Here is a 115343-nt window from a genome sequence, read left to right as displayed (position 1 = left end):
CTCCTTTGCGGAAGAACTTTGACTCCACATGGATCCGACCGGCGAGAGATTCCTACCCAACATGGGCCTCCAGATCGCGCTGGAGCACTGGCACCGCTACTTCCTGGTCGCAGAGCTCGTTCGGGGTAGGACCGTGGTCGATGTCGCCTCGGGTGAGGGCTACGGCAGCGCGTACCTTGCCCGCTTCGCGGATAAGGTCGTGGGCGTGGATGTGAGCCGGGAGGCGCTCGAGCACGCCCGTTCCCGTTACGTGCGGCCCAACCTCGAGTTCCTCGAGGGCTCCGTGACGGCACTGCCCCTGGCCGATGCGAGCGTGGACGTCGTCATCTCGTTCGAGACGCTCGAGCACGTCGGGGAGGCGGAGCAACAGCGTTTCCTGCAGGAAGTGCATCGGGTGCTGCGCAAGGGCGGACAGCTGATCCTCTCCACCCCGGACAAGGCCGTCTACAGCACGGCGCGCGACTACGCGAACCCCTACCACCTCCACGAGCTCGAGCGGACGCAGTTCACCCAACTGCTCGAGGCCCGCTTTCCCCAGGTCCACATCGCCCAGCAGCGGGCCGGGTACTTCAGCCTCGTCACGAGTGACAAGCCCCTGGCCTCGTACTCCGTGACGACGGATGACCGGGGTGAGTTCGTGAGCGCGGAACGCCCGCTCTCGTACGAGTACCTCATCGCCGTGTGCTCGCTCGAGCCGGGCTCCGACGTGCGCCTGCCGGAGAGCGTCACCTTCGACGCGAGCATCCTCACGTCCATGCAGGACCACGTGACGCAGCAGCTCGTGTCCGCGCAGGCCGTGGCGGAGGAGCGCGCCCAGGAAATCGCCCGGCTCATCGCCGAGCGCCGGGAAGAGAAGGCCCGGCTGGATACGCAGCTCATCTCCGCGCAGGCCGTGGCGGAGGAGCGCGCCCGGGAAATCGCCCGGCTCATCGCCGAGCGCCAGGAAGAGATGGCCCGGCTGGATACGCAGCTCATCTCCGCGCAGGCCGTGGCGGAGGAGCGCGCCCGGGAAATCGCCCGGCTCATCGCCGAGCGCCAGGAAGAAAAGGCCCGGCTGGATGCGCAGCTCATCTCCGCGCAGGCCGTGGCGGAGGAACGCGCCCGGGAAATCGCCCGGCAGAACGAGCGCCTCGACCAGTGTCGCCAGGAATGCGAGCAGCTTCGCACCCGGCTGCGTCCCATCAACTACTCGCGAGCGCTCATCTCCCGCCTCTATTCGAAGGGACGACAATGGATCAGCAATCCGCACTCGTGAGTGTCGTCATTCCGTCCTACAACCATCGCCGGTTCATTGGCGAGGCGGTGGATGGCGTCCTGCGGCAGACGCACGCGAACGTCGAGTGCATCATCGTGGACGACGGCTCGCGCGATGGCTCCCCCGAGTACCTGAAGGAGCGCTACGCGAACGAGCCGCGCGTGCGTCTCTTCAGCCGCGAGAACCGGGGTGCGCACAACACCCTCAACGAGGCCATCGGCCACGCGCGCGGGCAGTTCATCTCCATCCTGAACTCCGACGACGTCTATGCGGACACGCGCCTCGAGCGGATGCTCGCCGCGGCCCGCGAGGCGAACGGTCCCTTCTTCGGGATCTCCGCGGTGGAGATCGTCGACGAGGCGGGTCGGCCCTGCACCGGAGGTCCGCGCGGCTACTACGAGCGCGTGTGCCAGAAGGCCGCGGGCGGGCCGCCGTCCGCCGGGTTCTGGGTGGGCAACATCGCCATGACCACGTCGAACTTCTTCTTCTCGCGAGAGGTGTTCGACACGCTGGGGGGCTTCCGCTCGCTGCGCTACGCGCACGACTGGGACTGGGCCCTGCGGGTCACCGAGCGCCATGGTGTTCGCCGGCTGGAGGAGCCGCTGCTGCACTACCGCGTGCACGACACCAACACCATCTCCGAGTCGAACATCTGGAAGCACGTGTGCGAAAACGCCTTCGTCTTCGCCTCGGCGCTGGGGCGGCAGGGACTCGCGCCGCGCGGGGTTCCGAACGGGTGCTCCGCGTCCGAGGTGATGTCGTTCCTGCTGCGCAACGAGAGCTTCCTGCCGCTGCCCACCCTGTACCTGCGCTCGCTCGGACAGACGGACGCGGAGTTGGAGAGCGCGCTCGCGGACGGCTCACTGGAGCGAGCGCTGAAGGATCTCCTCGATCGATCGGGGGTCTCACTCGATCTGCTGTTGTCGGCCGAGCACCTGCAGGGGCTGGTTCGCAAGGCGAACGCTCCCGCGGAGGCCAGGCCGCAGCCCGAAACGGGGTTGCTCGAGGACGGCAAACGCCTGATGGCCAAGCACCTGCCCGAGGTTGTAGTGCGCAACGCCTCCCTCATGCGGACGTTGCTGCACGCGATGAGGGCCCGCCTGGCGCCCAGGGCGTGAGAGGAGTTGGGACGGTCACGGCATGATAGGACAGAAGGGGACTCTGGCGGTGAATGTGACCACGGTCGATGTGTGGGATACGCTTCTCAGGCGACGCTGTCATCCCGATGAGACGAAGCTCGCGGCGGCCCGGTATGTGCTCCTGAAGTACGGGTCCACGCTGCTTCCGGGCTACCGTACCCAGCGAGCCATCCACGAGCGGCGCCGCGCCAGCGAGGTGGAGATCGGCGACCAGCGCAAGCGCGAGGGGCTGGACGACGAGTACGAGCTGCGCGAGGTCTGGGCGCTCACGTTGGGCACCATCGCGCCGCACGTGTCCGAGGCCCAGCACGCCGCGATGGTGAAGGACGTCTGCGCGCAGGAGTGGGCCGCCGAGTTCAACGTGAGCTACCCGGACGCGCGCATCGGCCGGCTGTTGTCGCGCGTGGCGTCCGGGCACGAGCTGTACTTCCTCAGCGATTTCTACGTCCCCAGCGCGCAGCTCCACGAGCTCATCGCGGCCAAACACCCGGAGCTGGCCCTTCACGGAGGCATGTCCTCGTGCTCGGAGCGCGTGAACAAGCGCTCGGGGCGGCTCTTCACCCGCTTCCAGGAGAAGAGCGGCGTCACGCCCCCACGGCACCAGCACATCGGGGACAACGAGCAGTCGGACGTCGCCGTTCCGCGCAGCCATGGCATCAAGGCCGTGCACTTCTTCAACCCGGACGAGGAGCGCAAGCGGCAGCGGCTCGCGCACCAGTTCCAACGGCGCATGGCGGGAGACCTCACCCCGTACTGGCGGGCGCTCAAGGAGCGGCTGCGCACGCACCACAAGGCGGGCGCCCTCACGCGAGCGGATCGCCACTTCAACCTGGGCGTGAAGTATTCACCCGTGCTCGTGCTCTACGTCGTGTTCGCGCTGGAGCGTGCGCTGGCCGAGGGCGTGAAGCGCGTCTACTACTTCACGCGCGAGGGGGAGATCCTCAAGGAGATCCACGAGCGCATCCTCGCCTCGAATCCCGGGCTGGAGCTGCCGGCGGCCGAGGTGCTCGAGGTCAGCCGTATCGCCACCTTCGGCGCATCCATCCAGCAGCTCAACCTCACGGAGCTCAACCGCCTCTGGACGATGTACCCGCGCCACTCGCTGCGCACCTTCCTGACCTCGCTGGGGGTCCAGGTGGAGGCGGTCGCGGAGCTGGTGAAGGAGTCCGGCGTCTCCCTGGAGGAGGTCATCGAGCGGCCGTGGGAGGACGCGCGCTTCCGGGGGCTGCTCGCCAACGAGCGGTTCTGCAACACCCTCCTCCAGGCCCTGAAGGGGCGGCGCGATCTGCTGCTGCGCTACCTGGAGCAGAAGGGCATCACCCCGGAGTCGAAGCGGGTGCTGGTGGTGGACATCGGGTGGCGGGGCACCATCCAGGACAACTTGGCGCGCGTTCTTCCCCAGGTGCACTGGAGCGGTCTGTTCCTGAGCCTCTTCCGGTTCCTCAACCCGCAGCCGGCCAATTGCACCAAGACCGGCTTCCTGTTCGACGACAACCGGGGCGATCACGGTGAGCACCTGCTCGCTCCGCAGGCGCCCATCGAGATGCTGTTCAACTCGGAGAACGGCAGCGTCACGGGCTATCGGCTGGTGGAGGGCAGGGTCCAGGCGGAGCGGCTGACGGACCCTGGCGAGAACCGGGTCCACGAGCAGTTCACGCGGGACTTCCACCGGGGCGTCCTCGCCTCGGCGCCCACCGTCTGGGCGTTCCTGCAGGAGCGCGGTCTGCTCTCGAGCGACCTGTCCCGGTTCGTCACCCAGACGCTCTCGGGCCTGCTGGCCAGACCGCCCTTCCCGGTGGCCAGTGCCTACTTCCAGCTCGAGCACAACGAGACGTTCGGCAATGGCGTCTTCGTGAAGCAGAACCACCAGCTGCAGTTGGACCAGCTCGTCCGCACGCGCCGCCCGAGGGCCATGCTCGAGGACCTCAAGCGCCAGGCCACCGCGAGCGGGTGGAACGCCGGCTTCTACGCGGTCAACCACCTGACGGGCATGCAGCAGCTTCGCCATGGCGCGAAGGACGTCGTGCGCGGCGCCATCCACCGCGGACGGCTGCTGGCCGATCTCGGCCGCAACATCTGGCGCGAGTCCCGGGCGAAGGGCATGCCCTCCGTCCTGGAGGAGATGCGCGGCGCGCTCCAGAAACGCGGCCCGGGCAAGGAGCTTCGCCCCTTGTTGGAGGTGGTCGGCGACGTCGATCTCCAGGACGAGCTGCGCCTGAACTTCAACGCCCTCCACCGCAAGGACCGTCAGCTCGACGCGCTCCCGCTGGTGATGAGTTGGATCATTCCGGACATCGGGATGGGCTCCGGTGGCCACATGAGCATCCTGCGCTTCGTGCGCTACTTCCAGTCGCTGGGCGTCACGAACCGCGTCTATGTGCACGGCCGTTCGGAGCACGGCTCGCCGCAGGCGCTGCGCCAGTTCATGGAGGGGCACTACCAGCCGCTGCCGGGCGTGGACATCCACGACACGACCGCGCACGTCGAGGAGAGCGACGTCCTCCTGGCGACGCACTGGTCGACGGCGTACGCCGTGTACGAGCGCCAGAACACCCGTTTCAAGGCGTACTTCATCCAGGACTTCGAGCCGCACTTCTACCCGAAGGGCTCGCTCGGGGTGTTCGCGGAGAACACCTACCGGATGAACCTGTTCGGCATCTCGGCCAGCCCCTGGCTCCACCAGATGATGACCGGCCGCTATGGAATGCAGGGGTGCTTCTTCCACCTCGGCTACGAGCCCGGCGTCTACTTCCCCGACCCCCGGTTCGAGCGCGACCCGCACCGGGTGCTCGTCTACATGCGTCCGAGCACCGAGCGGCGGGGAACCGAGCTGCTGCTGGCCGCGCTGGCCCACGTGAAGGAGCAGCGCCCGCAGACGCGCATCGCCATCTTCGGCACGGGTGACCTCGGCTACCGCGACGTGCCCTTCGAGGCGACGGTCCTGGGACTGCAGAACGAGGAACAGCTGCGCCAGCAGCACAGCTCGTCGGCCATCACCCTGCTGACCTCGCTCACCAACTACTCGCTCCTGCCCATCGAGGCCATGGCGTGTGGCGCGGTGGTCGTGGACGTCGACGTGGAGAGCATGCGTGGCACGTTCGGGGACGACTCGCCGGTGGTGCTCGCCCCGCCCGATCCCCTGGGCATCGCGCGCACCGTCATCGGCATCCTCGACGACCGCGTCAGGCGCGAGCGGCTCTCGGCCGAGGGGCTCGCGTACGTGAAGGAGTTCAGCTGGGAGTCGTCGTTCGTCCACGTGGAGAACGCGTTCGTCGAGGCCTACTTCGGCAAGCGTCAGCCCGCGGGACTCCCGGACGGCTCGCTCGTACGAGGCATCGGTGGCGCCCGCGTCTTCCTGGTCCAGGGCGGCGTGAAGTACCACATTCCTTCCGAGGCCGAATTCAAGGCGCGCGGGCTCCGCTTCGAGGACGTCCTGGAGCTCCCGGTGAAGCAGCTGCTGATCATGCCCAATGGCGGGCCCATCCAGAACGCCGACGCCCAGCCCAGGGCCAGCGACGCCATGGAGCCCGCGCGCAGGAAAGAGCGGAGCCACGGCTGAGCGGTTCGAGGGGGAACTCCGCTCGGTAGCCCACCAGGCGGGCAGTCAGGTATCTGGCGGGCATCCTACATCGGAGCCTGCCTGATGGGGCCTGATTCCCGCCTCTCCGGGGGCATAGAAGACCGCTCATCGGGGGTTACAAGGGGTCCTCACTTCCGGCCGCCTCCCCCTTTCGCTAGAAGCGCCCCCATGTTCACCATCACCAACGTCTCCAAGGCCTACGGGCCCAAGAAGCTCTTCGAGGAGGTCAACGTCGCCTTCTCGCCCGGCCGCCGCTACGGTCTCACCGGCCCCAACGGGGCGGGCAAGTCCACGTTCATGAAGATCCTCGCGGGAGACGAGGAAGCGGACATGGGCACCATCTCCCGCCCCAACAAGCTGGGGATCCTCCGCCAGGACCACTTCCGCTACGAGAACGATCGCGTCCTCGATGTCGTCCTCATGGGCAACAAGGCCCTCTGGGACGCCATGAAGGAGAAGGACACCATCCTCGCGAAGTCCGACATCACCGAGGAGGACGGCAACCGGCTGGGCGAGCTGGAGATGGTCATCGCCGAGGAGGACGGCTACAGCGCCGAGTCCGAGGCGGCCTCGTTGCTCGAGGGTCTGGGCATCCCCGCCTCCACCCACGAGGGGCCCATGAAGCAGCTCACCGGCGGCCTCAAGCTGCGCGTGCTGCTCGCCCAGGCGCTCTTCGGCAAGCCCCAGGGGCTGCTGCTCGACGAGCCCACGAACAACCTGGACATCGCCTCCATCCGCTGGCTGGAGACGTTCCTCATGGCCTTCGAGGGCGTGCTCATCACCATCAGCCACGACCGGCACTTCCTCAACTCCATCTGCACGCACATCGCGGACATCGATTACGAGACCATCATCCAGTACACCGGTGGCTACGATGACATGGTGAGGCAGAAGGCCCAGCTGCGCAGCCGGGTCGAGTCCGAGGTCTCCGAGAAGAAGAAGAAGATCGCCCAGCTGCAGGACTTCGTCGCCCGCTTCCACGCCGGTACGCGCGCCTCCCAGGTGCAGAGCCGCATCAAGCAGATCGAGAAGCTGAAGACGGACGATCTCAAGCGCTCGAACATCGCGCGGCCCTTCATCCGCTTCGACGTGAAGCAGGCCAGCGGCAAGCAGACGCTGCAGTTCGATGGCATCACCAAGAGCTACGACGGCCAGACGGTCGTCCAGCCCTTCAGCGGCCTGGTATGCAAGGGCGAGAAGATCTGCGTCATCGGCCGCAACGGCGTGGGTAAGTCCACCCTGGTGAAGATGCTCGCCGGACAGGTGGAGGCGGACGCGGGGAAGATCACCTGGGGCCACCAGGCCTCCATGGGCTACCTGCCGCAGGACCACCACGGCACCATCCGCAAGGGCACCACGGCCTTCGAGTGGCTGCGCGACATCAACACCAAGCTCACCAACGAGGAGATCTCCGGTGTGCTGGGCCGGATGCTCTTCTCGGGCGAGGAGCGGATGAAGCCCACGGACACCCTGTCCGGTGGTGAGACGGTGCGCCTGCTGCTCTGCAAGCTGATGCTCAACCAGGACAACGTGCTCATCTTCGACGAGCCCACCAACCACCTGGACCTGGAGTCCATCAGCGCCCTGGCCGAGGGCCTTCAGAAGTACGAGGGCACCGCCATCATCGTGACGCACGACCAGGAGCTCATCTCCGAGGTGGCCACCCGCATCTGGAGCCTGGAGGCGGGCAAGCCCGTCAACGACTTCAACGGGACCTTCGCCGAGTTCCTCGAGAAGAACCCGTACCACGCCGCCCAGCGTCGGTAGCCGAGCGGCGGGCCGTGCGCGCGCGGTGGCCTAACGGCTGCCGCGGCGCAACAGGAACCACCCCAACCCGAAGCCCGTGGCCCAGGTGGTCGCCGCCCCCAGCGGCGTCATCCGGGCCGGCTCGGGCCTCCTCGGAGGCGGCGGACGCAGGCGCTCCTCGAGATCCTTCTGCTCCCGCTCCCGCTTCTGGCCCTTGGTCATGGTGGGGCCTCCCGGGCGTGGCCGCTTCTCCCCTGGGGACTTGCCTTCCGGTGAGCGGTGCTCGAGCACCGCGTTGATCTCCGCGCCCAGCAGGATGACCTGCGAGGAGATCCACATCCACAGCAGCAACACGATGACACCGCCGAGCGCGCCGTAGTTCGCGTCGTAGCTGCCGAAGTTGCGCACATACACCGAGAAGCCCCAGGACGCAGCCAGCCAGATGATGACGCCCACCACCGAGCCGGGCGTGATGAACCTGAAGGTCTGCTTCACGTCCGGCAGGAAGTAGTAGATGAGCGCCCACACCAGCATGATCAGCAGGCCCGCGAAGGGTAGGCGCAGCCACATGACCAGGGTGCCAAATGGCTCCCCCAGGAAGTTGGCGAAGGCCGGCGTGGCCACCATGGCCAGCGAGGCGAGGATGGAGAGCACCGCGCCCCCCAGCGTCACCAGGATGGCGATGCCTCGCACCTTCCAGAAGGGCCGGGACTCCTCCACGTCATAGACGGTGTTGAGCGCGTCCATCATCGCCACTACCCCGCCCGAGGCGGCCCACACCGCGCCGAGCGCACCTACCGTCAGCAGCCCCACGTTGCTGCCCTCCGCCAGATCATGCAGGCGCTGGCCGACGATCTGCGTCACCGCATCCGGTGCCACCCGGCCCAACTCCTGGATCAGCACCTCGGCTCGAGCGGGATCGATGATGACGCTCGCGAGCGCCACGAGGAACAGGAGGAACGGGAACAGCGCCAACACGCCGAAGAACGTCACCGCTCCAGCCACATTGCTGATCTTGTCGTTCTGGTACTCGTTCTTCAGTTCCGTGAAGAACTCCTTCCAGCTCATCCCCTTGCCTGGGAGAACCATCGCGCCTCCTTCCGGGTGACGAGGCAAGGATGCGCACTCCGCTCGCCTACCCCAGCCTGTTCCTCGGAGCATACGGGCCCGCTCGCTCGTCCCCTCTCGGAGCATCCGGAGCAGCGGCCCCCGGGCCGTCACCGGGTGACACGGCCCGAGGCGGCGCGCTCCAGGAACACGAGCAGGGGTGTCCACACCTCGAGGGGCGCCCGGTCGCCGAGGATCAGGTCCACGTGGCCATAGTCCGCGGCGAGGCCCGTCCGGGTACCGAGCAGCCGCCACGCCTTGGGTCCGCCCAGGGCCAGATAGCCATCATGCACCGCGCGTACGGAGGCCAGCTGGTCCCCCTCCCCCGCCATCACCAACACCGGCACCCGCACGCGTGCGAGGCCCTCGCGGTAGTCCCGGCCTCCCTCCCTGCTGGTGAAGCGACCGGTGCGACTCATCCGGACGAAATCCTCCACCACGCCGCCGGAGAGCTCGCCGAAGACACACGAGGCGAAGCGCCGCCACCGCTCGCGCGGGGTGTTGCGCGTGTCGAAGACGAAGCGCTCCACCGGATTGCCCCGCAGCCAGGCCTGCACCGGAGCCGTCAGCGAGGACAGGAGGCCCATGTCGAGCGTGTCCTCCCGCGACACCAGGCCCGAGCCCAGCTCCGCGAGCCCCACCAGCCAGGGCGAGCTCCGGTCCAGGCGCGTGGGCCCGGCCAGGGTCACCGCCGCGCCCACGCCCTCGCCGTCCTCGGCCAGGTACGCGTAGAGCAACAGCGCCCCCAGGCTGTAGGCCACGACATCCACCTGCTCGGAGCGGGTGCGCTGGCGCACGGTGCGCAGGGCCGCGCGGAAGTCCTCGCGCCAGAGTGTGTCGAGCCCATAGCCCGGCATGCGTCCCGCCGCCGCGTCCGTGCGATCCGAGTCACCGGTGCCTCGTACCGACACCGTCCACACCTCGCGGCCATGCGCCGCCAACCATCCCGCGAGGCTGTGAGCCGGCTCCAGCAGCAGGCTCACGTCGCCCGACGCCAACCCTGGCACGAGCAGCACAGGACGTCCCCGCGCCGGCCCCTCGGAGGGGATGCGCCGCATCGCCAGGCTCCAGCCGTCCGATGTCCGGATGCGCAAGGACTCGGAGGGCAGCGCGACCGCGGCCCGGAGCCCCGGGCCCGTGGCACAGCCCGAGACCAACAGCGCGAACAGCAGCACGGGCACATGGAGGCCACGAACCACCCCGCGTCCATCACCACCCTGGCGGAACTCCGTCATATCCCCGGATGATGGTATAGAGCGCGCCCGCGAGCGACCATCCGCGGCGTCTGGCGAATGGCGCGCGCAGCGAATCCATGGCGCAAGACAATCCGTTGGTGACCGTCATCATCCCCATGAAGAACGGGGGTGCCCTGTTGAGCGAGTGCCTCTCCTCGGTGTTCTCCCAGCAGACGGACTTCCCCTTCGACGTGCTGTGCGTGGACTCCGGCTCCCGGAATGGCTCCGTGGACGTCATCCGCTCGTTCCCCGCGAGGTTGCTCGAGCTCGACCCCGCCAGCACCCGTCTCGGCTCCGCCCTCAACCTGGCCATCCAGAACAGCCCCAGCCCCTTCGTGGCGCTCCTCTCCCCGGAGGTCGTCCCGGCGGACGCCTCGTGGCTGCGCGAACTGCTCGCGCCGATGCGGGAGAACGAGCAGGTGGCCGGCGTCTTCGGACGCCACGTGGCGCCCCCCGGCGGCTCCCCCTCGCGAGGAGACACCGACACCACCTTCACCCGCATCCGTCCGGGCCCCGAGGGCTGGGCCCACTACGAAGCCCACAGGCCCCAGTACCACCTCTTCTCCGACAACACGGCCCTGCGCCGCTCGGTATGGGCCCAGTTCCCCTTCCGGGACATGGAGCCCATGGTGCTCCAGCGCTGGGTGGCGGACATCCTGGAGGCTGGCTACACCAAGGCCTATACCCCCCGGGCCGTGGTGCGGGACAGCCGCAACCCATCCCCGTGGACCCAGGTCCGCCGTGCCTTCGACGAGGCGCGCTTCTATCGCGAGCACTTCGATTCTCCGCACATGCCCGGCATCCGCGAGCTGCTGCGCGACAGGCCGGGCGTCACGCTCGGACGAGACGTGGGGCAGGCGTTGGGCTGGTTCCTGGGCGAGCGCCACGAGTTGCTCCCCACGAGCATGGTGCGCCGCTTCTCCCCGCATCCCGGGCTCGGGGAGGAGGCCACGCACGGCGCCCCTCTGCCACCGCTGCACCAGGAGGTGAAGAGGCTCTGGCGGGACACACGGGCCGAGCGTGGCCGGCTGGGTACGCTCGCCCAGCTCACCCGCCAGACCGTCGCGCACTGGCGCAAGTACCAGACCCAGGGCCTCAGCCGGACCCTGGTCGACATCCGGCGCGCGCTGCGCTCCCAGGGGAAGACCTCGCGGCCCTGGTGGGAGGAGGCGCACTACTCATTCATGGACACGGCCAGTGGCCTGTCGCCCGGCACGCCGGTCGTGCGCCGACAGGTGGATCCAAAGCACCTGGTCCTCAACTGGGTCGTCCCGTCCTTCGGCCGGGGCGGAGGTGGGCACATGACCATCTTCCGCACCATCCAGTTGCTGGAGCGGCTGGGGCACTCGTGCCGGATCTACCTGGTGGACAGCGCGCACATGCCCACCGAGCCCATGCGGCTGCAGGCACTGGTGCACGAGTGGTACCTGCCCATCGCCGCTCCCGTGCGTCATCTGAACGGAGAGATGGAGCCGGCGGACGTGGTGCTGGCCACGTCCTGGAACACCGCCTACCCGGTGCGGGCCAGCCACTGCGCTCCGGCCAGGGTCTACTTCATCCAGGACTTCGAGCCGGCCTTCTACCCGATGGGAGCCGAGTGGCAGTTCGCGGAGGACACCTACCGCTTCGGCTTCTACGGGCTGACGGCGGGCCCCTGGCTCGAGCAGATGATGCGCGAGAAGTACGGCATGCACGCCCGGAGCTTCCCGCTCGCGGTGGAGCATGACGTCTACTACCCGGAGCCCGTGCCGAAGGGAGCGCGCCGCCGGGTCTTCGCCTACATGAGGCCGCACACGCCCCGCCGGGGCTTCCAACTCGCGGCCCTCGCCCTGCGCAAGGTGAAGGAGCGCTTCCCCGAGGTGGAGATCCACATCGCGGGCACGCACATGCCGGACTCGTCCCTGCCCTTCCCCTTCGTGGGGCATGGCATGCTGGACTTCGCCGGGCTGCGGCGGGTGTTCTCCAGCAGCGACGTGGCGCTCTGCATCTCCTTCACCAACTACAGCCTGCTGCCGCAGGAGATCGCCGCGTGCGGCTGCCCGGTGGTGGACATCGACGTGGAGAGCACCCGCGCCGCCTACCCGAAGGACGCGGTGGTGCTGGCGCCTCCCAACGTGGAAGGCGTCGCACACGAAATCAGCCACCTCCTCGAGGACGAGCCCTACCGCCAGCGGCAGATCGCCGCCGGTTTCGAGTACGTGCGAGGACTGTCCTGGGACACGTCCATCCTCCATACGGCCCAGGCGCTCGAGGAGTTCGCCCTGCTCGGCGCGAAGAAGTAGCGGAGCTCAACCCGCGTAGACGGGCAGCACCGGCGCGTCCTTCAGCCGCGGCGCGGCCGCGTCCTTGGGCGACAGCAGCGGCGACGTCACCGGCCAGGGGATGCCCAGATCCGGATCGTTCCAGGCGATGCCCCGCTCGGTGGTGGGCGAGTAGAAGTCCGTGCACTTGTAATGGAAGTCCGCGCTCTCGGAGAGGACGCAGAAGCCGTGCGCGAACCCCGGCGGCACCCACAACTGGCGCCGGTTGTCCGCGCTCAGCTCCACGCCCACCCACCTGCCAAAGGTCGGCGAGCCGCGGCGGACGTCCACCGCCACGTCATAGACGGCGCCCACCAGCACCTGAACCAGCTTGCCCTGCGCGTTCGGCTCCTGGAAGTGCAGGCCGCGAAGGATCCCCTTCGCCGAGCGCGAGAAGTTGTCCTGCACGAAGGGCCCGGAGATGCCGACCTCCGCGTAGCGCTTCGCATGGAACATCTCCATGAAGAAGCCACGATCGTCGCCGAAGCGCTTGGGCTCGAGGAGGAGGACCCCTGGCAACTCCGTCTGGATGATGTTCATGTCCGGGCCCCCTTGTTCTCGATGAGATCCAGCAGGTAGCGCCCGTACTCGTTCTTGCGCATGGGGTGCGCCAGCTCCGCCACCTGGTCCGCGGAGATGTAGCCCATGCGGAAGGCGATCTCCTCGGGGCACGCCACCTTGAGGCCCTGTCGGTGCTCGATGATCTGGATGAAGTTGGAGGCCTCCATCAACGACTCGTGGGTACCGGTGTCCAGCCACGCGTAGCCACGCCCCATCAGCTCCACCTGGAGCTGATTCTGGCGCAGATAGGCGATGTTGACGTCGGTGATCTCCAGCTCGCCACGCGCGGAGGGCTTGAGGTTCTTCGCGATGTCCAGCACCTGGTTGTCGTAGAAGTACAGGCCCGTCACCGCGTAGTTGGACTTGGGCTTCGCCGGCTTCTCCTCGAGGCTCAGCGCACGGCCCTGCGCGTCCAGTTCCACCACGCCGTAGCGCTCCGGATCCTTCACGTAGTAGCCGAACACGGTGGCGCCCGACTCGCGCGCCGCCGCGCGCTTCACCTGCTCACTCAAGCCATGGCCGTAGAAGATGTTGTCGCCGAGGATGAGGGAGACCGGATCCCTGCCCACGAATTCGCGGCCGATGATGAAGGCCTGGGCGAGCCCATCCGGGCTGGGCTGAACCGCGTACTGGAAGTTCACGCCCCACTGCCTGCCGCTGCCCAACAGTTCCTCGAAGCGCGGCAGGTCCGTGGGCGTGGAGATGATCAGGATGTCCCGGATGCCCGCCAGCATCAGCGTGGTGACCGGGTAGTAGATCATCGGCTTGTCATAGACGGGCAGCAGCTGTTTGCTGACCACACGCGTGAGTGGATACAGCCGCGTGCCGGAGCCACCGGCGAGAACGATTCCCTTCATGACTTTCCTCGCAGGGTCCGCCGGACGCGGTACGACCTGGCCCTCGGACACCATCGGATACGGGTGTCATCGGGCTATATCCGGCCCGATGGAACCGGTTCAAGCACTGCGCCCCACCTTCCAGGCGGAGTGAAAGCGGGCGAGCGCCTCGGCGAGCGGCAGCGGCTGCGAGCGGAGCTGCGAGCGAACCTTGTCCACCTTCAGGCCGCTGCGCAGCGGGCGAGGGCTCGCGAGCTTCATGTCCGCCAGGCGGGTAGGCGTGATGAGTCCCGGGTCGAAGCCGAATACCTCGCAGAGCGCGCGGCCGAAGCTGACGCGATCCACCACGTCCGCGCCGCAGGTGTTCCAGATGCCGCCCAGCTTGCGCTCACCCAGCTCCACCAGCATTTCGGCCACGCTGTCGGCGAGACTCGCGGAGACGAACTGGTCCTCGAAGAGACGGACCTGCTGCCCCTTCTCCAGGGCCCCCACCATCCAGGCGCCGAAGTTGGGACGACCCGCGGCCGGCCAGCCGAACACCACGGCCGTGCGCGCGATGGCGCAGCCGGGAACGAAGGTGCGCGCCGCCTGCTCCCCCATGTGCTTGGTGAGGGCGTACACACCGCGAGGGTTGGGCAGCGCCTGCTCGTCATAGGGCCCGTGCTCACCGTCGAAGACATAGTCGGTGGACACGTGCACCAGGTGCGCGCCCAGCTTGCGCGCGCCCCGGGCCACCGCCTCCACGGCGGTGACGTTGGCCGCGTACGCCTGCTCCGGCTCGCGCTCACAGGCGTCCACCTCCGTCATGGAGGCGGGATGGATGATGACCTCGGGGGCCGCGGCCGCGATGGCGGAGCCCACGTCCTGCTCGCGCGTGAGGTCGCACTCCACATAGCGGTAGGCGCCCACCGTGCGGCGTGGACCGCGGCCCAGACCCACCACCTCGTGCCCGCCCTTCTCGAGGAGCGCGCACACGCGGCTGCCCACCAGCCCGTTGGAACCCGTGACGAGGAATCGCATGGAGAGGCCCTTGGCTCAGCCGTTGAGGCGCGCGCGATACTGCGTGTCGAAGTATTGGCGGTACGCGCCGCTCATCACGCGCTCCCACCAGGCCGGATTGTCCACGTACCAGCGCACCGTCTCCTGGAGGCCCTGCTCGAAGGTGTGCGAGGGCGTCCAACCCAGCTCCGTGCGGATCTTCGTCGGGTCGATGGCGTAGCGCCGGTCATGCCCCGGACGATCCTTCACGTACTTGATGAGGGACTCGGGCTTGTTCAGCAGGCCGAGGATCGCCTTGACGATCTCGATGTTCTTGCGCTCGGAGTTGCCACCGATGTTGTAGACCTGACCGGCCCTGCCCTTCTCCAGCGCGGTGAGCAGCGCCGAGCAGTGGTCCTCCACGTGGAGCCAGTCGCGCACGTTGGCGCCGTCGCCGTAGACGGGCAGCGGCTTGTCGTGCAGGGCGTTGACCACCATGAGCGGAATCAGCTTCTCGGGGAACTGGTAGCGGCCGTAGTTGTTCGAGCAGCGCGTCACCACCACGTCCATGCCGAAGGTGTGGTGCCAGGCCAGCGCGAGAAGATCCGAGCTCGTCTTGGAAGCCGAGTAGGGGCTGGAGGGCTGCAGCGGCGAGGTCTCGGTGAAGTAGCCGGTGGGGCCGAGCGAGCCGTACACCTCGTCGGTGGAGACCATGAGGAAGCGCTTGATGCCGCGCACGCGGCTGGCCTCGAGCAGCTGCTGGGTGCCCAGCACGTTGGCCTGGATGAAGGCCTCGGGGCCGAGGATGGAGCGGTCCACGTGGCTCTCGGCCGCCAGGTGCATGACGGCGTCGATGCGGTGCACGCCCATCAGGTGCTCGACGAGCTCACGGTTGGCCACGTCACCGCGCACGAAGACGTGCTTGGGATCGCCCTCGAGCTCCTTGAGGTTCTCCAGGTTGCCCGCGTACGTGAGCTTGTCCAGGTTGATGACGGTCCAGTCCGGGCGCACACGGCGCAGGTACTTGACGAGGTTGGACCCAATGAAACCGCAGCCACCTGTGACAAGGACGTTCATCGACGAACTCGGAGAGTAAAGATGTGAATACCGAGGGGCCTGAGTAGCGAAGGGGCCAGGGGACGTCAAGGCGGCCTTGTGCGCTGCCCGCCTCACAGGTAGACGCTGGAAGTATCGTGAAACTCCCGAAAAGCAGACGGGCGGCCAGCCCATCAACAGCCCGTGGGGTTCATCAACTGGTACCGCGATTGGCCTGGGGTGATGCGGTAGGCAACCAGGTGCGCTACCTGCGCGAGTTGCTGCGCGGCTGGGGCTACGCCTCGGAGATCTACGCGGAGCAGTGGGATGAGGAGTGCCGCTCGCTGGTGAGGCCCGCGAAGGATCTTCCGCGTGAAGCGGACGAGACGAGCGCGCTGATCATCCACCACAGCTTCGAATCGAGGCTCGTGCCGCTGATCGCCCGCTCGCCGGGACGCAAGGCACTCGTGTACCACAACGTGACGCCCGCCCGGCTCTTCGAGGGCTTCGAGCACAAGGTAGCCCACGCCTGCGAGGCGGCCCGGGACGAGCTGCTCGCGATGCGCTCGCTAGTGGAGTGCGCGTGGGCCTACTCGCGCTTCAGCGCCGAGGAGCTGGTGGCCGCCGGCTACTCCCAGGTGTCGGTGCTGCCCTTCGCGGTGGACTGGCGCACCTTCGACGTGGCGCCGGATCCGGTCCTGCGCGCCGAGCTGGACGACGGGTGCGCCAACCTCCTCTTCGTGGGCCGCGCCGTGCCGAGCAAGCGTGTCGATGACGTGCTGCGCGTCTTCACCGCCTGGCAGCGGCTGTACCAACCCCGGAGCCGCCTCATCGTCGCCGGCTACCTCAACCGGGAAACACCCTACGGCGCGTACCTGTACGGATTGAAGGAGATGCTCGGGGCCGAGCGCGTCCAGTTCCTCGGGAGGGTGAGCGCGGCGCAGCTCTCCGCGTGCTTCTCGGTGGCGTCGGTGTACCTCTCCATGAGTCGGCACGAGGGCTTCGGCGTGCCTCTGCTGGAGGCCATGTACCGCGGCGTGCCCGTGGTGGCGTATGGCGCCGCCGCGGTGCCCGAAACCATGGGCGGTGCGGGAATCGCCTCGCTGACGAACGAGCCGCTGGAGATGGCGCGGCTGCTCGCGGTGCTGGAGCGCGATCCGGCCCTGCGGCGTGAGATCATCGCCGCCCAGCGCGCGCGGGTGGGGCAGCTCGGCCAGGAGGCCGTAGCCGAGGCCGTGCGCGAAGCGCTCCTGCCCTTCCTGGAAGGCACCCCGCGCGCACCGGCCGCCAGGAGCGAGGCCTCGGGAGTCAACCTCGTGTGCCCCGGCTTCGTGGCTTTTCCGGAGGCGCCCGGGTCCCAGCTCGCGCGGCGGCTCGCGGAGCAACTCCCCGGTGCCCGCCTGCTGACGTTGGATCCCCAGCCACGGCCCGTGGAACTGGCACCGCGCTCGATGCGCGCCGGTGGGCTGGAGGTGAGCGCCTTCACCCCCGACGAGCCCCTGCCCCGTGACGCGACGCGGGAGCTGCCCGGCTCCTCCTCGCTGCAGACCGCGCTGCGCACCTCGCGCGCGCCCACCGTCTTCCTCCCCGCGGATTCGCTCCTCGCACGGGACACCCTGCCCCACCTGTCCATCGAGGCCTGGGGCGTCCGTGACGCTTCCCACCCCGCCTTCACGCCTGGCCTGGCCGAGCGCCTGGGCCAGCGGCTGCTCACCTTCGAGCCCGGCCGGATGGAGCCCACCGTGTCCGCGCTCGTCCAGGCCCTGCGGGCCACTGGAGCCCACCGTGCGTCCTGAAGATCTTCTCACCACGACTCCGACTCCCGAGCGCCTCGTCGAGGAGGCCGGACGGCTGCCCGAGCCCGATCCGGAGCAGGTGGAGTCGGTCCGCCAGCTGCTCGCCGCTTCCCAGCGAGCTCCGGCCGTAACCGAGTGGCCGCCCCTCCTCCAGGCACCCCGTTCGAAGAAGGACAGCCGCTACGCGGAGCCACCCACCTCGCACCGTCCGGTGGTCGGCCCCGTGCTGGTGGTGGCCAAGCGCGCCTTCCGGCTCGCCTTCCAGCCCTTCATCAACGAGGTGCTGCGCAAGCAGGTGGAGTTCAACGAGGCCATCCTCGACTCGCTGGCGCTCATCTACGAGCACCAACGCGAGGAGTCCCGGACCCAGGCGGCCTGGCGCCGTGAGGTCATGGCACGACTGGCCGCGCTCGAGCGGACCGGAAGGCCCGCGAAGGAGGAGTCCGCTCCAGCCCCCGCTTCCGAGCGGTCGCCCAGGAGCCGGAGACGGAGGTCCTGAGCGCACGCCCGTAGGCCCGCCAGGGTCGAGTGCCGTGGCAATGGCCTTCTTGCATATTCTGAGTATACGAGAAGGTCACACGTCTTCGATCCAAGCACCTGCGCCCCATGCGAGTCCTCTTCTTCGTTGAACCCTTCCCCGTCCGTGGGCGTCCACTCGACTTCCAGTGGGTGGTGGGCCGCTGGCTGGCCCTGAGTCAGGAGCTCACCCGGAGAGGGGCCTCGCCCCTGTTCGCCGTCTCCGATGCGATCAAGGCGGCCCGGCCGGATGCGGCGCCGTGGTTGCTCTCTCCAGCGGACCTCGGCGTGAGCCCGGCCCTGCCCGAGGAGCCAGCCCAGCTCGACGCCGAGTGGGTGCGGCTGATGACAGACCCGGACATGCCCATCTGGCACCCCTTCATCGAGGCCCTGCTGGAGCGCACGCGCCCGGACGCGGTGGTGACCTGGACCGTCAATGCGCCGCTGCGTGCGGCGACCGCGGAGCGAGGCATCGTGCTGATGCACCAGGAGCTCGGCCCGATGCGCCCACCCAACCCCGTGCTGTACTTCGCCGATCCGCGGGGGGTGAACGGGGCCTCGTCCCTACCCGACGTCTGGCCCATGGTGCGCGAGCAGCCGCTCACCCTCGAGCAGGAGCTGGAGCTGGAGTGGCTGCGCACCGAGGCCATGGCGCCCTCGCCCCTGAAGAGCAGTCGATAAATCCCTCGCGGGAGCAGAGCGCGATCAGGAAGTGGAGGGGAGGGCGGAGGAAATCGCCCATCCCGAGGCGCGGAGTTGGAGGGGGGGGTTGTACAGGTGGGAAGCAGGCGAGAGCGGGATTCAACCACACAGCCCGGGGGCTCATCGCCTGGTTGGAGCCTGAGAGGCCCGGTCACACCACACGCGGCAGGGGGCTGGCCGTCAGAAGCCAGCAGGCAAGGCGGTGACCTGGTCCACCGGCACCGGACTGATGCCGCCACCGAGAGAGGCCGCGTTGCCTGGAGCCAGCTCGAGGAGGTGAGCCGGCTCGGCAAGCGCGCTCTGGCGCGCCAGCAGCGCATCCACCAGAGGCTGGCCGTGTGCGGCCAGGTTGTGCGCCAGGGCCACCAGCAAGGCGACACACTTCACCTTCTCCAGCCCCCGCACCGTCACCTGCGTCAGGCCATAGCGCCCCTTCACCTGCGCGTTGACGTTCTCCACCAGGCCGGCGCGGGCCTTGTACTGCTCCTTGGCCTCGTCGGTGCGCATGCGCTCACGCCACGCCTCTACCTCGGGGGAATGGTCCCCCTGCTGCCCGGCCTGGGCCATGCGCTCGGGCACCGAAATGAGCGCTTCAACCCCCTTGGCCGCGCACTGCTTCACGTCTGCGCACGTGGCATGGCCGCCATCGGCCAGCACGCGCTCGGGCACCTGGCCCGTGCGTTGCTCAATCTGCTCCACCATGGGGCTCACGCTGCCCATGTCGCTGCCCTGGTTGGTGACTTCCACTCCCACAATGGTTCTTGGCCCTCCCAGCGCCTCCCCAGCCACCGCGAATTGCAGGTTGTAGGCGGGTCGGAAACCCCCATCGGCCATCTTCATCACCCGTGCATCCGCATCCGTGGTGGAGGCGCGCACCTTCTCCTTGTCCGCCCCCTTCTTCCTGGCCTGCTGTTGCTTTATCGCCTCCAGCGCCGCGTCCACCCGCGCCTGGTAGTCACGCGCCTTGGCCTCTCGTGTCGCCTGCTGCCCACGCGTCAGCTCCGGGTCGTCCTTCTGCGCCAGCACCGCTTGCAAGTGCAGCTCGGCCTGCTCCTGGCACTCCCGCAGCGACTGCTCTCGCCGGAACGAAGGCGCCGAGGCACTGGCCCTCACCCGCGTGCCGTCCTGCGCCACCTGCTCCAAACTCACCAGCCCCTGCTGCAACAGCACCGAGAGCACGTCGGTAAACACCTGCTGCAACACCTCCAGGTGCTCCACCCGGAACTGGCTCAGCTTGTCGTGGCTCACCTTCACTCCACCGGCCAGCCACTGGTACGCCCTGTCCTCCTCGCACCGGCGCGCCAGCTCCGTCGCCGTCCCCACTCCCTGCTGAATCCCGTACACCCACAGCGCCAACAGCAACCGGGGACTTGTCACCGGGCGTCCCGCATGTCCCTCCACCGCCTTGGCCCCGGCCAGAAAGCCTCTCAGGTCCAACGCCTCCACCGCCGCCGCCACTACCCGCACCGGGTGCTCCGGCTCCACCAACTGCTCCGGCATCTGCTTGAACAGCCAGCCTTGCGACCTGTCCGGCTCTTTCGTCCGGACTCTTCCCTCTGCTGCCCGCGCTTTCTTCTGGCTCACTCCCCCTGCCTACTTCACATGGTACCTCTTGCACCCGAACCCCAGGGGTGGGGCTTTGCCTTCCCCACCCACCTTTGGATCACCCAGCTTTCACTTCCTGGGATTTATCGAGCGCTCTTGAGCCGCGAGGAGATTGCCCGGCGCCTGGAGCTCACCCCGGGCCGCCGGGTGCTGGCCGTCTTCCTCCAGGTGCCGCGTGACTCGAACACGCTGCGGTGGTCCCGCCTGGGCGGGAGCGAGTTGCTGGAGCTCGTCACCGCGGCGACGTCGCCGGAGCAGCACCATGTCCTGGTCCGGCCCCACCCGCACCACCCGCTCCCTCCACGAACGCTGGCGAGCCACGTGAAGCTCGTGCAGGAGCTGCCCGCCGAGGCCCTGCTCGAAGTGGCCGACGCGGTGCTCACCATCAACTCCTCGGTGGGGCTGGAGGCGCTGGCCCGCGGCAAGGTGGTGTACACCTTCGGCGAGTCGCCCTATGCGGGCCGGGGGTGTACGCGCGACCTGGGGCCGGATCCGGAGCAGCTGCGCCAGGCCCTCGCCGAGCAGCCCTTCACGCTCACGGAGGAGGAGGAGCGGCTGCGGCGCCGGCTGCTCCACTTCCTGGTATTCCGCTACCTGATACCCGATTGGGAGGCCTGGTCGCCGGAGGCACTCCTGGGGCGGCTGGGGCGCTGGAAGCGGCTGCTCGATCGCGGGGCGCCCCTGCTGGAGTGGTTCGCGCCGGAGCCAGCGGGAGCGCGGCTGGGGCAACTGCGGATGGAGAAACTCGCCACCGCGCAGGACTCACGGCTGAAGCGAATGGAGGCGGAGCTGGCCGCGGTGCGGGCCGAGCGGGAGGAGGCCCGGGCACGGCTCGCCGCCACCACGCAGGCGCTCGAGGCCCAGGCGGACGCGTTGCGCCAGCAACTCGACTCCACGTCGCAGGCGTTCCAGGCGCAGCTCGGTGAGGCGCGGGCCCAGGCGGACGCGTTGCGCCAGCAGCTCACCGCCACGACCGAGGAGTTGGAGCACCTGCGCCACTCGTTGGGGCACCGGTTCCTCGGTCTGGCACGGCGCCTGCCGGGCATCTACCCGGGTTACCTCCTGGGCAAGCGCCTGCTGCGTCGGCGGTGAGCGGCTCCCACGCTTCGCTGGCATGTTCAAGTACCGAGGTCCTGGCCGGTGCGCGGGCCCCGGACCTATCGCAGCATGCGGGAGGCCAGGGCGCGAACCCGGGCGTGTACTCCGGGAAAGCGTTCCCGGATGCGCTGGTTGAGCCGATCGATGGCCTGGTACCGGAGGCCCCTGGTGCTCTCGCCGCGGGCCTGGGCCCGGGCCATCCGCTCCTCCAGAGAGGAGAGCGGGAGCAGCACCTGGAGGGATGGGGTGGGAGGCGCCACGGGCTCGGTTCCCAGCGCGCGCCACTCCCACGTCGCGAGTCCGGCGGCGAAGACGGGCTCGAAGAGACTCGCCAGCCGCAGGGGCAGGTCCGCCCGCGGGGCCTCCAGCGGGTCCACCACCTCCAGCGGCAAGGTGCCCACCCGGGTGCGATCGATGACGAGCCCGTACATCAGTGCCGGGTGCTCCAGGAGATGGGAGAACTCGAAGTCATCTCCCAATGGGAAGGGCTTCTTGTCCGCGATGAAGCGGCCCCCCTCCGCCTGGCGGACGAGGGTCCACCGGGAACGGGCGAAGGCCCACGCCGCGGAGCCCTCGCGCAGCCGCTGGACGAGCTGCGGGTAATGGGCGGGGTATACGACGCAGGAGGCATCCAGGAAGGACAGGTACTGGCCCCGTGCCTCGCGCACACCCCGGGCCATCCCGCCGTCTGGGACGCGGATGAGCTGGAAGGAGAACTCCCGGAGGCGCCGGTAGCGCTCCAGCAGCGTGCGGGCCTCGGGTTCCGCCAGGGAGGCGCCCGGAGGCAGCACCACCAGGAGCTCCAACGGGCGGTATTCCTGACAGGCGAGCGAGAACAGCGTCTCGTCGAGCGAGGCCGCCGGCGTGTCTCCCGCCCAGAGCACGACGCTGAGCAGCCCCGGTTCCCGCGCGGGAGGACGTGAGGGCGCGCGTCCGAGGGCCAGGAGCAGCCCGTCCGCCTCGGCGGTGGGGCTGAGCTGCGCCAGGAGCCGTCGGAGGGCACGCGCGGTGCCCGGAGCAAGCGCCTCCGTGGAGTCATCGCGGGGAATGAGCTCCTGGTGCCGCACCTCGAGCCCAAGGGAGGACAGGCCTCGCAGCAATGCCTCGGCCGAGAGGCCCGGCCGGCCCGGAGCCAGTCCCAGCAGCGTCTCCAGGAGGGCGGCCGACGCACCGGCGTTGCGCATCGCCAGGAGGAGCTCGGTACCGGGCACGGCCTCGGCGGCCTCGCGAGCCTGGTGCAACGGCTCACCGTCTTCCACCGGAAGCACCACGTGGGTGGGAGCGAACGCACGCAGCCGCTCCACCCGCTCGGCTGGAGCCGGAGCCACGAGCACCTCGCAGCCAGCGGCGTCGAGGGCCCGGGTCAGCTCCGGAGCCTCGCCGAGGAGGGCCACGCGGGCCCCCTCCCGGACGCGCTCCAGCACGAGCCGCCGCAGCCGGGTATCCAGCTCCTCCAGGAGAACTCTGTCGCGCTCCCTGGTGCTCACCAGCGTGGCTCCGCGAACTCGAAGAGGTGCTGGAAGTCGGCCACCCGGGCCAGCTCCCGCGGCGGACGCGGCTCCTTCGGGAGCGAGAAGGGCTCACCCCCGAGCTCCAGGTACTCCTTCATGCGTGCCCGGGCGAACTCCAGATCTCCATACTTGGCGCCGAGCAGGGCCGCGCTGCGGCGCACACGGCGCTCGCGATCCGCGCTGAGCTCCCGCGTCACCGTGTAGTGGTGCACGAAGGCCCGGGGTGCCACGCGGATGGAGAAGCCGGCGGCCCGGGCCCGCCAGGACAGGTCCACGTCCTCGCAGTACATGAAGAAGCGCTCGTCGAAGCCGCCCATGGACTCGAACAGCTCGCGCCGCACCAGCAGCACGCACCCGGAGCACCAGGGCGTCTCGTGCGTCTCCGGGTCGTACGGTTTGGGGTGCTCGTCGGGGAAGAGCTGGGCCTCCACCAATCCCGTGCGGGGCCGCCGCTCCGCCTCCGTGACGAGCTCGCGCAGGCACTCGGGGTGCAGCACGCCGTCCGGATTCACGCAGACGTAGTGGCGCACCCCGGGATCCGCGAAGGCCTCGGCCATGAGCCGGTTGTGGGCGGCACCGAAGCCGAGGTTGGCCCCGGAGAAGCGGTAATCCGCCTCCGGCGACAACGCGAGCACCACGTCACGCAGCGCCTCGGTGGGCGAGTTGTCCAACCATCGCACCTGGAAGGCCGGCGTCCCCGGCGTCTCCCGGTTCGCGGCCAGCGAGGCGACGAGCCGCTCCAACTCCTCGCGGGGGTTGCGGTACAGCACGATACCGAGCCACACGGGACTCGAGCCCCGCGCCGTACCGCCCCGGCTCAAGAGACGACCTGTCTCACGGAGACCGCCTCGGCGATGCCATCCAGCCGCCAGCGGTGCACCGGCCGCACCAGCCCCTCGTCCAAGCCGGTGGCACGCACCGAGAACGGGCAGGCGCTCTTGCGCTCGTCATGGATGGCCCCGTTGGAGCTCCGGGCCGCCACCTCGAATGCGTAGTCCCCGGCCAGCAGTCCGAGCCGCTCGATGCTCAGCCGCACCGTCCCCCGCCCGGAGACGGGGCGCGGCAATTGGACGCCCTCGGCGAAGGTACTGGTGCGGTACACCAGGGTGCCATCCGCGCGCAGCAGCCCGAGCGAGAAGCCCAGCTCCTCCACCGGCTGCTCGGCGTTGTAGCCGATGTGGAACTCCAGGCCCTCCTCCGTACCCACCGCCTGCACTTCCTCGCCCCGGGCATTCGTCAGCCGGAGGAACTCGAGGACGACAGGGGAACCGGGGCGCAGCCCCGACACCTCCAACGTCGGCAGGGCACCTCCGTCCTTGGCAAGGGCCGGCGCGTGCATGGGCAGGCCGCTGGCCTCCGCGAGTCGCACGGCCTGCTTGTAATGCCGGACGACATCCTCGGGCGTCCCCACCTCGCGGATGCGCCCGCCGTCGATCCACGCGGCCAGATCGCACCAGCGCTCGAGCGTGCCCAGGTCATGCGTGACGATGACGATCGTCTTCCCGGACTTCCGGAACTCCGTCATCTTCTGCATGCTCTTGCGGCTGAAGTGCTCGTCGCCCACCGCGAGGATCTCATCGATGATGAGGATCTCCGGGTCCACGTGCGTGGCCACCGCGAAGGCCAGACGCATGTACATGCCGCTCGAGTACGTGCGCACCGGCTCGTCGATGAAGTCGCCCAGCTCGCTGAAGGCGATGATCTCATCCATGCGCGCCCGGATCTCCGCGCGCGACATGCCGAGGATGACGCCGTTGATGAGGATGTTCTCCCGACCGGAGAAGTCCGGGTGGAAGCCGGCGCCCAGATCCAGCAGCGCGGAGATGCGGCCGTTGAGCTCGATGTGTCCCGAGGTCGGCGTGTAGATGCCGGTGATGAGCTTGAGCAGCGTGCTCTTGCCCGAGCCGTTCCGGCCGACGATCCCCATCGTCTTGCCGCGCGGCACCGTGAGGTTGATGCCCCGGAGAGCCTCGATGACCGTGGCATCCTGCTTGCGCCGCTGGCCACGCAACCAGCGCACCAGCTCGGACTTGAAGGTCGTGTACTCGCCCCGGATGGTGCTCTTCCGGAAGCGCTTCACCACGTCACGCAGGACGATGGCATCCTTGGATGGAGCTTGCATCAGATGAACTCCGCGAACTCCTCGCGGCGACGCTCGAAGATTTCGGACGCAACCCAGAGCAGACCGAGGGCAATGGTCATCCATATCAGCAGGGGCGCCGGATCCGGCAGGCGCTGCTCATAGAAGATGGCCTGGTAGGATGTGACCATCACCGCCATGGGGTTGGCCAGCACGGCCAGCGTGCGGAAACGCTCGGGGATGGTGGTCGCCTGATAGAAGATGGGGGTGACGAAGAACCAGAGCGTCATCAGGTTGGCGACGATCTGCTGCAGGTCTCGGAAGGTGACGTTGAGCGCGGAGAGCAGATACACGAGCGCAAGCGTCACACACAGCTGGGTCACCATCACCGCCGGGAAGGCCACGATGTGCCAGGTGGGGAAGCGGCCGAAGAACATCCCCAACACCAGCATCAACGGCAGGGACAGCAGGAAGTTGATGAGGTTGGTGGTCACCACGGCGGCCGGCAGCACCTGGGCCGGGAAACGCACCTTGGTGAGCAGATCCCGCCGATCACTGATCGCACTGGCCCCGGCGCCCAGGGAGCTGGAGAACCAGATCCACGGCAGCAGCCCCACGAACACGAAGTACGTGTAGGCCTCCATCTTCTGCCGCATGTAGACGGAGAACAGGAGCGTGTAGACCGCCATGTGCAGCATCGGGTTGAGGAACGTCCAGAGGAACCCGAGTACCGAATTGCGGTAGCGCGCCTTGAGCTCGCGCTGCGTCAGGCTCAGCAGGAGGCCCCGGTACTGGTAGAGTTCTCGGAGGTTGCGGAACATGCGGCGCTATCCATACAGCAAGGGAAGGGGGAGGGGAACGGCCCCACGGATTCCCATTCCGCATGGCAGGCCGCCCTGCTGCCCGGGAGCGAACCACTCGGGGCCGCGCACCCTAGGCAAAGCATGCGGGCACCGTCAAACCGGAACTGAAAACAAAAAGGCCCCCTGGCTTCCCAGGGGGCCTTTTTTCTGGAGCGGGAAAAGGGATTTGAACCCTCGACCCTCGCCTTGGCAAGGCGATGCTCTACCGCTGAGCTATTCCCGCATCAGGCCGGAGTGTGTGGAGCGGGAAAAGGGATTTGAACCCTCGACCCTCGCCTTGGCAAGGCGATGCTCTACCGCTGAGCTATTCCCGCTTCTCGACTCCTGATGACCTCCGGCGTTGCCTCGCGGCGCCGTCGAAAGTGAGGGGGGATATACAGTCCGGTTCCAGGTGCGTCAAGCCTTCTGTGCGTCGGTTCCACTCCCCCGCCTGGCCAGCATGGAGAGGAAGGCGCGGAAGTAGACGACGGCACTCCACACCGAGAACGCCCCCGACAAGTAGACCAACACCTGGCCCACCTTGTTGAAGTCCACGGGGGCCGAATAGAAGCCCACGTCGATGACGTGCTCGTAGTGCACGCAGAGGGAGATGATGCCCACGAGCTGGAGGGACGTCTTCCACTTGCCCTCCTGCCCGGCGGCGATGACCATGCCCTCGCTCGCCGCGATGGTGCGCAGGCCGCTGACGATGAACTCGCGCGCCAGCAGCACGATGATGACCCAGGCGGCGATGCGCCCCAGCCGCACCATCATCACCAGGGCCGCCATGGCGATGAGCTTGTCGGCCAGCGGATCCATGAACTTGCCCACCACGGTGATGAGGTTCCAGCGACGCGCCAGGTAGCCGTCGATGACGTCCGTGATGGAGGCCACCGCGAACACCGCCGCCGCCAGCAGCGAGGAGAGCGGATCCGCGTCGTAGGTGAGCCACACGAAGACGGGGATGAGGAAGATGCGTCCCAGCGTCAGGATGTTGGGCAGGTTCCAGAACTCCTGGACGAGCACGCTGGGCTGGCGCGCCGCCCGACGCCGCGCCCGCTCCTCCTTCTTCTGCCGCTTCCGCAACGCACGCTCAGCTCGATCCATGTCGGAGCCTTCTACCGGACTGGCAGGGCGATGAGGGCAAATCCTTCACCGCTCAGTTCCACGGCACCCCGGGGAGATTCGTCGTTTCCCGGCAGCACGACCACCCGGGGGGTCACCTTGCCCTGCCAGCCCACCAGGTGGGACAGGGGGACCGTCACCGGAGCATCCCCCGAGACGGCCACCGAGCGCAGGGACCCGGACAGGCGCAGCACCACCCTGCCCTGCCCACGCAGGTACACCAGGTCCAGGTCCGGCAGCACGTCCGAGGGCACCTTGCCATTCTCGAAGGCCACCGCCTCCTCGAAGGCGAAGACGCACCCCTCGAGCAGGTAGGCCCCCTCGTCGCCCAGGTCCACCACCAGGAAGCCGCGCGATTCCGCCGACTCGAGGAAGAGCACCCCCGTCCCGATGACGCGCACGAGCTGGTCCATCCCCTCGCCGAAGAGCTCGTCCGTGGCGCGGCCCCGGAAGCGCTTCATCTCCGGCTGGAACTGGAGCTGCCCGCTGAAGGCCACCAGCCCATCCAACCGAGTGAGGAGCTCGCCCTGCACGTACGCGGAGAAGCCGTGGGGACCCACCCGGAAGGGCTCGACCTGGCTCGCTCCCGCGAGTGCCAACGCCGGGACCAGCTCGGTCAGCACCGGCACGTCCACGCCCGGCCGGAACGCCAGGAGCTTCGACGGCAGTTCGGGGGTAGCGCCCTCCAGGGACTCCGGCAATGGCTCGGCCGCCCCTCCCCCCGCCGCGGACACCTCCGCGAAGGAGGTCTCGGAGTGGGCCTCGACATGTCCAGCCGCTTCGTTGCCTGCTCCAGCGCCCTCGCCCGGCGGGCTCTGCGTCAGGGCCGGCGGCCCCTCGTCCTCGGCGAACCGCGGTTCCTCGTCCGAGGTTCCAGCCATGGCCGGACCGTCGGTGGAAGGAGCCTCGTCCAGACCGAATTGCGCGCCCCACTGGCCCTCGGAGGGAGCGGCCGGACGCACGGCGGGCGCCGGAGCCTGGTAGGCGGGCACGCTCCGGGAGGGCCGGGTGAAGCGCTCCCCCGCGATGGCCCTGGCCATCTTGTCCGCCATCACGTCGCTGCCCGCCCGGAGGAAGTGCTCGCGCGCGCGGCCGTACTCCCCGGCCTGCGCCAGCGCCAGCCCCAGGTAGTTGTGCGCCTTCTTGTGGTCCGGCTGCAGCTCCGTCGCCGCCTCGAACTCGCGCATCGCGCGCTGCAGGGCGTTCGTCTTCAGGTAGACCAGCCCCAGGTTGACGCGCAGCGTGGCGTCCACCGGGTTGTCGCGCACCAGCGCCTCGTAGAGCTCCGCCGCCCGATCGAAGAGGCCCAGCTTGAAGTAGGCCAGCCCGAGCAGGTTGCGGCCCTTCTCGTTCCTCGGTTGAAGCTGGTGGGCCCGCTCGAGCAACTGTCGGGCCTCGGGCACCCTGCCCTGCGTCAGCAGTTCTCCGCCCTGGTAGAGCTGCTTCAGGAACTCCTCGTCAACGGGGCTCTTCTGCCCCCGCCCCGTCACGCGCGTCGTCGCCATCGGAATCCGTCCCGCGGGGCTCGTCCTTCGAGAGCCGCTCGCGCTCTTTGTAATGGAAGTAGAGCTGGAGCACCTTGCGAACGTAGGCCTGCGTCTCGGCGTACGGTGGCACCTGCCCCCCGTACTTGCGCACGGCTTCGGGGCCCGCGTTGTACGCGGCCACCATCTTCACCATGTCGCCCCCGAACTGGTTGGCCAGCACCCGCAGGTAGCGCACCCCACCCTCGATGTTGTCCCGGGTGTCGAAGATGTCCTTCACGTACATCTCCGAGGCCGTCCCCGGCATGAGCTGCATCAACCCGCTGGCGCCCTTGGGGGACACCGCGTTGGAGTTGAAGTTGCTCTCCGTGTGCATGATGGCCCGCACCAGCGCGGTGGGGATGCGGTAGCGCTCGGCGGCCTTCACGATGTAAGGCTCGAGCGCCTCCGGGGTGCGCGCCCGGCCCCGCACCGGAGCGGAGGGCGCGGGTGCCTCGGAGAAGGTGCCCTTGAGCTTGCTCACCTTCTTCGTGCCTGGAGGCGGGACGTTCGTGTAGATGATGGTCCCGTCCTTCTCGACGTACCTGTAGATGCCCTCGGACGCACGGGCTCCCAGGGGGGCAAGCAACAGCGCGGGCAGCAGCAGGAATGAGATGGGTCGCATATCGGCGCCCCAACCTTAGATCCCCGCCCAAAAGTCCTCAAGAAATCGCCTTGTTTCCGGTACTTACAGCCATTAAGGGTCTGACACATGCCCCATCGGTTCGACTTCCTGGTTTTGGGTGGTGGTGTCGCCGGCCTCTCGTTCGCCCTACAGGCGGCCAGGCACGGGAGCGTGGCGGTCCTCACCAAGCGCGAGCGGTACGAAAGCAACACCGCCTACGCCCAGGGGGGCATCGCCAGCGTGCTGTCGCCCACGGACACGTTCGAGGCCCACATCCAGGACACCCTGGAGGCCGGTGCGGGTCTCAACCACCTGGATGCCGTGGAGGTGACGGTGCGCGAGGGCCCGGATCGCATCCGCGAGCTGGTGACCCTGGGCGCCGAGTTCAACCGGGGCGTCTCCGGTGAGTTCGATCTGACGCGCGAGGGCGGCCACTCCCAGCGCCGCATCATCCACTCCGGGGACATCACCGGGCGAGAGGTACAGCGCGCCCTGGTGGAGGCGTGCGACGCGCAACCCAACATCACCTTCTTCCCCAACACCTCGGCCATCGATCTGATCGTCGACCGGAAACCGGGCCAGGGCGTCCCCGGCCGGTGCCTGGGGGTGTACGCGCTCACGAACGAGGGGCGCATCGAGCGCTTCCTGGGCAGGGTGACGGTGCTGGCCACCGGTGGAGCGGGCAAGGTGTACCTCTACACCTCCAATCCGGACGTGGCCACCGGGGATGGCGTGGCCATGGCGTACCGGGCGGGGGCGGAGGTGGCCAACATGGAGTTCTACCAGTTCCACCCCACCTGCCTGTACCACCCGGAGGCCAAGAGCTTCCTCATCAGCGAGGCACTGCGCGGCGAGGGCGGCAAGCTGCGGCTGCGCAACGGCCAGCAGTTCATGGAGCGCTACCACCGTCTGGCCGAGCTGGCTCCACGCGACGTGGTGGCGCGCGCCATCGACGCCGAGCTCAAGCGCACCGGTGATGACTGCGTCCACCTGGACATGACGCACCTGGGACGCGCCTTCCTCATGGAGCGCTTCCCCAACATCTACGCCACCTGCAAGGCCTTCAACATCGACATGGCCGTGCAGCCCATCCCCGTGGTGCCCGCGGCCCACTACATGTGCGGTGGCGTGGTGACGGACCTGCAGGGCCGCACCACCCTGCCCGGCCTCTACGCCATCGGCGAGGTGTCCCATACCGGCCTGCACGGCGCCAACCGGCTCGCCTCCAACTCGCTGCTGGAGGGGCTCGTCTTCGGTCACCGCGCCGCGGCCGTCTGCGCCGAGGAGATGCGCGCCCTGGCCCCACGCAAGGAGGAGCCGCCCGAGTGGGACGAGGGCAGCGCGGTGACCTCGGACGAGAGCGTCGTCGTCACCCACAACTGGGACGAGATCCGCCGGCTCATGTGGAACTACGTGGGCATCGTCCGCACGGACAAGCGCCTGATGCGGGCGCGCCGCCGGCTGGAGCTGCTGCGCGAGGAGATCCGCGACTACTACTGGCGCTTCAAGGTGACACGCGACGTCATCGAGCTGCGCAACATCTGCGAGGTGGCCAGCCTCATCGTGGATTGCGCCAGCCGACGCAAGGAGAGCCGCGGCCTGCACTTCACGCTGGACTACCCCAACACGGACGACCATCGCTGGAAGCGCGACACCGTCGTCCGGCGCGAACTCTGAGTTCCGGATGACCTCGGACGAAACGCCCATCGAGCCCTCCCCTGAGCCGACCGGGCTCCGCCGCTGGCCTCCCGTGTGCGCGGCCGTCATCGCGGGCTCGGTGGCCCTGTTCGTCCTGGATGCCTTCCTGAGTCAGGGCGCGACCCTCCGGGCGGAGCTGGGCCCCGTCTTCCAGAGGACCGCCCTCTTCGGCCCCCTCGTCCAGGAGGGTCAGTACTGGCGCGTGCTCACCTGCGTCTTCGCGCACGGCGGCCCCATCCACCTGTTCTTCAACATGATGGTGGCGTACTCGCTGGGAGCACCCCTGGAGCGGAGCATCGGCAGCGGGCGCTTCCTGCTCATCTCCCTCGTCACCGCGATGGGGGCGTCCACCTTCGCGATGCTCTTCAACTTCACCACGCCCACGGTGGGGGCCTCGGGGATGATCCTCGGCTGGGGAGGCGCCATGTTCGTCACCTCCGGGCAGGAGTTCCGCCGCAGCCTCCTGCTCTGGTTCGCGCAGGTGGCGGTCATCAGCCTGCTGCCGGGGGTGAGCTGGGCCGGACACCTCGGAGGGCTCCTCTTCGGCCTGCCCCTGGGCCTCGCCCTGCGCTCCGGACCGCGCGTCTTCTCCCTCGCCGCTCCGTTGTTGCTCGCCATCACCGTGGCCGTGGTCTACATCGCGGCCCACCCTGAACGTTTCCGAGGGACTCCTTGATGATGGAACTCAAGTCGGTATGTGTCTTCTGTGGCTCGCGGATGGGGGCCCGGCCTGACTACCTCGAGGGAGCCAGGCACCTGGGCACGGAGCTCGCCCGGCGCGGGCTCACCCTCGTCTACGGCGGCACGAGCGTGGGGCTGATGGGCGTCGTGGCGGACGCGGTGCTCGCCGGAGGCGGCAAGGTGGTGGGCGTCCTGCCCCAGATGCTGAGCGACCGGGAGATCGCCCACAAGGGCCTCACCGAGCTGCACCTGGTGGACTCCATGCACACGCGCAAGGCGATGATGGCCCAGCGCGCGGACGCCTTCATCGCCATGCCCGGCGGCGTGGGCACCTTCGAGGAACTCTTCGAGATCACCACCTGGGCCCAGCTCGGCATCCACCACAAGCCCATCGGCCTGCTGAACGTGGCGGACTTCTACGCCCCGCTGCTGGCGCTCATGCGGCGCGCGGTCGACGAGGGCTTCATCCCCGAGACACGCGCCCAACCCTTCGCCTGTGACGCCTCGCCGGCCGCGCTGTTGGATCAGCTCCAGAAGGCCGGGCAGCCGCTCGCCCCGGACAAGCCGGTGTTGCGGCCCGACCAGACCTGAAGCACCGGGTGCGCGCGTCTCAGCGCGCGTGCACCCGCATCTCCACCTTGCCGAGCGTGGACGCCATGCGCAGCACCACGCGCTCGGTGTCGGGGGGAATGACGGGCCTGCCGTCCAGGAACGTGGTGGGGAAGCGCACGCGGTAGCCCACCCAGAAGACACCCATGTACGGGTAGAAGGCGCGCATCTCCATGTCCGCCCGGCCCAGCCGCTCGACGCTGAGGGGCCGCACCTCTCCCGCGGGCGTCACCATCACCATGTTCCAGATGGACGAGGGCCGATCGAAGTCCTCGTAGCGGTAGTTGAAGACGTGGACGCCGAGGAAGAACTCGTGCGCCTGCACCACCTCCGCCATCTCCTGCGTGAGGAGCTCCCGGACGCGCTCCTGGCTCAGCGCCTTGAAGATGGCCGCCCTCTGGAGACGGGCCTCGCGGAAGGCCTGCGTCTGCAGGGTGGCCGCGGCGAACATCATGGTGTCGAAGCCGCTGTAGAGCTCGTCGCGAGCCGAGAACCGCTCCAACACCTGCTGGTAGTGCAGCTCCTGGCGCTCGTCCTTCAGCACCGGAGCGGGATCCCCCAGCGTGGGTGGCGTGGAGACACAGCCCGCGAGCGCCACCATCAGCGCCGCGAGCCGCAACCGCGTCTTCATGGAATGAAGTCCTTACGGGTGAACAGGGTGAAGAGCCGGTGCCCGGAGGCCTCGACAGCCTCGCGTCCACCCTCCAGCCGGTCCACCAGCGCGAACGCCCCGAGTACCTTCAGTCCCTCGAGCTGCGCCCGCTCGATGGCCTTGAGCGTGGAAGCGCCCGTGGTGACCACGTCCTCGAGGATGGCCACCGGCGCACCGGGGGCGAGCGCCTTCATGCCCTCGATCCACTGGCCCGTCCCGTGCCCCTTGGGCTCCTTACGGACGATGAAGGCATGCAGGGGCGAGGCCGCCAGGTAGCTGGTGAGGCTGACGGCGGAGGCGAGCGGATCCGCCCCCAGCGTCAGACCGCCCACCGCCACCGCCTCGGGGGCCTCACGGCGCACCGCCTGCAGCAACAGCCGGCCGATGAGGTAGTGCCCCTCGGCCAGCAGCGCCGTGCGCTTGCAGTCGATGTAGAAGTCCGACTCCTTGCCGGACGACAGCACCACCTTGCGCCGCTCGAAGGAGCGCTCGGTGAGCAGCTCCAGCAGGCGGGCCCTGTCAGACGCGAGCACGTCCACCTTCACAACCTCTCCAGCCAGGCCACGAGATCCGAGGAGTAGCGCAGCTGCGTGAGCAGCTCCTGCTTCCGCGTCTCATCGAGGTCGGCGAATACGTCCGCCAGCAGGGCGAGATCCTGGTTGATATCCACCAACCGCTGGGTGGCCTCCGCAGCCAGCTCATCCGCGTCGACCTCCTCGTCCACGGTCTCCGGCGCCAGCGAGTCATCGACGGCCAGCGCCTTCTCCAGCATGTCCCGGGCGATGGGCGTCAGCTTCCCCTCGGCCTCGAGCTGTGCCCGCCTGGCCTCCAGCTCCTCCCGGTCCACCGGCGCACCATGGATGGCCGAGGCCAGCGCCATCAGCAGCGCGTCCTCATCCGACAGGTCCGTGTGCAGGCGGGCCAGCACCCGGTCCCTCTTGAGGAACCGCAGCGCCGCCACCCGGCGGAAGCCAGAGATGATCTGGAAGCGATCCGGCGGCTTGAAGCGCACGTCCACCGGGAAGAGCTGGCCCAGCCGCGCCAGATCCGTGGCCAGCGCGGACAGGTCCCCCAGCGGGCGCATCTGGAAGGTGGGATCCTCGTCGATCCGCTCCAGCGGAATGTGGGCAGGCGCCACGTTCCCGCGGCGGCGCGGCGCGACCTCCTCCGCGCTCCCGGCCGGAGGCGCGGACTGCTCGCCCGCTGGCGGCTCACCCGTGGCCGCTTCGGCGGACCCGGACGCGGAAGCCTCCGCCGTCCCCTCCTGCTGCTCGGAGGAAGCGGCGGATGCTTCGGGAGCGGGCTCCCCGGGCGACTCCTCCGCCGGGGTGCTCGGCTTCGCGTCCACCTCGTCGATTCTGTTCTCGGCGTTCATGGCGTTCATCGGCACCCCTGGATCGGCCCGTCGTCCCGCGGACGGCGGAGTGGCGGCGCGATGGCGCCACCACAACGCTTTAACGGCCCTTCTTCTTCACGACGACCTTCTTCCTGGCACCCTCGGCCACCATCGGCGGAACCGGCGCGGAGGCCGGAGGCCGGGGAGGCTCGGGACGGGTGGGCTCGGCGGCCCTGGCGGCGGGCGGCGCGGGGGGCGCCGGACGGGCCGGCATGGTGGCGGCCGGAGGAGGCGCCGGACGAGCGGGCGCTGCCATCGGACGCGTCGCGGCTGGAGCAGCCGGCGGAGTGGGACGCGCGCTCGGAAGCGCCGGACGGGCCGGCACATTGGTGCCCGGACGCACCGCGGGACGCACGGTCGCCGGACGCGGCAGCGCCGGACGCTCGGCGGGCACGCGGCCCGGCTCCACCTCACCCATGTCCACGCGACCGCGGAAGCTCGCGCCGTCCACGATGATGACGCGCGGGGCGTGGATGTCGCCCACCATGCGGCCCTCGCGGGTGAGCTCCACGCTCTCGGTGGCGTTGATGTTGCCCACCACCACCCCGCTCACGATGGCGTTCTTCACCGCCACGTTCGCCTTCACCACGCCCGTGGGCTCCACGATGAGGGTGCGGCTCAGCGTGAGCTCCCCCTCCACCCGGCCGCGCACGGTCAGATCCTCGTCACCCGTCAGCTTGCCGCTGATGAGGATGGACTGACCCACCACGGTGTTGTTGACGGCCCCTGGGGCCAGTTCCTTCGCGGTGGCCAAGGATCAGCGCTCCTTCGGAATGTCCATGTCGACGTTGCCCTTGAAGGAGGCTCCATCGGCGATGAGGATGCGCGGGGCCTTGATGTCGCCCACCACGCGGCAGTCCGTCTTCAGCTCCACCTTGTCGGAGGCCGCGATGTTGCCCGTCACGCGGCCCGCGATCTCCACGTTCTGCGTCTCGATGTCCGCCTCGACGACGCCGCTGCCCTCGACGAAGAGACTCTCCTTGAGGGAGATCTTCCCCTTCACCGTCCCCTGGATGACCAGATCCTCGTCGCCAGAGATCTCACCGTCGATGACAATGCTCGAACCAATGACCGTATTCGCCATGAGTGTAGTCCACCCCTCCCGAAGGGTTGCGCTGGCCCCAAGGCCCGCTTAGATGTCGTCCGGCAGCTTCACGTCCATCTCGATGGAGCCGTTGAAGACGGCGCCATCCTCGATGACCACGCGCGGGGCCTTGATGTCCCCCGCCACCTTCGCCGAGGCGTTGATGGCCACCCGGCCCGAGGCGTCGATGTTGCCACTCGCCTCGCCGTTGATGGTCAGCTCCTCCGCGCGGATGTCCGCCTGGACCTTTCCAGTGCCCTCGATGGTCAGGTGGTTCTTCAGGGAGATCTGCCCCTCCACCCGCCCCTCGATGATGAGATCGCCGCCACCGGTCAGATTGCCCCGGATGACGATGCCCTTGCCGATGATGCCCGTCTGCTCGCCCTGTGCCATGCGGTGACCCTCGGAAGCGTCCTCGCCAACGAAGTGTGCTCTGTAAGGAATTGGAACCTACGTCAGAGATGCGCGGAGATCCAGTTGGAGATGTCCCGCTGGACCTCTTCCTTGCCGAGCTCGTTGAGCGGCTCGTGACGCATCCCCGGATATACCTTGTACAGCTTGTCCCTGGAGCCCACGGCCTCGAAGAAGGCACGGCCGGTCTCCACGCTCGCCACTCCGTCCTCCGCTCCGCTGAGCAGGAAGAGCGGCACCGTTACTTCCGAGGCCAGCGTCATCACCCGGGCCTGGGCCTGGGTGGACTCGATGAACCAACGCGGGGTCACGGTGTGATTGTAGAGGGGATCCTGACGCACCGCCCGCTGCACCGCCTCGTCCCGGCTCAAATCCCTGGGCGAGAGCTCGGTCTTGATGGGCAGCCATGGCAGCACCTTGCCCACCGCCCGGGCGGCCATCAGCTTCATCACGGGCGGAGTGATGGCGAGCTTGAAATAGGGTGCCGACAGCACCATGCCGCTCACGCCCTGCAGCCCGCCGCGCTTGAGCAGGTGCACCGCCATCAGCCCGCCATGGCTGTGCGCGAGCACGAAGACCTTGCGCCCGTTGGCCGCGCTGCGCACCCGCTCCCAGAAGCCCGCCAGGTCGTCCAGGTAGTCGGGCCAGGAGTCGCAGAAGCCCCGGCGTCCATCGGCGCGACCATGCCCGCGGTAGTCGAAACCGTGGACGGCGAACCCCTGGGCCGTGAGCGCGTCGAATGTCGTGCGGTAGCGGCCGATGTGGTCGCCGTATCCGTGCACCACCGCCACGTGGGCGCGGGGTTGCTCCGGATGCTCGGACATCCAGTACAGCCGGAGCCCGTCCTTCCCAGTGAAGAAGCCCTCGTCGAAGCGCGCCATGGTGTCCGGGGAAGACATTATCGGCCCGAAGCACCGGTGGATAGCAACTTCAGCTTCCGCTCGATGAGCGCCCGCTGATCGGCCGGGTCGGCGGCCTCCGGATTCAAGGCCAGGAGCTCGAGCGCGCGCCTCCAGGCCCCGGCGGCGTCACCCGGGCGCGATACGCGCTGGTAGGCATCGCCCAGGTGCTCCAGGATGACGGGCTCCTCCGGCTCCAACTCCGCCGCCCGCTCCAGCGCCTCCACCGCGCGTGGATAGTCGCCGCGCTGGTAGTGGATCCACCCCAACGAGTCGAGGAAGGAGCCGGTATCCGGACGCAGCTCCAACGCGCGCCGCACCAGCCGCTCCGCCTCGGCGAAGTCCCGGCCTCGCTGGGCCAGCAGGTAGCCGATGAAGTTCATGGCCGCGGCGTGGTCCGGATCCACCTCGAGCACGCTGCGCATCCAGGTCATGGCCCCCGGCTCGTCCCCCTGCCCCAGCAGCACGGAGGCGAGCACGTAGCGCAGGGACGGCTCACGGGGCTCCCGATCGATCGCGGCGCGCAACAGGGCAATCGCCTCGGTGGCGCGCCCCTGCCGCTGCAGCGTGGAGGCGAGCGCCTCGTGGAGCTCCGCTCCCGGCGCGAGCTCGAGGCCCTCCTTCAGCGAGGCCACGGCGTCCCCGGCCGAGCCACCGCGCTCCAGCGCCCGGGCGTACTGCACCCGCAGCTCCGCGTCGTCGGGACGCTCGGCCAGGGCGTCGCGCAACAGGGCGATCGCCTTCTCGTGTCTGCCCGCCCGCGAGAGACAGATGGCGTGACGGGTGCGCGCCTCGGAGAAGAGCTCGGAGGAGTCCGGCACCTCGGCGTAGGCGGCGGAGGCCGCGTCGAAGTGGCGCAGCCGCTCGTGCACCAGGCCCGCGTAGAAGGAGGTGCGCGGCGACGCCCCCCTTCCCTTCCGGGCGGTATCCAGCACCTCCACGGCGGAGGCGGTGTCCCGCGCGGCCAGGAAGGACAGCGCCACCCGGACGGTGAGCTCCGGGTCCCTGGTGATCGACAGCAGCCGGTCGAAGTACGCCCGCGCCCGCACCGGAGAGCCGAGCCGCAGGGCGAGCCGACCCGCGCTCATCAGCACCGTCTGGTTGTCCGGATCCCTCTCCAGGGCCCGGGCCAGGGCGTCCTCCGCCTGGGCGAGGCGCCCGGCCTTCTCGTGGAGCTGCGCGAGCGTCGTCAGCGACTCCACGTCCCCGGGGTCGCGCTCGACGGCCCGCGCCAGCATCTGCCCGGCCCGAGACGCATCACCCCGCTCGGCCAGGGCCAACCCGAGCCGCCGGTAGCCGGAGGCCTCACCGGGCAGCGCCGCCGCCAGCGACTCCACCACCTTCACGGCCTGCTCGTTCGCGCGCCCCTCCAGGTGGAGCTGCGCGAGGACGAGGTAGGCCTCCGGCTCGCGGGGCTTGAGCTGGATGGCGCGCCGCAGGTGCACCCGGGCACGCGCGGACTTGCCGCTCTCCATCAACACGCGCCCCAGCATCAACCGCCCGGCGTAGTACCGGGGGTGACGCGCCACCACACGCCGCAGCTCGCGCTCGGCGCGCGTCAGGTCCCCCAGCCGCGCGTACTCCTCTCCGAGCTGCGTGAGGAGGTGCGGGTTGTTGTCGTCGGTGGCCAGCGCCAGGCGCAGCTCGTCGGCCGCGTCCCGGTGTCTGCCCTGGAAGCCCAGGAGCTTCGCACGCAGGTAATGCGCGTAGCTGGCGGACGAGGCGATGCCTTCGTCGCTGGCCGCCGCGGAGATGGCCTCGCGCATGGCCGACCGGTCCACCGCGGGCCGGCGCGAGGCGGGCGCCGCGGCCGCACCCAGCCCCACGAGGGCCAGGAGGGACACGGCTCGGGTGAGGGTTCGAGGCAGGCGCACGCCCCGAGTCTAACCCGGCCCTACAGCTTCGGCACGGGGGCGGGTGCGCCCAGCCTCTCCAGGATGCGATCCGCCGGCTCGCTGTCGTGGCTCACGTCCGCCACCGCCGAGCGGTACTCCACCCCTGTGTGCTTCTCGACATCCGGCAACAGGCGGCTGATGACGTTGCGCCCCGCTTCAACATTGCACTCGGGCAGGACGACGGCGAGCACGCCCTCGCCCAGGTGGCCGAGGATGTCCTGGGTGCGCAGGCGTGCGCGCATCACCTCGGGAATGCCGCGCAGGAGCTCGTCGGGCACGGGGCGATCCGGGCGGAGGACGGCGAGGCTCACCGGACGGTTGTAGCGCCGCCCCCGGCTCACCTCGTGGTCCAACCGCAGCATGAGGCCGCGCCGGTCATAGAGCCCCGTCAGGGGATCGTTCCCGCTGCGCCGCATGAGCGAGGAGGTGCGCTCCAGCTCCGTCTCGGCCTTGCGCAGCTTGAGGGCGCGCTCGGTGCGGCCCAGCAGCTCCATGGCGTTGAAGGGCTTGCTCATGTAGTCCACCGCGCCGAGGTTGAGCGCGCGGACCTTGTCGGCCACGCCCTGGTGGGCGGACAGGAGGATGACGGGGATGCCGGCGGTGTCCGAGGAGGACTTGAGCGCCACCGCGGCGTCCAGGCCGTCCAGCTTGGGCAGGAAGACGTCCATCACCACCAGGTCCGGCTTGGACGTGCGTGCCCGCGCCAGGCCCTCGGCGCCATCGCGCGCCACGTCCACGCGGTAGCGCGAGCGCAGCACCTCCACCAGCACCGCGGCGATCTCCGGCTCGTCCTCCACCACCAGTACGCGCGGCTGCTCCGCCGTGTCCTTGTGCGGGAGGTTCTGCACGGCCCGGGAGACTTCCTGTGCCAGCGGCAGCGTGAAGATGAACGCGGCCCCCCCCTCGGCCGGGGCCTCGGCCCAGATCTCCCCGCCGTGCAGCTCCACGAACTCCTTGCAGATGGCGAGCCCCAGCCCCGTGCCACCACCGCCCTTGGCGCCGCTGCGGTAGCGGTCGAACACGAGCGGCAGCTCCTCGGGGGGAATGCCCTTGCCGTCGTCCTGCACCACGATGCGCGCCACGTCCCCGTCCGGCCGCGCCAGCCGCGAGGCCTTCACCACCACCTCGCCCGCGTCCTGCGCGTGGTGGATGGCGTTGGTGATGAGGTTCTGCAGCACCTCGTGCAGCTTCAGCTCGTCACCGATGAGCATCATGCTCTCGGGGGCCTCGGCCCTCAGCGCCACCCCGCGCTCGGCGGCGAGGATCTCCAGCTCGGTCGCGCTCTCCTTGCAGAGCACCGCCATGTCCAGCACGCGCGGCTCGATGGACAACCGCGCCACGTCGCCCTTGCCACGCTCCAGCAGCGACTCCACCAGGCCGAGGATCTTCCGGCCCTGGCGCATCATCGCCTCGGCGGACTGCTTCTGCTGGGGATCCAACCCGCCCTCCAGCAGCAGCCGGCCATGGCCCAGCAGCACCTGCAGCGGGGCACGCAGATCATGGCTGCACACGGCGATGATCTCATCCTTGAGCCGGTTGAGATCCTTGAGGCGGCGGTTGGCCTCGGTCAGCTCGCGGTAGCGCTCCACGTAGGCCAGCTCGAGCTCGTCCCGCTTGCGCTTGAGCGCGGTGTGCAGGCGGGCGTTGCGGATGCAGTTGGCGAGCGCCGCCGCCACCGCCTGGGCGAACTCCTGCTCGTCGCGGCCGAAGCCCTCGGAGCCTCGGGAAATCCGCAGGAAGAGCGCGCCGAGCAGCTCGTCCTGGCACACCAGCGGCTGCACGAGGATGGAGCGCACGCCGAGCGGGGCGATGGTGGGACGCACCTCTTCCATCAGCGGATCCCGCTGGGCCTCCTCCACCAGCACGGGCTGGCGCGTCTCCAGGGCCCTGCGCAGCTCGGGGTAGCGCGCCAGGTCCACGTCCAGCGACAGGCCCGGATCCTCCAGCGTGGCCACCACGCTCGCGGTGCGCGCGCTGGAGTCATCCACCAACACCACGGAGCAGCGGTCGGCGTTGACGACGGCGCCCACCTTCTCCACCGCGAGGCGGAGGATCTGCTCCAGCTCCAGCGAGCTGGTGGCGGCCTGGGTGATCTCCAGCAGCCGCTCCATGCGGTTGCGGGTGCGCTCCATGAGCCGCCGCTCGCGCAGCGCCGAGTCCAACCGGGAGGAGAGCTCCTCGAGGTTGCGCACCCAGTCGTCCACGGGCAGCTTGCGCAGCACCTCCGAGCGGGAGCGCGTGAGATCCGCCAGCACCCGGACCTCGCGCAGCCGCGCATCCTGGCGCACGGCACTGAGCGCCTCGGTGGCCCGCTTGCCGGTGGCCGACACGAGGATGGCGTCCGGCCGCAACGAGTCCACCAGTCCCGGCAGCTCCTGCACGTCCTCGGTGATGGCCCACTGGAAGCCGCTATCGGACAGGTGCGCGAGCATGGCCTCACTGGCCTCCCGCGCGCCGATCACCAGGACGCGACCACGTGACCCCACGAGTTCGGCTCTCACGAACACCCTCGGTATACCTGGCCATGCGTGGCCGAATGGAGAGACCGGAAATTTTGGAAGAAAGCGTCAACCATCATGCGCGGGTCCGAATCATGCCGCTGAAGCTGGCTGGGGGCCAGCGTGTCGGACTCGACGGGTCCGAGCAAGAATTGTGAGCCAGGGCCCCCCGCGTATACTCGGCCGCCGTGCGACTTCCGCGAGCTGCGCAGACCCCTTTTCCCCTGCGTTCCCTGCTGCTGACGGCCCTCGTGGGCGCTGGCGCGGCTCGGGCGGAGGGAACTCCTACTTCCACCTCCATCCCGGCCGCTCCACCCCCGGAAGAACGAGCGCCTGCCGCCTCGTCCGCCCCGGAACCCACCCCAATGGTTGGGTTTCGGACAAATGCCCGGCCCTATGAGGCCCACAGCCCCGCCACGCTGGGCAACGGCTGGAGGGACGCGAGCAACCTGCGCCACGCCTCCACCTCCACGGGCGGTGTGGGACTGTTGCGCGTGAGCGGCGCGGACCTCGGACGCACGGGCGTGCTGCGCTTCTCGGTGACGGGCGAGTTCTTCTCCTCCCCGGACTTCCCCGTCCTGGACGCGAACAACACTCGCACGGCCGGTACCTTCGCCATCGGCTACGTGCCGCTCGACTTCCTCGACGTGTCGCTGTCCTACACGGCCTCGACCAATACCAACTCCCGCTCCTCCCCCACCCTCATCCAGGCGCTCGGCGACGTGACGCTGGGGGCCCGCGCCACGAAGCAGTGGCTGCCCGGACTGTGGGCGGGGGGCGACGTGCGCGTGATGACCTTCTCCGGCGTGGGCGATGGCAAGATCGCCTTCGGCTTCTCGCCCCGCGCGGTGGCCACCTACGACGCGCGCACGTTGGATCCGCGACTACCCCTGCGCGTCCACACCAACCTGGGCCTGATGTTCGATGGCACGGGCTCGCTGGTGGAGGCCGGGCGGCTCAACGCCTCCGAGGAGTACGCGCTGGGCATCAACCGCTACTCCCGCTTCACCGTGGGGCTCGGGCTGGAGGCGCCGCTGCCCATCGCCACGCCGTTCATCGAGTACGGCCTGGCCTCGCCGCTGGGCGTGCCGGACGGCCAGCTTGCCTCGCCGGATGGGACGGCCGTGTCCGTGGGCAGTGTGGCGCCACGAACGCTCGGGCTGGGCGTCCGGGTGACGGCCCTGCAGAACCTCACCTTCACCGCGGCGGCCGAGCTCGGCCTCACGCGCCAGGTGGGCTACGGGGTGCAGCCCGTGCCTCCCTTCAACCTGGTGCTCGGCGCCTCCTTCAACGTGGACCCCTCGCTCCAGGCCACCGGTGGCACGCGCGTGGTCGAGCGGGTGGTCCACGAGCCGGCGGTGACGCGGACCGCCGTCGCCGCGCCCCAGACGTCCCAGGTGTCCGGCGTGGTGCTGGACGCGAAGACGCGCCAGCCGATCCCCGGCGTCTTCGTGGCCCTGGTGGACTCGACGCTGCCCCCGGTCGCCTCGGCTCCGGGTGACGGCCGCTTCCTCACGTACGCGCTGCCGAGCGGCACGGTGAAGCTCTCCGTGCGCAAGGAGGGCTACCTCCCGATGGAGAAGGAGGTCGTGCTGAAGGCGGGAGAGACGACCAGCGTGGAGCTGGAGCTCGTGGCGGAGGTGAAGCCCGCGACGCTCGCCCTCGCCGTCACCTCGAAGCGCAAGCCCGTGTCGGCCACGCTGGCCTTCCTGGGCGGCCCCGAGTCGCGGCAGGTGGCCTTCTCCGCGGCCAACGCGGCGTCCCACTCGCTGCAACTGCCGGCCGGCCACTACGTGGTGGAGGTCACCGCCCCCGGATTCCTGGCCCAGACGCGCCCCGTGCAGCTCACCGACGGCACCTCGCTGGAGCTCGCGTTCGACCTCGAGCCCGAGCCGAAGCAGTGGCAGGTGAAGCGGGAGAACGACAAGCTGGAGCTGCTCCAGTCCCTGCGCTTCGCGGATGGCAAGGCCGTGCTGCTCCCGGACAGCTACCCGATGCTCTCGCAGGTGGTGGACCTCGTGGTGCGCACCGGCATCAAGCGCCTGCGCATCGAGGGGCACACCGACAACCAGGGTGACAAGACGGCCAACCTGAACCTGTCGAAGGACCGGGCGCGCGCGGTGGCCGATGCCCTCATCCAGCTCGGCCTGGAGCCGGCGCGCATCGAGTCCGAGGGCTTCGGCGACAGCCGCCCCGTCGCTCCCAACCTCACGCCCAGGGGCCGCGAGCTGAACCGGCGCGTGGAGTTCGTCATCCTGGAGCGTTGATGCCTGGCGGATGGCGCCCGGGCTAGACTGGGCGCCACCATGGCCACCTTCCCCCCGACCCGGGCCTTCGTGCGCCCGGCGCTGCTGCTGTCGTTCTTCTCGCTCGCCTGCAACGATCCCCCGCCGCCCACCACGCCGGATCCACCCCAGGTCAGCATCCAGGTGCTCGAGCCGAACACCGTGGGCAAGAGCGTCAAGCTCTCCCTCTCCGTGTCCGGCTGCGACCAGGTGCAGAGCCTGGAGCTGCTCGACAACAACGTGGTGGTGAAGCGGGTGACCTACGGCGGCAACCCCACCCAGGTGGAGCTGGGGTTCAACGAGATCCGCTTCACGCGAGGCATCTCCGCGAGCCTGTCCCTCACCGCGCGCGCCACCTGCGCGGATGGGCGCACCAACGTCTCCCAGGCCCAGTCGGCCACGTTCTTCCCGGTGGAAGAGGTGGTGGAGCCCGTGGACGCCAAGTCGCAGGTGGTGACGGACTACTTCGTCGTCGATGGCAGCGGTGCCAACGCGGCGTTCATCGGGTGCGGGATGCAGGGCAACCTCCCGTTCCTCTACAGGGTGAAGAAGAGCGATCCGACGCACCCTGAGTTCTTCGAGATGCCCATCCCCTGCGACGCGACCACGACCATCACCGACCGCATCCCCGCGGGCACCGGATGGCGCTGGGTGTGGACACGCGGCATGGGAGCCTTCGCGATCAACACGAACTTCGAGAAGACCGCCCTGTTCGAGGGGCTGGTGGACATCGTTTCGGTGGACCCGGATGGCAACGCCTTCATCAGCGACGGAGGGAGCCTCCGGCTCACGACCCCCGCGGGAGTTACGAAGTGGGAAGCAAGGAGCTTCCTGCACGAGGGCCAGCTCATCGGCGATCCGCTCCTACGATCCGACAAGACCACCGTTGTGGTGCCGCTGCTGGGAACCGTCGAGACGGGAACCATCCACGTCAAGGTGGGCGTGCTGAACTACTCCGACGGGGAGTTGAAGGAGTGGTATGACATCGAGACGATCCCCATCGACCAGCCGCCGCCGGTGGCGTTCAACCCCGCCGGCACCGTGCTGTACCTGGCCACCCAGGGAGAGACAGCCGCGAACGTCCGGGCCTGCAAGATCGGCACGGCGAGCCAGTGCAAGCCGGGCTCGGAGACCCGGCTGTGGATCACCGAGGATCTCCCGGGATACGTGACCGCGCTGGTGCCGTACGACAACGGCTCGCGGCTGGCGGCACTCACCACGAACCGGTTCTGGTTCCTGGATGTGAAGGACGGCTCGAGCACCGCGGGCAAGCTCGTGAACAAGGACCGTCAGCCGCTCACCCCGAATGGAGCGCTGGTCACGCGCTTCGCGCAGCCGGGCGCGGGCGCCTACAGCAGCACCTTCTACATGTTCAACAGCGCGGCCCCCACGACGAGCAATCCGCTCCCCTATCCGGTGGAGCTCCTCGCCACGGACGCGGCGGAGAAGGGCGAGCTGTACCGCTACCAGGTCCCGGGTGGCAGCCTCTACGGTGCGCTGGACGACGCGGGCGAGCTCTGGCTGCGCGTGGGCCCCAGGCTGGTGAAGCCGTTCGCTCCGGCCTGGTACCGGGAACGGCTCTGAGCAGTGGAAGAACCCGGGCGCGATGGGAGACAGGCTCGTGATCACGCATGTCGTATTTGATTTCGACGGGACGCTGGCGGACTCGAGGGAAGCGGCGATCAAGCTCTACAACGAGCTCGCCGAGAAGAACGGGTACGGCCTGCTGACCGCCGACAACCTCGCGAAGATGCGGGAGCTGTCCATCTTCGAGCGGTGCAAGGAGCTCGGGGTCGCGCCATACAAACTGCCCTGGTTAGTGGTTCAGCTCACCCGGAACTTCCGGCAGGCGATACAGTCGATCGAGTTCAACGAGGGCATCCCCGAGTTGCTCCAGGAGCTGAGGGCCCGGGGTCTCAAGTTGATGATCCTGTCGTCCAACGACGAGGGAAACATCCGGGCCTTCCTCCGGCGGCACTCGGCCGAGGACTGGGTGGATGAGATCTCTTGCAGCAGCAGCATCTTCGGCAAAGCCAGGCTGCTGCGCGCGCTGATGAAGCGAGCCGGGCTGACCCCCGACCAGCTCGTCTACGTGGGCGACGAGCACCGGGACGTGCAGGCGTGCAAGGACGTCGGCGTGCGGGTCATCGCCGTCCGTTGGGGCGTCGACGCCGACGTCCGACTGCGGGAGGCCGGGCCGAACCACATCGCCGATCGTCCGGCGGAGATCGCCGAGTGCGTGAGCCGCTGGTCGACGGCGGCCTGAGCACCCACCGCGTCACGGCTTGTCCGCGACGAGCAGGGCCTCGACGTTGCCCGCGGGCCCGGGCACCGTCGAGTCCATCACTCCGCGCACCGTGAGGCCCTGCTCGCGGACGAAGGCGGAGACGGAGTCGATGGCTCCCTGGCGCGCGGCGGGGTCCTTCACCACGCCGCCCTTCCCCACCTTGTCGGGCCCCACCTCGAACTGGGGCTTCACCAGCGCCACCAGCAGGCCCCCGGGCTTCAGGAAGGGAAACACCGCCGGCAACACCTGCGTCAGCGAGATGAAGCTCACGTCGATGACCACCACGTCCACGGGCTCGGGGAGCTCCTCGGCGGAGAGGTAGCGGGCATTGACGCGCTCTCGCGAGCGGACGCGAGCATCCGTGCGCAGCTTCTCGTGGAGCTGGCCGTAGCCCACGTCGATGGCGTGGACGCGGATGGCGCCCTCCTGCAGCAGGCAGTCGGTGAAGCCACCGGTGCTCGCGCCGATGTCGGCGGCCACCCTGCCCCGCACATCCAGGCCGAAACGCTCGATGGCGGCCTTCAGCTTCAGCCCACCCCGGGACACGTAGGGCAGCACCTCGCCCTTGAGACGCAGCTCGGCCTCCACCGGCACCAGCGCGCCGGGCTTGTCCACCCGCTGGTCATCCACCACCACCTGGCCGGCGAGGATGAGCGCCTGGGCCTTCGTGCGCGACTCGGCCAGCCCCCGCTCCACCACCAGCACGTCGATGCGCTCCTTGCGCGGCTTCACCGTGCACCTCCCTCGGAGAGCAGGGCCTGCGCGGCGCGTCGCAGGCCCGCGGCATCCAGCCCCAGCTCGGCCCGCTGCACGCGCGCATCCCCATGGGGCACGAAAGCATCCGGCATGCCCAGCAACGTCACCCGCGCGCTCACGCCCCTCGCGGCGAGCAACTCCAACACCGCGCCGCCCAACCCGCCGTGCGTCGTCCCCTCCTCCGCCACCACCACGCGCCCGCACGCGGCGGCCTTCAGCACCGAGGCCTCGTCGAGCGGAGAGACGAAGCGCGCGTCCAGCACGCTCCAGCCCGGCTCCCCACCCGCGGCCTCCAGCGCGGACATGCCCAGAGGCCCGAGGGTGATGAAGGACACTCGCGCCTCCGTCGCCCGCTTCAACCAGCGCGCCCCACGCACCGGACCCGCTCCCGGGTTCTGCTCCGCGGGCAGCACCGGCAGGGTGCCGCGCGGAAACCGCATGAGCGAGGGCCCGGGCAACGAGAGCGCGGTGGCGAGCATCGCCGTCACATCCTCGCCCGTCACCGGCGCCATCAACGTGAGGCCCGGAATGGGCCTGAGCGAGGCCACGTCGTAGGTGCCCTGGTGCGTGGCGCCATCCGCACCCACCAACCCGGCGCGATCCACGGCGAACAACACGGGCACGCCCGGCAGGCACACGTCGTGGATGACCTGGTCGTACGCGCGCTGCAGGAAGGTCGAATAGATGGCGCACACGGGCCGCAGCCCGGTGGCCGCGAGCCCCGCGCAGAAGGTGACGGCGTGCTGCTCGGCGATGCCCACGTCGAAGACACGCTCGGGGTAGCGCTGCTTGAGGCCCACCAGCGCCGAGCCCTCCAACATGGCCGGCGTCACCGCCACCACGCGCGCATCGCGGGCCATGACGTCCTCCAGCGCGGAGGCGAAGGCCTCGCTGAAGGTTCGCTGGCCGCCGCGCGAGCGCACCAGCTTCCCATCTCGCCACTCATAGGGCCCCATGGCGTGGCCACGCGTCTGCGCGTCCGCCTCGGCCGGAGGAAAACCCCGCCCCTTCTGCGTCAACGCGTGCACCACCACCGGGCGCGTGGAGGCTCGGGCCTCGCGCAGCGCGTGCGTGAGCGCCCCCAGGTCATGCCCGTCCACCGGCCCCAGGTACGTGAAGCCCAGCCCCTCGAAGAAGGCCCGCGCCTCGCGCGTGCGCAGCAGCGCGGGGATGGCGCCCACGTTGGCGGAGATGGACATCTGGTTGTCGTTGAGCACCACCACCAGCGGCAGGTGCGTGCCCCCGGTGTTGTTGAGGCCCTCGAAGGTGAGCCCACCGGTGAGCGCCCCGTCCCCCACCACCGCCACCACGTGCCCGGGCCGCCCCTGCAGGCGCCGCCCCTCGAGCATGCCCAGCGCCGCGGAGACGGCGGTGCTCGCGTGGCCCGCGGCCAGCGCGTCATGGGAGCTCTCGCGGGGATCCAGGAAGGGAGAGATCCCCCCGGCCTGGCGCAGGGTGCCCATGCGCTCGCGCCGGCCCGTCAGCAGCTTGTGCGCATAGGCCTGATGGCCCACGTCGAAGATGAGCGCGTCCTGGGGCGAGTGGAAGACGCGATGCAGGGCGACGATCAGCTCCACCGCGCCGAGCGAGGCCCCCAGGTGGCCACCCACGCGGCCACACAGGGAGATGATGTCCTCACGCAGCTCCTCGCACAGGCCAGGCAGCTCGGATTCGGGGAGCGATCGCACGTCCCCTGGGGATTGGATGCGCGGCAGGAGCCGCTCCCTCACGAGCTTCGCTCCACCGAGTAGCGCGCGAGCGCCGCCAACGGGCCCTCCTGGGGCTCCAGCGTCTTCACGGCGGAGATGGCCTCGGCCACCTTGCTCGCCGCGAGCTTCTTGGACTCCTCCAGCCCCAGCACCGCCGGGAAGGTGAAACGCCCGGCGGCGGCATCCGCCCCCACCGGCTTGCCCATGGAGGACGCATCCCCGGTGACGTCCAGGATGTCATCGGCGATCTGGAAGGCGAGCCCCACCGCATCCCCGTAGGTGTCCGCGCGAGCCAGCGCGTCCGCGTCCCCACCGGCGGCGAGCACGCCCATGCGGCACGCCGCGCGGATGAGGGCACCCGTCTTCAGACGGTGCATGCGGGTGAGGTAGTCGATGTGAGCCGGGCGATCCTCGGCGATGTCCAGCACCTGGCCACCCACCATGCCCGCCGAGCCCGCGCCCACGGCCAGTTCCCGGCAGAGCAGGCCGCGCACCGGCTCGGGGCCCCCCGCCACCAGGGCGAAGGCGTCCGTGAGCAGCGAGTCTCCCGCGAGAATCGCCATGGCCTCGCCGTAGACCTTGTGGTTGGTGGGCCGCCCGCGGCGCATGTCGTCGTCGTCCATGGACGGCAGGTCGTCGTGCACCAGCGAGTAGGTGTGGATGTACTCGAGCGCGCACGCGCAGTCCTCGACCATGCGCGTGACGGCGCTCTGCTTCAGCACCGCCTCCGCGAAGGCCAGGCACAGCACCGGCCGCAGCCGCTTGCCACCCGCCAGCAGCGAGTAGCGCATGGCCTCGAGCAGGCGCGGAGGCACCTGGGTGCCCATCTCCGCCGAGCGCGAGTCCAGCAGCTTCTCCACCCGCTGCTGCTGGGCGTTCAAGTACGAGTCCAAAGCGAAAGACGACATGTCAGGGCACCTCGGGAGCGGGCGACTGAATGAGCTCGCGCAGCCGCGCGATGAGCGCGTTGAGATCCAGGGGTTTCACGAAATAGTCCGCGGCACCGGCCTCGCGCCCGCGCCGCTTGTCCTCCGGCTCCCCGCGCCCACTGATGAAGACGACGGGGATGTCCCGGAACTGCTCGTTCTTCTTCACTGCCTTGCACAGCTCGAAACCGTCGATCCAGGACATGTTCACGTCCATGAGGATGACGTCGGGCCGCTTGAGCTGCAGGGAGGCGATCAGCCGCAGCCCGTTGGCCGCGGCGTTGACCTCGAAGCCCTCCGACTCCAGGGCGAACGAGAGCAACTCCCGCGTATCGCGGTCGTCGTCGACGATGGTGACCTTGGGCTTCGGCATGTGGGTACCGATAGGTCTACTCGCGCGCGCCTAGAACGGCACGTCGTCCTCGGGGGGCGGAGCGGACCGGGAAGCGCCCGAGCTCCCCCGCGACGGGGCGGGAGCGGGCGCGGAGGGCACCGCGGGGGCCTTCACCCCCGTCTGCAGCGGCACCACCGCGTCCCGGCCGTCCTCGTTCAACAGCTCCTCGATGCGCTTCTCCGCCGCGTTGAGGAGCTGCTCGCCGCGACGAACCAGCTTGATGCCCTCCTCGAACGACTTGAGCGAGTCCTCGAGTGACAGGGTGCCGCCCTCCAGCCGCGCCACCACGTCCTCGAGACGCTGCACCACGTCCCCATACTGCTCGGGGACTTCCTCCGCCGCCTTGCCCTTGCTGTCCTTCGCCACTTCCAGTCCACCTCGACGCAAAAAAGCCGGGGGACTCTAGAGGAGGCACGTACCCGGGTGCCAGGAAGACTTGCACCCGGACGTCAGCAATCCACCGGTCCCTTCACGGAGGTGACGGTGGCCTCAATCTCCTCGCACGACTGGAGTGTCTTCGCCCCGTTATTGGCGAATTTGATACCCAGGACCTCCCCCGGCTGCACATCCGAGATGGAGCGCACCACGCCCCCATCGCGTTTGCGGAAGGTGACCGCGTAGCCGCGGGACATGACCTTCAGGGGACTGAGGGCGTCCAGCTGCCCTTCCAGACGCTGGAAGTGCCGCTGGGCCGACGCCAGGGTGTCCTTCTCCAGGGCGACCAGCCGGGCCTTCTGGTGGGCCACCCGGGCCCGCATCTCCGCCACCCGCGTGATGGGAGACACCCGCTCCAGCTCCAACCGGGCCCGGGCCGCGCTCGCCCGCCGCGCCGCCACGTCCGCCCGGACCGCGTCCTTCAGCCGCGCGGAGAGCTGTACCAACCTCGCCCGCTGCTCGGCCAGCCGGGCCTGAGGACGCTGGCGCTGCAGGTGCTCGGTGTGCCCCCGGAGATTCTCGCGGTGGTCCCGCAGCAACTGGCGCATCACCCGCGTCATCGCGTCCTCGGCATCCGACAGCCGCAGCCGCTCCGTGGAGAGCCGCCGCCGGGGATCCACCACGCCCCCGCGCAGGGAGCCCAACCGCTCGCGCAGCTCCAGCACCCGGCGCTCGGCCGCCTTGCGCAGGCGCACGGACCAGGTGGCCAGGGCGTACTCCAGATCCTGCAACACCGGGGCGAGCCGCTCGGCCGCCGCGCTGGGCGTGGGCGCGCGCCAGTCCGCCACGAAGTCCGAGATGGTGAAGTCGATCTCATGGCCGATGGCGGACACCACCGGTACGGGCGAGGCGAAGATGGCGCGCGCCACCCGCTCCTCGTTGAACGTCCAGAGGTCCTCCTTCGAGCCACCTCCGCGCGTGACGACGATGACGTCCACGTCCGTGCGCGACAGGCGCTCGACGCCGCGAGCCACCTCCTCGGCGGAGCCCTCGCCCTGCACGCGCGCGTCACACAGCAGCACGGACAGGCGCGGGTTGCGCGAGTGCAGCACGCGCAGGAAGTCCTGCAGCGCGGCGCCGGTGCGGCTCGTCACCACGCCGATGCGCCGGGGCAGGAAGGGCAGCGGGCGCGGCGGACGGATGCGGTTGTCGCCAATGAGGCCCTCGGCCGCGAGCCGCTCCTTGAGCTGCTCGAAAGCGAGCGCCAGGGCGCCCTCTCCTTCCGGCTCCAGCTTGTAGGCGATGAGGCTGTAGCGGCCGGCGGGCGCGTAGAGGTCCACGCTGCCCTCGGCCACCACGGCGAGGCCATCTCTCAGGGCGAAGCGCAACCGCGCCGCCTGCGAGGCCCACATCTTCACGTCGAGCGAGGCCTCCGCGTCCTTCAGCGTGAAGTACAGGTGGCCACGGGCGTTGGGACCTCGGAAGCCGGACACCTCTCCGCGCACCAGCACGCGGGGAAAGCGCGATTCGATCGTCGACTTGAGCTGCTGGGTGAGCTCGCCCACGGTGAGCACCGTGCGCGTCGGAGCCGGGCGAGAGGGCGCACCGGGCAGCGACGGCAGCGCCGCGGACACGTCCTCCAGCTCCGAGGGAGCCGGAGGCACGGCGGGCCTGGGCGGAGCCTCGGGAGGCGGCTTCGGGGCCGCCACCACCACCGCCTTCGCCTTCTTCGGTGTCCCCAACGCGCCGCCGAAGAGGTCTCCCTGCCCGGTGGCGGAGTCCTCCGGCGGAGCCTCTCCCGTCCCTCGCCGTTTCTTCATCGCTGGAGCTTCTCGATCCAGGACTTCGCCTTCTGGTGCGTCTCGTCTTCCGCCGGGCTCATGGCGAGGACCTCCTTGAACTTGAGCACGGCGTCCTCGGGATTGGTGTCCTTGAGGGCATAGGCCTGCAGGTAGACGTCCTTGGCCTTCGCGCGCAGCTCGCTGACGATGTTGGTGGCACCGACATGGCCGGGGTCGGCCTGGAGGGCGCGCTGGGCGTTCTCCATGGCGCGGCCGTACTGTCCGGCCGCCTTCGCCGCCGAGGCGCTCTTGAAGAAGATGTTGGCGGCGCGCGTGCCCGCGGAGCGCGACAGCTTGCTCCCGCGACCGTTGGTGATCTTCTTGTCCAGGTCCAGCAGGCGCGCCAGGCCCTTGGCGTCCAGGTCCTCCAGCTTCTTGTAGAGGTTGCCGAAGTCCGTCAGCTGCCCCATCAGGACCTTGCACTGGGAGTGCTTGGACGAGCAGGCGTTGGCCATGGCCACCGCGCCCTGTAGATCTCCATCGCGGAAGCGATCCACGGCCTGCTCCCACGGCTTGGGCGCCTCCTTCGGCGTGGGGGGCGGCGGAGGCGCGTCGCGGATGGCGATGGCCTGCGCCGCCTGCTCGTTGATGACCTTGGCGTCGCGGTGCTCCGGAAACGCCGCGAGCACGTCGTCGGTGATGGCCTTGGCCTGATCGAGCTGCTTCTGCTCCAACAGCGTCTGCGATTCACGCACGCGCTTGTCGGCCTTGTCGGTCAGCGACACCCGGAGGGTACGCGCCAGCTCGAAGAGCTGGGTGTCCTTGCTCACCTTGGCCAGGGCGGCGGCCGCGGGGCCGAGCTGATTCTTGTCCAGCGCCGCCTTGGCCACGTCGAGCGCCTCCTGGTTGGGGATCTCCTTCTGCACGCGCGCCAGGTAGTCCGGCAGCTGCACGTGGTTGGGCTCCGCCTCCTGCAGCTCCAGCAGCTTCGCCTTGGCGGCCGTCCACTTGCCGTCGCGGATGAGGTTCTTGGCCTCCTGGAAGAGCGCTTCGATCTGCTCGCGCCGCTCCTGGGCGATCCGCGCCTTGGCGCGCAGGACCTCCTCTTCCCGCTGCTGCTGCACCTTCATGATGGCCAGCAGGCCCACCAGCATCACGAAGACACCCGCGGTGAGGAGCAACAGGCGCTTCTTGCGCTGCTGCGCCTTCGGATCCGGCGCCGCCGCCGCCGTCGCCGCTCGCCCCCGCGAGGAGCGCACGCGGCCCTCGGGACGGGGCGGCGGGCGGCGCGGAACGGAGGACGACACCTCTCCACTCCCCTCGGCATCGGCCTCATCCCCGGCGTCGGCGGCGGGAGCGGGCCTGGCCGCGGGGCGCGAGCGGGCCGGCCGCGTCGGGGGCGCCACCGGCATCGGCATCATCATCGTGGCGTTGGAGGTGTCGTTGAACGTCAGCTCCGTGTCGCCGAGCGTGAGGATGTCGCCGTGCGTCAGCGGCATCTCGTCGGTGAGGGGCTCGCCGTTGAGGAGGGTGCCGTTGCCGGAACCCAGGTCGCTCGCGGCCCAGCCTCCGCCCACGCGGCGGATGAGCACGTGCCTGCGGGACACCGAGGTGTCCGGAATGCAGATGGGGTTGTCGTTGGCCCGGCCAACGACGTACTCGCCATCCTCCAGCCCGAACTCCTCACCGGAGGAGGGGCCCGCGGAGCAGACGAGCTTCGTCCCCAGCACCGGCTCGGGCGCGGTGCGGGGGGCGGTGCCGGTGGAGGTCCTGCGTACCGCGGGGCGCGAACCCGTGGCTCCACCCGAGGGGGAGCCCGAGGGGGAGCCCGACGGGGAGCCCGACGTGGGACGACGGCGTGCGGGGGGGGAACCGTTCGACATGGGAAGTCACCACTTCGTTGCGTGCACGGATACGGACCTCACAGCCCGTATTCGCTGGCCTTTTCGGCCGCCAGATTGTGGCAGCGATGCGCCGGTGTAGGGAAGCGCCTGTTGATCTCATCGAGCACCCGGGCCGCCCGCTTCCTGTCCTTGAACTGGATGTTCCGTTGGAAATCCAGCATCAGCTGGCCACACTTGTGGTCCAGGTCCACCGCCACCTGGCCCATCATGTGGCGCACGTCCTGATAGAGGTCGGGCTTCTCGTCCAACGCCTCGAGGGTGATCCACGCCGAGCGGTAGTTCTCCCAGGCGAGGGTGAGGTTCTCCGCGCCGACGTCCTTGCGCTCGTAGAAGTTGCGCGCCTTGGCCACGTAGGTACGCGCCGTCTCCAGGAGCTGCTCGGGCGGCAGGTCCGGCACGGGGATGATCTCCAGCCGCAGGTTCCACACCCGCCAGCTGTCCTGGCCCGGGGGATTGCGGACGTTGTCGAAGACGAGCTGGTTGCTCGCGTTACGCTCGAGCACGGACGGCGGGAGGATCTGCTGGAGCTCCCGCTCGGTGGAGTGGGTCGTGTCCGGCGGGACCCACCCCACGGCCGTCGCGTTGACGGAGAGGGAGACCTCTTCCTTGGAGATGCCGCTAGCCTGGTAGCTGAGGACGGCCACCGCGCGCGTGGGCGAGACGAACTCGAAGTCGAACGCCTTCATGTCCGGCTGCTCCCACGTCACGCCCTCGCCCAGGCCGAACGAGTCCGGCAGCGCCTGGAGGCCGAGCGACGTGGGCTCCGGGCCGGTGGGACCTGTGTCCACCTCGGGACGGAAGACGATGACGAGCGCGGCCACCATGCCCACCAGGAAGCTGGTGGCCACGGTGAGCAGCGCGACCTTCCCGCCACGCGGCATCTCGAGCCACCACAGGGCGAGCTGTCCACCCAGGGTGTTGCTCAACTCGCGCCGGCGCCGGGCCAGATCGGCGGCGGACGGGCCCGCCGCCCCGGACGAGGCCCGAGCGGCGACAGCGGCGGGAGCCGGAACGGGGGCCAGCGCCGGAGCGGGAGCCGCCTTGACGGGAGCGGGGGCACGAGGCTCGGGCACGACCTCCATCTCCCCCACCGTGTCCGCGCGGGAGAATGCCTCCCGGGACGAGGCCTCCGACACGGGACGAAGCACGGGCGGCGCCGAGGGACGAGGCAAGGGGAGCGTGGTCTCGAGCTCGGGGCCGACCGGAGACAGATCCGACATCGGCGCCTCCATCCCATCCTCCGTCTCCGCGCGCGAGAGCGGGTAGAGGTTGCGACGGATGGGCCGGGTGGCGTCATCGTCCTCCTCCACCGGCATGAAGGGCCGGGTGGCGTCGTCCGAGCTCACGACCTCCTTGAAGAGGAACTCCACGGGCCCCAGGGCGATCCGGTCCCCGTTCTGCAGTTCCTGCTCGCCGGAGAGGGGCTTGTCGTTGACCAGGGTGCCGTTGGAGCTGCCCAGGTCCTGGACATAGAAGCGCCCGAGCCGATCCGAGATGCGCACGTGCTTGCGCGACACACCGGCATCCTGCAGCACCACGTCGTTGTCCGCGGTGCGTCCGATATGGATCTCGGCCTGCTCGAAGAGAAGTTCCTTCCCCTGCTGCAGACCCTTGGAGATGGTGAGTTGGAAACCCAGGGCCCTATCCCCCGACGTCTCCGAACATGAACTGGAACACGATGGGCCCGAAGAGCACCATGAACACCGTGGGGAAGATGCACGCGATGAGCGGGAAGAGCATCTTCACCGGCGCCTCGCCCGCCAGCTTCTCCGCGCGCTGGGTGCGATCGATGCGCAGCTGGGTGGACTGGATGCGCAGCACCTTGCCGAGGCTGGTGCCCATCTTGTCCGCCTGGATGAGCGCGGTGACGAAGGTGGTCAGCGGCGGCAGGTCCACGCGGACGATCATCGACTTGAGGGCCTCCTCGCGCGTCTTGCCCATCTTCAGCTGCTTGAGGACGATCTGCAGCTCCTCGCGCAGCGGGCCCGACTTGCCCTTCTCCACCACCTTCGCCAGCGCTCCGGTGAAGTCCAGACCCGCTTCCACCGACAACGTCAGCAGGTCCAGGCTGTAGGGCAGCGCCCGGGAGATGAGCAGGTGACGCTTCTTCACCTGATCATTCACCCAGATGATCGGGTAGTAGAGCCCGAAGAGCATGAAGGCGAGCGACCAGGCCAGGTTCTCGCCCACCGCGTTCATCAGGATGAGCCCCGCCAGCAGGCCCAGCACGGCGCTGATCTCCTGCAGCGCCATGATGTCCTCGGGCTTGAACGCCTGGGGCTCGCCGGCCTTGATGAGGCTGCGGCGCATCTTGTTCTCGTAGCTCGGCCACATCAGCCGCCGGTTGAGTGCGCCGAGCCTGCGGATGGCGACGGAGCCCAGGCTCTGGACTCCACCCGGGTCATCCCGCATCTCGGACACGAGCTGCGAGAAGTAGTTCTGGTAGACACCGAAGCCGAGGAACCCCGCGGACGCCGCGAACATCAGCGCCGAGCCCCCCATCAACGTATAGGTGAGGACGTCGCTCACGGCCGCTCCTTAAATGTCGATGTTGACGATGCGCCGGATGATGATCACGCCCAGGACTTCCATGATGGCGATGACCGTCACCAGCACATACCCGAACCAGTGGTCCATCATGGGCTCCATCAGGTCCGGACGCATGTAGTTGAGCACCATGCCGAGGATGGCCGGCATGGCCGCCACCACCCAGCCCTGCAGCTTGCCCTGGGCGGTGAGCGCGTCGATCTTCCCCTCGAGGCGGAAGCGCTCGCGGATGACGCTCGAGATGGTCTCGAACATCTCCGCCATGTTGCCGCCGAGCTGACGCGCGATGTTGGTGGCCACCACGACCAGCTCCAGGTCGTCACTGCCCACCCGGCGGCCCATGTTGATGAGGGCCTCCTCCAGCGGCACGCCCAGCTTCACTTCCTTCACGAAGAGACCGAACTCCTGCGACAGCGGCGGCTGCGCCTCGCGCGCCACGTGCTCGATGGCCTGCGGGAACGTGAGACCCGCCTTGAACGCGTTGGCCATGGCCTGCAGCGCGTCCACCAGCTGCACGTTGAACTTCTTGATGCGCCGCTTGCGGTAGTGCTTCACCAGGATGATCGGCAGGAAGAAGCCGAAGATCGTGGACCCCACGCACATGATGGGGTTGAAGATGATGTACGACAGGATGCCCAACAGACACATGCTGGCGATGTTGAGCACCAGCAGCTGACGGGCATCGATGAAGAGGAACATGTCGCTCAAGTCGTTCATCGACTTGACGACGTACCGCTCCTGGTACTGCTCGTAGGCCTTCGCCAGGACGGTGAAGATCACCAGGCTGAAGAAGAAGACCGACCCGGTGACGAGGAGGAGGACGATTCCGGCCAGCATGCGCGGGGACTTCCTTCAGCTGCGGGGGAGAGGAAGCACGAGGGGGGAAAGGACTACGGCGCGCCCGTGGAGCCCACCGCGCTCTTCTCGGTGGCGTTGCCCTTGATGATCTGGATGATCTCGCGACGCTTCTGCTCGAGCACGCGGGTGCGCTCACCCGACAGCAGCGTGCTGATGGTGGCGCGGCCGCGCTCCTCGATCATGTCCACGTCTTCCTCGTTGCGCAGCGACATCGTGAGGTTGCCCAGCTCGCTGGCCAGCGTGAGGATTTCCGCCTCCTCGGGGATGACCATCAGCGTGATGTTGCTGTACTCGCGCTGGTGCTCGGGGATGAGGTTGACGTTGGTGGTGCCGGTCACCTTGCCCGTGGCGAGCACGATGACGTTCTGCAGCAGCGTCACCGCCACGCTCTCGTCCGTCTGCGGATCTCGGAAGGTGCCGATCACGTCCACGTGATCGTTGGGGCGGATCCACCCGCCCACGGACGTGGTGGGCTTGGCCTCCACGGTGATGGCGCGCACCTTCTTCTGCACCTTGGTGGAGAGGCGCTCGGCGGCCTTGGTGGTCTCGAACTGGCTCCACAGCAGCGGATCTCCCGCCTGCAGCGCCACGAGCACCTTCTGGCCCACCACGTAGGTCGCCGAGTCCGGCTTCACCACCGACGAGGTGACGAACTGCTCCGGCACCGAGCGCTGGCTGATCATGTCGAAGGAGATGACGGTGCCCTCGGGGACATCCTGGGAGGCCACGACCACCGGCACCAGGTTCCAGCCGCGACGCACGTCCGCTTCCTTCTTCTTGATCGCCGACCACGCGATGATGCCGGCCAGCAGGCCGAGCGCCAATGCGATGATGAGCGGAGTCTTACCCTTCAGCATGTCTCGAAGACCTCCAAAAGCGGGGGGCGCCCGGCGGGGCGGCGTAGGTGGAGGAGCTGCTTTGCAAGGTGGGGGCCCGGGGCACCAGCGGGTAGGATGTTATCCAGCAGTCACGCAAAGTGTCAAAGTCACGATGACTCGGCTGGCAGGCTGGTCCGGTTTCGCGGGTCCCCGTCCCGGGTCTGGGAGGGGCTGTCTTCCCTCTGAGACCCCCCGCCACGACGGCCCCTGAGTGAGGTGGGCGGTGGCACGGATGTCGCTACATGGCCTCGTCCATGAGTGAACATCCCCACCAGCGCCGGGAATCGGGTCAGGCCGCGGTCGAGGCGGCCCTGGTGCTGCCGCTCATGGTCTTCCTGGGCCTGGGCATCCTCCAACTGACCCAGATGCAGCACGCGAAGCTGATGACCGAGTACGCGGCGTACTGCGCGGCCCGGGCGGGCATCGTCTGGAACGGCAACACCGAGCGCATGCATGACGCGGCGCTCGTGGCGCTGCTGCCAACCCTGGGCCGCACGGACGACCCGACGGGTCTGGCCCGGACGTGGAAGCGGGCCCGGCTCCAGGACGAGGCATTGCAGTCGCTGGCCTGGCCGACGAAGGACTCGGTGGTGCCGGCCTCGGTGAATGGCGCTCCCCTCTTCGGACAGGTGCGCGTCGATACGGTGAACCCATCCTGGTACTCGCCCGTGCGGAGCGTGTGGAAGCTGCGCTCGGCCCGGAACTGGGAGGAGCTGGACTTCGATGGGCCGGATGCCTGGCCGCAGGTGCCCGCGCTGGAGAGCAGGCTCGCGAAGTTCTTCGACCTCCCGTTGCCGGATGACGACGAGGAGCTCTTCCGCGGGGCCACCGTGCTGAGCATACGGGTGCGCTACTGGTACGAGCTGCGGGTGCCCTTCGCCAACTGGATCCTCTTCACCACGTGGTGGGCGGCCAACGCGGGCATGGCGCTGGGGGGAGCCATCCACCAGCCCACCTTGAATTCGAAGGCACGCATCACCCACGGGCAGGGAGGAATGCGCGAGGTGGGCCTGGCCCCCGTGCGTGGGATGGAGAACCAACGAGGCTACGACACGCTCTACCGGCCGGAGATGACCGTGCTGTGGGGGCTGGCCACCGGCGCCATCCCGCTCCTGTCGGGGCGGATGGGGAAGCGCTACTTCATCCCGCTGACGGCCACCTACAGCATGCGGATGCAGTCGAACTTCTATTTCAAGTGGCTGATGCACCTGAACCCGGACTGGGAGGTGTGAGGCCATGATGACCCGCACACTCCGCCGGAGTCTCGAGCGACAGGAAGGCCAGGCCCTCGTGCTCGCCTGTGTGCTGATGCTCATGCTGAGCATCGCGCTCATCACGACGGTCAACATCGGACACGGGGTACACGAGCGCATCCGCCTGCAGAACACGGCGGACGCGGCGGCCTGGTCCACGGCGGCCATGGAGGCGCGCGCGTTCAACTTCTACGCGTTCACCAACCGCACGCAGGTGTCCCACTACGTTTCGGCGATGATGTGGCAATCGCTGGACTCGTTCCTGTTCTCCGTCCAGGCCTTCCTGACGGACATCTACGGGTTCATGCGGACCATCGGCCCGTGCTTCCCGAGTCATGGCCGGGACGGTGCCTTCTGGATGGCGGTCTGCACCCTCCTCGACCAGCTCCCCTTCATCCAGGTGCTCATGAAGGCGCTGGACCTCGTCTTCACGGTGCTCCGGGGGATGTTGCTTCTCATGAAGCCGGTGATGGAGCCCATTGATCAAGCCATCGGCAGGGTCGTGGTCCCCGGACACCGGGTCCTCAATTCGGTCCTGGCCGGTGCCGCCACCGCGGTGATGCTGTCCACGTCCTCGTATGTGATGGGCACCTCCAGCGCCATCATCGCCGCGAATGATCCCGACGTGGATTCGCTCGTCCCGCGGACGCTGGCGGGCTTCATCAACCAGTGCCTCTACGACCGCGCGCACTACAGGGAAGCCAACGGAACACCCTCGAACCCGGTCAACCCCTTCGAGCCGTTGGATCCCACCCGGCATGGAGAGGGCGACAAGAGCGCCCGGGCCAAGCGGGTGATGGCGGGGATCACCAACGCCACGCGCTTCTCGTGCGACGCGAAGGGCGGGGCCTGCCCGGAGACGATGGTCACCCACCGGCGGATGGGGAGCCTCATGCCCATCCCCCACTGGCTCGCACCGTTGAAGACCGTGCTCGATGGCTTCCCCAAGTGGGGCCAGACGCGCTTCCTCACCTACCGGCTCGGCCAGGGCGGCGGGGAGGCAACATGGGGCAAGGCGTCCAGGGGCCGCAACAACCTCCGCGAGTCCAGGGATCTCCCCGACCGCCCCATGGGCATGCTCGCCCAGGGCGATGTCATCGGCGCGGACGACCCCTACTCCATCAAGTTCCCGGGACCGGCCTCCATCGACCTCGGGGGCATCCAGGTCTTCAATCCCTTCCGCTGCCCCACGCAGCCCGGAGTGAAGGACCCGCGAACCTGGCGTGACTGCTGGGGCGATCCGCGCGAGGACAAGAACGACACGCTCAAGACCAGCATCTGGGCCATGAGCAACACGGACCTGCGCCCGAATGGCATCCACTGGCGGGTGGTGTTCCCCGGGGAGGCCTCGAAGCAGGAGGACCGGGACGTGGGCCTCTATGAATCCAGGCCCTGCATCGCCCGGTACCAGGGCACGTGTGTCTTCGAGATGTCCGTCTACGTGGCCAACGTCCGGATCGATCCGAATGACGACAACCACCCCTGGTCGGGACTGGCGCCCTTCCCCCACTTCGAGCCGGGTGACTACGAGAAGGACTGCGCGAAAGGTCTGAACGAGACGCCGGCTCCCACCGCCGTGGCCGAGCGCAAGGACGACTTCAACCAACCCTCCACCTGGGTGCTCCTCACCAAGGGCCCGAAGGAGAGCCAGCGCACTCCGGGCCAGCTCAATTCCCAGGGCAGGCTCACCTTCGCCTTCGACGGGTCACCCGAGACGCTGGACCTGAAGAACGACGGCGAGATGTTCGTCATCTCGCGAGGCCAGACGTACTACCACCGGCCCGGCAACTGGACCGAGCAGCCCAACTTCTTCAACCCGTACTGGCGGCCACGTCTGGCGGCCGTGTGGCAGGGGAAGGACTCGTTGCCGTTGATCAACACGATGGCGAACGCACTGCCGGAGGCCCTCCGGGACTCGCCGACGAAGCTCATCACCCACTGAGACCCGCCATGTTCCGCCTCCTCGTCCAGTCGAAGGCCGTCCGGCGCGGCGCCGCCATCGTCGAGTTCGCGCTCGTGGTGCCGCTGCTGGTCTCGATCCTGATGTTCAGCGTCTTCCTGAGCGACATCATCCGGGCCCGGCTCAAGCTGCAGGAAGCCAGCCGGTATGTCGCGTGGGAGATGAGCAGCTACACCCTGAGCGACTACGCCACGGCTGATCATGAAAGGGCCTTCGACGCCGCCATGCGGGCCTCGGCGAAGGAGGCGGCCGAGCGCTACGCGGATCTCGACTCCATCGAGTCCGGAGGCAGATTCGGCACCCTGCTGCGTGCCGCGCCGCCGCAAGTGAGCATCCAGAACCAGCCCGTGACGGGCATCGACCTGGGCCGCGTCTTTCCCGACGTCGCGGGAGGAACCCGCCCCGAGGCGGCCGTCGCGGTGGGAAAGAGACTCGACTTCTTCCTGGAGCACTTCCGCTTCAACACCCGGGGCCAGGTGGAGGTGGAGGTCACCAGCGAGCTCTCCAGCTCCATGCTCCCCCGGCGCTTCCTGCAGAAGGAGCCTCACGGTTTCTTCGACGTGGACAACTGGGGAGGCAGGGACCTGAGTCACCTGCCGGTGAAGGACCGCTACACCCTCATCGCCAACGGATGGCATCTGCCCGATGGCACGGATGCCCTGGTGAAAGCCAAGAGGGCCGGCGTACACGACGGCGGCTCCCGGCACGGTCTCTCCCTGCAGGTGGACCGGATGAAGTTCCTGGGCGTGGGGAGCTACCTGGACCGGGTGGGGTTGGACCGGCTCGGTGCGGTGGCCCGCTTCCTCGTCCCGGACTTCCTGGGCACCTTCGTGGTGTCCCACAACTACGTGCCAGGAGAGAGCGCCCGCGGCTGCAACAAGACCCGGCATGGCGCCCCCATGGGCCTCAACAACCTGAACGCCTACCCCGGCCTGGACGACCCCGCCCAGCGCTGCTTCGACACCGCCCCGTTCCGTGACACCCAGGACTACGACCACTCCCTCTACCGGAAGATGTTCATGGCCCGTGGTGCCAACTTCATGGGCTGCAAGAACGCCCAGGCGGACATGCCCAACACACCCGACCTCGACCCCAGTACGTCCGAGGACAAGAACGCGCAGAGGATCCCGTGCGAGTAGGTGTCCTTCCCCTCCTGATTCTGCTGTGGGCCGCTCCTTCGTGGGCCGAGCAGGAGCTCGCGGTCTACCCCGGTGCCGTGCACACGCGGATCGGCAATGATCTGCGCATCGGCGGCCAGTACCACCGCATGGCCTATTTCACCACGACGGACTCCCTGGTGAAGGTGGCCAGGTACTTCCACGACTCGTGGACGAAGCAGGGCTACCCGGTCGTCGTGGACGGAGACCTGAAACAGGAGGCGGTGGTGTCGGCCTTCTACACGCGCGAGGGACTCCAACGGGCCGTGGTGTTGCGCACCCACCTGGGAAGGACGGTGGGCTTCACCGTGCTGAAGGACCTGTGGCTGTACGAGAAGCCACCCGATGACAGTGGGCGTCACTTCATCCAGGTGGAAGGCTCGATCTTCAACGCGGATGTGGGCTCGCACGACGAGGCTGGAGGCTCGCGACATCGCACACAGGTGGTGGAGCGTGGCCTGGATGCGGTGCGACAGGAGCTCGTCACCCGGTTCACGGCCGCCGGCTACAAGCCGGTCCGGGAGTCCGGGGGCCGGCTGGATGGACAACGCACCTTCGTTCTCGAATACGCCCGAGGGGCCGAACAGGCACTCACCACGCTCGTGGAGCTGGAGCCCTCGAGGGTCGCCGTCTCGCAGACGTGGGTGGGCACGGACCGGCCTGATGGCATGCCCAACGCGGATACCGTGCGACAGGCTCGCGAGGACGCCCTCCGCGTGGACCCGGTGCGGGAGGGGAAGCCATGAACGCGTTTCTCTGCGTCCTGTCGCTGGCGCTGCTGGGCGGCGCGCCAACGGGGCTGTCGCGTGAGGGGCGGCTACTCCTCGAGGCCCCCCCCGAGCGGCTGGACGCGCGCGTGGGCGAGTGGGTGACGTACCAGATGGACGGAGGCCCCCAGCAGGGCTTCCTGCGTCTGGCCGTCGTGGCCGAGCAGAAGGATGCCCAGGGACGGGACGCCGTCTGGGTCGAGCTGGAGTTTGGTCAGCACTCGGAGCTGAAGGCGCCCCTGGCTCAGTTCCTCTTGTTGGTGGCTCGCGATACGGGGCTGCGCGCGGAGGGGGTCTCGCGGCTGTTCGTCACCCAGGGCTTCGAGAAGTTGCAGGAGGTGGATACGAACGCCCTGCCCTTCTTCCTCGGTGCTCCCGAGAGGGGTACCTCCCGCCCGGTCCGTCCTCCGCCCACGGCGTGGCTTCCCGCGGGCCAGGGCTCGACCGTGAACCGGGGCACGCCCACGCGTCTCATGACGCGCGCGGGCACGGTGCTGGCCGAGCCCCTGGAGGTCCGCCACCGGCAGCTCGTCCTCAAGCGTTACTGGGTCAGCCGGGAGATCCCCATCCTCCGCCTGGCGAAGCTCGAGTTCCCACCCATCCGCTACACCCTGGAGGTCCGCGACCATGGCTTGGACGCCCGGCCGCGCATGGTCCCTCCCGCGCCAGGAGACAAAAAGATTACATTGGAGCCATCCGGCAACCTGCCGCCCCACTTCCAACTACAGCCACAGTCTGGTACCGGTTCGGATCACGAGGAGAACCGCCCATGAAGACGCCTCCCCCCCGTTCCCAACTCCGCCGCCGTCACCGCCGCGGACAGGCGATGGTGGAGTACTCCTTCATCAACTGGATCCTGCTGTTCGGGCTCATCGTGATGATGAGCGTCGACTTCGGCAAAGGCGACGAGAAGATGAACGTCGTCGACGCCTTCCTGCGCGCGTACCAGATTTATTACGACTCGTTCTACTTCGTGCTGAACCTGCCGTTCCCGTGAGGTACTCCTCCGCCGCGCGGACTTCCTCCCCACTCCCGCTCCGAGTCCTCCACGGAGTCGTCTTCGGAGGGTTCTCCGCGCTCTGCCTCGCGGCGGATTGGCCGGAGCTGGAGCATCTGGTCCGCACCCAGCTCCAGCCCTTCCACGCCGGGCCTCCCCCACGTCCGGAGCTGCTGTGGGCGGTGCTCGCGGCGGTGGTGGGCATGTTGGTCGTGCTGGTGCAAGCCGTGCGCGGGCGCAGCGCGCGGCTCCAGTGGTCCCTGCTCATCCTCGGCGCCCTGGTGATTTCCCTCTGGGGCAATCGCGAGGGTCTCGTGGCGGGACGTACCGCTGACTCGGCCAATTTGAAGATCCTGCAGGTGGCGCGAGAGCTCCACGGCCGGACGGTCGACGCGCTACAGGAAAGGGGTTCCGCTCCCGAGGACGTGGGCTCCTGGCAGGCCGCGCTGCAAGAGGTCTCGCACGGATTGCCCACTCCGGTGCGCTCGCGCTCGTTCGCGCCGCTGCCCTTCGTCATCCAGAAAGTCGATTCGCCGGACGCGCTCCCCGAGGATGTTCCTCCTGGCACCCTGCTCCTCTACGTCATGCAGGGCGGCGTGGCCTACGAGATTCATCCCGTGGGTCTGTCTCCTTCCGGAGAGCCCTGGCGTCTGCGGGAGCCCGGCGGAGAGCCACTCGTCTTCCGCGGCGCCTTCAACCCGGACCTGATTCCGAGCGCTCGCGACTCGCGTTGATTCCCGATGTGGGGCTCGGGCTCTCGGGCTCGGGCTCGGACCCGAATACCCTCACCCCGACCCTCTCCCGGAGGGAGAGGGAGGTCTACTTCGTCACGGGGGATTCGATCTCGTCCGCAGGTGACTGGAGCTCGTTTTCCAGACGACGCTCCGCCAGACGCGCCTCTCTCGAGCCGGGCGCCGCCATCATCACCACCTGCTTGCAGACCTCGATGGCAATCCGCCGACGGCCCAGCGCGGTCTCCGCATCACACAGCCGGGAGAGCGCATCCACCCGTTGTGCCCCCTGCGCTCCAGCGGCCAGCGCATCACGCAGCAAGGCCACCTCCTGCTCCCTATTCCCCGAGCGGCTCGCTTCATCGGCTCGCATCAAGAGCTCCGCGGGAGAAGGAGCGGCCCTCAAGGCCGACCTGTCGGCTCTCTTGGCTTCCAATCCCTCCGCCCGCGCGAAGGCGCCGACTGACGCCGTGGGAGCTTGATACTGAGCGGTGGGCGGTGGCGGCGGAGGCGCGGCACTGGCCACCAGGGATTCGCCTGGCCTCGGCTCCTGGAGCGCGGGGGCCCCTTGCTCCGCCTCAGCCAGGACCTGAGCGGGCTCGGCATCTCCCTCCGTCGAACTCGAGGGCCGGTTCTTACGGGCCACCATGCCGCCCTTGAGCTTCCATGACTCCCGGGACCCGAACGCATCGGAGCCGCGCGACTCCTCGTCGGTGTCCAGTGCGACCTTCTTGGGCGGGAAACCTCCTCCGCTGCCCGCCCCCGTGTTGGACCAGTTCGGCTGAAGGGAGCGACTCACCGGCTTGGGCGCCGGTTTCATCTGCAGGGACTCCGCGCTCAGATCGTCGCGCATCTTGTCGTCGTACTGCTGGTGCAGCTTCGCGAGCTCCGCGGGTACCGGAGCGGGAGCGGGTACGGCCGAAGTGGCTGGAGCAGAGGCTGGGGGGACTTCCGCCGCCACGGCCTCGTCCTTGTCCCCACCGCGCGGAGACTTCTCCCGCGCGGCCTCTTGCTTGAGCGCGGGACTGAGGTTCACGTCGCGGTCCACCTGCACGACCACGACGCCGAAGACGCTCATGGCCGCCACGCCCAGCGCGGGCGCGAGCAGGCGGCGCCACCAGCGCGGGGGGAGCTCGGTGCCCGCCGCGGACCGGCGCGCGGACTGCTGTGCGTACGCCAACAGCGACTCCAGCCCCGCGTCCGGCGCGGTCTCCAGCGGCAGCCGGGACATGGAGACGCGCACGCCCCGGATACCCGCGAGTGCCTCCGAGCAGCGTGAACAGCCCTGCACGTGCTGCTCCATCAACCGGGCCTCGGAGGGCGGGAGCTCGCCATAGGCGAAGTCCAGCAATCGATCCTCGTGTGCGTGGGCACCCTGGGGCTTCATCCCGCCACCGTCCTTCCATCCTCTGCCAGGTCGCCGTCTACCCCGAGCTCGGCCAGGCGCCGGCGCAGGCCCTCGAGGGCATAGCGCATGCGGCTCTTCACCGTGTTCTCGGACACACCCGTCACCTCGGCGATCTCCTTGAAGGGGATGCCGCTGTACTCGCGCAGGACGAACACCTCGCGCTGTTCCTCCGGGAGGCTGGCCAGTGCCCGCTCCAACAGGGGCCGCACGCGGGCATTGTAGGCGCCACGCTCGGGGCTCGCGCCCTCGTCGGGCAGGGCCTCACCCAGGGAGCGGCCCTCCTCGCCCTCGGCACCGGTCGAGGGTGCCTCCAACGAGGCCGCCTGCCGGTAGCTCTCTTTGCGCGCGCTGTCCACGCAGAGGTTCCTCGCAATCGTGTAGACCCAGGTGGTGAACTTCGCCTTCGCCTCGTACTCCGGCGCGCTCCGCACCACCTTCAGCCACGTCTCCTGAAGCACGTCTTCCGCCCGCGCCCGGTGGCCCGTGAAGCGAAGGATGAAGTTGAACACCGGCGTCCGGTGCTTGCGCACCAGTACCTCGAACGCACGCGCATCCCCCGCCTTGAAGGCGAGCATCAGCCGTTCGTCTGAGGTTTCCGGTCCCAACAGTCCCCCGTTTCAGGGCCCTCGTGCCTGTCCTCACCGACCTGCCCGCATCAACGGGCGAGGGGCGATTCGGGTCTACCCGTTTTTTGGCCCTCTGTAAGTGGCGAGAATGACAGGGAAAGCGCCCCCTGTCATCAGGACACAGCGGTCTGGTCGCGGGGCGGACAGGCGCGCGCACAGGGGCCTTTCGGGTTCAACCGTTCCGGGGACCCCTGAAGGTCGCGAGGAAGACAGGAAGCGCGACCACGGCCACCAGGGCCGCCTGCCACACCAGCACCGCCGGCAGGGGCTTCTGGACGTGGATGAACAACGCGCGCCCGAGCGCCGCGCCCAGCAGGACGCCGGTGAAGGTGCGCACGGCGTTGGAGCCACTGGCCGGACGGAAGCGGCCCACCGCCCAGTCCACGAGCGCCGGCAGGGTGAGGCCGAGCACCACCGGAACGTCCCACCGCCAGACCAGGGGGGCACGCAGCTTGAAGAGGCCCACCATCACGGCCAGCAGCACCGGGTACGTCCCCAGGCAACGCGCGCAGACCCGCACGCCTCCGAGCAGGTACGTACGGTTGTACTCCTCCTCGTGGTGGTGGCTGAGCCAGAACACCCTAACCTCCCGAAGCCCGTGGCGCGTCCGCTTCGGGCCCGGACGCGGTGGCCCTGCTCGCGTCCTGCTCCACCAGGAAACACGCGGAGGTGTGTCCGTTGCCCAGCGGATACAGGGGCGGCGTCTCGCGCCGGCACCGGTCCATGGCATGGGGACAACGCGGGTGGAAGGTGCACCCGGGCGGCGGAGCGAGTGGAGAAGGCACATCCCCCTGAAGGAGGATGCGCGTCCGCTTGCGCTCGGGGTCCGGCACCGGCACGGCGGACAGCAGCGCCTGGGTGTATGGGTGGCGCGGCTTCCGGTAGAGGTCCGCCGCGTCCGCCAGTTCCACGATGCGGCCCAGGTACATCACCGCCACACGGGTGGACACGTACTCGACGATCTTCAGGTCGTGCGCGATGAAGACGTAGGTCAGCCCCAGCCCGCGCTGCAGGTCCACCAACAGGTTGACGATCTGCGCCTGGATGGAGACATCGAGCGCGCTGATGGGTTCGTCCGCGACGACCAGGTCCGGCCGCAGGGCGATGGCCCGGGCGATGCCGATGCGCTGGCGCTGTCCGCCGGAGAACTCGTGCGGGTAACGGTCCAGCGCGTCGCGAGGCAGGCCCATCAGGTCCAACAGCTCGGTCACCTTCGCCTCGCGCTCGCGACCACGCTCCAGCCCGTGGATGGCGAAGGGCTCTCCCAGGATGTCGCGCACCGACATGCGCGGGTTGAGCGAGGCATACGGATCCTGGAAGACGAGCTGCATCCTCCTCCGCAGGGGGCGCAGCTCGCGCTGGGAGAGCCCCGTCAGCTCCCGCCCCTCGAAGCGGATGGAGCCGGCCGTGGGCTCCACGAGCCGCAGCAGCGTGCGTCCCAGGGTGCTCTTGCCGCAGCCACTCTCGCCCACCAGGCCGAGCGTCTCGCCGCGCCGCACGTCGAAGCCCACCCCATCCACGGCCTTGACGGTGCCCCGCACGCGTCCCAACAACCCGCTGCGCACGGGAAAGTGCGTCTTCAGCTCACGCACCTGCAGCAGGGGCTCGGTCATGGCGAGGGCACCGGGTCGTGGCACGCGGCCTCCTGGCCCTCGCGCTTGGGTTCCAACGTCGGCTCCACCCGCGCGCAGATGTCCTGGGCGCGCTCGCAGCGATCGCGGAAGCGGCAGCCTCCGGGCAACCGGCGGAGGCTCGGCACCATGCCGGGAATCGTCTTCAACCGGGGGCGCTCCCCTGCCCCGCCCATCTCGTGGAGCGCCGGGATGGAGCGCAACAGCCCCGCGGTGTACGGATGCGCCGGCTGGTGGAAGAGCGCCTTCACCGGGGCCCGCTCCACCACTCGCCCCGCGTACATCACCACCACCGCGTCACAGCTCTCGGCCACCACCCCCAGATCGTGGGTGATGAGCATCACCGCCATGCGCCGCTCCTGCTGCAATCGCTTCAGCAGCTCGAGGATCTGCGCCTGGATGGTGACGTCCAACGCCGTGGTGGGCTCGTCGGCGATGAGCAGCTCCGGGCCACACGCGAGCGCCATGGCGATCATCACCCGCTGGCGCATGCCTCCGGAGAGCTGGTGCGGGTAGCTGTCCACGCGCTGCTCGGGAGCGGGGATGCCCACCCGCCGCAACATCTCCACCGCGTGCTCGCGCGCGGCGGCCCGGGACAACCCCTGATGCAGCCGCACGCCCTCGGCTATCTGCTCGCCCACCGTGTAGACGGGGTTGAGCGACGTCATCGGCTCCTGGAAGACCATGGAGAGGTGACGCCCGCGCATGCGGCGCATCTTCTCCTCGGGGAGCGCGAGCAGGTCCTCGCCCTGGAAGCGGATGCTCCCGCCCACCACGCGTCCGGGCGGCTCGGGCACCAACCCCATCACCGAGAGCGCGGTGAGGCTCTTGCCGCACCCGCTCTCCCCCACCACCCCCAGCGTGCCACCGGGCGGAATGGAGAAGGACACGTCGTCCACGGCCATGACCGGGCCCTCCTCCAGGGAGAGCTGGGTCTTCAGTCCACGGACGTCGAGAAGGGGCTCGGGCATGGGGCTCACGGCCGGGCCAGAACACCCGGCCCGGGGCGTCACTTCCGGGACAGCTCCTCCAGGAACTCCTCCTCGCGGATGACGCGCTTGCGGATGAGGAGGCGGATGAGGCTGGCCACCATGCGCGCGGGCTTCACCTTCTCCGTGTGCAGCGTCGCCTCGGCGCCGTCCGCCATCCGCTCGATGTCCTCGAGCACCTTCAGGTCCTCGTCGGTGATGTCGGGCAGTTGAGGGGGCGGAGGCGGCTGCGGCAGGCCCTGGGCGGCGCCACCGAAGACGACCACCGGCACGGCGCCCTTCTTGTTGGGCTCGGCGGGGGCGGCGGGCGGACGCGGAGCCGGGGGCTCGGGCTCCCCGAGCAGCTCATCGAGGACATCCTCGCTCTCCTGCGGAGGAGGAGGCGGAGGCATCGCGGAGGCCTTCGGCTTCGACGGGACCCGAGGCGTGATGAGGGTGATGTCCTCATCCTCCTCGTCGAAGGGCGGCGGAGCCGGGGGCGTCGGCGGCTTTGGATTCAAAGCGGACCTCGGAGAGGCGGGCGGCGTTGGAGGCAGATCCCAATCGAGCAGGGCCGAGAGGGCCGCGGACGGCGAGGGCGGAGTCGTCTCCCCCGGGTCGTGCCAGTTGCCCGGGATCTCGCCCGAGCTCCCGTGTTGTAGATCGAAGGGGGAGCCGTCGTCGTCCTCCAGCGGGAGGGCATCCACCGCCCGGCCACTCACCAGGTCGAGCGCGCGGTCGATGTCGTCCTCGGCGGCCACGTGCACCCGGACGGGCTTGTTGAGCTGGAAGCTCAGCTCGTCGGCCACCGTCAGATCCGAGGGATCATCCACCGCCACGTGCAGCCGCTCGCCGCGCCCTTCCCGCTCGAGCTTGAACAGGACGATGCGGTGCTCGGCCTGGAAGTCGAGCGACACGAGCGAACGCACCTGCTCGGGGATCTCCGGCAGCTGGACGAAGGGCAGATCGAACTGGTGCGCCAGGGCCCGGGCCACCGCCGCGGGCGAGGCGAAGCCCAGGGTGATGATGACCGAGCCCAGCCGCTGCCGATTGCCATAGGCCCGCTGCTGGCCGAGCGCATGGCGGACCTGCTCCTGACTGACCGCACCGGACTCGATGAGGAGCTCGCCGATCTTCTTGCGCATTAGGACCGGGGGGGGCTGGACGGCTTAACGCTTGACCTTCGCCAGGTACTCATCACGGGTGAAGACGCCCTTCTCGATGAGCAGCTCCACCATGGCCTTGAGGGCCGCCACCTCCTTGCGCTGCACCTCCTCCACGCTGCGCAGGAGCTCCACCGGGCTGCTGCCACCACCGCGCACCGCCGGCGTCTCGCGAGAGGGCGCGGGGGGCATCGGGGCGGGAGTGTGAGCCGGCGCCGCGGCCGGGGCGGGCTGGTTCATGTTCTTGACGACAGTGCGGCCCTGGGCGTCCACCACCTTGAAGTTGGTGTCCGCATCCGCCAGCTCGCCCTGGTCCTCGTAGAAGCGCGCCATGCCCCGCGCGATGGCCGTACGCCCGGCCACGTTGGGGACGATGCGGCACTTGGTGACGGCGCGCAGCTCATCCAGCTGCCGCACGTTGAGCGGGTCCGCGATGGCCACCACCAGCGTCTTGCCATCATCGCGCAGCTGCAGCGGCATCACCGCGAAGTCCCGCGCCGTCTGCAGCGGGACCCGGTTGAGCACGTGCTGAGGGATCTCCTTCACCGCGTCCAGGTTGACGGCGGGAATGGCGAGCTGCTTGGACAGCGCCCTCACCAGGATGTCCTCGGACACGAAGTTCATCCGCACCAGGATCTCTCCCAGCTTGCCGCCCCACTTCGCCTGCTCCGCGAGCGCCGCCTTGAGCTGGCTCTCCTGGAGCACGTTCGCCTTGATCAGCAGTTCACCAAGCTTGATCTGTGCCATGTCGCAGTCTTGGGGAGTCCGAACGGACCCGCCGGTCCCCTCACTCTACCTGAGATTCCAACTGTTGCTGAATTCTTGAGACCACTCGCTCAAGAACCGGGCGAGGTAGGAGGCAACGAGACGGGGGGCAGGGTCTGTCCGCCCTCATCCACCTCGACGACGGGGACGCCCTCGGGCGCGGAGAGATCGAAGAGGGTGAGGTCCGGGGACTCGTTGACGGTGATGTCGGTGTAGCGCAGCCCCAGGGAGGTATCGGCCGAGGGGGCCACGAGCTTCACCTCATGGGGGAAGAGCACGCCCCCGGTTTCCTTGAAGCCGTCGTACTCGAGGCCATAGACGGGAGCACCCCGCACCTCGCTGCGCACCACCTGGAGGTACTTCGGGTGGATGTGGAGCACCTGGGAGACCGGCCCCTTGTGGAGCGTGAGGACATACAGCCCCCGCTCGTCGTCCAGCTCGAGCGTCATCCGCTCGGCGGGGATGAAGGGCACCTTGCCGAGCATCACGGAGACCAGCTCCTCGCTCGGCAGGGTGATGGGCAGGAAGCGAGACAGGTTCCGGGGGGTCGCCGGCCCCTGGTAGAACGTATTCTCCTGCGCCTGGAAGAGGCCGAAGCGCTGCCCATCCGTCACCAGCACGGCGATGGGCCGGTTGAAGAAATCGAACATCTCCACGCGCAGCAGGCCCGGCCGGGAGGCGGCCAGGTACGCGGAGACGGTCCCCGAGCCCTGGGGCGACTGCACCCGGAGCTTCCCGTCCCCCTGGAGGGTGGCCACCCGGTCCTGGGCGGCGCGCGTCAGCCGGAAGAGCTCCTCGGCCTGGGTGATGGGGCCGGTGGGCCCGAAATCGATGCGCTTGGGACAGCCTGAACAGATGAAGGCCAGGAAGATTGCTGCGGCTGCGCGGTTCATGGCTTAAGTCTCGCGCCAGGCCCACCCTCCTGGCCACCACTGCATGAGCCTTTCCGACATCCTCCACTACCTACGCATCGGCGGCTTCACACTTGCCCTCCTCCTCCTCGCTTCCGTGGTGGCGCTGGGGGTGGCCATCGAGCGGTTGATCGCCCTCTGGGGTGTGAGCGAGCGCTCCCGGACGCTCGGGGACACCGTTCACAAGCACCTGCTGCGCGGAGATGTCGTCGCCGCCCGGACGGCCACCGAGCGCTCGGACGCCGTCGTGGCGGACATCTTCCTGGCCGGCTTCGACCGCTTCGAGCGCACCCGGGGCTCCTGTGACGGGGTGGACTCGGCCGTGGAGCGCGAGCGCGCCCAGGTGGGCCTGCGGCTGCGCCGCAACCTGTGGATCCTGGCCACCATCGGCTCGCTGACGCCCTTCGTGGGCCTCTTCGGCACGGTGGCCGGCATCATGAGATCCTTCAAGGACCTGGGCCTGGACGTGTCGGCTGGAGGCACCGGAGGCACCGCCGCGGTGATGACGGGCATCTCCGAGGCCCTGGTGGCCACCGCGGTGGGCATCCTCGTGGCGGTGCAGGCCATGGCCTTCTACAACTACTTCCAGGCGCGGCTGTCCCGCGTGCTCGTGGAGCTGCGACTCCAGGGGGAGGAGTTCGTCGAGCTGCTTCGCGAGCGTCCGGTGAACGCCCCGTCCACCACCTCTTCCGCCGCGGCTCCGGCCCCGGTGGAAGCGCGTCCCCAGCCGGAAGCCTGAGGTCCACTCACATGGCAATGGGCAAGGTACCGGGGGATTCCGAGGGCGGCGAGGACGTCGGCTTCGCCGAGATCAACATCACCCCGCTGACCGACATCTTCCTCGTGCTGCTCATCATCTTCATGGTGACGAGCTCGGTCATCGTGCAGCAGGCCCCCGGCGGCGGCGCCCAGGAGGGCCTCAAGGTGAACCTTCCCAAGGGAGGCACCACGGACATCACCGCGCGCGCCACGGATCTCTCCGTGGCCATCCTCGCGGACGGACGCTTCGTCCTGGGCGGCAATGTGCTCAGCGAGGACGAGCTCAAGCGCGCCTTCGCCGACGCCCAGCAGAAGAACCCGGACACCATCGTCATCGTCCAGGCCGACGAGGGCGTGCCCCACGGCACCGTCGTCCAGGTGATGGAGCTGGCCAAGAGCACCGGGCTCGGGCAGCTCGCCATCGGCGTGCGCGAGGCGCAGTAGCCCCTCGCGGCTCTCGCACACGCCTCGAATGAAGAAGGGGGGCCGCCCCTCCAGCCAGGGCGCCCCCCCCTCATTCATTCAAGGACCTTCGTTCGACTTCAGATGGTGCCGAACGCCAGGTTGGAGATCTCCACCGGCGAGGCGTCCTCGGTCGCCATCATCCGCGCGGCCTGCTCCACGTTGGGCAGCACGTTGCGCGCGTACCACTGGGCGCTCCACTTCTTGCCCTCGTAGAAGGCCTTCTCGTCGCCGGTGGCCTTCTCGCCCACGCGCTCGGCGATGACGGCCGCGTCCAGCAGCAGCCAGCCCACGGCCAGCTCCGACATCATGTTCAGGAAGCGGTTGGCCGACAGCGGGATGAGCGGCATCTTCGCCGGATCCTGCGACCAGCCGAGGATCGCCATGGCGCTCGCCATCACGCCCTCCTGCGCCGCCGCGAGCTGGCGCACCGCGTCGCCGAACACCTTGTGCTCGCGGTTGGCCTCGATGAAGCCGCCCACGTCGGCCATGAACTGCTGGAAGTTCGCGCCACCCGCCTGGCCCATCTTGCGGCCCACCAGGTCCATCGCCTGGATGTGGTTGGTGCCCTCGTAGATGGAGAAGATCTTCGAGTCACGCGTGTACTGCTCCACCGGGTAGTCCTGGCAGTAGCCCGCGCCGCCGTACACCTGGATGGCCTGCGCGCACAGCCGGAACGACTGGTCCGAGCCGTACGCCTTCACCAGCGGCGTGAGCAGCTCCACCTGCCCGCGGTGGTAGGCGGCCTGGTCATCATCCTTGCCCGCCAGCATGTGCGCCTTGTCCGTGTGCATGGCCAGCTTGACGAGAAGCGCGCGGATGCCCTCTACGTGCGCCTTCATGTCCAGCAGCATGCGGCGCACGTCCGCGTGCTCGATGATGGGCACGCGGGGCGCCGTCGGATCCTTCAGCTTGCTCATGTGCGGACCCTGCTTGCGGTCCTTCGCGTACTCCAGGGCGTTGAAGTAGGCCGCGCTCGCCAGCGCCAGACCCTGGATGCCCACCGCGATGCGCGCGCCGTTCATCATCTTGAACATCTGGCTCATGCCGACGTTCTCGATGCCACCCACCAGCTCGCCCACACAGCCGTCGTTCTCGCCGAAGTTCAGCACACACGTGGCCGACGCCCGGATGCCCATCTTGTGCTCGATGGAGCCCACGGAGACGTCGTTGCCGCCCGCCAGGCTGCCGTCCGCGTTCACGCGGATCTTCGGCACGATGAAGAGCGACAAGCCCTTGGTGCCCGGCGCCGCGCCCTCGATGCGCGCCAGCACCAGGTGGATGACGTTCTCCGCCAGATCGTGATCACCACCGGAGATGAAGATCTTCGTGCCGCGGATGCTGTAGGTGCCGTCCGCGTTCTTGCGCGCGCTCGACTTCGCCGCGCCCACGTCCGAGCCCGCGTGCGGCTCGGTGAGGCACATGGTGCCGCCCCAGGTGCCATTGAGCATGCGCTCCACGTAGAGCTTCTTCTGCTCCGGCGTGCCGCACTCGGCGATCAGTTCCGCCGCGCCGAAGGCCAGCCCCGGGTACATGTTGAAGGCCGAGTTGGCGCCCGAGAGGATCTCCTCGATGAGCACCTGGAGCATCATCGGGCCGCCCTGCCCTCCGTGATCCGGGCTCACGGACACGGTCTTGAAGCCCTGCTCGTAGAGCTTCTTCCACGCGTCCTTGAAGCCCTTGGGCGTGATGACGGCGCCGTTCTCCAGCCGGCAGCCCTCGCGATCACCCGAGGAGTTGAGGGGCCCGAGGACCTCCTTGGCGAACCGGTAGGTCTCCTGGATGACCGCCTTCGCCTCGTCCGGCCCCCAGGCGTCGTAGGGAGCGTGACCGGCGACCTGACTGAAGCCGAATTGCTCGAACAGGGTGAAGAAGATCTCTCGAAGGTCGGTCTTGTAGGTGTTGATGCCGGCGGACATAGCCCCTCCATACGTGTGAGGGCTCACGGCCGCACAATCGACAGTTCGCGGCCCTCAGTGGGACACCGGAAGGTTACGTCGATTGATTCTGGAGTCAATCCCGAATGACGCCTCGCGTTGGGACGGCGAACGAGTGCTCGCCGCCGAACGGGGAAATCAGGGAGAGGAGGACCTACTTCTTGGCCTTCTTCATGGCGGCCCCGGGGGCCGTGGCCGTCTTGGCGGCAGGCTTGGAGCCGGTCGTCTTCTTGCCCGACATGCTGGCGGTCCTGCTCTCGTCGTCCTCGACACCCTCGGAGGACTGAGGGGCGGACTGCAGGAGGCTCTCGCGCGGCACATCCACGACGATGGGGGACTGGCCAGCGCGCTGCCGGTTCTCGTCCTCCAGTGAGTAGAAGAGCTGGATGGTGGAGTTGCCCTTCATCACCAGCTCACCGCGCTGGTTCTCCGCCCACAGCTCCACGTCGACGAAGTAACGGCCGCCCTCGCCGTGCCGGTCGCTCACGCGGCCCTTGCAGACGACGGTGTCGCCGGGCCACACCATCTTGATGAAGCGCACGTGGTAGCGCCGCAGCTGGCCGCCCCGGGCCCAGTCACTGATGAGCTGGCCCAGCATGCCCATGACGAGCATGCCCGGGGCATACACGGAGGGCATGCCCACGCTCTTGGCGTAGACCTCGTCCACGTGGACGGGGTTGAAGTCACCGGAGGCGCCGGCGTAGCGGGCCAGCTGCACCCGGTCGATGGGGGCCTTGGCCAGCGCGGGCAGTTCATCTCCGACGCGGAGGCCTTCGAAATAGAGCTTGCGCGCGGGCATCACGGATTCTCCTTGGCGGCGCGGACGATGAGCGTGCGGCGGGCGCGGAACACGAGGTTCCCCTCCTCGTCGCGGCCCTCGTCCTCGATGACGGCAACATCCATCTTCCCGGCCGGGCCGGTGCGCTCGAGCACGTCCGCCACGCGCGTGGCGACGAAGATGCGGTCCCCGGCGAAGATGGGCCGCTCGTACTCGAAGGACTGCTCGGCGTGCAGCAGGCTCTTGATGCCCACGCCCAGCAGCTCGCGCAGATCCGCGGCCGAGCTGAAGGACGCGGGGAAGGTCGGCGGAGCCACCACCGTGGGGTAACCCGAGGCCCGCGCGTACTCCTCGTCGTAATAGATGGGGTTGTAGTCGCCGAGGGACTCGGCGAAGCGCCGGATGGCGCCCTTCTCCACCTCGTTCAAGAATGGCGGTGAGGCCCGTCCGATGGCGTTCTTGTCCAACATGTCCCTCTCCCTTTATCGACCGGCCGGAAGCTCGAGCACGGTCAAGAGTCCGGCCTCGGCGGCCGTTACGCGCGGGGCGGCGTTCACCAGCGTGTTGGCGGTAGCCCGGTCACCGGGAACGCCTCCCCGAATCTCCAGTTCCAGCTTGGAATCCGCCTCAATCTCGATGCGATCTCCTGGATTGTCAGCCCCCACCGCGATGGTGAGCTCCAACCGCACCCGCTCCTGACCCTCCTCCAGACCCACCGCGGATTGGAAGATGCCCGCCACCCGCCCCTTCTTCACGGGGAAGGCGCCGCCGGTGATGTCCTCCTCGGCGAAGACGGGGACGATCTCCTCCTCGAAGTCGTCGCAGTCCAGGCCGAGCCCCAGCGCGCACAGGGCCGCGCTCTCCACCAGCCCCACGTGGCCCATCTGCTCCTTGTCCACCAGGGCGAAGAACTCGTCCTCGGACAGGCCCGCGCCCACCTTGCGCTGCAGCGCTTCACGGCGCGTGCGGGCGTCCACCACGCGCGTCACCGTGGCGTGGCGCACCGGGCCGCACGCCTGGCCCAGCGTGGCCACCAGGCGATCCATCACGAAGCCCGGATTGACGCCGGTGCCGAGCACCGCCACCCCGGCCTTCTGCGCCGCGCGCTCCAGCTTGTCGGCCAGCTCGGGATACTTGAGGAAGGGGAAGGCCAGCTCTTCACAGGTGGAGACCACCGGCATGCCGAGGTTCACCGCCTCGAGCAGTTGATCCATCACCTGCTCGAGCCGCGAGCCCGTGGCATGCAGCAGCACGACGCCCTTGCGCCGTCCCACCGCGGCCTCCAGTGAGCCGGCCACCTTCCCCTTCAACGCGGGCACCCCGAGCACCTCACCCAGGGGGCGACCGACCAATTGAGGGTTGGCGTCCATCGCGCCGATCAGCTCCACCTCGGGTGAGAGCTGGGCCACTCTGGCGATCTCCTGCCCGATGACTCCCAACCCCATGACCACCACCGGGACCGGCCCTGCGGAGGCTCTAGGCATCGGAGAACTCTCCAAAAATCAAGGAGTTACACCACATGCTGCAATGTGGCGCACCATAGACCACCCCCAGCCGGACAGGCAAGCGGCTCGTGAGACAGGTCCTCCCCCCTTTCCCGGAAAAGAGAGAGGTTTCGAGGGGTTGTAAAGCGAGCAAGAGCGCGAGCCCCCCTCCAGAGTGGGTGTGACCTTTGGGCGGAAACCCGTGTATAACGGCCCGGTTCTTCAACGTCCGTCCCTTAGGGGTTGGGAGGCAGTATTCATGGACCGCATCCTCGTGGTGGATGACGATCCTCTCATTCTTGCCGCGCTGTCGCGGATCCTCCAGTCGGAGGGTTACGAGGTCGTCACCCACACGGATCCCGCCCAGGCCGCCAAGGAAGAGGGCTTCCAGGTGGTGCTGACGGACTTCATGATGCCGTTGCTCAACGGCGTGGAGCTGCTGCGCACGTTGCGTGAGAAGAATCCACGCGCGGTGCGCCTGATGCTCACGGCGGCGGCGGATTTCCGCACGGCATCCGAGGCGGTCAACCGGGGTGAGGTGTTCCGACTGTTGGGCAAGCCGTGGTCGCTCAGCGAGCTGACCAGCGCGGTGCGCCAGGCCTTCGAGCACTTCCGGCTGGTCGAGGCGAATGAGAGGCTCACGCGAGAGGTCGCCGAAAAGAACGCGGAGCTGACGACGATCAACCGCGATCTCGAGCGCATGGTGGTGGAGCGCACCAACGGCCTGTTGGATGGCCTCATCAGCGCGCTCGACTACCGCGATACCGAGACGCAGTGGCACTCGCGCCGGGTATCGCTCTACTCGCGCCGTATCGGCGAGGAGATCGGCCTGACGCCCACGCAGCTCGAGGTGGTGGAGCAGGGAGCCCTGCTGCATGACATCGGGAAGATCGGCGTGAGCGACACCATCCTGCTCAAGCCCGGGCCGCTCTCGCCCGAGGAATGGGTGGAGATGCGCAAGCATCCCGAGTACGGCTACAAGATCCTCGCGAAGATGCCCTACCTGCACGAGGCCTCGCTCATCGTGCTGCATCACCAGGAGCGGTGGGACGGCAAGGGCTATCCGCAGGGCCTCAAGGGCAAGGACATCGTCATCGGGGCGCGCATCTTCGCCATCGCGGACACGGTGGACGCCATCACCTCGGACCGCCCGTACCGCAAGGGCCGGCCGATGTCCGTGGCGCGCGATGAGATCAAACGCTGCTCGGGCACGCAGTTCGACCCCGAGCTGGCCGAGGCCTTCCTGCGCATTCCGGACGCGGAGTGGCAGCGCATCCGCAAGAAGGTCGAGGACATGGAGAACGCGGAGAACGCGCTCTGGGCCGGCTTCACGCCGGGCAAGGTGCCCAACCGCGTCGCGAGCTGAGCGCGTCCGCGCTCGCCTCCTCCTCCTCCCTCAGGGCGACACCTCCACGTCCAGGACGGTGTCGCCCTCCAGCAGGCGATCCACCACCTCCATGCCGTGCGTCACCTCGCCGAAGGCCGTGTAGCGGCCATCCAGGTGCGGCTGCGGCGAGCGGGTGAAGAAGAACTGGCTGCCAGCTTGCCCAGGGACTCGAGCAGGGTGCGCCGCACGCGCTCGTCCTTCTCCGAGGCCTCGGCGGCGAGCAGCGCCTCCGTCAGCCTAGGCCAATTCTCCGCGAAAATCCAGGGGTTAGCCTGTAAGCCGTTTGACTTGGACCATCCGGCACCGGAAGATGCGCGGCGCTTTCCAGACTCAAGGAGCGCCGGTCCTGAACTGCCCTGGCTGTGGCACCAAGGTCGCGGATGGCACCTCCATCTGCCCTTCGTGCGATTACATCATCGACGCCTCGTTCATCTCGACGGATGCCCCCCAGGGCTCGGACGATGATGGCTCCGAGGCCAGCCCGCCCCCGCCGCGCAGACAGTCCGCTCCCTCGTCCCGCCCGGTGCGTACCGCCTCGGGTGCGCGCGGAGGCACCACTGGCTCCCGTCCCGCCGTGCGTCCCGCGGGCACCGGCTCGCGGCCCCGGGTCCCCGCTACCTCGAGTAGCCGCGCGCCCGCTCCAGCGCCCGCCGACGAAGACGCCACCAACATCAAGTCCATGGACGAGATCGTCCGCAACGCGCCCCAGCGCCCCACGGGTGGACGCGCCGCCACCGGCTCCCGTCCCGCCGCGCGCACCGCGGGCACCGGCACTCCCCGCGCGGCGGCCCCCACGCCCCGGCGCGCTCCGGAGACCGAGCTCGACCCGTCCGACATCAACTACGTCCCCACGCGCGATCCCTACTCCAACTCCGGCACCGGGCAGATCGTCGCGCCCGAGCAGGTCATCGAGGACTTCCGAGACTTCGTGGGCGTGTTGGGCCGCTCCGACAAGATCGCCTTCGCGGGTGGCGTCACCCTCATCATCTCGGCCTTCCTGCCCTGGAAGGAGACAGCCGCGGAGGGAGAAATCCTCGGCCTGATGAGCCTGGGGCTCATCGCCGTCCTGGCCGCCATCGGCATCCTCGGTGCCATCGCCGTGCGTGTGCGCCGGCTGATGCCCCACCTCAACGTGCTCGTCCCCTGGCTGGCGCAGCTCGGCCTGTCCGCCTTCAGCATCCTCTGGTGCATCATCTTCATGAAGGTCTCGTACGACGCCACCGAGGTGCCCTCGCCCATGGGCAACGCGACCATCATGAACTCCTCGCCCAGCTTCGGTGTCTTCCTCGGCCTGCTCGGCGCGCTGACGAGCCTGGGAGGCACGCTGCTCGGACTGAAGGAGAAGCCCGCGTCATGACGACCTCATCCTCTCCGGCGACCGCGCTCGCCTCGTCCCAGGGGGGCCCGGCCCTGCAGCGGCTCCTCGACGCGCTGAAGAACACGGTGCTCGGCCAGCCGCACGTGGTGGCGGACCTCGTCACCGCCTTCCTCGCGCGTGGACACGTGCTGCTGGAGGGTGTCCCCGGCGTGGCCAAGACGCTCACCGCGCGCAGCATGGCCGCCGCGCTCGGGCTCGAGTTCACCCGCGTCCAGTTCACCCCGGACCTGATGCCGAGCGACATCCTCGGCACCAACGTCTTCCGGCCCCAGGAGAACGCCTTCCACCTGGTGAAGGGCCCCGTCTTCACCGAGGTGCTGGTGGCGGATGAAATCAACCGCACTCCGCCCAAGACGCAGGCCGCGCTGCTGGAGGCCATGGAGGAGCGGCAGGTCACCATCGACGGCACCACGCACGTGCTGCCGCCGCACTTCTTCGTGGTGGCCACGCAGAACCCGCTGGAGCTGGAGGGCACCTACCCGCTGCCCGAGGCGCAGCTCGACCGATTCCTCATGAGGGTGCGCGTGGGCTACCCGCCCCCCGAGGCCGAGCTGGACATGGTGCGAGCCTTCCACCAGCGCCAGGGCCGGGCCGCCCAGGTGGAGCGGGTGTTGGACGCCGCGACCCTCACGCAGTTGCAGGCCCAGGCGGCGAGCGTGGCCTGCGACGAGTCCGTCCTCGCCTACACGGTGCGCCTCATCCGCGAGACGCGCGCCAACCCGCGCGTGCGCCTGGGTGCCTCACCGCGCTCGGCCCAGGCCCTGCTGGCGGCGGCAAAGGCGCGCGCGGCCCTCAACGGGAGCGACTTCGTCACCCCGGACGACGTGAAGGCTGTCTGCCCCAGCGTCCTCAACCACCGCCTGTTGCTCAAGGCCGAGGCGGAGGTGGAGGGCCTCACCGCGGACGACGTGCTCCGCCAGACGTTGGAGCGCGTCCAGGTTCCCCGGTGAGCCTCGGCCGACCCGTTCCCACGGGGCTCGCCGTGGCGCTCGTCGCGGCGGCCCTGGTGCCCGCGGCGCTCGCCGTGGCCGGAGCCGTCTTCCTGTGGCTCGCCATCGCCCTGGACGTGGCGGTGCTGTTGCTGTGCGTCTGGGACTTCCTCGCCGCCCCGCGTGCCGCGGACGTGGAGGTGCGGCGCACGGTGGAGCCCGTCCTCTCCTCGGGCGTCTCCAACCCGGTCCGCCTGGAGTTGAGCCTGTCCGGCCAGCGGCCCGTGCGCGGACAGGTGCGCGACGGGGTCCCTCCGGGCGTGGACGTGCGCGGGCACCAGCAGCCCTTCTCCCTCTCGCCGGACGCGCCCCGAGCCATCGTCTCGTACACCCTCACCCCGCCCGCGCGTGGAGACCTGCGCCTCGGGGACGTGCACCTGCGCCTGACAGGCCCGCTGGGACTGTGCGCGCGCCAGGTGCGGGTGCCCGCGGGCCAGGACGTGAAGGTGTACCCGGACCTCACGGCCCTCACGCGGGAGGCGCTGGAGCTCGCCGTCGCCTCGGACGCGCCCTCCGAGCGCACCCTGCGCCGCTCCGCCGAGGGCCGCGAGTTCGAATCCCTGCGCGAGTACCGCACCGGAGATGACTACCGCACGGTGGACTGGAAGGCCTCGGCGCGCCGGGGCCGCACCATGGTGCGCGTGTACCAGCCCGAGCGGAACCAACCGGTGCTGCTGCTGCTCGACTGCGGGCGCCACATGGCGGGCCGGGTGGACGGCCGCCGCAAGCTGGACCACGCCATGGACGCGGCGCTGCGCCTGGCCAAGGTGAGCCTGGACGCGGGCGACATGGTGGGCGTGCTCGCCTTCGCCAGTGACGTGCGCGCCTACCTCCCGCCGCGCAAGGGCCGCGAGCACCTGCGCCTGCTCACCGAGTCCCTCTACCGCGCCGAGGCCGCCCTCGAGGAGAGCGACTATGGCCGCGCCTACGACTTCGCCTTCGCCCGCTCCTCGCGGCGCTCGCTGGTGGTGCTCTTCACGGACCTGGTGGATCCGGACGCCTCGGGCTCGCTGCTGGCGCGCACGTTGGCCCTGCGCCCCCGTCACCTGCCCGTGGTGGCCTCGCTCCTGGACGAGGATCTCCAGTCCGCCGCCACCGGCATCCCCGCCTCGGTGCAGGACGCCTACGCGCGACAGGCCGCCGCCCGGCTCGAGGAGGACTACCAGCGCACGGCGCTCACGCTTCGGGACTCGGGTGCACTCGTGGTGCGTGCTCCCGCGAAGGGCTTCGGCGCCGCCGCCGTCAACACGTATCTGCACGTGAAGGCGCGAGGGATGCTGTAGCTGCTATCGGCCTTTACGCGGCTGCGTGGAGAAAGAGAACGGAATGAACGCACGCGACATGAGGCGGGCTCACCGCGGCACGTCGGCATTCCCAGGGAACCTGCTCCAGTGGATACCCCTGCTGCTGCTGGTTGCTGGGCTCGCAGCCATACCGTCCTTCGCACAGCCATCCATGGGCGCGGGAACAGGAGTGGCTCGAACCGCGGAAGCCACTGTGCTCGAGCCTCTCGCACAACAGGTTCTGCCCGTTGACTCCGTAGCCATCGCGGCAGGCAAGAAAGGTGGACAGTCGCATCCGAAAGGCACCGCGAATGGCGAACGGGCCTACATGCGATTCACTCCCAAGGGAAAGAAGGACGTCAAGGCGGAGAACGCCCGAAAATACGATGGCGAGAAGCGCTGCGAGAACTGTGGTGTCACGACCGTTGAGGCCCAGAAGAGCCAGAAAGGAGTCACTCCACCGAGCCATGAGGCCCAGGTGGATCACGTCATTCCGAGAGCGAAGGGCGGAGACGGAGCGCCCTCGAATGGACAGGTCCTATGCAGGGAGTGCAACAACGAGAAGAGCGACAAGCTCTGACCCGGGAGCGCGGTTTCATGCCGGATGAATACGTGAGGGTCCTGTTCGAGCTCGAAAAGGAGGATGAGGATTATCCTCCCGTCGAGTACGAGCGGCTCTGGGCCAGACCCCTGGGAGAGGGCTTGTTCGAGATCGACAACATCCCCTTCTTCGTCCGGGGTATCAGTGTCGGCGATGTGGTCGCCGCACGGCAGGGCGAGGGAGAGGTGGTGTTCTCGGAACTGGTTCGGGCTTCAGGCAGCAGCACGCTGCGCATCATCGTCTTCGACGAATCCCACGTAGAAGAGGTGCGTCGCCAGCTGCAGGAGCTCGGCTGCTCGACGGAGCTGAACGTCTCGAAGATGCTGGGCGTGGACGTGCCCCCCCGGATCGATCTCCAAGCCGTGCGCAAATGGCTCATGGAGAAGCAATCATCGGGGTCCTTGGAGTTCGAGGACGCCTGCATCCGTCACGAGGGGCTTGCTTGATGAAGGCCGGACGGTTTTGAGAACCACCAGCGCACGGCGCTCACGCTTCGGGACTCGGGTGCACTCGTGGTGCGTGCTCCCGCGAAGGGCTTCGGCGCCGCCGCCGTCAACACGTATCTGCACGTGAAGGCGCGAGGGATGCTGTAGCTTTTTCCGCACTCGCGGCGACGCTCCCGACGAAAAACCGTGCCAAGCGCTCTGGAGCCGATTTTTCGGCCTTGGAGAAGACCCCCTTTACACATCCTTCACGCTCAACAAAATGGCCCCCCTTTCGTGCTACACGCCTGTGGGAGCACGTTGTCAGCTACGGATGGAGACAGGGACTTGTCGGAAGTCGCCAGGGAGTTCAGGGACCTGCGGGTGGAGGTGGATGCGGCGGCGGCGGCGGTGGCGTCGGGGACGGAGGTCCGCGGGGACGCTGAGCAGGGCCAGCCGCTGACATCGTTCCACGAGCGTCTGCTCGCCGAGGAGCTCACCATCAAGAGCTCCGACTCGCGCGAGCGGCTCGCGGGAGCACTCGCCGAGGCCAGGGTGGATCTCAACCCCCACCAACTCGAGGCCGCGTGCTTCGCGCTGGACTCGCTGTCGCGCGGCGGCTGCATGCTCGCGGACGAGGTGGGTCTGGGGAAGACCATCGAGGCGGGCATGGTCATCGCCCAGCTCGTGGCCGAGGGGAAGACGCGCATCCTCATCCTCGCCCCGGCCGTATTGCGGGCGCAGTGGAACAGCGAGCTGCGCGAGAAGTTCGACCTGGAATCGGTGATGGTGGATGGCCGCACGGTGCGCGCCACGGGCAACTGCTTCGATCAGCCCTTCCCCGTCATCTGCTCGCACCCGTTCGCCGCCAACAAGGCGCAGCTGGTGGCCGAGATTCCGTGGGACGTGGTCATCATCGACGAGGCCCACCGTCTGCGGAACGCCTACAAGGCGGGCCACAAGACGGGCCAGGCGCTCCGCTCCGCGCTCAGCGGCCGCCCCAAGCTGCTGCTCACCGCCACGCCCCTGCAGAACGATCTGATGGAGCTGTTCGGGCTGGTGACGCTCCTGGACGAGCAGATCCTCGGCCCCGAGCACGCCTTCCGCAGCCGCTACCGGCTGGAGGCGGAGACGGGCGGGCTGCAGACGGACGCCGTCAACGAGCTCAAGGAGCGGCTGGCCCCCGTGGTGCAACGCACGCTGCGCCGGCAGGTGCGCGAGTACGTCCGCTACACCAACCGCCGCTCCATCGTGGAGGACTTCGCGCCCTCGCCCGAGGAGCAGGATCTCTACGAGAAGGTGAGCGAGTACCTGCGGCGCTCCGAGGTCGCGGCCATCGAGCCGGGCAAGAAGACGCTGCTCACGCTCTGCTACCGCAAGCTGCTGGCCTCCTCCACGTACGCCATCGCCCCCACCCTGCGGCGGCTGGCGGACAACCTCGCCAAACGTCTGGAGGCGGCGAAGCTGGGCCAGCGCGCCCTGGCCCTCTTCGAGCCCGAGGAGGCCAGGCAGTACGTCGAGGAGGGCGAGGAGTGGGCCGATGATCCCGCCAAGCCCGTCAGCATCCGCACGCTCGAGAACGAGATGTGGGAGCTGAAGCAGTACGCGGACCTCGCGGACTCCATCAAGGTGAACGCCAAGGGCGAGGCCCTCAAGCGCGCGCTGGAGCGCACCTTCAAGGTGATGAAGGCCCAGGGCTGGCCGGAGAAGGCGCTCATCTTCACCGAGTCCAAGCGCACCCAGCAGTACCTCTTCAACCTGCTGTCGGCCAACGGCTACGCGGGGAAGATCTCCCTGCTCTCCGGCGATGGCGGAGGCGGTCCGGAGGAGCGCCGCGCGCTGGTGACGGAGTTCCGCGAGAAGACGCAGATCCTCATCTGCACCGAGGCGGGCGCCGAGGGGCTCAACCTCCAGTTCTGCAACCTGGTGGTGAACTACGATCTGCCGTGGAACCCGCAGCGGGTGGAGCAGCGCATCGGCCGCTGCCACCGCTACGGCCAGCAGCGGGACGTGCTCGTCATCAACTTCCTCAACCGGCAGAACGCCGCGGACGCGCGGCTATACGAGCTGCTGGAGAAGAAGCTCAGCCTCTTCGACGGCGTGTTCGGCGCGTCGGATGAAATCCTCGGCGCGCTGGAGAGCGGCGTGGACTTCGAGCGGCGCATCCTGGACATCTACCAGTCCTGCCGCCACCCGGATGACATCAACGCGGCGTTCGACAAGCTGCGCTCGGACATGGAGGGCCGCATCAGCGCGCGCATGACGGAAGCGCGCTCGGTGCTGATGGAGCGCTTCGACGGCGATGTGCGGCGGCGGCTTCGCATCGCCGGGGCGGTGGCGAAGGAGGCGCTGGAGAAGCGCCAGCAGGGTGCGCGCGCGCTGACGGGCTCGGTGCTGGGCAACAGCAGCGCCTCGGGCCGGCTCCAGGTGGCCAAGGCGGCCTATGCCGTCCGGGACAGGACGCACGACGCCATCAACTACCTGCAGCTCAACGCGGCGGGATTGCCGGCGCGGCTGGCCCGGCTGGCGGGCAGCGAGGGCTGGTGGTTCGTCTACAAGTTCGAGACGACGGGCCTGAAGGCCGAAGAGAAGATGGTGCACCTGGTGCTGGTGCTGGAGCGCGACGGCAAGGGCTTCCGGGCGCTGCCGCTGGCGGACGGCGAGCACTTCGTGAAGCTGGCGGCGAAGGAGGAGCGGCGCCGGCAGCCGCCTCCGGTGTCCGTGTCGCTGATGCAGGAGCAGGCGCTGATGGCGGCCAAGGAGGAGATCCTCCGGGCGGCGGAGCGGCGCAACGCGCTGGAGATGGATCTGGCGCGGGAGCGGGCGGACCGGTACGCGGAGGACTGCCTCCTGGAGTCGCGCGAGCAGGTGGAGCGGGCACGCGAGGCCTGGCAGGAGGCGCGCAAGGTGGTGTGCGCGCAGGAAGACCCCGCCGAGCGCGTGAAGGCCCGTGGGCACGCGGAGCGCCTGGAGCGCGAGTACCGCAAGAAGCTGGCCTCGCTGCGCAACGAGGAGGAGAAGCGTTACGCGGCGAAGGACCGTCAAGTGGCGGACCTGGCCAACAAGTCGAAGGTGACGGAGAAGCGCTCGCTGATCGCCTCCGCCTACTTCTGGCTGTCCTAGTCAGTCCAGGGGCTTCAACCGGACCCAGGTGGCGCCCCACCCTCCATCGCCTTCGGAAGCGGAGCGGAACGACTCCACCTCGGGCAGTCGGGGGAGCAGCGACTGCACGGTGCGCCGCAGCGCGCCAGTGCCCTTGCCGTGGATGATGCGGATGTCGAGTACGCCCTTCTGACGGCAGGCCCAGAGGTACTCGGTGACGACGTCCTTCACGTCACGGGGGTGGAACAGGTGCAGGTCGAGGTTCCCATCCAGGGGGAGCTCGACGGGTGCTTCGGGGTCGAACGAGTCGTCGGAATCCTCAGGGCTGCCCACGACGCGCGCGCTCCGACTCCAGCCGTTTGCGCTCCGCGTCAAGCCGGTGGCGCTCCTGGGCGTCGCGAAACTCATTTTCCAAGGTGGAAATCTCGCTTCGCAGGGCGGAGAAATGTTTACGCACGTCTTCCCAGGTGTTGCCCACTTGCTGGCGTCGCGCGTCTTCCTCGACACCAGCGCCCGCCCCTCCGGCCGCTGAAACGCGTACCACGAGCGCTGCAACAAGGACCGATCTCATGATCCCCCCTCCAAGCAAACCGCGTGCTCAGCCAACGGGTGTTCATGCCGCGACACCACCCACCATAAACCCACACCTGAGGTGATCAAGAGTCCACAGTCCCAATGTTTCGCATGCGGAACATGACGCTCCGAGCCAGGAGCACGGCGGAAAGGGGTGCACTTCCCTCCGCCTTGTTGTTGAGCGTCACGAAGACGGGCCTGCCGGCGCCCAGGGCGGCGACGGAGGCGCGGGCCACGGCCTCGCGGGTGCGCACGTCCTCGTCCACCAGCTTGTCGAAGGGGAAGTAGCGCTTGCGGGCCTCCTCGTAGTCGAGGTGCGGCGGCAGCATCCAGCGCACCACGAGGGCCGGGGCCCGCAGCGCGCGCATGCGCACGGCCTGACGCTCCACGGGGGGCATGTTCTTCCAGGCGGCGAGCACGGGGCACACGCCGACCTCCGCGAGCGCCTGGGCCAGGGCCTCCGTCAACAGCGACTCGTTGCGGAGCTCGACGGCGTAGAGGGGCCCGCGGGGCAGCGCGGAGAAGAAGGCATGCAGCCGCTCCACGAAGGGCCCTACCCCACCAAGGTCTTGCGGATCCTGCGGCGGGAGCTGGAAGACGAGCGGCCCGGCCTTCTCACCCAGGCCCTCGACGAAGGGCGCCACCACGAGATCGCGCGCATACGCGGCATCCAGGAAGCGCTCGTTGAGCTGACCTCGCAGGTCGCCATAGCGCTGGTGGACGGGCCAGCGCGCGAGGGTACAGGCCTCATGTGCCTTCACGAGGAAGCGGAAGCCGGGAGGCACCTGCGCGGCGTACTCGGCGAAGGTGGCGGCGGAAACGGGGGCGTAGAAGGTCCGGTCCACGCCCACGGTGCGCAGCACGGGGTGCTGGGCATAGGCGGCGAGCCCCTCGCGGGACAGACGCGCCGGGGTGGCCTGGCGGTCGTAGACGAGCCCCTTCCCCAGCCAACCCGGGAACGTCCAGGACGAGGTGCCCAGGTAGAGCCCCGCGGGAAGCTGCTCCCCGAGCGCCCTCACCTCCTCGGGCTGCTCGGCGGGGCCCACGGGCTCCTCATGCCCGCGCCGGCGCCCTCGGGGCGGCGTGGGGCTGGGAGCCCCGGTGAAGAGATCGAGCTGGGAGGGGTCACGTTCTGACATGGCGCGCTCCGGCGTACTCTATTTCTAGAGTAAGCCGTAACGGCCAGACTTCCAAGGTCAAGTCGCGCGAAAAAGGCCGCCCGTCCCGCGAACAGCCGGGCACAGGGCGCGGGCTACACCTTGAGGCGGATGGCGCCGGGCAGGATGGAGATGCGGCACGGCAACCTGCCGGGCACCTCGCCATCCATCTCCAGGAACACTTCCTCGTCGCTCTCGGTCTCGAGGGTGCGGCACTGGAGGTAGCGCGTCTTGTTCCAGGTGATGTGGTCGCCGTTGTAGACGCCCTTGGACTTGATGATGAAGTCCTGCAGGCCGTAGTCGTGCCAGATGGTCAGGTCGAAGAGCCCGTCGTGGGTGACGGCCTTCGGGGCCACGCACATACCACTGCCGAAGTAGCGCCCGTTGGACGCGGCGACGACGGTGATGCCCAGTTCCTCGGGCTCACCACCATCCACGCGCAGGCGCACCTTCCGGTCCCTGTACTTCGCCATCGTCTTCACCGTGCCCCACAAGAAGCTCAGGTTCCCACCGAGCGCCTTGCTGCCGATGTTCACCTCGTGGGCCACCGCCGCGCTCACGCCGAAGGAGGCGATGTTGGCGAAGTAGCGCGACTCCTTCTCGCCCTGGAAGTTGACGTACTCGGCGAGCCCCACGTCGAAGGGCTCGGTCTTGTCGGTCCGCAGCCGCGCCAGGGCCGAGTCCAACTCCAGGTCCCAGCCGAAGGCACGCCGGAAGTCACCGCCCGTGCCTCGGGGAATGAGGCCCAGGGCGGCCTGGGGGTTGATGGCCTTGCCGTCGGCGAAGAAGCCGTTGACCACCTCGTTGATGGTGCCGTCGCCGCCCACCGCGGCGATGCACTCGTAACCGTCCGCGAGTGCATCGCGCGTCAGCCGCACGGCATCCAGGGGGCGCTCGGTGAATCCGAAGCCGAAGTCGCCGATCGCCCGAGTCACCTGGCCCGAGATCTCCGCCCAGCGCTTGCCCGTCTGGCCTCCAGCGCTGCGCGGATTCACCACGAGGAACGTCTTCATCAAGCCCTGTCCTGGGGGGAGCGATTACTTCTGCGGGGGCGGCGTGGTGCGCACGTGCACTTCGCGCAGCTGGCGCTCGTCCACGTCTCCCGGCGCGCCTGTCATCAGGTCCGTGCCCGTCTTCGTCTTGGGGAACGGGATGACGTCACGCAGCGACTCGGCGCCCGTGAGCAGCATCACCAGACGATCCATGCCCAGCGCGATGCCTCCGTGCGGCGGCGCGCCGAACTTCAGCGCGTCCAGCAGGAAGCCGAACTTCACCCGCGCCTCCTCGTCCGAGATGCCCAGCGCCTTGAACACCTCCGCCTGGACCTTCGGATCATGCAGGCGGATGGAGCCGCCGCCGATCTCGAAGCCGTTGAGCACCACGTCGTAGCGGTGGCACTTCACGCGGCCCGGCTCCGTCAGCAGGTACTGCACGTCCTCGTCGTGCGGCCGGGTGAAGGCGTGGTGCGCCGCCGCCCACGTCTTGGTCTCCTCGTCGTACTCGAAGAGGGGCGGGTTCACCACCCAGAGGAACTTCCACACGCCGCCGCTGCCGTACTCGGGGATGAGGCCCAGCTTCTTGGCCACGTGCACGCGCAGGTTCGCCATCACCGTGTGCACCAGCGACTCGCGGCCGAACTGGAACACGAGGAGGTCGCCCGTCTTCGCGTTGCATGCCTGGTTGATGGCCTGGCGCAGCGCGGGGGTGATCGTCTTGGACAGCGGGGACTGGGTCCACTCACCGCCCTCGCCCACCTTGGCGCGGGCCAGCCCCTTGGCGCCGTTCTGCTTGGCGAAGTCCTCGAGCTTGTCGCTCTCCGCGCGGCTCATCGGCTTGTCCGCGGGGATGACCATGGCCTTGACGATGCCGCCCTGCTCCACCGCCTCCCACATCATCGGCACGCCGCCCCCGGCGCCGTGCTGGCGGATGACGTCCGTGAGCACGACGTGCTCCAGCCCGAAGCGCAGGTCCGGCTTGTCGTTGCCGTACTTCGCCATGGACTCGTCGAAGTCCATCCGCATGAAGGGCGTGGGGATGTCGATGCCCAGCACCTCGCCCCACAGCCGCTTCAGCAGCCCCTCGACGATGGTGAAGATGTCGTCCTGGGTGACGAAGCTCATCTCCACGTCGATCTGCGTGAACTCGGGCTGCCGGTCCAGACGCAGGTCCTCGTCGCGGAAGCACTTGACGATCTGGAAGTAGCGGTCGAAGCCCGCCACCATGAAGAGCTGCTTGTAGAGCTGGGGGCTCTCGGCCAGCGCGTAGAACTTGCCCGGGTTGAGGCGGCTGGGGACGAGGAAGTTGCGCGCGCCACCCGGGGTGTACTTGCCCATGAAGGGCGTCTCCAGCTCCAGGAAGCGGTTGTCCACCATGTACGAGCGCGTGATCGCGTTCATCTTCGAGCGCGTCATCAGCGTCTGCTGCAGCGGCCGGCGGCGCAGATCCAGGAAGCGGTACGCCAGGCGCTTCTCCTCCGCCGTGTCGACGGTGTCCTCGACGAGGAACGGCGTGGGCTCGGAGCGGTTGAAGATGGTCAGATCCGAGGCCTTGATCTCGATCTCTCCCGTCTTGAGCTTGGGATTGACCTGAGCGCCGCGCGAGACGACCTTGCCCTTGATGCCGATGCAGAACTCGAGCCGCAGCTGGCCCGCCAGCTCGTGGGCCTCCTTCGCGATGTCCGGCTCGAAAACCACCTGCGTGAGACCCTCACGGTCACGCAAGTCGATGAAGACCGCGCCGCCGTGGTCTCGCCTGTTCTGCACCCAGCCGAAAAGGACGACCTCCTCACCGATGTTCGCCTTGGTGAGCTGCCCGCAGGTATGAGTACGCTTGACCTCGGTAATGAACGGGACCGCCATGACACCGCCTGCACAGAGGGAGATTGAAGGGCGGCACCATAGAGAGCGCGGAAACGACGCGTCAAGGAATCCGAGAAGGAGCCGGGCAAGCGGAAGGAGGGCTCCGGTCCACCGTTCCCCCGGCTTCTGATGGTCCCCGGACCCGTAGTAAGAAGGCCGGCATGGTCCGAAAGCTGACAGCCGCCGCGCTCGCGACGCTCGTCGTCTCGTGCGCGCCGGAAACCCAGAATCCCGTGAAGGTGCGCGCGCTCGTGCTCTCCGGCAATGGCGAGTACGTGCCCACGGAAGTGGAGCTCCAGACGGTCACGGACATCGTGGCCCTGGAAGGCCAGGTGGCGAAGATGCGGGGCGGCGCCCGCGTCGTGTTGGACTCGAACGATCCCGAGGCCAATGCCGCCAAGACCGAGGAAGCGTTCCTGCGCGCCCTGCTCAAGGAGGAGGGCCAGCCCGTCACCGCCCACTACATCACCGACGAGCAGGGCGTGCTGTGGCCGGCGGACTTCCACACGTGGAACCTCGTCACCACGTACTACAACCTCGAGCGCGCCTGGGACTACTTCAACAAGGTCGTCGACGTGAAGCAGGCCGAGCTGCCGCAGATGACGGCCTACTACTTCCCCGAGTTCATCATCGCCGACACGAGCGACAAGCCGATGCGCGACAACGCCATCTTCTTCGCTCCGACGCAGTCCTTCATGGTGCTGCCCTTCGAGACCATCACGAAGGCGCCGCTGGCCATCAACGCCTCGGTCCTCACCCACGAGTACGCGCACATGGTCTTCAACCGGCGCGTGTACAACGGCCGCTCGCTTCCGGATCCGATCACCGCCTGGTCGTTGAGCGGGGGCATCTACACCCCGGCCCTCAATGTCATCAAGTCGCTGGACGAGGGCCTGGCGGACTACCACGCCTACGTGGCCTCGTGCCGCTCGACGTTCGGCTGCAACAAGCGCGTGCTGTACACCTCCTTCGAGGACAAGTCCGAGTCGGATCGCGACCTGTCGAAGACCACGTGCATGAGCCGGGAGCTGCGCGAGCTGCTGGAGACCGCCAACTTCAACTCCGTGTTCTCCGGCCACGAGTACCAGGTGGGCACCATCCTCGCGAGCGCGCTCGTCAACGCCGAGCAGTCGGCGGCTGACCGCGAGATGCTGGCGCGCGAGGTGGCGGCGGCGTACTCGGACACGAATCCGAGCAAGCCCGGCTTCAACCAGCTGGCCCAAGCGGCGCTGACAGATCAGACGAAGTTCACGCTGGCCCGGGCCGCCAGGGCCATCATCCGGCACATCAGTGACTTCAATCTGAAACAGCGGGTGTGCAGCCAGTTCGCCACCCGCCTGCAGATTCCGGTCGAAGATCTCACCGGTGTCAGTACGGGGGACGCGACCTCGGATGACTGCCCTGCCAGCACCACCACCCTCGTTGGCGTCTGCGAGTCGATCAACCCATGAGGAACGCTGCCGTGCATTCCTGGATCCTGCCCTGCCTCCTCGGGGGCCTCACTCTCGCCGCGCCCACGTTCGCCCAGGACGATGACTCGCCCTACGCCTACCCGGACGACGAACAGCCCGAGGAGACGAGCTCCTCGCGCCGACGCCACGCCCAGGACGATGACTCGCCCTACGCCTACCCGGACGAGGAGCAGTCCGAGCAGAGGGACACGCCGCGCCGACGCCGCTCCCGCTCGGAGGACACGTCATCGGACTTCCGCCGGCTCGCCGAGGAGGAGGACGAGGAGAAGAAGTTCGAGCACCTGGCGCGCATGGATGACCCGAACACGGGCATCGCCTTCGAGGTGCTCGGCGGCGCGATGTTCCTGAGCAGCGCACGTGGGCAGCAGCTCGGGGACATCCTGCCGGCCATCGGTGGACGCTTCACCTGGGAGTACGGCCGGCTGCTGAACGTGGAGCCGCTGCGCGAGGCGCTCTGGTTCGACGTGCGCTACACGTACGCCGGGATGCGCGAGGGGACGCAGCTCATCGTGGGAGACACGCGGCTGCACTACGCCACGATCGCGCCGGCGTACGAGCTGACCTTCGGGGAGGGCTCGGACTATGGCGTCTACGCACAGGTGGGCGGAGGCATCGCGTACGAGCACACGACGCTGGAGATTGGCGGCAAGCTGACGCCGATGGACGAGATCAAGCCGCTCATCCAATACGGAGTGGGCCTGCGAGGCCGGACGAAGCTGTCGTCGGAGTCGAACGTGCGGCTGGCGTGGCGTGTGGAGCTGCTGCGCTTCCGGCGAGGCTACATGGACGACACGTTCCTGGGCGCGAGCCTGGGCACCGCGTTCTAATCAATCAATCCCCCCTCTCCCCTCGGGAGAGGGACGGGGTGAGGGTATCTCGCCCCCCGGGTTCCCCCCGTGAATGCCCCCTCTCCCCCTGGGAGAGGGCTGGGGTGAGGGTCAGCGAGCCTACGAGGCGCTCATGGCGGAGAAACGCGAGCGGCTCGCGAATCCCAGGTAGAGCGCCACGAGCAGCCCCACGCAGCACACCCCGGCCACATAGAAAGCGGGCCCCATCGGGCTCGTCTTCGTGAGCAGGGTGACGACCATGGGCGTGAGCCCGCCGAAGATGGCGTAGGCCACGTTGTACGAGAACGAGATGCCCGAGAAGCGCACGGCCGGAGGGAAGGCGTGCACCATCACCGTGGGCACCACGCCGACCACGCCGACGCAGAAGCCCGCCATCGCGTACAGCGGAACGAGGTGCCCCGGAGACTGGCCCACGCCGGTGTAGAACACGTACGTCGCCACGAGCAGCGCGGCACAGCCGAGGGTCAGCGCCCGGACGACGCCCCAGCCATCCGCGAGCAGGCCGAAGCAGATACACCCCAGGGTGAGGCTCAGCGTGGCGACGCTGTTGGCCTCCAGCGCCTGGGCCGGCGCGATGCCGTAGAGCTTCTGCAGCAGATCCTGCGTCAGGAGGATCACCACCACGATGCCGGCGGTGAGCACCCAGGTGAGCAGCATGGACACCACCACCCCGGCGACATGGCCGCGCAGCACGGCCTTGAGCGGCAGTTCCTCCACCAGGGCCCGGCGCTTGCGCATCTCCTCGAACACCGGCGTCTCGGCCAACCAGCGGCGCAGGAACACGGCGAAGAAGCCGAACACGCCTCCCACCAGGAAGGGCACGCGCCACGCGAACGCCAGCACCTCGTCCGGGGTGTAGATCTTGTTGATCGCGGTCGCCACGAGCGAGCCGAGCAGGATGCCGAACGTCAGCCCCGAGGTGAGCGTGCCGCAGGCGAAGCCGACGCGACGAGCCGGCACGTGCTCGGAGACGAAGACCCAGGCACCCGGCACCTCACCGCCCACGGCCGCGCCCTGGAGCATACGAAGCACCAGCAGCGCCAGGGGCGCTCCGTAACCCATGGTGGCGAAGGTGGGCAGCATGCCGATGAGGAGCGTCGGCACGGCCATCATGAACACGCTCAGCGCGAACATCCGCTTGCGGCCACTGCGGTCGCCGAAGTGCGCCATCACGATGCCGCCCAGGGGACGCGCCAGGTAGGCGACCGCGAACAGCCCATACGTCTGCAGCTGGCGCAGCCACTCCGCCGTGTCGGCCGGGAAGAACAGCTGGCCGATCGCCCGGGCGAAGAACACGAAGATGATGAAGTCGTAGAACTCGAGCGCGCCACCCAGCGCCGCCAGAGCGAGCGTCCTGGCGTCCTGTCCGGTGAGCGGTCGCTGTGCGTGAATCGGCTGGGTTTCTGGGATCGAAGGGGTTGGCACGGGGTGATCTCAACGTGAGCGGCGAGGTCGGGCAAGAGGAGGGATGAGGATCCCTCTTACCCACCGGGCCTCGTACCGGGGTGCAATCCGGCACCCGCGGGCAAGAAAAAGTTTTCCCCCCGCTGGCCGCCCCTTGCCTCTTTGTCGGACTCTCACCCGCCCAACCCCGCGAATCCACGAGTCACGCCGTTGGCACGCCCGCTGCTTTGAGTCGCCACGAAGGAAGGCGAGTCTGGTGGGGAGGCGGGGAAATGAAGGACGTATCGAAGCGACACCTGGATCCGGTCTGCGGCAAGCAATTGGAGGCGCCCGAGAGCCGTCCGTCCACGGAGTACAAGAAGCGTCGGTATTTCTTCTGCTCGGAGCGGTGCCGCACGGCGTTCGAGCGTCAGGCCGAGCGATTCCGCATGAACGACCTGGCCCGCGCGGGAGCGCTGCTGACGCCGGGACGGGTGCGCTGGGGCATTGCCTGAGCGGACTCAGGCCGCGACGCGCAGGTCCTTGAGCTTGAGGGACAGCCGCCGCTGCCCGCGGAAGGTGTCGAAGCCAGCCTGGAAGGCCAGGTCCACCGGACCCTCGGTGAGCGCCAGCCGGTCCGCCATGCCGAAGCCGATGGCGTCCACGGAGGGGGCGTCCACCAGGGCCAGCTTGAGGTGGCCGGCGCCTCCGGACTTGGGCGGCAGCACGCGCGGGCGAGCCACTTGATGGCGCAGCACCAGCACGGGCTCGGGGTTGCCCTGTCCGAAAGGCCCGAGCCGCTGCAGCGCCTCCACCGCGCGCTCGTCCAGCTCGTTCACGCGCACCACCGCGTCCACCTTGCAGCGGGGAATCAGATCCTCCGGCGTGAGCCGCTGCCGGGCGATGCGCTCGAAGGACTCACGCAGGGCGGGCAGGTGCTTCGCCTCCACGGTGAGGCCGGCGGCGTGCTTGTGCCCACCGAAGCGCGCGAGCAGGTCCGCGCAACCGCTGAGCGCGTCGTAGAGGTGGAAGCCCTCGATGCTGCGCGCCGAGCCCTTCCCTACCCCGTCCTTCACTCCGATCATGACGGTGGGCCGGTGGAAGCGCTCCACCACGCGCGAGGCCACGATTCCGATGACACCCGGGTGCCAGCCGTCCGCGTAGAGGACGAAGCCGCGCGCGTGCTCGGCCCGCTCCTGCGCCTGGGCGAGCGCCTCGGTGAGGATGCTGCTCTCGATGCCCTGCCGCTCGGCGTTGGCGCGATCCAGCACCTGCGCCAGCGAGCGCGCCGCGTCGAGTGACTCGGAGCACAACAGCTGAAGCCCCAGCGAGGCGTCATGCAGACGGCCCGCGGCGTTGATGCGAGGCCCCAGACGGAAGCCCACCTGCCCGGCGGTGACGGGGCTGTCCGCCTCGAGGCCGGCGACCTCCTTGAGCGCGCGCACGCCGTAGCGGCGGCCCGCGGAGAGCTCCTGCAGCCCATGGTGGACGAGGATGCGGTTGGCGCCCGTGAGGGGCACCACGTCCGCCACCGTGGCCATGGCCACCAGATCGAGCAGCGCCTTGAGGTTGGGCTCCTTGCGGGTGGCGAACCAGCCGTCCTCGCGCAGCTTCTTGCGCAGGCCCATGCAGAGGTTGAAGGCCACGCCGGCGGCGCACAGGTGCTTGGTGGGGTACTCGCAGCCGGGCTGGTGCGGGTTGAGCACCGCCACGGCCGGGGGCAGCGTGGGGGGCACCGTGTGGTGATCCACCACCACCACGTCCAGGCCCAGCTCCTTCGCCCGGGAGATCTCCGCCACGGAGGTGACGCCGCAGTCGAGTGTCACCAGGACCCGGGTCCCGTCCGAGGCGATCTTCTCCACCGCCTGGAGGTTGAGGCCGTAGCCCTCGTCCAACCGGTGGGGGATGTACGTGGCCGGCCTGGCGCCCAGCTCGCGCAGGAACAGGCACACGAGCGAGGTGGAGCACACGCCATCCACGTCGTAGTCGCCGTAGAGGGTGATGCGCTCCTTCTCGCGGATGGCGCGGAACAGCCGATCCACGGCGGCGGCCATGCCCTTCATCCGGAAGGGATCGGGGAGGTCCGCCAGCCGGTCCGACAGGAAGGCCGAGGCGGCCTCGGGGGTGCGCAGGCCCCGGTGCACGAGCACGCGCGCGGAGAGCGGATGCAGCCCCAGCTCAGCGGCCAGCGACGCTGCCTGCTCCTGGGGTACTTCCGGCATCAACCAACGCACGTTCGCCTCCCCTCCTGGGGTGCCCGCTCCGGGCACATGGGCCAACAAGAATACACCCCCAGTCTACCTCGGAAGTCTCTCCGAGGGAACCCGACCTGGGGCTCGCGCCTCCGTCCATGGAGCGGACGGGCGGACGAGCGCCTGTTGGATGCCTGCCCGGCCCCGGCGTTGCCAGGGATGCACAGCTTCGACTGCAAACCAGAGAACAAGGAGCTTGGCATGACTTCGAGGGGCATCCGGATGACGGCCCTGGCGCTCGGATTGGGGCTCGCGGGTAGCGCGATGGCACGAGGAGGGGACCCGAAGCAAGGAGATGTGAACGTCTTCCTGGGCGGCGGCATCGGTGGGTACACGGGAGACCTTGGAGGATTGTCCGCCACGGGTCCCACGTGGGGCGTCACCCTCAACCTCCAACCCTACAAGATGCTGGGCTTCGAGGTGGGCTACGACGGCTCGAAGAACGACGTGACGGACGATCGCTTCCGGTCCGCCGAGGCGCCCTCGCTCATGCGCCATGGGGCGACCAGCCTGGTGAAGCTATCGCCCCCCTTCATGGAGCGGGTGCGTCCCTTCGTGGGGGCGGGGCTGGGGGTGTCCTACGTGTACGTGCGGGGGGCGGGAAATGGCCCGTACAGCTCGGACCTGATGGAGGAGCTGCCGCTGGCGGCGGGGGTCGAGTTCAACAGCGGGGCACTGACGGCGGGCATCCGAGGGACCTACCGGGTGCTGGTGGACGACAACTTCGCGGACGCGGCGGTGCCGGGTGACGCGAGCGGCGGCATCCTGGGCACGAACCTCACGGTAGGAGGCCGATTTTAAGGGGGGGACGCCCCAGAAACACCGAAGGCCCTCGTCGCCGCGGATCCGCGGAGCACGAGGGCCTTCCGTGTATGCCCCCTCTCCCACTGGGAGAGGGCTGGGGTGAGAGTATGTACCCCTCTGTACCCCCACTGTGGCTCAGGCGACCTTGGGCTGCTCCATGCCGCCCTTCTTGGCCTCGCGAGCGGCGGCGCGCTCATCGAGCCAGATGGTGAGCGGGCTGGCGATGTACACGGACGAGTACGTGCCGACGATGATGCCCACGAGCATGGCCCAGGCGAAGTCGCGGATCTCACCGACGCCGAAGATGATGAGACCGACGAGGGAGAGGGCCGTGGTGCCCGAGGTGAGGATGGTGCGAGCCAGGGTGTCGTTGACGGCGATGTTGATGACCTCGGCCAGCGGCTTGCCCTTGTACTTGCCCATGTCCTCGCGGATGCGGTCGTAGACCACGATGGTGTCGTTGACCGAGTAACCCACGACGGTGAGCAGCGCGGCGATGGCGGTGAGGCTGAACTCGGCGCGGCTGAACAGGTAGAAGCCGGCCACCATCACGACGTCGTGGAGCATGGCGAGCAGCGCGCCGGGGCCGAACTTGAAGTCGAACCGGAACGCCACGTACACGAGGATGGCCATCATGGAGTACAGCAGGGCCATGACGCCGCGGTTGCGCAGCTGCTTGCCGACCTGCGGACCCACGTACTCGGTGCGGCGCATCTCGAAGTCCGGCTTGTCCTGCTGCACGCCCGACATCAGCGCGCTGCGGATCCGGTCCGCCATGCCGCTGGCGACGACCTGGTAGTCGAAGCCACCGGCCTGCGCCTGACCCAGCTCGCGCACCTCTTCCACGCCCGTGCCGGCCCCTTCCACCGCCGCGCGGACCTGCTCGGCGTCGAGGGGCTGCGCGGAGCGGAAGTTGATGATGCCGTTGGCCAGGTCCGAGCGGACGTTCTTCGGGTCCACCGGGCCCAGGGCCTGGAGGGCCGAGGCCGCCTTGCCGGCGCTCTCCTCGGTGAGCTGGGTCACGCCACCCAGGCGCAGCAGGAACGAGTTCTCGTCCGCCGAGCCGATGCTCTGCACGGCGACGTCGTGCAGCCCGCCGGACTCGGCGCGCTTGCGGACTTCCGCCGCGGAGATGGGGTGGTCGAACTTCACCTCCACCACCGTACCGCCGGCGAAGTCCACGCCGAGGTTGAAGCCCCACACGGCGATGCCGATCAGGATGATCAGGTTGATCGCCGTGGAGATGAAGAGCGCCGGCTTGCGCTTGCCGATGAAGTCGATGTTCGTCTTGTTCTTGAGCAGTTGCATGTCTGCTGAACCTCGAGGCCTTGCTAGACGGACACCGTCTGGGCGTTACGACCGTGGACGAAGTAGGTCATGATGACGCGCGTCACGAGGATGGACGTGAAGAGCGACGCCAGCAGGCCGATGATGAGCGTGGTGGCGAAACCGCGCACCGGACCCGTGCCCGTGAAGAAGAGGATGAAGCCGGCGATGAGCGCGGTGACGTGCGCGTCGAAGATGGTCCAGAAGGCACGATCGTAGCCCTGGTCCACCGCGGCGCGAGCCGTCTTGCCGTGGCTGAGCTCCTCGCGGATGCGCTCGTTGATGAGCACGTTGGCATCCACCGCGATACCGAGCGTCAGCACGAAGCCGGCGATGCCCGGCAGGGTGAGCGTGGCGTTGAAGAGCGCCAGGCCACCGAGGATGAGCAGGCCATTGAGCAGCAGCGCCACGTCCGCGATGAGGCCGGCGGACCTGTAGTAGAGGGCCATGAAGACGATGACGCAGAGCACGCCCACGCCCGCGGCCAGGCCGCCCTTGCGGATGAGCTCGTCGCCCAGCGAGGCGCCCACCTGGCGGATCTCACCGGTGGTCACCGGCGCCGGCAGCGCGCCCGCCTTGAGGGCCAGCGCCAGCGTCTGCGCGTCGGACAGCCACTCCTGGAGGGGACGGCCACCCGAGCGGCCCATGGTGATGCGCGCCCGGCCACCACCGATGCGCTCGTTGATGCGCGGCGCCGACTGCACGTAGTCGTCCAGGACGATGGCCATGCGGCGGCCCACCCCCTTCTCGGTGAGCTGCTCGAACTCACGCGCGCCAGCCGCGTCGAAGCTGACGTTCACCTCCGGCTCGTTGAGCTGGCTGAGCGAAGCGTCCGCGCCCGTCAGGCTCTCGCCCGTCAGCGGCACGTCCTTCTCCACCAGGTAGGTGCGGTAGCTGTCGCACACGCCCTTTTTCGTCGCGCTGGGGATGCACTCCATCAGCACCTCGCGGTCCTGGGGCGTCTTGTCCTTCAGGTACGCCAGCAGCGCCTCGCGGTTGGGGCCCTGCAGCTGGGGGAAGCCCTCGGCGGTGGTCAGCGTGATGTTGCTGCCCTCCGGCGGCGGGGACTCCTGGAAGGTCTTCCCGAAGAAGTCCGTGGTGTCGTCCACCATGCGGAACTCGAGCTGCGCCGTGGTGCCCACCAGCTCCTTGGCCTGCTCGGGATCATTGCGGCCCGGCAGGGAGATCTGGATGGCGTCGGTGCCCAGCTTGCGCACGTCCACCTCGGCCACGCCCCACTTGTCGATGCGGCGGCGGATGACGAGCATCGCCTGGTCCACCGACTCCTCGCGGAAGAGGTTCACCTGGCCCTCGTCCGGCGCCAGCACCAGCTTGTTGCCGTCACGCGACACCCGGACGAAGTCGGTGAAGGTGGCGAGCACCTCCTTCTCGATCGCGTCCATGGTGGCCGGATCCTGCGCCGTCAGCGTGAGCTGGAGCGCCTCGGCGTCCGTGTCCACGGTCACCTGGCCCAGCTGCTTGTCGTTGATGTAGCGGGCGATCTGATCCCCCCGGCGCTCGGTCCGCTTCTGCAGCGCCGTCTTGGTGTCCACCCGCATCACCATGTGGATGCCACCCTGCAGGTCCAGCCCCAGGTTGATGCGGTACTTCGCCGGGGGCGCCCACGCGGGCAGCTTCTCCTCGAGCAGGGCCAGGTTGTTGCGCTGGCTCTTGTCGAGCACGAACAGGGAATAATAGGAGGGAATGAGGCACCAGATGGTCAGCAGCGTCACGCCGATGATCAGGCCCAGCCTCCAGTACCAGCCGCGGTCCATTACTTCTCCTCCTTCTTCTCGTCGGTCTTCGCGACCGAGGCCGGCGTCTCGCCAGGAGCGGCGTACCTGCCAGCCACGGAAGTCTTGAGCACGCGGATGCGCACTCCGTTGGACACCTCGAGCGTCACCTCTCGCTCGGCCACCACATGGATGCGTCCGATGAGGCCGCCCTGGGTGATGACCTCATCACCCTTCTTCAGGCTGGAGATCAGCTCGCGGTGCGCCTTGAGTTGCTTCTGCTGCGGCCGGATCATGATGAAGTACATGATCGCGAACAGGCCGATGATGAACACGATGTTCGTCCATCCGCCGGTTCCGCCCGCTGCCTGCGCCAGGATCAGAAAGCTGTCAGCCACAAACCGCCTCTTCGCTTGGAAAGGGTTCCGCCCGAGCCGCCGTCCACCCTCGGACAACGGATTAATCGGAAAGGGGGGCCTCTTAGCAGCAGGCGCACACCCCGGGCAAGTGAACGGCGAGGCGGCCCCGGCCTTTCCGTGACGTGTCATGCCCGCCCGCCCACCTCTCCCGGAGGCCTCGTCCGCCACTCTGGAGAGGCTCCGGCGGACCCCGGGAACCGGCCGTTTGGATGGCCGCCAGGGCTACTTCGACCTCGTGCGCTCGGCCTCCTGGGCCCGGGCCTTCTCGCGGAAGTCACGGGCGAACGAGGCGTACCGGTCCTCGGAGATGGCCTGGCGCACCTGCTTCATGAGACCCAGGAAGTAGTGGAGGTTGTGCAGGGTGTTGAGCCGCATGGCGAGGATTTCCCCCGCCACGAACAGGTGACGCAGGTAGGCCCGGCTGAAGTTGCGGCAGGTGTAGCAGGAGCAGGCCGGATCCGCGGGCCGGTCATCCTTGGCGTACGTGGCATTGCGGATGGTGACCTTGCCCTCCGAGGTGAAGAGCAGGCCGTTGCGCGCGCAACGGGTGGGCAGCACGCAGTCGAACATGTCCACCCCGTGCTCCACGCAGGTGACCAGGTCCACGGGCGTCCCCACCCCCATCAGGTAGCGCGGCTTGTCCCGGGGGAGCAGCGGAGCGGAGAAGGCCACGCCCTCGTGCATGGCCTCGGGGGTCTCCCCCACCGAGAAGCCTCCGAGCGCGTACCCCGGCAGGTCCACCGCGCACACCTGCTCGGCGTGGGCCTTGCGCAGATCCTTGTTCAGGCCCCCCTGGACGATGCCGAAGAGCGAGGAGCGCTCGCGGCTCCAGGCCTTCACGCACCGGTGCAGCCAGCGCGTGGTGCGCGCCAGGGACTTCTCCATGTAGGCCCGGTCCTCGGTGGAGGGCGGGCACTCGTCGAAGGCCATGATGATGTCCGCGCCGAGCGTCTCCTGAATCTCGATGGAGCGCTCGGGGGACAGGAGGATGTGCCGACCGTCCAGGTGGGATTGGAAGGCCGCGCCCTCCTCGGTGATCTTCCGCTTCTCGGCGAGGCTGAAGACCTGGAAGCCCCCACTGTCGGTGAGCATGGGGCGGTCCCAGGAGATGAAGCGGTGCAGGCCGCCCATCTCCCCCACCAGGTCGTCTCCGGGGCGGAGCATCAGGTGGTAGGTGTTGCCGAGGATGATTTGAGCATCGAGCGTCAGCAGCTCATCCGGCCCCACGCCCTTGACGCTGCCCACGGTGCCCACGGGCATGAAGATGGGCGTCTCCACAAGGCCATGGGGGGTGTGCAGCCGCCCCCGGCGCGCGCGCGTGCCCGAGGCGTCCTCGTGCAGCAGCTCGTAGCGCACCAGGCTCGGTGGAACCCGGGTATCACCCTTCTCCTTGCGCGGCTCTCCCATTGCGTCGTGTCTCCTACTCCGTCACCAACATCGCGTCGCCGTACGAGAAGAACCGGTAGCCGGCGGCGACCGCCTCCCGGTAGGCCGCCAGGGTGCGCTCCCGGCCGAGCAGCGCGCTCACCAGCACCACCAGCGTCGAGCGCGGGAGGTGGAAGTTGGTGAGCAGCACGTCCACCTGCCGGAAGGTGAAACCGGGGCGGATGAACATCGTCGTCTCCCCCGGCCCGGCGCGCAGCGCGCCCGTGTCCGGGTCCGTGGCCGACTCCAGGGTGCGCACCACGGTGGTACCCACCGCCACCACCCGGCGGCCCTCGGCCTTCGCGGCGTTCACCGCCCGGGCGGTGGCCTCGGGGACGAAGTAGCGCTCCGGGTGCATGTGGTGCTTCTCGAGGTTCTCCTCCCGGACGGGGAGGAAGGTGCCGGGCCCCACGTCCAGCGTCACCTCGACGCGGTGGATGCCCCGGGCCGCGAGCGCCGCGAAGGTGGCCTCGGTGAAGTGCAGCCCCGCCGTGGGCGCCGCCACCGCGCCCGAGGCCCGCGCGTACACCGTCTGGTAACGCTCGGCGTCGGAGGCCTCGGGAGGGCGGGTGATGTAGGGCGGCAGAGGCAGGCGGCCGGCCTTCTCCAGCACCTCGGCGAGCGACGTGCCCGGCGCGGCGTGGAAGCGCACCCGGTACTCGCCGCCCCCGAGCGCCTCCAGCACCTCGGCATCCAGTCCTCCGGGGAAGGAGATGCGCGCCCCGGGCTTGAGGCCCTTGGAGGCCTGGCCGAGGCAGATCCACTCGAGGGCCTCGGCGGCGCCTCCGAGTGCCTGGGAGGTGAGCGTGGGGGCCGACGGGCGGACGACGAGCAGTTCCACACGGCCGCCGGTGCCGGCCTTGGAGCCGAGGAGCCGTGCGGGGATGACGCGGGCGTCGTTGACGACGAGCAGGTCGCCCTCGCGCAGCAGCCCGGGCAGCTCGGAGAAGTGGCGGTGGGCCCACGCACCCGAAGCGCGGCTCACCACCATGAGGCGGGAGGCATCCCGGGTGGAGAGGGGCGCCTGGGCGATCTGCGCCTCGGGCAGTTCGAAGTCGTAATCGGAGAGCAGTGACGACACGGGAGGAGGCGCTTCTAACAGCCCGGGCGCCTCGACGAAACGGGATGTATCAGTAGAGATGCTGCAGCTCGGTCCCCGGGTAGTAGTGCAGGAGGATGTCCCGGTAGGAGAGCCCCTCGTCCGCGAGCGCCTTGGCGCCCCACTGGCACAGGCCGGCGCCGTGGCCGTAGCCACGGCCATTGAAGTGCCAGCCACCGGAAGTGTGCTCCACGTCGAACTCCAGGCTCTTGAGCTTCGTGTAGCCGAGCTTGCGCCGGAGGGTCGCCCCATCGAGCGAGGCGCCGCTGGAGGTGACCACCCGGTTCACCCGGTGGGTGCTGGTGCGGGAGGTGACGCGGAAGCCCTCGGTGGACTGGCCCAGGGCGGAGCGCAGCTCGGAGTCGGAGAGGGTGGCGCTCCAGCGGCTGGCGGGCAGACGGCCACACGGGCAGTCCACGGCCCGCAGATAGGGGAGCGCGCGCCCGAGGGCATTCTGGCCGGTCTCGGTCCGGCCGCCGCAGGAGGCATGGAAGTAGGCCTCGATGGGGGCGAGCTCGTAGGTGAGCACCTCTCCCCGGGTGGCCTCCACGGCGGAGCGGGTGCGCGCGTCCTCGCGATTGACGCCACCGTAGACCTGGTGGAGCACGCTGCTGCCCATGTGGAAGGGGCTGCCGTAGGTCTCGAGCTTCTTCTGGAGGGCGTAGGTGCGGGCGGCCACGGCCTGGGCCTTGAGGGCCTCGAGGGGGAAGGACACGGGCATCTCGCTGCCGAGCACGGCGGCCAGGTAGTCCTCGAGCGGGATGACGTTGATGAGCTGGAGTCCGCCCTTGTAGATGCGCACGACGACGTCGCCACGAACCTCCATGTCACCCGCGCGCAGGGGTGAGGAGCCGGGCACCCCCGCGTCCTGCGCGTCCAGGCCGGCGCGGAAACGCACCGAGTTACCGATGACGGGGGCCCCGTTGAGCTCCAGGCGCGAGCCCTTGCGCCGGACGACGACGCTGTCCTGGTCGAGTGGGGAGAAGCGGGCATCCTCGGTATCGGAGCCGAAGGACAGACCCTTCCCACTCACACGCACCTCGCTCTGGGCGTCGCCCATGGCGATGCGCATGGTCTCCACGGCGAGCGCGCGGAGGGGCGCGAGCAGGAGCAGCAGCAGTGCGACAGGACGCAACATGCCGGTCAGTGTAGGGGGCGGTGCACGAGGCTCAAGAAATCGGCCGGCGGATGACGGAGAATGCCGCCCCCGTGTCCCCTGCCCCCGACGCCTCCCGCCTCTCCTCGACCGCCGAGCTCCGCGCGGCGCTCCGAGCGCTGCCGTACCGCACCTCCGCCTTCCTCGTGACGCGGCTGGTGCAGAACCGCTCGCAGGAGGACAGCGCGACCTTCTACGGCATCTCGAAGGAGGCGTTCTCGGTCCACCTGCTGAGGGCCGGCCTGGCCCTGACGAAGGAGGCGGCCCTCCCCTGCCGGCAGCCGGAGAACGACACGGAGGAGGACGTCTGGGCGCGGGCACTCGCCGAGGCGCTGGAGCGTGAGACGGCGGCGGTGCCGCCCGCGCTGGCGGGGACGGTGGCGCTGTGCCGGCGACTGCGCGAACTGGGCCCGGAGGTAGCGGCGGCGCTCGAGGCGGCCGAGCACGAGGAGGAGGACTCTCCGAAGCGCCAACGGGAAGACTGGCTGAGGAAGCTGGCGGTGCTGGCCCTGTTGGGACTGACGGCATACCTGTACTGCAATCGCCCCGAGGAGCGCCCTCCACCTGTCCAACCGCGGTCCATCGAACGCTGAGGCCCTGGACGGAGCGGGCGGCCGACGCATAAGGGAGACGCATGCGCGCTGCGAGCCTTGCCCTGCTGACGCTGGCCCTCGTGGGATGTCCCAAGCAGGTGGATACCCGGGTGGCCGGCTCGGACGATGACCAGCTCACCACCTACGAGGCGCGGCTCGAGGAGCTACGAGCCCGAAGCGCCTCCGCGGGAGACATGTCCTGTTCGGACCGGTGCACCCTCTCCACCCAGACGTGCGGCGTGGCGGAAGACCTCTGCGACGTGGTGACGGACCATCCGGACCGGACGGATCTCCCGCGGCGGTGCGTTCGGGCGAGGGAGTCCTGCGCGGAAACGACGGACAGCTGCACGCGTTGCCGGGATCGCTGAACCCATCTCCCTCTCCCGCTGGGAGAGGGTCGGGGTGAGGGTATCGGCTCCTGGGTTCTTCCCACGAGATTACCCACGGGTCCCCAACCTCCCATACGATGGGGAGGCCCACCAGGCCCACCCAGGAGCCTCCATGTCCCGCCGTCTCTCCATCCTGCTGTTCTCGAGCTGGCTCACCGTGCCGGGCCTCGTGCTCGCCGAGGATCTCACGCCCGAGCAGCTCGCCCGAATCCGGCGCGACGAGAAGGCCGCGGAGGCGAAGGTGAACGCGGCGCACGGCAACAAGAAGCCGTCGGAGATGACCAACGCCGAGCGGCGGCAGATGATCCGCGAGCAGCAGGAAGCCCTCCAGGAAGTGATGGAGAAGAATGGGGTGTCGCGGAAGGACTACGCGCGGCAGACGGCCCGGATGGGGCCGAAGCAGAACGCGGAGGTAGATGCCGCGGAGAAGGAACTGGAGGCGAAGGAGAAGGCCGCGGCCTCGAAGGCCCATGGGCCCGGGGAGATCCAGGTCCAGCAGGGGTTCAGCGACGAGAATCCGGTGACACTGGAGGAGCAGGAGGGCTCACTGCCCGCGGTGGAGCACGGCCTGCCCTCTGGAGAGGAAACCCCGGCCAAATAGGCGCAGGGTCCGTCCGAGGAGAAGTAACCCCCCTCCCCTACCCCCAACGCTTCTGCTGCCACACGGAGTCGTAGGGGCAGGAGCAGTCGGTCTCCTCGGGCTCGGGGTAGTCGTAGCGCTCGCCCTTGTAGTTGCGGAATACGGTCTTCTGCTCACCGCGCTCGAGCACGTAATCGGGCTGGAGCGTCACCTTGCCGCCGCCGCCGGGCAGGTCCACGGCGAGGTGGGGCACGGCGAGCCCGGTGGTGTGACCGCGCAACTGCTGGAGGATCTCCATGCCCTTGGAAATGGGGGTGCGCAGGTGCTCGCAGCCCTCGGCCACGTCCATCTGGTGGAGGTAGTACGGGCGGACGCGGATGCGCAGGAGGGCGTGGGAGAGCTCCTTGATGATGCGGGCATCCGAGTTGAGCCGCCGCATGAGCACGGCCTGGTTTTCCACGGGGACGCCGTGGTCCACGAGCCGCTCGCAGGCCTCGCGGGCCTCGGGGGTCACTTCCTTCGGGTGGTTGAAGTGGGTGACGACGTAGAGGGGGGCGTAGCGGCGCAGGAGACGGGCCAGCGAGTCGGTGACGCGCATGGGCAGACACACGGGCACGCGGGTCCCGATGCGCACCATCTCCACGTGGGGGATGTCGTACAGGGGCGCGAGCAGCTCCTCCAGCCGCTCCTCGGAGAGGAGGAACGGATCCCCACCGGAGATGAGCACGTCGCGCACCTCGGGGTGGCGGCGGATGTACTCGATGCCGCGGCGCATCTGCTCCTTGGAGAGCTCGGCCTCACCGCCCTTGGTGATACGGCGGCGGGTGCAGTGGCGGCAGTAGACGGAGCACGTGTCGAGCGCGAGGAAGAGCACGCGGTCCGGGTACTTGTGGACGATGGCCTCCTCGGGCCGGGTCTTGTCCTCGCCGAGCGGATCCGCGAGCTCACCGGGGCGGATGCGGGCCTCGGCGCGCACGGGAATGGACTGCATCCGGATGGGACAGAGCGGATGGTCCCGGTCGATGAGGGACAGGTAATACGGGCTGATGCCGATGCGGAACAGGGACGAGGTCTCCTGCACGCCGGCGCGCTCATCGGGCGTGAGGGGGACGAACTTCTCCAGCTGCGCGAGGTTGCGCACGGCATGGCGCTGGTGCCAGCGCCAGTCGGACCACTCGGCGTCGGTGGCCTCGGGAAAGAGGGCCCGGCGCCCGGCCTCGGAAGCCGGACGCGAGGGAGCGCCCTTGGAGGGCGGCGCTGAGGGGAACATCACGCCGCCTTGGCCTGCTCGCGCCACCACTGCTGGCCCGACTCGGGCAGCGTGTAGATGGGGTCGAAGTACTCGTACTTGCGCGAGAGGGCATCGGGGTCATTGCCCTCGATGCCGGTGCGGTAGTTCTTGGTCCAGTACGAGATGCCGCGCTCGCGGTCGTAATCGGCCACCTGGTGGATCCAGCGCTTACCGACGAAGGGCACGTCGCAGACGATGCGCGGGGTGGCGAAGCCGGGCATGTACCCCATGATGTCGTGCTGGAGCTGCTGGGCCTCGGCCACGCTGAGCCGCCAGTGCTCCGAGTTGGGGATCATGTCGCACATGTAGAAGTAGTACGGGAGGATCTTCGCGTGATCGAGCAGCGTGAAGCACAGCTCGAGGAGTTCCTTGGGGGAGCTGTTGACGCCGCGCAGGAGCACGCCCTGGTTGCGCACGTCGCGGAAACCCATGTCGAGCAACTTGCGCACGGCCTTGCCCACGAGCGGGGTGAGCTGGCGGGCGTTGTTGACGTGGGTGTGGAGCGCGAGGTCCACGCCGCGCTCGTTGGCCTTCTTGGCGAGGCGCTCCAGTCCCTGCAGCACCTGATCCTGGAGAAAGTGCTGGGGGATGGCCATGAGGCCCTTGCTGGCCAGGCGGATGTCCCGGATGTTGGGGATATCGAGCAGCGCGCTGACGAACGGCTCGAGGGCCTGGATGGGGAGGTTGGCGATGTCACCGCCGCTGACCACCACGTCGCGGACGGTGGGCGTCCGGCGCAGGTAGTCGAGCATCTGCTCGTAGCGCTCCTTCTGGGGGATGTTGAAGCGGTGCTTCTGGACCTGGGGGACGTCGTTGCCCACGAGATCCATGCGGGTGCAGTGGCCGCAGTACTGGGGGCAGGTGGGGAGCATCTCCGCCAGCACCTTGGTGGGGTAGCGGTGGGTGAGGCCCTCCACGACCCACATGTCCGCCTCGTGGAGGCTGTCGCGACTGGCCTTGGGGTGGTTGGGCCACTCGGGGTGCCGGTCGTCGAAGGCGGGTAGCATGTAACGGCGGACCGGGTCGTTCCACAGGTCCGTCTCGTCCAGGGTGTTGATCATCTGGGGCGGGACGAGGATGGACATCGTCGCGCGCTCGCGCTGATCGCGCTCCATGCTGGCCAGGAGATCCTCGGGCAGCAGATGGCCGAGGACGGCCTGGAGCTCCTTGAGGTTCTTGACGGTGTGCTTGCGCTGCCAGACGGAACTTTCCCACTCGGCCTGGGTCACGTTCTTGTAGCCGGGCAGGCGTCTCCAGTCCGGCTCCACGAATTCACGGCGGAGAGGATAGGAGAAAGGCTGCTGCGCGGGGCCGGCCGAGGAGGCCTTGCCGCGGATGGGCGTCGTCGTCATGGCAACCAACCTTAATGGAACCAGGGCCTGGGAACAGGAAGCCCTGGGAGAGGCCCCTCTTTACCCAACATTGGAAAGAGGGCAACGAATGCGTGATTACTCGATCGGGATGTTGATGAGCTTGGCCACATCCCCCTCGGAGATATCCACTTTCTGGGGCTTGCTCTGTTTGCCGCCGAGCTTGAAGACGACCGTGCGGCTACCCACCGGCAGGAGCAGCGGATTGCCGAGCGCCACGGGGGTCATGCGACCGGTGTTCTTGCCATCCACCCAGATCTGGGCCCCGGCGGGACGGGAGCTGCACGCGAGCTTGCCCTTGGCCACGACGCGAGGAGGAGGAGGCTTGCTGCTCCCGGAGCTGCTCCTCGAAGTCTGCCTGGTGACCTGGCGCTCCGGGGCGGGCGGGGGCTCCTCCTTCTCGAGTTCGAAGGGCACCTGCACTTCCGTGTCGCCATCGGAACGGAACTTGCCGGAGTAGCTCTTGTATCCGGCGCGCGAAGCCGTGAAGGAGTAGGTCTTCCCCACGGTGAGGTTGGCGAGCCTGGCGTCGGGCGTCTTGCCCACGCGCTTGCCACCGACCGCGACCTCCGCGCCGACATTTCCCACGAACACCGCCTCGAACGTCGTCGGCTTGGGAGGATCCTCGGCAGCGGGTGAAGTACCCGTCCCCGTCCCCGTGCCCGTATCGGCGGCCGATGCGGTCTGGGAGTCGGGGAGCTCCTTCGGATCATTCTCCGCGGACAGGGAGCCCGACGACGTATCGCTCTGAGCGCCAGTCCCCGTACCGGTACCGGTACCGGTGGCGTTGGCGTCCTGGGTGTCATTCGCCACGGGCTGATCGGGCGGAGGTTCGGCCACCAACTCCACGGACACGACCTGCGGACGCTGTCCCTTGGTGACGGTCACCGTCTTCTCCGCGAGCAGATGACCCGGGGCGGTGGCGGTCAGCTTGTGGGTCCCCTCGGGGAGTTCGATGACCTGGTTCTGCGCGTAGATCTGCCCGTCGATCCGGACCTCGGAGCCCTCCGCGGGCAGCACGGAGATCATCAGCCTGCCGGTACGGGGCCCGGAGAACAACACGACGCCCAGAATCACGAGCACGAACACCACGGCGCCCGCGGCAATCCCGAGGACGGCCTTCGAGGGGAGCTTCTTTCCGACTCCGGTGGCGGCGCGCGGTGCTGGTTTCTGGGGTGTGGGCTTCGGCTTCTCGGGCGCGGACGTCTGGGCCGTCGGCGGGAGGGTGATGGGGCCGGTCGTCTCCTCCTCCTGGGGATCGTCCAGCGGACCTCGCGCGCGGGGATCGTCGTACTCGTCCGGAGCCTCGTCCTCGGGCAGTTGCTGCTCGTCCTGTTCGGCGTCCTGATGAGAGGAGGAGTCCAGCTCCTCATCCATCTGCAGCCTCATCCGCTGCCCTGTGGGCATCGGGCTCATCATGGTGCCACCCGACTCGATCTGACCGACACGGGTGGCGTTGGACTCCTCCAGAGCGTCCGGCTCCGGGCGAGCCGTGGGAGCGGGCCCGATGACGGTGGCGCCAGAGTAACCCTCCCCTTCTTCCCCGATGACCACCTGCGGCCTCGCGCCGCGGAACCTGTCACGAGGGGTGGGAGGCAGGGTTTCATCCAACTCGGGAGGGTAGTTCGTCTCTCCGGTGAGGCTGTCGTCGACCAGCACACTGGCCGAGGGCTCCGGGCTGGAGGAATCTGGCCGCAGAATGATGGAAGGATCGAAGATCTGAGTCTTGTCCCCTGCACCATCGAGCTCGGCCAGCTCTTCCTCGGTAGGAGGCGGCACGTGGCCGTTGTTCAGGGCGGGCTGGGCCAGGGCCGTGGGCGAACGGCCGGCCACGGGCGTCGCGGGGAGAGCCTGTTGCCGACGCGGAGAACGGGAGGAGATGTCACCCGTGACGCCAGAGGCCTCGATCTGCTCCGGGCGCTCGACGGAAGCGTAGCGCTCCATCTTCTCGGCCTCGCGGATGATGTCCTCCGCGAAGGCCTCCTTCATGTAGCCCGAGAGATGCTTGGACGAGTAGATGGCATCCCCGGCCAGGAGGAACCGCATGAGGTCCTCCTGGAGATCCGACGCCCACTGATAGCGCTCCTCCGCATCACGGGCGAGGGCCTTGAGCATCACCTTCTCGAGGCCAACCGGAACATTCGGGTTGAACTGACGCGGAGTGGGCACATCCGCGTTGCGCACCTTCTCCAGGGTGGAGAAATCCGACTCGCCGACGAACAACCGCTCGCCCGTGAGCATCTCGTAGAGGATGACGCCCACCGCGAAGATGTCGCTGCGACGATCGATGGGCAGGCCGCGGACCTGCTCCGGGCTCATGTAGCCGAACTTGCCCTTGAGGATGCCGGCCTGCGTCTTCTGCGACCGGTTCGCCGCCTTCGCGATACCGAAGTCGATGAGCTTCACCTCTCCCTCGTACGAAATGAGGATGTTCTGCGGAGAGATGTCGCGATGGATGATGTTCAGGTCCTGCCCGCGGGCGTCCTTCTTGCGGTGCGCGTAGTCGAGCCCCTCGCAAATCTTCGAGGCGACGAAGACGGCCTGGGCCGTGGGCATGATCTCCTTGCGCCGCCGGTATCGCTCCAGGAGCGTGCGCAGATCCCGCCCGGACACGTACTCCATGGCGATGAAGTAGGTGTCCTCGTGCTTCCCGAGCTCGTGGATGTGCACGATGTTGGCGTGGTTCAGCTGCACGCTGATCCGCGCCTCATCGATGAACATCGTGATGAACTCGTCGTCCTCCGCCATCGTCGGGAGGATCTTCTTGATGGCGAGGATCCGTTCGAACCCCTCGACGCCGAAGGCCTTGGCCGTGAAGACCTCCGCCATGCCGCCAACGTTGATGCGCTCGAGGAGGAGGTACTTGCCAAATAAGGTCGGCTTCTTCATTGCGTGGATCCGCCCGCACCCGGAAGGCCACAGCGCCGCTCAGGGGGGAACGGTGGGTGGAAAAACCGGACGAACCCGGGACTTTAGTCGGAGCACGGACGGTGAGTCAAACCACCCCGGAGGGCGGATTCTCCAAGAGTTCCAGCCACTTGGGCCATACAAGCATCCACCGAACGGCTGGCCGGGAGTCACTCCGTCCGAATTCGCGAAGGCGGAGACCACAACGAGCACTGCCATCAAGCAGGGCGAATCCACACGCCGCGCAGCACCGCGCGAGGCGGAGCGCGTCTCGCAGCGATTCGGGCGTACGGAAGGCAGAGGTGCCCGACCAGGCACCGGTGCGGCGCCACCCGGCGGAGCAGGCCACCACCCAACGTCGGCCCGGGGGCAGGAGCGCGCGCCGCGGCAGCCCGCAAAGGGGAAGGCCCCGGGTCTCACGTGGCGTGAGACCCGGGGCCTTCAAAAAAATCCGGCAGCGACCTACTCTCCCGCGCGGTTTCCCGCGGAGTACCATCGGCTCTGGAGGGCTTAACTTCCGTGTTCGGGATGGGAACGGGTGGGACCCCTCCGACATTGCCACCGGAAAACATGTGACTCGTACATACAAAGGGTAGTTTTCAATTTCCTGCTGACAGAAGCTGGTGCCTTCTTCCGGGCCCGGCGCCGCTCGCTTCGGAGCGCGCTCAGGGGCCTCGACCTTGGCCTCGAATCCCTTACTCCCCCCTTGGGGTGGAGCCTGTGAGAGATTGAGGTAAAGTAAGCCGCACGACCAATTAGTACCGGTTAGCTCAACGCGTTACCGCGCTTACACACCCGGCCTATCAACGTCGTAGTCTTCGACGGGTCTTCAGGGGCTTGCGCCCGGGATACCTATTCTCGAGGTCGGTTTCCCGCTTAGATGCTTTCAGCGGTTATCCAATCGACACATGGCTACCCAGCGATGCCTCTGGCGAGACAACTGGTACACCAGCGGTGTCTCCAACCCGGTCCTCTCGTACTAAGGTCAGAGCCTCTCAAGTATCCTACGCCCACAGCAGATAGGGACCAAACTGTCTCACGACGTTTTGAACCCAGCTCGCGTACCGCTTTAATTGGCGAACAGCCAAACCCTTGGGACCTGCTCCAGCCCCAGGATGCGATGAGCCGACATCGAGGTGCCAAACCTCCCCGTCGATGTGAACTCTTGGGGAGATAAGCCTGTTATCCCCGGAGTACCTTTTATCCGTTGAGCGATGGCCCTTCCATTCAGGACCACCGGATCACTATGACCTGCTTTCGCACCTGCTCGACATGTCTGTCTCGCAGTCAAGCTCCCTTATGCCATTGCACTCGACGCCCGGTTTCCAATCGGGCTGAGGGAACCATCGCGCGCCTCCGTTACATTTTGGGAGGCGACCGCCCCAGTCAAACTACCCACCAGACAGTGTCCCAACTCCCGTTGAGGGGGCATGGTTAGACACCAGAATCCGACAGGGTGGTATTTCACCGTTGCCTCCACCGAACCTGGCGGCCCGGCTTCAAAGGCTCCCACCTATCCTACACAGTCGAACCCTAGTGTCACTGTCAAGTTGTAGTAAAGGTTCACGGGGTCTTTCCGTCTTGCTGCGGGTAAACTGCATCGGCACAGCTATTTCAATTTCGCTGAGTCCCTCTCCGAGACAGTGCGGAAGTCGTTACTCCATTCGTGCAGGTCGGAACTTACCCGACAAGGAATTTCGCTACCTTAGGACCGTTATAGTTACGGCCGCCGTTTACTGGGGCTTCGGATCATCGCTTCGCCTTGCGGCTGACGAATCCCCTTAACCTTCCAGCACCGGGCAGGAGTCAGACCCTATACGTCGGCTTCTTGCCTTCGCAGAGTCCTGTGTTTTTGGTAAACAGTCGCTACCGCCATTTCTCTGCAACCTCTCTCGGCTCCAGCTGTACGCCTTCACCTACCAGAGGCCCACCTTCTTCCGAAGTTACGGTGGAAATTTGCCTAGTTCCTTGGAGGAGAGTTCTCTCAAGCGCCTTAGGATTTTCTCCTCACCCACCTGTGTCGGTTTGCGGTACGGACACCCTGTAGACTCCCCGCGGAACTTTTCTTGGAAGCCGAGCATCAACGACTTACCCCGTGAGGGGCGCCATCAGGTCTCGGGGATGGCTGCCGCGCCTTTTCATCGTACGCGACACCCCTACGCCTTTGGACTGGCACAACCACCGGCCAGCTCGTCTAGCTTTCTCCGTCCTTCCTCGGTTCAACGTCTACAAGATGGCGCAGGAATATTAACCTGCTTGCCATCACCTACGCCTTTCGGCCTCGGCTTAGGTCCCGGCTAACCCTGGGAAGATTAACTTGACCCAGGAAACCTTGGGTTTACGGCGAGGGGGTTTCCCACCCCCTTTATCGCTACTCATTTCGGCATCAGCACTCGCAACCGCTCCAGCAGCCCTTGCGGTCTACCTTCGCTGCAGTTGCAACGCTCCTCTACCACTGCATACGCCTGACGTATGCAATCCGAAGCTTCGGCGCTAGTCTTGAGCCCCGTTACATTTTCGGCGCGGCCTGTCTCGACCAGTGAGCTATTACGCTTTCTTTAAAGGATGGCTGCTTCTAAGCCAACCTCCTGGTTGTCAATGACCTGCCACATCCTTTCTAGTGTTCACTTAGACTAGACTTGGGGGCCTTAGCTGTCGGTCTGGGTTATTCCCCTCTTGCCAATGGACGTTATCACCCACTGACTGCTTCCCGAGATAACAATTACCGGCATTCGGAGTTTGGTACGGTTTGGTAATCTGGTGAGACCCCTAGCCGTTCCAGTGCTCTACCTCCGGTATTGAATTCCTCGAGACGATACCTAAATATCTTTCGGGGAGAACCAGCTATCACGGAGTTTGATTGGCCTTTCACCCCTACACACAGCTCATCCCAGAAATTTTCAACTTTCATGAGTTCGGTCCTCCATGAGGTGTTACCCTCACTTCAACCTGGCCATGTGTAGATCACCCCGCTTCGGGTTATAATGCACGCAACTGTTTCGCCCGTTTCGGACTCGCTTTCGCTCCGGCTCCACCTAGCGGCTTAGCCTCGCTACGTACATTAAGTCGCC

100 protein-coding genes, 2 tRNA genes, 2 rRNA genes and 1 pseudogene (1 of these 105 only partly in view) are annotated in these 115343 nt (G+C 68.4%); 38 read left to right on the top strand and 67 right to left on the bottom strand.

All coding sequences use genetic code 11. The features are described 5' to 3' along the window. The first annotated feature begins 28 nt into the window (after positions 1–28). From JQX13_RS35580 to JQX13_RS35565, 4 genes are all read left to right on the top strand, one after another. Positions 29–1255 (top strand): class I SAM-dependent methyltransferase, encoded by a 1227-nt coding sequence (locus JQX13_RS35580; protein WP_203403894.1) that lies wholly within the window; start codon positions 29–31, stop codon positions 1253–1255. Then, positions 1231–2373 (top strand): glycosyltransferase, encoded by a 1143-nt coding sequence (locus JQX13_RS35575; RefSeq protein WP_203403893.1) that lies wholly within the window; start codon positions 1231–1233, stop codon positions 2371–2373. Before JQX13_RS35580 ends, JQX13_RS35575 begins: the two co-directional genes overlap by 25 nt. A 22-nt stretch (positions 2374–2395) precedes the next feature. Further along, a complete protein-coding gene (locus tag JQX13_RS35570; RefSeq protein ID WP_203403892.1) occupies positions 2396–5953 on the top strand; it encodes a glycosyltransferase in 3558 nt (1185 codons plus the stop codon). A gap of 189 nt (positions 5954–6142) precedes the next feature. Continuing rightward, positions 6143–7741 (top strand): ABC-F family ATP-binding cassette domain-containing protein, encoded by a 1599-nt coding sequence (locus JQX13_RS35565; RefSeq protein ID WP_203403891.1) that lies wholly within the window; start codon positions 6143–6145, stop codon positions 7739–7741. A 30-nt stretch (positions 7742–7771) separates the two neighbouring features. Here the strand turns inward: JQX13_RS35565 and JQX13_RS35560 are convergent, their stop codons facing one another. Next, positions 7772–8809 carry a YihY/virulence factor BrkB family protein gene (locus tag JQX13_RS35560; RefSeq protein WP_203403890.1) on the bottom strand — a complete coding sequence of 346 codons (1038 nt, stop codon included), beginning with the start codon at positions 8807–8809 and terminating at the stop codon, positions 7772–7774. A gap of 128 nt (positions 8810–8937) precedes the next feature. Further along, positions 8938–10062 carry an alpha/beta fold hydrolase gene (locus JQX13_RS35555; RefSeq protein ID WP_203403889.1) on the bottom strand — a complete coding sequence of 375 codons (1125 nt, stop codon included), beginning with the start codon at positions 10060–10062 and terminating at the stop codon, positions 8938–8940. A gap of 77 nt (positions 10063–10139) precedes the next feature. On the opposite strand from JQX13_RS35555, the gene JQX13_RS35550 reads away from it, so the two are divergent. Further along, positions 10140–12344, top strand: a complete 2205-nt coding sequence (locus JQX13_RS35550) for a glycosyltransferase (RefSeq protein ID WP_203403888.1) — start codon at positions 10140–10142, stop codon at positions 12342–12344. A 6-nt stretch (positions 12345–12350) separates the two neighbouring features. On the opposite strand, the gene rfbC is transcribed toward JQX13_RS35550, so the two are convergent. From rfbC to rfbB, 4 genes are all read right to left on the bottom strand, one after another. After that, positions 12351–12902 (bottom strand): dTDP-4-dehydrorhamnose 3,5-epimerase, encoded by a 552-nt coding sequence (rfbC, locus tag JQX13_RS35545; protein WP_203403887.1) that lies wholly within the window; start codon positions 12900–12902, stop codon positions 12351–12353. Further along, positions 12899–13780 (bottom strand): glucose-1-phosphate thymidylyltransferase RfbA, encoded by an 882-nt coding sequence (rfbA, locus tag JQX13_RS35540; RefSeq protein ID WP_203403886.1) that lies wholly within the window; start codon positions 13778–13780, stop codon positions 12899–12901. Before rfbA ends, rfbC begins: the two co-directional genes overlap by 4 nt. A gap of 99 nt (positions 13781–13879) precedes the next feature. Beyond that, a complete protein-coding gene (locus tag JQX13_RS35535; protein WP_203403885.1) occupies positions 13880–14779 on the bottom strand; it encodes an SDR family oxidoreductase in 900 nt (299 codons plus the stop codon). A 15-nt stretch (positions 14780–14794) separates the two neighbouring features. After that, positions 14795–15814: a dTDP-glucose 4,6-dehydratase gene (rfbB, locus tag JQX13_RS35530; protein ID WP_203403884.1), complete on the bottom strand. Its 1020-nt coding sequence runs from the start codon at positions 15812–15814 to the stop codon at positions 14795–14797. Between the two features lie 176 nt (positions 15815–15990). Between rfbB and JQX13_RS35525 the strand changes: the two genes are divergently transcribed. The 3 genes from JQX13_RS35525 to JQX13_RS35515 all read left to right on the top strand — a co-directional run bounded on the left by JQX13_RS35525 (position 15991) and on the right by JQX13_RS35515 (position 18765). Then, the gene (locus tag JQX13_RS35525) at positions 15991–17568 is read left to right on the top strand and encodes a glycosyltransferase family 4 protein (protein ID WP_203412360.1); all 1578 of its coding nucleotides are present in this window, start codon (positions 15991–15993) and stop codon (positions 17566–17568) included. Beyond that, entirely contained in the window at positions 17558–18067 is a 510-nt protein-coding gene (locus JQX13_RS35520) for a hypothetical protein (protein WP_203403883.1), read from the top strand. Before JQX13_RS35525 ends, JQX13_RS35520 begins: the two co-directional genes overlap by 11 nt. A gap of 107 nt (positions 18068–18174) precedes the next feature. Then, the gene (locus tag JQX13_RS35515; RefSeq protein WP_203403882.1) at positions 18175–18765 is read left to right on the top strand and encodes a GT99 family glycosyltransferase N-terminal domain-containing protein; all 591 of its coding nucleotides are present in this window, start codon (positions 18175–18177) and stop codon (positions 18763–18765) included. 201 nt (positions 18766–18966) lie between these two features. On the opposite strand, the gene JQX13_RS35510 is transcribed toward JQX13_RS35515, so the two are convergent. Continuing rightward, positions 18967–20370 (bottom strand): transposase, encoded by a 1404-nt coding sequence (locus tag JQX13_RS35510; protein WP_203403881.1) that lies wholly within the window; start codon positions 20368–20370, stop codon positions 18967–18969. Between the two features lie 117 nt (positions 20371–20487). Here JQX13_RS35510 and JQX13_RS35505 point away from each other — a divergent pair, with 117 nt between their 5' ends. Continuing rightward, positions 20488–21483: a hypothetical protein gene (locus JQX13_RS35505; protein WP_203403880.1), complete on the top strand. Its 996-nt coding sequence runs from the start codon at positions 20488–20490 to the stop codon at positions 21481–21483. Positions 21484–21548: 65 nt separating this feature from the next. Here the strand turns inward: JQX13_RS35505 and JQX13_RS35500 are convergent, their stop codons facing one another. From JQX13_RS35500 to JQX13_RS35460, 9 genes are all read right to left on the bottom strand, one after another. Continuing rightward, positions 21549–22976, bottom strand: coding sequence for a glycosyltransferase (locus JQX13_RS35500; RefSeq protein WP_203403879.1), 1428 nt, complete (start codon positions 22974–22976; stop codon positions 21549–21551). Beyond that, positions 22973–23785 carry a glycosyltransferase family 2 protein gene (locus JQX13_RS35495; RefSeq protein WP_239014047.1) on the bottom strand — a complete coding sequence of 271 codons (813 nt, stop codon included), beginning with the start codon at positions 23783–23785 and terminating at the stop codon, positions 22973–22975. The genes JQX13_RS35500 and JQX13_RS35495 overlap by 4 nt, the downstream gene beginning before the upstream one ends. A 32-nt stretch (positions 23786–23817) precedes the next feature. Next, positions 23818–25122, bottom strand: a complete 1305-nt coding sequence (locus tag JQX13_RS35490) for an ABC transporter ATP-binding protein (protein ID WP_203403877.1) — start codon at positions 25120–25122, stop codon at positions 23818–23820. Further along, the gene (locus JQX13_RS35485; RefSeq protein WP_203403876.1) at positions 25122–25901 is read right to left on the bottom strand and encodes an ABC transporter permease; all 780 of its coding nucleotides are present in this window, start codon (positions 25899–25901) and stop codon (positions 25122–25124) included. Before JQX13_RS35485 ends, JQX13_RS35490 begins: the two co-directional genes overlap by 1 nt. A 190-nt stretch (positions 25902–26091) precedes the next feature. Beyond that, positions 26092–26166: transfer RNA gene (locus JQX13_RS35480), tRNA-Gly, on the bottom strand. A 16-nt stretch (positions 26167–26182) separates the two neighbouring features. After that, positions 26183–26257, bottom strand: a tRNA-Gly gene (locus tag JQX13_RS35475). 82 nt (positions 26258–26339) lie between these two features. Further along, on the bottom strand, positions 26340–27029 hold the full coding sequence (gene pgsA / locus JQX13_RS35470) for a CDP-diacylglycerol--glycerol-3-phosphate 3-phosphatidyltransferase (RefSeq protein ID WP_203403875.1): 690 nt from the start codon (positions 27027–27029) through the stop codon (positions 26340–26342). Between the two features lie 11 nt (positions 27030–27040). After that, a complete protein-coding gene (locus JQX13_RS35465; protein WP_203403874.1) occupies positions 27041–28552 on the bottom strand; it encodes a tetratricopeptide repeat protein in 1512 nt (503 codons plus the stop codon). Further along, the gene (locus tag JQX13_RS35460; protein ID WP_203403873.1) at positions 28506–29195 is read right to left on the bottom strand and encodes a lytic transglycosylase domain-containing protein; all 690 of its coding nucleotides are present in this window, start codon (positions 29193–29195) and stop codon (positions 28506–28508) included. Before JQX13_RS35460 ends, JQX13_RS35465 begins: the two co-directional genes overlap by 47 nt. 87 nt (positions 29196–29282) lie before the next feature. Between JQX13_RS35460 and nadB the strand changes: the two genes are divergently transcribed. From nadB to JQX13_RS35445, 3 genes are read left to right on the top strand one after another with little or no spacing between them, the layout of a single operon-like run. After that, entirely contained in the window at positions 29283–30872 is a 1590-nt protein-coding gene (gene nadB, locus JQX13_RS35455; protein WP_203403872.1) for an L-aspartate oxidase, read from the top strand. 7 nt (positions 30873–30879) lie between these two features. Next, positions 30880–31569, top strand: a complete 690-nt coding sequence (locus tag JQX13_RS35450) for a rhomboid family intramembrane serine protease (protein WP_203403871.1) — start codon at positions 30880–30882, stop codon at positions 31567–31569. A 2-nt stretch (positions 31570–31571) separates the two neighbouring features. Continuing rightward, on the top strand, positions 31572–32165 hold the full coding sequence (locus JQX13_RS35445) for a TIGR00730 family Rossman fold protein (RefSeq protein ID WP_203412359.1): 594 nt from the start codon (positions 31572–31574) through the stop codon (positions 32163–32165). A 19-nt stretch (positions 32166–32184) separates the two neighbouring features. Here the strand turns inward: JQX13_RS35445 and JQX13_RS35440 are convergent, their stop codons facing one another. The 9 genes from JQX13_RS35440 to JQX13_RS35400 all read right to left on the bottom strand — a co-directional run bounded on the left by JQX13_RS35440 (position 32185) and on the right by JQX13_RS35400 (position 40952). Continuing rightward, on the bottom strand, positions 32185–32814 hold the full coding sequence (locus JQX13_RS35440) for a hypothetical protein (RefSeq protein WP_203403870.1): 630 nt from the start codon (positions 32812–32814) through the stop codon (positions 32185–32187). Further along, complete coding sequence (gene pyrE, locus JQX13_RS35435; RefSeq protein ID WP_430384225.1) at positions 32811–33374, bottom strand: orotate phosphoribosyltransferase; 564 nt, start codon at positions 33372–33374, stop codon at positions 32811–32813. Before pyrE ends, JQX13_RS35440 begins: the two co-directional genes overlap by 4 nt. Positions 33375–33376: 2 nt before the next feature. Continuing rightward, entirely contained in the window at positions 33377–34210 is an 834-nt protein-coding gene (locus tag JQX13_RS35430; RefSeq protein WP_203403868.1) for a ParB/RepB/Spo0J family partition protein, read from the bottom strand. 79 nt (positions 34211–34289) lie between these two features. After that, a complete protein-coding gene (locus JQX13_RS35425; RefSeq protein WP_203403867.1) occupies positions 34290–34985 on the bottom strand; it encodes a bactofilin family protein in 696 nt (231 codons plus the stop codon). Positions 34986–34988: 3 nt separating this feature from the next. Continuing rightward, positions 34989–35315, bottom strand: a complete 327-nt coding sequence (locus JQX13_RS35420; RefSeq protein ID WP_043389034.1) for a bactofilin family protein — start codon at positions 35313–35315, stop codon at positions 34989–34991. 48 nt (positions 35316–35363) lie between these two features. Then, positions 35364–35708, bottom strand: coding sequence for a bactofilin BacN (gene bacN / locus JQX13_RS35415; protein WP_108076791.1), 345 nt, complete (start codon positions 35706–35708; stop codon positions 35364–35366). 62 nt (positions 35709–35770) lie between these two features. Next, complete coding sequence (locus JQX13_RS35410) at positions 35771–36607, bottom strand: alpha/beta hydrolase (RefSeq protein WP_203412358.1); 837 nt, start codon at positions 36605–36607, stop codon at positions 35771–35773. A 17-nt stretch (positions 36608–36624) separates the two neighbouring features. Further along, positions 36625–38499 (bottom strand): tetratricopeptide repeat protein, encoded by a 1875-nt coding sequence (locus tag JQX13_RS35405; RefSeq protein ID WP_343211033.1) that lies wholly within the window; start codon positions 38497–38499, stop codon positions 36625–36627. A 20-nt stretch (positions 38500–38519) separates the two neighbouring features. Continuing rightward, positions 38520–40952, bottom strand: coding sequence for an ATP-binding protein (locus tag JQX13_RS35400; protein ID WP_203412356.1), 2433 nt, complete (start codon positions 40950–40952; stop codon positions 38520–38522). Positions 40953–41383: 431 nt separating this feature from the next. On the opposite strand from JQX13_RS35400, the gene JQX13_RS35395 reads away from it, so the two are divergent. Genes JQX13_RS35395 through JQX13_RS35385 form a run of 3 tightly spaced genes read left to right on the top strand, consistent with a single transcriptional unit; the run spans position 41384 to position 45569 of the window. After that, entirely contained in the window at positions 41384–43285 is a 1902-nt protein-coding gene (locus JQX13_RS35395) for an OmpA family protein (RefSeq protein ID WP_203403866.1), read from the top strand. Positions 43286–43324: 39 nt separating this feature from the next. Beyond that, positions 43325–44887: a hypothetical protein gene (locus tag JQX13_RS35390; RefSeq protein ID WP_203403865.1), complete on the top strand. Its 1563-nt coding sequence runs from the start codon at positions 43325–43327 to the stop codon at positions 44885–44887. 37 nt (positions 44888–44924) lie between these two features. Then, complete coding sequence (locus JQX13_RS35385) at positions 44925–45569, top strand: HAD-IA family hydrolase (RefSeq protein WP_203403864.1); 645 nt, start codon at positions 44925–44927, stop codon at positions 45567–45569. Positions 45570–45581: 12 nt separating this feature from the next. On the opposite strand, the gene JQX13_RS35380 is transcribed toward JQX13_RS35385, so the two are convergent. From JQX13_RS35380 to cpaB, 11 genes are all read right to left on the bottom strand, one after another. Continuing rightward, complete coding sequence (locus JQX13_RS35380; protein ID WP_203403863.1) at positions 45582–46322, bottom strand: TlyA family RNA methyltransferase; 741 nt, start codon at positions 46320–46322, stop codon at positions 45582–45584. Continuing rightward, on the bottom strand, positions 46319–48076 hold the full coding sequence (locus JQX13_RS35375) for a 1-deoxy-D-xylulose-5-phosphate synthase (protein WP_203403862.1): 1758 nt from the start codon (positions 48074–48076) through the stop codon (positions 46319–46321). The genes JQX13_RS35380 and JQX13_RS35375 overlap by 4 nt, the downstream gene beginning before the upstream one ends. Beyond that, positions 48073–48963, bottom strand: a complete 891-nt coding sequence (locus JQX13_RS35370; protein ID WP_203403861.1) for a polyprenyl synthetase family protein — start codon at positions 48961–48963, stop codon at positions 48073–48075. Before JQX13_RS35370 ends, JQX13_RS35375 begins: the two co-directional genes overlap by 4 nt. Position 48964: 1 nt before the next feature. After that, positions 48965–49354 carry a response regulator gene (locus JQX13_RS35365; RefSeq protein ID WP_203403860.1) on the bottom strand — a complete coding sequence of 130 codons (390 nt, stop codon included), beginning with the start codon at positions 49352–49354 and terminating at the stop codon, positions 48965–48967. A gap of 30 nt (positions 49355–49384) precedes the next feature. Beyond that, positions 49385–49747, bottom strand: a complete 363-nt coding sequence (gene xseB / locus JQX13_RS35360) for an exodeoxyribonuclease VII small subunit (RefSeq protein ID WP_430384224.1) — start codon at positions 49745–49747, stop codon at positions 49385–49387. A 77-nt stretch (positions 49748–49824) separates the two neighbouring features. Beyond that, complete coding sequence (gene xseA, locus JQX13_RS35355; RefSeq protein ID WP_203403858.1) at positions 49825–51570, bottom strand: exodeoxyribonuclease VII large subunit; 1746 nt, start codon at positions 51568–51570, stop codon at positions 49825–49827. Beyond that, entirely contained in the window at positions 51567–53414 is a 1848-nt protein-coding gene (locus JQX13_RS35350; RefSeq protein WP_203403857.1) for an FHA domain-containing protein, read from the bottom strand. The genes xseA and JQX13_RS35350 overlap by 4 nt, the downstream gene beginning before the upstream one ends. Before the next feature lie 38 nt (positions 53415–53452). After that, positions 53453–54997, bottom strand: a complete 1545-nt coding sequence (locus JQX13_RS35345; protein ID WP_239015422.1) for an FHA domain-containing protein — start codon at positions 54995–54997, stop codon at positions 53453–53455. A gap of 79 nt (positions 54998–55076) precedes the next feature. Then, the gene (locus tag JQX13_RS35340) at positions 55077–55964 is read right to left on the bottom strand and encodes a type II secretion system F family protein (protein WP_203403856.1); all 888 of its coding nucleotides are present in this window, start codon (positions 55962–55964) and stop codon (positions 55077–55079) included. 9 nt (positions 55965–55973) lie between these two features. Further along, on the bottom strand, positions 55974–56819 hold the full coding sequence (locus tag JQX13_RS35335; RefSeq protein ID WP_203403855.1) for a type II secretion system F family protein: 846 nt from the start codon (positions 56817–56819) through the stop codon (positions 55974–55976). Positions 56820–56872: 53 nt separating this feature from the next. Then, positions 56873–57697 carry a Flp pilus assembly protein CpaB gene (cpaB, locus tag JQX13_RS35330; protein ID WP_203403854.1) on the bottom strand — a complete coding sequence of 275 codons (825 nt, stop codon included), beginning with the start codon at positions 57695–57697 and terminating at the stop codon, positions 56873–56875. Between the two features lie 275 nt (positions 57698–57972). On the opposite strand from cpaB, the gene JQX13_RS35325 reads away from it, so the two are divergent. The 7 genes from JQX13_RS35325 to JQX13_RS35295 are packed head-to-tail and all read left to right on the top strand — an operon-like array spanning position 57973 to position 64586. Continuing rightward, the gene (locus tag JQX13_RS35325; protein ID WP_239014046.1) at positions 57973–58950 is read left to right on the top strand and encodes a TadE/TadG family type IV pilus assembly protein; all 978 of its coding nucleotides are present in this window, start codon (positions 57973–57975) and stop codon (positions 58948–58950) included. Positions 58951–58954: 4 nt separating this feature from the next. Continuing rightward, on the top strand, positions 58955–60913 hold the full coding sequence (locus JQX13_RS35320) for a pilus assembly protein TadG-related protein (protein ID WP_203403852.1): 1959 nt from the start codon (positions 58955–58957) through the stop codon (positions 60911–60913). A gap of 8 nt (positions 60914–60921) precedes the next feature. Then, positions 60922–62070, top strand: coding sequence for a TadE/TadG family type IV pilus assembly protein (locus JQX13_RS35315; RefSeq protein WP_203403851.1), 1149 nt, complete (start codon positions 60922–60924; stop codon positions 62068–62070). Then, positions 62061–62834, top strand: coding sequence for a hypothetical protein (locus JQX13_RS35310; protein ID WP_239014045.1), 774 nt, complete (start codon positions 62061–62063; stop codon positions 62832–62834). Before JQX13_RS35315 ends, JQX13_RS35310 begins: the two co-directional genes overlap by 10 nt. Next, the gene (locus JQX13_RS35305) at positions 62831–63628 is read left to right on the top strand and encodes a hypothetical protein (RefSeq protein WP_203403850.1); all 798 of its coding nucleotides are present in this window, start codon (positions 62831–62833) and stop codon (positions 63626–63628) included. The genes JQX13_RS35310 and JQX13_RS35305 overlap by 4 nt, the downstream gene beginning before the upstream one ends. Next, positions 63625–63852, top strand: a complete 228-nt coding sequence (locus tag JQX13_RS35300) for a hypothetical protein (RefSeq protein ID WP_203403849.1) — start codon at positions 63625–63627, stop codon at positions 63850–63852. Before JQX13_RS35305 ends, JQX13_RS35300 begins: the two co-directional genes overlap by 4 nt. Then, the gene (locus JQX13_RS35295; RefSeq protein WP_203403848.1) at positions 63849–64586 is read left to right on the top strand and encodes a hypothetical protein; all 738 of its coding nucleotides are present in this window, start codon (positions 63849–63851) and stop codon (positions 64584–64586) included. Before JQX13_RS35300 ends, JQX13_RS35295 begins: the two co-directional genes overlap by 4 nt. Positions 64587–64671: 85 nt before the next feature. Here JQX13_RS35295 and JQX13_RS35290 read toward each other — a convergent pair whose 3' ends face one another. The 8 genes from JQX13_RS35290 to JQX13_RS35255 all read right to left on the bottom strand — a co-directional run bounded on the left by JQX13_RS35290 (position 64672) and on the right by JQX13_RS35255 (position 72037). Then, positions 64672–65970, bottom strand: a complete 1299-nt coding sequence (locus JQX13_RS35290; protein ID WP_203403847.1) for an anti-sigma factor family protein — start codon at positions 65968–65970, stop codon at positions 64672–64674. Beyond that, positions 65967–66566, bottom strand: a complete 600-nt coding sequence (locus tag JQX13_RS35285) for an RNA polymerase sigma factor (RefSeq protein WP_239014044.1) — start codon at positions 66564–66566, stop codon at positions 65967–65969. The genes JQX13_RS35290 and JQX13_RS35285 overlap by 4 nt, the downstream gene beginning before the upstream one ends. 223 nt (positions 66567–66789) lie before the next feature. Then, positions 66790–67197 carry a DUF2085 domain-containing protein gene (locus JQX13_RS35280; protein ID WP_203403846.1) on the bottom strand — a complete coding sequence of 136 codons (408 nt, stop codon included), beginning with the start codon at positions 67195–67197 and terminating at the stop codon, positions 66790–66792. Between the two features lies 1 nt (position 67198). After that, entirely contained in the window at positions 67199–68230 is a 1032-nt protein-coding gene (locus JQX13_RS35275) for an ABC transporter ATP-binding protein (RefSeq protein WP_203412352.1), read from the bottom strand. Next, positions 68227–69219: an ABC transporter ATP-binding protein gene (locus tag JQX13_RS35270; RefSeq protein WP_203403845.1), complete on the bottom strand. Its 993-nt coding sequence runs from the start codon at positions 69217–69219 to the stop codon at positions 68227–68229. Before JQX13_RS35270 ends, JQX13_RS35275 begins: the two co-directional genes overlap by 4 nt. A 38-nt stretch (positions 69220–69257) precedes the next feature. Beyond that, on the bottom strand, positions 69258–70361 hold the full coding sequence (locus JQX13_RS35265) for a general secretion pathway protein GspE (protein WP_203403844.1): 1104 nt from the start codon (positions 70359–70361) through the stop codon (positions 69258–69260). A gap of 24 nt (positions 70362–70385) precedes the next feature. Continuing rightward, complete coding sequence (locus JQX13_RS35260; protein WP_203403843.1) at positions 70386–71126, bottom strand: general secretion pathway protein GspE; 741 nt, start codon at positions 71124–71126, stop codon at positions 70386–70388. Between the two features lie 89 nt (positions 71127–71215). Beyond that, positions 71216–72037: a DUF4292 domain-containing protein gene (locus JQX13_RS35255; RefSeq protein WP_203403842.1), complete on the bottom strand. Its 822-nt coding sequence runs from the start codon at positions 72035–72037 to the stop codon at positions 71216–71218. Positions 72038–72080: 43 nt separating this feature from the next. On the opposite strand from JQX13_RS35255, the gene JQX13_RS35250 reads away from it, so the two are divergent. After that, positions 72081–72794, top strand: coding sequence for a MotA/TolQ/ExbB proton channel family protein (locus JQX13_RS35250; protein ID WP_203403841.1), 714 nt, complete (start codon positions 72081–72083; stop codon positions 72792–72794). A gap of 11 nt (positions 72795–72805) precedes the next feature. Further along, the gene (locus JQX13_RS35245) at positions 72806–73258 is read left to right on the top strand and encodes an ExbD/TolR family protein (protein ID WP_203403840.1); all 453 of its coding nucleotides are present in this window, start codon (positions 72806–72808) and stop codon (positions 73256–73258) included. Between the two features lie 98 nt (positions 73259–73356). On the opposite strand, the gene JQX13_RS35240 is transcribed toward JQX13_RS35245, so the two are convergent. From JQX13_RS35240 to JQX13_RS35225, 4 genes are all read right to left on the bottom strand, one after another. After that, positions 73357–75195 carry an acyl-CoA dehydrogenase gene (locus tag JQX13_RS35240; RefSeq protein ID WP_203403839.1) on the bottom strand — a complete coding sequence of 613 codons (1839 nt, stop codon included), beginning with the start codon at positions 75193–75195 and terminating at the stop codon, positions 73357–73359. A 172-nt stretch (positions 75196–75367) separates the two neighbouring features. After that, positions 75368–76012: a MaoC family dehydratase gene (locus JQX13_RS35235; RefSeq protein WP_203403838.1), complete on the bottom strand. Its 645-nt coding sequence runs from the start codon at positions 76010–76012 to the stop codon at positions 75368–75370. After that, positions 76012–76461, bottom strand: coding sequence for a MaoC family dehydratase N-terminal domain-containing protein (locus tag JQX13_RS35230; protein WP_203403837.1), 450 nt, complete (start codon positions 76459–76461; stop codon positions 76012–76014). The genes JQX13_RS35235 and JQX13_RS35230 overlap by 1 nt, the downstream gene beginning before the upstream one ends. 12 nt (positions 76462–76473) lie before the next feature. Then, positions 76474–77475, bottom strand: coding sequence for an NAD(P)H-dependent amine dehydrogenase family protein (locus tag JQX13_RS35225; protein ID WP_203403836.1), 1002 nt, complete (start codon positions 77473–77475; stop codon positions 76474–76476). A 259-nt stretch (positions 77476–77734) separates the two neighbouring features. Here JQX13_RS35225 and JQX13_RS35220 point away from each other — a divergent pair, with 259 nt between their 5' ends. Further along, positions 77735–78841 carry an HD domain-containing phosphohydrolase gene (locus JQX13_RS35220; RefSeq protein ID WP_203403835.1) on the top strand — a complete coding sequence of 369 codons (1107 nt, stop codon included), beginning with the start codon at positions 77735–77737 and terminating at the stop codon, positions 78839–78841. Between the two features lie 30 nt (positions 78842–78871). Here the strand turns inward: JQX13_RS35220 and JQX13_RS35215 are convergent. Next, positions 78872–78985 (bottom strand): annotated as a pseudogene (locus JQX13_RS35215) (peptidylprolyl isomerase); the annotation flags it as partial. A 160-nt stretch (positions 78986–79145) separates the two neighbouring features. On the opposite strand from JQX13_RS35215, the gene JQX13_RS35210 reads away from it, so the two are divergent. The 6 genes from JQX13_RS35210 (at position 79146) to JQX13_RS35185 (ending at position 86658) form a co-directional block, all read left to right on the top strand. Then, positions 79146–80219, top strand: coding sequence for a hypothetical protein (locus tag JQX13_RS35210; RefSeq protein ID WP_239014043.1), 1074 nt, complete (start codon positions 79146–79148; stop codon positions 80217–80219). Beyond that, on the top strand, positions 80216–81190 hold the full coding sequence (locus JQX13_RS35205) for an AAA family ATPase (protein WP_203403834.1): 975 nt from the start codon (positions 80216–80218) through the stop codon (positions 81188–81190). The genes JQX13_RS35210 and JQX13_RS35205 overlap by 4 nt, the downstream gene beginning before the upstream one ends. Next, entirely contained in the window at positions 81187–82512 is a 1326-nt protein-coding gene (locus tag JQX13_RS35200) for a DUF58 domain-containing protein (RefSeq protein WP_203403833.1), read from the top strand. The genes JQX13_RS35205 and JQX13_RS35200 overlap by 4 nt, the downstream gene beginning before the upstream one ends. A gap of 43 nt (positions 82513–82555) precedes the next feature. Continuing rightward, the gene (locus JQX13_RS35195; RefSeq protein ID WP_203403832.1) at positions 82556–83092 is read left to right on the top strand and encodes an HNH endonuclease; all 537 of its coding nucleotides are present in this window, start codon (positions 82556–82558) and stop codon (positions 83090–83092) included. Then, positions 83053–83559 carry a DUF4265 domain-containing protein gene (locus tag JQX13_RS35190; RefSeq protein ID WP_203403831.1) on the top strand — a complete coding sequence of 169 codons (507 nt, stop codon included), beginning with the start codon at positions 83053–83055 and terminating at the stop codon, positions 83557–83559. Before JQX13_RS35195 ends, JQX13_RS35190 begins: the two co-directional genes overlap by 40 nt. A gap of 324 nt (positions 83560–83883) precedes the next feature. Then, entirely contained in the window at positions 83884–86658 is a 2775-nt protein-coding gene (locus JQX13_RS35185; protein WP_203403830.1) for an SNF2-related protein, read from the top strand. Here the strand turns inward: JQX13_RS35185 and JQX13_RS35180 are convergent, their stop codons facing one another. The 5 genes from JQX13_RS35180 to aspS form a co-directional block, all read right to left on the bottom strand. Beyond that, the gene (locus JQX13_RS35180) at positions 86659–86970 is read right to left on the bottom strand and encodes a Smr/MutS family protein (protein ID WP_203403829.1); all 312 of its coding nucleotides are present in this window, start codon (positions 86968–86970) and stop codon (positions 86659–86661) included. Then, complete coding sequence (locus tag JQX13_RS35175; RefSeq protein WP_203403828.1) at positions 86957–87208, bottom strand: hypothetical protein; 252 nt, start codon at positions 87206–87208, stop codon at positions 86957–86959. Before JQX13_RS35175 ends, JQX13_RS35180 begins: the two co-directional genes overlap by 14 nt. 85 nt (positions 87209–87293) lie before the next feature. Next, positions 87294–88349: a DUF72 domain-containing protein gene (locus JQX13_RS35170; protein ID WP_203403827.1), complete on the bottom strand. Its 1056-nt coding sequence runs from the start codon at positions 88347–88349 to the stop codon at positions 87294–87296. A 113-nt stretch (positions 88350–88462) separates the two neighbouring features. After that, entirely contained in the window at positions 88463–89380 is a 918-nt protein-coding gene (locus JQX13_RS35165) for a diacylglycerol/lipid kinase family protein (RefSeq protein ID WP_203403826.1), read from the bottom strand. A 24-nt stretch (positions 89381–89404) separates the two neighbouring features. Next, positions 89405–91225, bottom strand: coding sequence for an aspartate--tRNA ligase (aspS, locus tag JQX13_RS35160; RefSeq protein ID WP_203403825.1), 1821 nt, complete (start codon positions 91223–91225; stop codon positions 89405–89407). 161 nt (positions 91226–91386) lie between these two features. On the opposite strand from aspS, the gene JQX13_RS35155 reads away from it, so the two are divergent. Together JQX13_RS35155 and JQX13_RS35150 are read left to right on the top strand one after the other, a co-directional pair. After that, positions 91387–92676, top strand: coding sequence for a hypothetical protein (locus tag JQX13_RS35155; RefSeq protein ID WP_203403824.1), 1290 nt, complete (start codon positions 91387–91389; stop codon positions 92674–92676). An 11-nt stretch (positions 92677–92687) separates the two neighbouring features. Continuing rightward, positions 92688–93524: a hypothetical protein gene (locus JQX13_RS35150; RefSeq protein ID WP_239014042.1), complete on the top strand. Its 837-nt coding sequence runs from the start codon at positions 92688–92690 to the stop codon at positions 93522–93524. A gap of 120 nt (positions 93525–93644) precedes the next feature. On the opposite strand, the gene JQX13_RS35145 is transcribed toward JQX13_RS35150, so the two are convergent. Then, on the bottom strand, positions 93645–94970 hold the full coding sequence (locus JQX13_RS35145) for an MFS transporter (RefSeq protein WP_203403822.1): 1326 nt from the start codon (positions 94968–94970) through the stop codon (positions 93645–93647). A 251-nt stretch (positions 94971–95221) separates the two neighbouring features. Here JQX13_RS35145 and JQX13_RS35140 point away from each other — a divergent pair, with 251 nt between their 5' ends. Next, positions 95222–95443, top strand: a complete 222-nt coding sequence (locus tag JQX13_RS35140) for a YHS domain-containing protein (RefSeq protein WP_203403821.1) — start codon at positions 95222–95224, stop codon at positions 95441–95443. A gap of 6 nt (positions 95444–95449) precedes the next feature. Here the strand turns inward: JQX13_RS35140 and recJ are convergent, their stop codons facing one another. Beyond that, positions 95450–97162, bottom strand: coding sequence for a single-stranded-DNA-specific exonuclease RecJ (recJ, locus tag JQX13_RS35135; protein WP_203403820.1), 1713 nt, complete (start codon positions 97160–97162; stop codon positions 95450–95452). A gap of 219 nt (positions 97163–97381) precedes the next feature. Between recJ and JQX13_RS35130 the strand changes: the two genes are divergently transcribed. Beyond that, entirely contained in the window at positions 97382–97981 is a 600-nt protein-coding gene (locus JQX13_RS35130) for a hypothetical protein (RefSeq protein WP_203403819.1), read from the top strand. A 138-nt stretch (positions 97982–98119) separates the two neighbouring features. On the opposite strand, the gene secF is transcribed toward JQX13_RS35130, so the two are convergent. From secF to JQX13_RS35100, 6 genes are all read right to left on the bottom strand, one after another. Continuing rightward, complete coding sequence (gene secF, locus JQX13_RS35125; RefSeq protein ID WP_203403818.1) at positions 98120–99292, bottom strand: protein translocase subunit SecF; 1173 nt, start codon at positions 99290–99292, stop codon at positions 98120–98122. A 23-nt stretch (positions 99293–99315) separates the two neighbouring features. Next, positions 99316–101085 carry a protein translocase subunit SecD gene (secD, locus tag JQX13_RS35120; protein ID WP_203403817.1) on the bottom strand — a complete coding sequence of 590 codons (1770 nt, stop codon included), beginning with the start codon at positions 101083–101085 and terminating at the stop codon, positions 99316–99318. Continuing rightward, positions 101085–101441 carry a preprotein translocase subunit YajC gene (gene yajC / locus JQX13_RS35115; protein WP_203403816.1) on the bottom strand — a complete coding sequence of 119 codons (357 nt, stop codon included), beginning with the start codon at positions 101439–101441 and terminating at the stop codon, positions 101085–101087. Before yajC ends, secD begins: the two co-directional genes overlap by 1 nt. 243 nt (positions 101442–101684) lie before the next feature. Then, positions 101685–102869, bottom strand: a complete 1185-nt coding sequence (tgt, locus tag JQX13_RS35110) for a tRNA guanosine(34) transglycosylase Tgt (RefSeq protein ID WP_203403815.1) — start codon at positions 102867–102869, stop codon at positions 101685–101687. A 13-nt stretch (positions 102870–102882) separates the two neighbouring features. Continuing rightward, positions 102883–103968: a tRNA preQ1(34) S-adenosylmethionine ribosyltransferase-isomerase QueA gene (gene queA / locus JQX13_RS35105; RefSeq protein ID WP_203403814.1), complete on the bottom strand. Its 1086-nt coding sequence runs from the start codon at positions 103966–103968 to the stop codon at positions 102883–102885. 49 nt (positions 103969–104017) lie between these two features. Beyond that, positions 104018–105124 carry a SpoIID/LytB domain-containing protein gene (locus JQX13_RS35100; protein WP_203403813.1) on the bottom strand — a complete coding sequence of 369 codons (1107 nt, stop codon included), beginning with the start codon at positions 105122–105124 and terminating at the stop codon, positions 104018–104020. A gap of 71 nt (positions 105125–105195) precedes the next feature. Here JQX13_RS35100 and JQX13_RS35095 point away from each other — a divergent pair, with 71 nt between their 5' ends. From JQX13_RS35095 to JQX13_RS35085, 3 genes are all read left to right on the top strand, one after another. Further along, positions 105196–105735 carry a hypothetical protein gene (locus JQX13_RS35095; RefSeq protein ID WP_239014041.1) on the top strand — a complete coding sequence of 180 codons (540 nt, stop codon included), beginning with the start codon at positions 105196–105198 and terminating at the stop codon, positions 105733–105735. A gap of 41 nt (positions 105736–105776) precedes the next feature. Beyond that, a complete protein-coding gene (locus JQX13_RS35090) occupies positions 105777–106103 on the top strand; it encodes a hypothetical protein (protein WP_203403811.1) in 327 nt (108 codons plus the stop codon). Between the two features lie 133 nt (positions 106104–106236). After that, positions 106237–106725, top strand: coding sequence for a hypothetical protein (locus JQX13_RS35085; RefSeq protein WP_203403810.1), 489 nt, complete (start codon positions 106237–106239; stop codon positions 106723–106725). Between the two features lie 37 nt (positions 106726–106762). Here JQX13_RS35085 and JQX13_RS35080 read toward each other — a convergent pair whose 3' ends face one another. From JQX13_RS35080 to JQX13_RS35060, 5 genes are all read right to left on the bottom strand, one after another. Then, complete coding sequence (locus JQX13_RS35080; protein ID WP_203403809.1) at positions 106763–107974, bottom strand: KamA family radical SAM protein; 1212 nt, start codon at positions 107972–107974, stop codon at positions 106763–106765. Next, a complete protein-coding gene (locus tag JQX13_RS35075; protein WP_203403808.1) occupies positions 107974–109347 on the bottom strand; it encodes a KamA family radical SAM protein in 1374 nt (457 codons plus the stop codon). The genes JQX13_RS35080 and JQX13_RS35075 overlap by 1 nt, the downstream gene beginning before the upstream one ends. 96 nt (positions 109348–109443) lie before the next feature. After that, the gene (locus tag JQX13_RS35070) at positions 109444–112254 is read right to left on the bottom strand and encodes a serine/threonine protein kinase (protein WP_203403807.1); all 2811 of its coding nucleotides are present in this window, start codon (positions 112252–112254) and stop codon (positions 109444–109446) included. A gap of 467 nt (positions 112255–112721) precedes the next feature. Beyond that, positions 112722–112838 (bottom strand): 5S ribosomal RNA (rrf, locus tag JQX13_RS35065). A gap of 168 nt (positions 112839–113006) precedes the next feature. After that, a 23S ribosomal RNA gene (locus JQX13_RS35060) occupies positions 113007–115343 on the bottom strand (it continues 631 nt past the right edge of the window).

This window comes from Archangium violaceum, from assembly GCF_016859125.1.
Lineage (GTDB): Bacteria > Myxococcota > Myxococcia > Myxococcales > Myxococcaceae > Archangium > Archangium violaceum_A.
The sequence above is the reverse complement of the archived record's forward strand: the minus strand, read 5'-3'. Positions and strand labels throughout refer to the sequence as shown.

Excerpts from the sequence above, each read along its gene's own strand:
- JQX13_RS35085 (WP_203403810.1), top strand. The coding sequence starts at position 106,237 with ATGTCCCGCCGTCTCTCCATCCTGCTGTTCTCGAGCTGGCTCACCGTG.
- JQX13_RS35365 (WP_203403860.1), bottom strand. The coding sequence starts at position 49,354 with ATGCCGAAGCCCAAGGTCACCATCGTCGACGACGACCGCGATACGCGG.
- pgsA (WP_203403875.1), bottom strand. The coding sequence starts at position 27,029 with ATGGATCGAGCTGAGCGTGCGTTGCGGAAGCGGCAGAAGAAGGAGGAG.
- JQX13_RS35140 (WP_203403821.1), top strand. The coding sequence starts at position 95,222 with ATGAAGGACGTATCGAAGCGACACCTGGATCCGGTCTGCGGCAAGCAA.
- aspS (WP_203403825.1), bottom strand. The coding sequence starts at position 91,225 with ATGGCGGTCCCGTTCATTACCGAGGTCAAGCGTACTCATACCTGCGGG.
- JQX13_RS35535 (WP_203403885.1), bottom strand. The coding sequence starts at position 14,779 with ATGCGATTCCTCGTCACGGGTTCCAACGGGCTGGTGGGCAGCCGCGTG.
- JQX13_RS35460 (WP_203403873.1), bottom strand. The coding sequence starts at position 29,195 with ATGCGACCCATCTCATTCCTGCTGCTGCCCGCGCTGTTGCTTGCCCCC.
- JQX13_RS35410 (WP_203412358.1), bottom strand. The coding sequence starts at position 36,607 with ATGGCGCGCTTCGACGAGGGCTTCTTCACTGGGAAGGACGGGCTCCGG.
- JQX13_RS35070 (WP_203403807.1), bottom strand. The coding sequence starts at position 112,254 with ATGAAGAAGCCGACCTTATTTGGCAAGTACCTCCTCCTCGAGCGCATC.
- JQX13_RS35205 (WP_203403834.1), top strand. The coding sequence starts at position 80,216 with ATGACGACCTCATCCTCTCCGGCGACCGCGCTCGCCTCGTCCCAGGGG.
- xseA (WP_203403858.1), bottom strand. The coding sequence starts at position 51,570 with ATGAAGAAACGGCGAGGGACGGGAGAGGCTCCGCCGGAGGACTCCGCC.
- JQX13_RS35270 (WP_203403845.1), bottom strand. The coding sequence starts at position 69,219 with ATGCCCGAGCCCCTTCTCGACGTCCGTGGACTGAAGACCCAGCTCTCC.
- rfbC (WP_203403887.1), bottom strand. The coding sequence starts at position 12,902 with ATGAACATCATCCAGACGGAGTTGCCAGGGGTCCTCCTCCTCGAGCCC.
- JQX13_RS35175 (WP_203403828.1), bottom strand. The coding sequence starts at position 87,208 with ATGAGATCGGTCCTTGTTGCAGCGCTCGTGGTACGCGTTTCAGCGGCC.
- JQX13_RS35350 (WP_203403857.1), bottom strand. The coding sequence starts at position 53,414 with ATGTCGAACGGTTCCCCCCCCGCACGCCGTCGTCCCACGTCGGGCTCC.
- secF (WP_203403818.1), bottom strand. The coding sequence starts at position 99,292 with ATGCAACTGCTCAAGAACAAGACGAACATCGACTTCATCGGCAAGCGC.
- JQX13_RS35555 (WP_203403889.1), bottom strand. The coding sequence starts at position 10,062 with ATGACGGAGTTCCGCCAGGGTGGTGATGGACGCGGGGTGGTTCGTGGC.
- JQX13_RS35400 (WP_203412356.1), bottom strand. The coding sequence starts at position 40,952 with ATGCTCGCGCACCTGTCCGATAGCGGCTTCCAGTGGGCCATCACCGAG.
- JQX13_RS35225 (WP_203403836.1), bottom strand. The coding sequence starts at position 77,475 with ATGCCTAGAGCCTCCGCAGGGCCGGTCCCGGTGGTGGTCATGGGGTTG.
- secD (WP_203403817.1), bottom strand. The coding sequence starts at position 101,085 with ATGGACCGCGGCTGGTACTGGAGGCTGGGCCTGATCATCGGCGTGACG.
- rfbB (WP_203403884.1), bottom strand. The coding sequence starts at position 15,814 with ATGAACGTCCTTGTCACAGGTGGCTGCGGTTTCATTGGGTCCAACCTC.
- JQX13_RS35490 (WP_203403877.1), bottom strand. The coding sequence starts at position 25,122 with ATGCAAGCTCCATCCAAGGATGCCATCGTCCTGCGTGACGTGGTGAAG.
- rfbA (WP_203403886.1), bottom strand. The coding sequence starts at position 13,780 with ATGAAGGGAATCGTTCTCGCCGGTGGCTCCGGCACGCGGCTGTATCCA.
- JQX13_RS35250 (WP_203403841.1), top strand. The coding sequence starts at position 72,081 with ATGAGCCTTTCCGACATCCTCCACTACCTACGCATCGGCGGCTTCACA.
- JQX13_RS35580 (WP_203403894.1), top strand. The coding sequence starts at position 29 with ATGGATCCGACCGGCGAGAGATTCCTACCCAACATGGGCCTCCAGATC.
- JQX13_RS35285 (WP_239014044.1), bottom strand. The coding sequence starts at position 66,566 with ATGCTCGCCTTCAAGGCGGGGGATGCGCGTGCGTTCGAGGTACTGGTG.
- JQX13_RS35275 (WP_203412352.1), bottom strand. The coding sequence starts at position 68,230 with ATGACCGAGCCCCTGCTGCAGGTGCGTGAGCTGAAGACGCACTTTCCC.
- JQX13_RS35305 (WP_203403850.1), top strand. The coding sequence starts at position 62,831 with ATGAACGCGTTTCTCTGCGTCCTGTCGCTGGCGCTGCTGGGCGGCGCG.
- JQX13_RS35575 (WP_203403893.1), top strand. The coding sequence starts at position 1,231 with ATGGATCAGCAATCCGCACTCGTGAGTGTCGTCATTCCGTCCTACAAC.
- JQX13_RS35255 (WP_203403842.1), bottom strand. The coding sequence starts at position 72,037 with ATGAACCGCGCAGCCGCAGCAATCTTCCTGGCCTTCATCTGTTCAGGC.
- JQX13_RS35395 (WP_203403866.1), top strand. The coding sequence starts at position 41,384 with ATGGTTGGGTTTCGGACAAATGCCCGGCCCTATGAGGCCCACAGCCCC.
- JQX13_RS35090 (WP_203403811.1), top strand. The coding sequence starts at position 105,777 with ATGCGCGCTGCGAGCCTTGCCCTGCTGACGCTGGCCCTCGTGGGATGT.
- JQX13_RS35465 (WP_203403874.1), bottom strand. The coding sequence starts at position 28,552 with ATGGCGACGACGCGCGTGACGGGGCGGGGGCAGAAGAGCCCCGTTGAC.
- JQX13_RS35230 (WP_203403837.1), bottom strand. The coding sequence starts at position 76,461 with ATGTTGGACAAGAACGCCATCGGACGGGCCTCACCGCCATTCTTGAAC.
- cpaB (WP_203403854.1), bottom strand. The coding sequence starts at position 57,697 with ATGCTGAAGGGTAAGACTCCGCTCATCATCGCATTGGCGCTCGGCCTG.
- JQX13_RS35430 (WP_203403868.1), bottom strand. The coding sequence starts at position 34,210 with ATGAACGCCGAGAACAGAATCGACGAGGTGGACGCGAAGCCGAGCACC.
- JQX13_RS35420 (WP_043389034.1), bottom strand. The coding sequence starts at position 35,315 with ATGGCGAATACGGTCATTGGTTCGAGCATTGTCATCGACGGTGAGATC.
- JQX13_RS35370 (WP_203403861.1), bottom strand. The coding sequence starts at position 48,963 with ATGTCGTCTTTCGCTTTGGACTCGTACTTGAACGCCCAGCAGCAGCGG.
- JQX13_RS35570 (WP_203403892.1), top strand. The coding sequence starts at position 2,396 with ATGATAGGACAGAAGGGGACTCTGGCGGTGAATGTGACCACGGTCGAT.
- tgt (WP_203403815.1), bottom strand. The coding sequence starts at position 102,869 with ATGGGAGAGCCGCGCAAGGAGAAGGGTGATACCCGGGTTCCACCGAGC.
- JQX13_RS35240 (WP_203403839.1), bottom strand. The coding sequence starts at position 75,195 with ATGTCCGCCGGCATCAACACCTACAAGACCGACCTTCGAGAGATCTTC.
- JQX13_RS35440 (WP_203403870.1), bottom strand. The coding sequence starts at position 32,814 with ATGAAGACGCGGTTGCGGCTCGCGGCGCTGATGGTGGCGCTCGCGGGC.
- JQX13_RS35560 (WP_203403890.1), bottom strand. The coding sequence starts at position 8,809 with ATGGTTCTCCCAGGCAAGGGGATGAGCTGGAAGGAGTTCTTCACGGAA.
- JQX13_RS35300 (WP_203403849.1), top strand. The coding sequence starts at position 63,625 with ATGAAGACGCCTCCCCCCCGTTCCCAACTCCGCCGCCGTCACCGCCGC.
- JQX13_RS35220 (WP_203403835.1), top strand. The coding sequence starts at position 77,735 with ATGGACCGCATCCTCGTGGTGGATGACGATCCTCTCATTCTTGCCGCG.
- JQX13_RS35335 (WP_203403855.1), bottom strand. The coding sequence starts at position 56,819 with ATGCTGGCCGGAATCGTCCTCCTCCTCGTCACCGGGTCGGTCTTCTTC.
- JQX13_RS35100 (WP_203403813.1), bottom strand. The coding sequence starts at position 105,124 with ATGTTGCGTCCTGTCGCACTGCTGCTGCTCCTGCTCGCGCCCCTCCGC.
- JQX13_RS35075 (WP_203403808.1), bottom strand. The coding sequence starts at position 109,347 with ATGACGACGACGCCCATCCGCGGCAAGGCCTCCTCGGCCGGCCCCGCG.
- JQX13_RS35130 (WP_203403819.1), top strand. The coding sequence starts at position 97,382 with ATGACTTCGAGGGGCATCCGGATGACGGCCCTGGCGCTCGGATTGGGG.
- JQX13_RS35315 (WP_203403851.1), top strand. The coding sequence starts at position 60,922 with ATGTTCCGCCTCCTCGTCCAGTCGAAGGCCGTCCGGCGCGGCGCCGCC.
- JQX13_RS35245 (WP_203403840.1), top strand. The coding sequence starts at position 72,806 with ATGGCAATGGGCAAGGTACCGGGGGATTCCGAGGGCGGCGAGGACGTC.
- JQX13_RS35515 (WP_203403882.1), top strand. The coding sequence starts at position 18,175 with ATGCGAGTCCTCTTCTTCGTTGAACCCTTCCCCGTCCGTGGGCGTCCA.
- JQX13_RS35165 (WP_203403826.1), bottom strand. The coding sequence starts at position 89,380 with ATGAAGACGTTCCTCGTGGTGAATCCGCGCAGCGCTGGAGGCCAGACG.
- JQX13_RS35155 (WP_203403824.1), top strand. The coding sequence starts at position 91,387 with ATGGTCCGAAAGCTGACAGCCGCCGCGCTCGCGACGCTCGTCGTCTCG.
- JQX13_RS35325 (WP_239014046.1), top strand. The coding sequence starts at position 57,973 with ATGAGTGAACATCCCCACCAGCGCCGGGAATCGGGTCAGGCCGCGGTC.
- JQX13_RS35445 (WP_203412359.1), top strand. The coding sequence starts at position 31,572 with ATGGAACTCAAGTCGGTATGTGTCTTCTGTGGCTCGCGGATGGGGGCC.
- bacN (WP_108076791.1), bottom strand. The coding sequence starts at position 35,708 with ATGGCACAGGGCGAGCAGACGGGCATCATCGGCAAGGGCATCGTCATC.
- JQX13_RS35195 (WP_203403832.1), top strand. The coding sequence starts at position 82,556 with ATGAACGCACGCGACATGAGGCGGGCTCACCGCGGCACGTCGGCATTC.
- JQX13_RS35170 (WP_203403827.1), bottom strand. The coding sequence starts at position 88,349 with ATGTCAGAACGTGACCCCTCCCAGCTCGATCTCTTCACCGGGGCTCCC.
- nadB (WP_203403872.1), top strand. The coding sequence starts at position 29,283 with ATGCCCCATCGGTTCGACTTCCTGGTTTTGGGTGGTGGTGTCGCCGGC.
- JQX13_RS35235 (WP_203403838.1), bottom strand. The coding sequence starts at position 76,012 with ATGCCCGCGCGCAAGCTCTATTTCGAAGGCCTCCGCGTCGGAGATGAA.
- JQX13_RS35390 (WP_203403865.1), top strand. The coding sequence starts at position 43,325 with ATGGCCACCTTCCCCCCGACCCGGGCCTTCGTGCGCCCGGCGCTGCTG.
- JQX13_RS35320 (WP_203403852.1), top strand. The coding sequence starts at position 58,955 with ATGATGACCCGCACACTCCGCCGGAGTCTCGAGCGACAGGAAGGCCAG.
- JQX13_RS35260 (WP_203403843.1), bottom strand. The coding sequence starts at position 71,126 with ATGGCACAGATCAAGCTTGGTGAACTGCTGATCAAGGCGAACGTGCTC.
- JQX13_RS35290 (WP_203403847.1), bottom strand. The coding sequence starts at position 65,970 with ATGAAGCCCCAGGGTGCCCACGCACACGAGGATCGATTGCTGGACTTC.
- JQX13_RS35080 (WP_203403809.1), bottom strand. The coding sequence starts at position 107,974 with ATGTTCCCCTCAGCGCCGCCCTCCAAGGGCGCTCCCTCGCGTCCGGCT.
- JQX13_RS35485 (WP_203403876.1), bottom strand. The coding sequence starts at position 25,901 with ATGTTCCGCAACCTCCGAGAACTCTACCAGTACCGGGGCCTCCTGCTG.
- JQX13_RS35265 (WP_203403844.1), bottom strand. The coding sequence starts at position 70,361 with ATGCGCAAGAAGATCGGCGAGCTCCTCATCGAGTCCGGTGCGGTCAGT.
- JQX13_RS35565 (WP_203403891.1), top strand. The coding sequence starts at position 6,143 with ATGTTCACCATCACCAACGTCTCCAAGGCCTACGGGCCCAAGAAGCTC.
- JQX13_RS35550 (WP_203403888.1), top strand. The coding sequence starts at position 10,140 with ATGGCGCAAGACAATCCGTTGGTGACCGTCATCATCCCCATGAAGAAC.
- JQX13_RS35450 (WP_203403871.1), top strand. The coding sequence starts at position 30,880 with ATGACCTCGGACGAAACGCCCATCGAGCCCTCCCCTGAGCCGACCGGG.
- JQX13_RS35190 (WP_203403831.1), top strand. The coding sequence starts at position 83,053 with ATGCAGGGAGTGCAACAACGAGAAGAGCGACAAGCTCTGACCCGGGAG.